Origin of the sequence: Aquimarina rhabdastrellae, assembly GCA_947387485.1 — a bacterium.
GTDB lineage: Bacteria > Bacteroidota > Bacteroidia > Flavobacteriales > Flavobacteriaceae > Aquimarina.
In genome coordinates, this window is record CANDNT010000001.1 from 749,730 (window position 1) to 865,072 (window position 115,343).

Sequence of the window (115,343 nt, forward strand, 5' to 3'; positions counted from 1 at the left end):
GACTTTTCGGCTAATTGATGGTGTAGTACTTGATTTTCTATTGTATTTAAATCCTCAAATAGCTTTTCTTCTACTACAGGTTTATAATCATGTAATCCAACCTTGTATTTTGCTTTTAAAATTTTCTTTACTGATAATGCTAATCGTTCTTCGGTTATGTCTCCTGCATAGTAGGCAGCTACTATTTTTTGTGAAGCTTTTGCCACATCTTCAGATATCAATAAAATATCATTTCCTGCCTTAAATGCTTCTAGATCTATATCTCCTGGTTCACTAAAATCTGATGCTCCTTTCATATTTAGAGCATCTGTAAAAATCAATCCTTTATAGGCTAATTTTTCTTTAAGAATATCATTTACAATTCTTTGCGAAATAGAGGATGGTCGACCGTTTTTGGGTTCTAGACTTGGTATGTTAAGATGCGCTACCATAATACTAGATACTCCGTGCTGTATTAATTTTTTATATGGGTATAGTTCAATACTATCAATACGTTTTGCATCAAACGCTATTGTAGGTAAAGTTTTATGTGAATCGCTTTGGGTATCTCCATGTCCTGGAAAATGTTTGGCACTTGATAATACGCCTACACTATGCATTCCTTTCATAAAGGCTAATGCTTTTTGTGTTACATTTTCTTTGTCTTCGCCAAAGGATCTATTTCCAATAATAGGATTAGATGGATTTGTATTGATGTCTACTACAGGTCCAAAATTGATATGTACTCCTAATCGTTTACAGTGTTCTGCAATTTTCTTTCCTGTTTGTTCTATTAAAGCATTGTCTTGTATAGCGCCAAGTGTCATATTCCACGGAAAAGCATGAGTTGAATCTAAACGCATTGCTAAGCCCCATTCTGCATCCATACCCACGAGCAACGGAATTTTTGAAAGCTCTTGATATTCATTATTTAATCGTGCTTGTCGTCTAGGTCCACCTTTAGAAAAAATGACTCCTCCTATATGATACTCTTTGATTAACTTCTTTATTTTATCTGTTTCTTTCTTAGGTTTTGAAGAAAAGATATCTACCATAAAAAGTTGCCCTACACGTTCTTGTAGGCTCATCTTTTTATATGTTTTCTCTACCCATTTTTGTTGAGCAACACTATCTATAGCTAATAAAGGGTCATTTTGACTCCATAGCGAAAAAGTGCTAATCAAAAAAAATAGCAATATATATGAATGCTTTATGTACTTCACAGGATCTTAATCTTAGTTTAAAAAACGGTTATGCCAACTCTCTTTTGCAGGTACTTCCCATTGTGTTTTATACTCTGCTATATTGGTTACCAGATTATTAAAAACTATTGTATTAGGCGAGACAGATCTATCTTTTGCCATTTTCTTAAAATCCTTTAATGCTTTGTATGCTACGTATTCTCCTTGTTTAAAGGAAACGTTCATTTTATCCATTAAATCAACCCCATATTCTTGTTCTAATTGCTGAATAAAATGTACTGATGCGTCTATGGAACATCCAGTAGCTGCTTGTACATCTTGATCCAATGCCATAACAATAAATCGTTTGTATTTGATTTCGTATCCTGCTTTAAGATCTGCTCCGTGTGCAGTCCATTGATTGATAAACGTATCTAACTTTTCTTTTATACTATTTAATTCTTCCTCATTAAATGATCTATTTGCTTGATAGATCCATATTCTTGATGTTTCTGGTAGTGTGTTAAAATCTACTAACATATATCTTACTTTTTCTTTGTCTTCTTTATACTTGTTAACAGCAACAATAATGCCTTGATTTATGGTTGCTGATTATCCTTTATTAAAAGTACTAAAAACTATTACTTTTTTTATGCTAAAAAAGAGTTAATATGATTTCTCATACTAACTCTTTTATATTTCTATTAATTGTAATTCTTTCTCTTATAAATCTTGCGCTGTAGCAATCATTTCTGCTATATCAAGTACTTCTACAGCATCTTCTTTCTCTTTGCTTTTTATACCGTCTGTCATCATGGTATTACAGAATGGACATCCTGCTGCAATAACTTCTGGTTTAGTTTCTAAAGCATCTTCTGTTCGTTCTACATTAATGTCTTTATTTCCTGGTTCTGGCTCTTTAAACATCTGTGCTCCACCAGCTCCACAACACAATCCATTAATTTTACAACGTTTCATTTCAACCAACTCAACCTCAAGCTTTCTAAGTAGATCTCTTGGAGCTTCATACACATTATTAGCTCTTCCTAAATAGCATGGGTCGTGAAATGTAATTCGTTTTCCTTTAAACTTTCCTCCTTCTACTGTTAATCTACCTTCTTCTAGTAATGATTTTAAGAAACTTGTATGATGCATTACTTCATAGTTTCCTCCTAATGCAGGGTATTCATTTTTAATGGTATTAAAACAATGCGGACAAGCAGTTACTACTTTCTTGATTTCGTATGCATTCATTACTTCTATATTCGTAACAGCTTGCATTTGAAATAAAAATTCATTTCCAGAACGTTTTGCTGGATCTCCTGTACAACTTTCTTCTGTACCTAATACTGCGAAATCAACATTAGCACTATGTAAGAGTTTTACAAAAGCTTTGGTTATTTTTTTGGCTCTATCATCAAAACTACCAGCACATCCTACCCAAAATAAAACTTCTGGCTTTTTTCCTTCTGCCATATACTCTGCCATTGTTGGCACCTTTAATGTTTCGCTCATATAGTTAACTTTATAATCTTCTTTTATTATTAATTAATCGTGTTTACCATCATCAAACACTTCAATATTTACTAATCGTTCTACAAGATTTGTAAACTTTCCTGTATAACGTGTAGCTTTTACAAGGTGGTTATCTATCCAGTGATAGTTTCCTCCTCTTGGTTTTCCCATCAACATACTGTGGTATTTGAATCCATGCTCTTTTAACCATGCTTCTGTTACTTCTCTATGATCTTCTGTTCTCGAAGTAAAGAAACATATCACATGTCCTTCATCATACCATTTATTGACAGTTTCTAGCGCATCAGGAAATGGCTTACACGTGGCCATTCTTTCTGGTTCTTCATTTGGGACATCCTCGGTAATTGTACCGTCGATATCTATAAGATAATTCTTGACACCTTCTGGTAAAACTGGACTGATCTTTTCTCCTGCTTCAACCTTATCGTGTAAGAGTTTTTCAACTTCTTTTTTATCCATAATTTTAAGTTCCTTGGTTAGAGGGTTTTTAGTGGTTGTGGTTAACTTATATATTACAATAATGTTTGGTAGACATTATTTGTATTTTACTCGTTACTCCAGTTCATACGATCCATCTGGTTAAATGGCCATGGAGCTCCGTTGTTTTCAATATTGGTCATCATCACGTTTAATTCTGATGGTGCAGCACTTTCTTCCATTACTAAATAACGACGCATATCAAGAATAATGGATAATGGACTGATGTTTACTGGACATGTTTCTACACAAGCGTTACAACTTGTACAAGCCCATAGTTCTTCTGGTGTAATGTAATCGTTTAATAGCTGTTTACCATCATCAACAAAACTTCCGTTTTTATCAATGTTATCTCCCACTTCTTGTAGACGATCTCTGGTATCCATCATGATCTTTCTAGGAGAAAGTTTTTTCCCTGTTTGGTTCGCAGGACATTCGCTTGTACAACGTCCACACTCTGTACAGGTATATGAATTCATTAATTGAACCCAGTTTAAATCTGTTACATCAGATGCTCCAAACTTTTCTGGTTCTCCCTCTTCTTCTCCTGCTTCTGGAGCTGCAAATGGATCTGCATTAGGATCCATCATTAACATCACCTCTTTAGTCACTGCTTCAAGGTTATTGAATTCACCTTGTGGCTTTAAGTTGGCAAAATACGTATTTGGGAATGCTAATAGAATGTGTAAATGTTTAGAGAAATATAAATAATTTAAGAATACTAAAATCCCTAAAATGTGTAACCACCAAGCTCCTCTTTCGATAAGAATCAAGGTTCCTTCACTCATTCCGTCAAACAACGGACTGATAAACTGACTTATAGGATATGCTCCTGCTTTAATATAATGATCTGCTCCTAACTCTTGTAATTGTAAATCTGTAGCATTCATGACAAGGAATAATGTCATTAAAACCATTTCGAAATACAAAATCAAGTTACCATCATTCTTAGGCCATCCTTTCATTTCTGGATTCCAGAAACGTTTGATCTTAACAATGTTTCTACGTATCCAAAAAATGATAACTCCAACTAATACTAGAAATGCTAAAACCTCAAAAGATCCTATTAAGAAATCATATAATCCTCCTAAAAATGAAAAGATTCTATGTGTTCCAAATATACCATCAATGATGATTTCTAATACTTCTATATTAATGATGATAAACCCAACATACACTATAATATGTAAAAATCCTGATACTGGTCTACGTGTCATTTTACCTTGACCTAAAGCTATTTTAGCCATGTTTTTAAAACGTGCTGACTTATTATCACTTCGATCAATGTCTTTTCCTAATCGGATATTACGTATAAGTTTACGGACATTCATCGTAAAATATCCAATTCCTGCAGCTAATGCCAGTATAAAAATAATATTAGGTATATATTGCATCATGTATTAAAGAGAGTATGTTAGTTCAGTTAGTTTGTTTATTGTATTGAATCTGCTGGTTTTTGATAAGGTTTATTGTTTTTACCAAAAACAGAGATGTGTACATATCTTTTAGGATTTAATCTTAAATCTTGTAATAATAGTTCTAATTGTTTACTTGTACGTTCAAGGTTGTCATATAACTTTTCGTCTTTAAGCAATTTCCCCATAGTTCCTTTTCCTCCTTGAATATCATTAGCGATTTTATCAAAATTAGCAACAATACCTTTTAAGTCTTTTCCTAATTTCTCTATCTCCACTTTTGATAATCCTTCTGTAAACGTATTCAAGTTTGTTGACATCGCATCAAGATTAGTAAATGTATTGTTTAACTTTTCTTGATTTTGCTCTAATAAAGTATTCAATTTACCTGAAGCTCCTTTAAAAGACTGCATTGTATGATTCAAATTCTTTAATGCAGATTGTATATCCTCTTGTGTGTCTTTGGACAACGTTTTGTTTAAAGAAGTTAACAATGTATTTGCATTAATAATCGCTACTTCAAGTTTTTCTTGTAATGGTGTAAAACGATCATTAACAATGTCTAATATTCCTTCTTCTACTTTACCAGGTAAAGTATCTCCATTTTTTGCTGCTTGAGCTTTATCATGAACTGGTGTTACCGAAAGTGACTTCCCTCCTATCAATCCTGTTCCGTGAATTTGTGCAAAACTATTCTTTGAAAATTCAAAGTCACTATTCACATTAAAAGTTACAATTAGATTTCCTTGATTATTTAAGAAATCAATGCTCTTTACTTTTCCTACTATCAATCCATTGATAGTTACTGGTGAGGATGGTATCAATCCTTCTACATCTTTATAAACCACATAGAATGTTCTATCTGATTCTAAAAGGTTTTTTCCTTTTAAAAAGTTATATCCAAAAATAAATAAAGCAATAGCACTAATTGCTAAAATTCCTGTTTTAACTTCGCGAGTAATTTTCAAAATAGCTATATTTTTTGAGTAACAAATTTAGAAATAAAATTGTATTTTATTAATACGATAGTTATACAATATTATTGTATTTATTTAGATTAATTAGAAACAGTATTCGCTTCTAGTGCTTCACTTAAAGGAATCATTTGATTACCTTTGAAAGCTACTATGAAACTAGATTCAAAACCTTCTTTTTCTGCTTCTTTCTTTTGTCTTTTTATTCTTAAATAATCTGATGTACTTCCATAAAAGTATTTATATCGTTCTCCATACTTAATTCTACTAATCTCTTGTAGTCCATTAAAGTTATATGGTTTAGTTTCTATAGCTCTTGAGCTCGCCGAAATTTGTACTTTAAAGACTATTCCTTCATATATTTCCTGATGTGCTGTATGTTGTACATTATTAGTATACAACGCATCGACACTCTTCTTATAATCTAATATCGATTTAAATATGGATTTAGCCATATCACTTTGACCTCTCTTTGAATTAAGGTATCTCCCTTCTCTATTATTTGTTAAAAAACCTAATTCTATTAATACACTAGGCATAAATGTTTGATGTAAAACGACAAAACCAGCTTGTTTTACCCCTCTACTTTTTCGTTTTAATGATTTAGTAAAACTATCTTGTACTAAACTCGCCAATGCTACACTTTGCTCTAAATATTCTTCTTGTAAAAGTGTAAGTCCTATAACTGATTCTGGAGAATTAGGATCAAATCCATCATAATTTGCTTCATAATTATCCTCTAAGAGAATTACAGAGTTCTCATTTTTTGCGATATCAAAGTTTTCTTTGTTAGCATGTAAACCCAGAACAAATGTTTCTGTCCCCGAAGCTTGTGACCTATGAGCATTACAATGAATTGATACAAATAAATCTGCTTTGGCTTTATTTGCTATATTTCCTCTTTCGTATAACTCAATAAATTTATCCGATTTTCTAGTATATATTACTTCAAATCTTCCATCTTTTTCTAATCGTTTTCCTACATCAAGAACTACTTTTAAAGCAATATCTTTTTCTCTATATCCATTACCTACATTACCAGAATCTTTCCCCCCATGTCCAGCATCTAATACGACCACAAATTTATCAATATGCGGTATAGTATTTGATGACTTAAAACTCAACCCAATACAAATAAAAACAATTAAAATGATTTTAAAATGTGTGCTTTTTTTCATCATAAGTTATTTTTTATATAAAACGACATATCCTATTTATTCAGTATCGTCTTATACTATTTTAATGTTAAATCGGTTATTGATAACAAACATCAAAATCCCCTCTATATACTTAGAACAGTCAGCAGTATAATAATTTTATCTATTATCTAAAAATTTTTTTTATTATTACAACCTTTGCTACCAAAAAATATATGTAATTTTGGCACTTCAAAAACTAAGCCATAGTTGTACAAAAATAGGATTTAAAACATTGCAAAAAACAATACGAAACATACTTTATTCACTTAGTTTGATACTGTTTTGCAGTCAATCAATTACAGCACAAGAAGTGGGTAAAAATACGACTCTAAAAACCAAAGCTCAAGAGGAAGCTATCCCTGTTTTACGTGATTCTGTAAAAAAACCTAAGACAAAAACCCCTGAAGAAGCTTTAAGTGAACAAGCCGCAGATACTGTAAAAATAGACTCTGTAGCTCCAGAACCTCAATTTTTAACTGATAAAGTCACTTATAAAGCTACCGATTATATGCATTTAAGTCGAAAGCACAATAAAATGTATTTATATAATCAAGCAGAGATCATCTACGGTGAGATGCAAATTAATGCTGGGCTTATTATTTTGGACAACGATAAGAATGAAGTATATGCCTACGGAATTAAAGATTCTACAGGAACTTATACGCAAACTCCTATATTTAAACAAGCACAAAATATTGTAGAACCTGATTCTATTCGTTTTAATTTTGATACCGAAAAAGCTTTGATCTACAATTCTAGAACGGAGCAAAGCGGAATGAAAATTTATAATGAAGTATCAAAACGTGAAAATGATTCTGTAGTTTACATGAAAAATGTACGTTTTACAACTTCAGAAAACATTGAGGATCCCGAGTATTACTTCTATGCTAGACGTATCAAGTTTGTGCCTAAGAAAAAAATTGTCACTGGATTAGTTAACATGTATATCGCAGATGTTCCTACTCCATTAGGATTACCTTTTGGTTATTTTCCATTAACAGAAACTCGAACCTCTGGTTTTATTATACCTTCTTATGGACAAGAAAACAATAGAGGATATTTCTTACAAAATGGTGGATACTATTTTGCTATTAGTGACTATGTAGATCTTACTCTTTTAGGAGATTACTATACTAATGGTAGTTATGCTTTGCGGGCTGAGTCAAGTTATGCACTCCGATATCGTTTTAATGGTAATTTTAATGTTCGTTTTGAAAACTTTTTACAAAGTGAACGTGGTTTCCCTGATTTCTCGAGAACGTCTACCTATAATATACAATGGAGACATAGTCAAGATCCTAAAGCGAACCCTAATTCTAGATTTGCTGCTTCGGTTAACTTTGGTAGTAGTGATTATTTTAGACAATCTACCAATCAATTAAACACAGGTAACTTCTTAAATAACAACTTAAGTTCTTCTATTTCGTATTCGAAAACTTTTCAAGGTGATCCAGAAGTAAACATATCCTTGGCTGCAACGCACAATCAAAATACCAATACAGAAGAGGTTAACCTAACATTACCTACACTTAATGCTAGTGTATCAAGAATATTTCCTTTTGCACCTAAATCTGGCACTAAAAAAGGTATTTTTCAAAACATCAACTTTCAATACAATTTAAGAGGTGAAAACCGAATCAGTACAACAGATTCGTTACTTTTTACTTCTCGTATGTTTGATGATGCTCGTATGGGTATTCAACATTCCATTCCTATTAGTACTAACTTTAAGTTATTTAAATATATAAGTGCTAGTGCAAGTACTAATTATCAAGAAAGTTGGGTTTTTGAAACTATAGAACAAAGTTATGATCCTACCGCTAACAACGGTGCTGGTGAAGTAGTTCGAGATACTATAAAAGGTTTTGATACTTTTAGAACATATAACTTTAGTACAAGTTTAGGTACTACTATTTATGGTACTTTCAATTTTAAAGAAACCAGTAAGATTCAAGCTATTCGACATACGATACGTCCATCGATAAGTTACTCTATCAATCCAGCTTTTAATCAATTTTATGATAGTTACACCATACCTGGTAGTAACTCAAACAGTGGTGAAGATGAAGTTGTAGAATATACCAGATTCCAAGGAGGATTCTTTGGGGCACCAAGTAATACTTTTTCTAGTAGCATTGGTTTTTCATTAAGTAACACAGTAGAAGCTAAGGTAAGAAGTAAAGACTCTACTGCTACAGAGCCTAAAAAAGTAAGTTTATTAAATAACTTTAATATTTCAACTGCATATAATTTAGCTGGTGATTCTCTTAGATTAAGTCCGTTATCTATTACTGGTAATATTCCTATTATTACCAATAAATTAGATATTAATTTTAGTGGTGAATTAGATCCTTATGCCTTAGATAATAACAATCGTAAAATTGATGTTTGGAACATTGACAACGGCGGAAGTTTATTTAGACTAACTCGTGCTAGTGCCAATTTTGGTTATTCCTTCTCTAGTAAAGATTTTGAAAAAGGAAAAACAAACGAAAATCAAGCAACTAATGAAACCTTTAGAAATGGAGGTCGTCCCGATAATTTATTTGGTGGTGGAACTGATTTTAGAGATGGTATAGGTAATCAAACTACCGACGATGACAAATCATCTGATAAAGAGACCAAGCATTATCATTACAAAATCCCCTGGTCTTTACGACTTTCATACAATGTAAACTATAACAATAATGCTAGGCAAAATGAGATTTCCTCACATTCTCTTATGTTTTCTGGAGATGTAGAAATTGCTCCTAGATGGACTGTAGGTGTCTCTTCTGGTTATGATCTAAAAAACCCTGGATTCACGTTTACTAACTTAAGATTCCAACGAGACTTAGAAAGTTGGCGTATGAGTTTCAATTGGATTCCGTTTAGTAGTCGTACATCATGGAATTTCTTTATTGGTATCAAATCATCTGTACTTAGTGATATTAAATGGGAAAAACGTAGAGAGCCAGACCGCAGATTATAAACTATCAAATCACACATAAATACAACATTATAATTCTATGAAAAAGATTATCAATACCCCTCAAGCTCCAGCTCCTATAGGGCCTTATAGTCAAGCTGTTTTAACTGGAAATACTTTATATACTTCTGGTCAAATTGCTATTAATCCAGAAACTGGAGATTTAGTTTTGGATGATATTAAAACTGAAGCACAACAAGTAATGCAAAATTTAAAAGCTGTACTTACTGCTGCCGAAATGACTTTTGAAAATGTTATTAAAACAACTATATTCTTAAGTGATATGAATAATTTTGCCGCTGTAAATGACATATATGGTAGTTATTTTGATGAAGCAACAGCTCCTGCAAGAGAAACTGTTGCTGTAAAAACACTACCTAAATCAGTTAATGTAGAAATTTCTGTTATTGCTGTAAAGTAATATCCTTTTATAAAAAAGAAAAGCCTCTTTGATATTGACTCAAAGAGGCTTTTCTTTTGCTTTTATATTCAGTTATCTAATTACTATTTTTCTAGTAGCTTTTGTATTATCTGATGTCATTGTTATTATATATGTTCCTGGTTGTATACCGTCAACAGTAAATGATAAATTATAAATTCCTTTTTCTAATCTATCATTTTGCAATGTTTTAATTAATGTTCCGTTTATATCAAATAATGCTACAGTGATTTCACTATTCTTATTTACTAAATAGTGGACGTTTCCGTTAACCTCTAACGGGTTAGGATAAACTCCAATTACAGTAAAGTTATCATCTTTAATCTTCTCTTGATTTACAAATTCGTTATTGATTGATTTTTCATAAACTCCTTTTAATGCACTACTAGGATTTGAAGTTTTACGTACTCTACAATCATTATTGTTCACATACCAGCTTCTAGAATGCGTCTCACCATTTACAGGTCTTTTAATTTCATTAGTATCATACCAATCTCCCTGTACTCTATCTTCTCTAACATCTAATACATAATATCCATGATTATTTAGATCTACATCTTTAAAATGACTATTCAAAAGTTTTACATAAAACTCTCCTACTCCAGAAATTAATCCTCCTAAAAAGTCTAAATTAGTCGAAGTTACACTTGGTACTACAAATTCACACATCTCACATTTACCATCATATTTTACTTCTCCTATAAATGTACTATGTATATCTCCTGTAAGTACTATCAAGTTATTTATATCGTTATCTTTTATATAACGTAATAATCTATTTCTTTCTTCACTATATCCATCCCAAGCATCGTCTGAAGGAACTCCTTTCCATGGCATAACCATTACTTGATTTCCTATAACTTTCCATCTTGCTTGTGAAGTTCTTAATTCGTTAGTTAACCACTCAAATTGCTCTGCTCCTAAAATAGACTTATATGTTTGATTACTTTTTTCTGCATTTTTTTCATCTTCATATCTCGTCCCTTTTTCTAATAAAAGAGTTAATTCATCTGTTTGCTTTTTATTCGTCAATTCAAAGTTTTGATCTATTACACGTTCTGTAAAAATTGAAATCACACGATCTAATTCTTCTTGATTTAAAGCGTTATCAATCTCTTTATCTGTTACATTAACGTTTAAAATCATAGGCAATACCACTTCTAAAATCTCAGCAACATCTTCTTTTTGAGTTAGATCCTTAGTTGCGATTACTTCTTGAGTAAATTTCTTAAATTCTTTATTTGTCGCGGCTGCACTTATCAAATTTTTAGAACTACTTACTTGAGTCTCTCTACCTTCTATCCTTGTATCTAACATCATTAAGTCCATCAATTTCCCATAAGAGATTTTTCTATAGAGTCTGTATTCTTCAATTGAATTCGCTCTTATAGGCATCCATTCAAAATAAGCTTTATATGCATTAGCTTTTCTAGTAATCCAACTTCCTTCTGTATTAGGATCATGGTTTTCTGCTCCAAATTTATTTGCATCATTTGCAAACTCATGATCATCCCATATATTGATAAAAGGATGTTGTTGGTGTACATTACGTAACATAGGATCTAGTCTATAAAAAGAATATCGTACTCGATAATCATTTAACGTCACTATTTCGTTTGCTGGCAAGTGTATTCTTCCTAGATCATCACTATAACCATAACCACCAGATTCATATTCATAAATATAATCTCCTAGATGGATTACCGCGTCCAGATCATTACGCTTAGCTATTTGATTATACGCATTAAAATATCCTCCTTGATAATTTGAACAAGAAACCACCGCAAATCTTAAATTATCAACCATTTGCTGTTTTTTTGGTGTAGTTCTAGTTTTTCCTATTATTGATTTTATTCCCTCTGCTTCAAATTGATAATAATATGTTTGATAAGCACTGAGTCCTGTAGCATCAACTTTAACTGTATAATCTTTTGATTGATCTGTGATAACTTCTCCTTGGTTAACAATTTGACTCATTCCTTGATCTGTTGCTATTTTCCATTGTACAGTAACAGACGGAGCATTAGTTGTTACACGTGTCCAAATAATTACTGCATCTTCAAGAGGGTCACCAGATGCTACACCATGATAAAAAGGAGCTAATTCTTCATCAAAATACGATGTTATCTGTCCTTGATTTGTGTTACGTTCAATCTTTGTTAAAGTAGATATTACTTCTTGGGCAAATGTAATTTGGGTAATACTAAAAATTACAATTAAAAATTTAAAGTTTAGTTTCATTATGATAAGATTTATGTGTTTTGGCGCGAAAATATGAGATGCGACACAGATAAAATTCTGCTTATTTTCTATTTAATAAATTCATAAAACACATAACTATTTGGTATCAAAAACTTTTAAAATATATAATCTTTTGTTTATTCTTTTTCTTTTTGCTTATGCTATTTTTTAAATATTAAATGCGTTTTTACCGTAAAAAAATTATTTTTGCATCTTATTAATAATCATTCATCAATTCTTATTGACATGAAAAAAACAATGTTTTTCTTGTCCCTAATAGGGACATCTTTTGGTGTTTTTGCACAAAATAATTTTCCACCTTCGGGTAATGTAACTGTTTCCTCTGGAAATATCATTCAATCTGGTAATTACTCTATTGACACACAAGGTTCATTGAAAACTAAAAACTATTTACTATTTGATAGTGATGGTGATTTTACTGGTTCGAATTACTATACGATACAAGACGATCCGAGTGGAAACTATCTACGTATGGGATATAATTTCTCTAACGGTCTTGTATTAACATCTTCTGGTGATGTCGGTCTTGGTAATAGAACTGATCCTAAAGCTAAATTAGATATTTATCAAGGTTCAGAAAGCTGGGCAACAATAATTAAAAACGGTCATGGTTCTGGTAAAGGATTAAAAATTCAAAGTGCAGCTGCTAATAATACACCTGTTCTCTCTGTACAAGACAACTATGACAATACTCGTTTTCAAGTAAACTCTAATGGAAATATTGGTATAGGCACAGACAATCCCCAAAGGAAATTAGAAATTGTAGGTGGTGATAGTTGGCAAATTAAATTATCAAATGATAATGAGCAAAAAAGGCTATATATGGGATGGTATCAAAGTCGTAATGCTATGGAAATCTCTACATGGGATAATGGTACATGGGAAGGTGTTCCTTTGTCCATTAATCCTAAAAAAGTATTTTTTAATGGCAATATAGGTATTGGGACTCAAGCAACAGATTATTATGATTTAGCAACAAGCGGAAATATAAGTGTTGGCGCAGATGGAAATGCTTCTCTATATGCAAGACATATTAATGGAAAAAGCTCTGATAGTTTTGATGCAGAACGTTTATATTTAAACTATGGTACTGGTCATGATGTTTGGGTAGGTAACGAAACAGTAGAAGGATCCGATCTATTCGTTGCTAATGGAAAAATTGGTATTGGTACTACAACACCAAGTAGAAGTTTAACTATTTACTCTGAAGAAAGTAATACTGTTTTGGGAAATAATACCAAATCTGCTATACGAATCAATAATTCTTTTGCAACAAGTTTTGGTAGACGATCTGAATTACAATTTGGATTAAGTGATAATCCCAATGAAAATTTAGCCGTTATTGCTGCAGAATACAGTTCATGGGATGGTGCTACAGGAGGGGATTTGGTATTTGGTACATCTCCTAATAATTCAACTTCAATGGTAGAAAGAATGCGAATTAATCATCAGGGTAGAATTGAGGCTGGTCCTGATGCAACAAAAGGAGGATTGGTATTTGCTCAAAAATATCAAAATGGTAATCATTTAGGTACTTTAAGTTCTAATTTTTCTTCCGGAGCATTTATTATTGGTTATGGTGCTGCAGGTATGCCAAATGAAGGTACTAATGGTCAATTAATTTCAACATTTGATAATTTTAGTGGTTATAGAAGTGCTTTAAGAGTGGGTCCTGGTACTCTAGAATTTTTAAACACTCCTAAAGTACAAACTGCAAAAGGAAGTCAATTACAAGTAACCTCACGTTTTTTAATTAATAAAGAAGGAAATGTAGGTATAGGAACTACAACTACAGGATCTCATAAACTAGCTGTAGATGGATCAATTGGTGCTAGAGAAATCAAAGTAGAAGTAGGTACTTGGTCTGATTTTGTTTTTGAAAAAGATTATGTTCTTCCTACGCTTAAAGAAGTAGAAAATCATATTGCGACTAAAGGTCACCTTAAAGATATTCCTAGTGCTGTAGAAGTTGAAAAAAACGGAATTTTCTTAGGTGAAATGGATGCTAAATTACTTCAAAAAATAGAAGAATTAACATTATATACTATTCAGCAAGAAAAGAAAATTTCTGTACAAGAAGCTACAATTCTACAACAACAAAAAGAACTTGACGAATTAAAATCTCTAGCTAAACGCTTAGCAAAAATTGAAGCTTTACTAGAAAATAAAGAGTAAAGATTATTTTTAAACCGATCATAAATTCTTATAAATTTGAAGCGCGATATTTGATTAAATATCGCGCTTCAAATTTATAGTATGAATAACATAGAAAAAAAATTGCATACCCGTAGTAATTCATCTTGTGAATTATGTAAATCACCTGATGGATTAACAGCTTATATTGTTCCCCCTAAAACAGATTTTAATGAAGACTTTTCTATTTTGATTTGCGAAACTTGCAAAGATCAAATAGAAAACCCTGCTAATATTACTCCAAATCACTGGCGCTGTCTTAATGATAGTATGTGGAGCGAAATCTCGGCTGTTCAAGTTGTAGCTTGGCGTATGCTCACTCGTTTACGCAACGAAGGATGGCCTCAAGATTTATTAGATATGCTCTATCTTGATGAAGAAACTTTGACTTGGGCAAAAGCAACTGGCGAAGGTGATGATGATGAAAACAAAATCAAACATTTTGATAGTAATGGAGTTCAATTACAAGATGGAGATTCTGTAGTCCTTATCAAAGACTTAAATGTAAAGGGAGCTAATTTTACTGCAAAACGAGGAACTGCTGTCCGTAGAATCTCTTTGGTATGGGATAATCCTAATCAAATAGAAGGTCGTGTTGAGGGACAACATATCGTTATTCTTACACAATATGTAAAAAAAATATAATTTTCTTCCTCAGTAAAGTCCTTATAATCATTAATTATAAGGACTTTTATTTTATATTATTATAAATCATTAAGTTTTATTAAATTGATAGCTATAAGTTTTTTCTAAAAATCAACTCATGTCAGAACTTACTGCTACACTAGATAAAGATCGTATCAAATTACCTTTCTCTTTTGACGTCTCAAAAATGCTTTCCGAATTTGAAGCTTTAAAACTTAATCATTTTGAATATTACAATGTTATTCCATTAAGATCTCCCGCCCATCTTGTCGATCCTTCTTTACCATTTCCTCCTCCTGCTTCAAATTATGCCGATGGTTCTTGGACTGATTGGCTTGATACTCCTATTTTAAAACAATCTCCATATTTAACTGAGATTGTAGACTTTTTTCGTCAACATACTACTGTCACTTTAGTTCGTTTATTACGTTTAGCTCCTGGTGCGGTAGTAAAAGAACATACAGATCCTACCTTAGCTATTGATGTACCCGAATCTGTAATTCGATTGACTATTCCGATCTATATAAACGATCAAGTAACTTTCTTTCTAAATAACACTCCTGTAGCTATGTTACCAGGGGAATGCTGGTATTTAAAACTTTCTGATCCTCATAAAATCACAAATTTTGGTGCTACAGAACGTGTTAATTTAACACTTGATATGATACCTAACGATTGGGTAAGAAAAATTATCCATGACAGTCAATAAACTATTCTGTTTTATTATTTTTTATCGTTAAAATTCTCTTAATTATATCTCTGATATTGTTTTGAATTAAGGTAACTTTGCATCCTATTTAAACAATTAGAGTAAGTATATTAATGAGTCACGATATTAACCCCTTATTGACCTTATCCAAAGAGGATATGAAACAATATGGTTATAAAATAGTTGATCATATTGTAGCACATTTTGACACACAAAATGATAAAAAACCTGTAGCAACAGCTACACGAGAAGAAATGGATGCTTTACTAGTCGAAGATATTCCTATGATGCCTAGTGATCCTAATAGTGTATTAGATTTTGTATTAGAAAATGTGATTCCGCATAGTAATATAGTTTCACACCCTAAATCATTTTCTTTTGTTCCTGGACCAAGTAATTATATTAGTGCTATGGCAGATACTATTGCCACTGGATTTAATATTTTTTCTGGAGGATGGGCTGCCTCTCCTGCTGCTGCCGAGTTAGAGATCGTTACAATGAACTGGCTATTAGATATGTTTGGTTTTCCTGCTAAACAAGGAGGAGGAATTTTTACTAGTGGTGGTTCTATGGCAAATCTTACTGCTTTGGTTACAGCCAGAAGAATTAAATGTGGTAGTGATTTTTCAAAGGCAATTATCTATCTTTCTGATCAAGCCCATTCTTCAAATATAAAAGCCATTAAAGTTATTGGTTTTAAAAAAGAGCAAATACGCATTATTCCAACAGATTTAGAATTCAAAATTTCTCTTAATAAATTAAAAAATGCGATAGCCAAAGATCGTTTAGAAGGATTACAACCTTTCTGTATTATTGCTTCTGCTGGAACAACTAATACTGGAACTGTTGATCCTCTTGACGAAATTGCCAAAATATGTGCTCAAGAAGATTTATGGATGCATGTTGATGGAGCTTATGGTGGTGCAGCCATTTTGGGTGATGAAGGAAAATCTTTGTTAAAAGGAATCGAAAAAGCAGACTCACTTACTGTGGATCCCCATAAGTGGTTTTATCAACCTTATGAAATAGGTTGTTTACTTGTTAAAAATCATAATTGGTTAAGCGGAACTTTCAGTGAAAAACCTGAATATTTAAGAGATATTGAAGGTAACGAATCAGAAATTAACTTTTACGATCACGGAATTCAGCTTACTAGACGTTTTAGAGCTTTAAAATTCTATATGTCTATTAAGACTTTTGGATTAGCTTCATTTAAAAAAGCCGTACAATATAATCTTGATTTAGCTGAAACGCTCGAAGGTATTTTAAGACGTAGTAAACTATGGGAAATTATTTCTCCTGCTACTCTAGGAGTTATCAATTTTAGATATAATCCTATTGGAGAAAATCTTTCAGAAAAGCAACTTGATGCTATCAATCAATCTATATCACAACACATAGTTTCTTCTGGTGAAGCCTTATTGGTTACTACTGTATTACAAAACCAAGTGGTACTTCGTATGTGTTTAATCAATCCTAGAACTACTCTAGACCATATTTTAGATACTTTAGCCTTAGGTGAAAAGTTTGGTGAAACAGCATTGACAAAAATTGAATCGTAATCACATCATATTAGAGATAGATCAAAACCTGAAATACTTATATATTTCAGGTTTTGTTTTGTAAGTTTGCTTCGTATATCTCTTTCTAAATTTTTTTTCAATGCATACGTATTCTCATGAATATTTCATGGATCAAGCGCTACAACTTGCAAATGAAGCGGTAGATGATGGTAATCACCCTTTTGCTGCCTTATTGGTTCATAATCAAGAAATAATTCTTGAGGCAAAAAATAGTATTCATACGTCTAAAGATATTACGCGCCATGCCGAATTGAATTTGGTTTCTAAAGCTTCGCAATTATATACCTCAACACAGTTGGCCGAGATGATACTTTACACTACTACAGAGCCATGTGCTATGTGCTCTGGTGCAATTTACTGGTCTGGAATAAAAACTATTATATATGCAGCTTCTGCAACTCATTTAGACCAAATTGCAGGTAAATTCTTGGCTTGTCATAGTACCCAAGTTTTTAAAAATGCTTTAAATCCACCTATAGTTATTGGTGGCATTCTAGAACATAAAGCTATTCTCCAACATCAAAAATATTGGCTTAATTTATAATTTCTCTTTCTATGGATTCTTATGTATTTACTTCGGAACGTTTAGGGTTTCGTAATTGGTCTATTGACGATCTAGAGCAAATGGCAGCTATCAATGCTGATCCTGAGGTGATGGAGTTCTTCCCTTCTATTCCAACTCAAGAAGATACTAAAAACTTTATTCTACGTATGCAAAAACAATATGAGCAACGCAATCATTGTTATTTTGCTGTAGAAGTTTTGGAAACAAAAGAGTTTATTGGTTTTATTGGTTTATCATATCAAGATTATGATACAGATTTTACTCCTTGTGTAGATATAGGATGGCGATTAAAAAAATCATCATGGTTTAATGGCTATGCTACTGAAGGTGCTAAAAAATGTTTAACATATGCTTTTGATGTACTTCAATTAAACGAAGTACTCTCTACTGCTCCTACAATTAACGAAAAATCAATTGCTGTAATGCAAAAAATAGGTATGACCAAAGTAAAAAATTTTGATCACCCTCTATTATTAACAAACGAACGTTTAAAAAAATGTAGTTTATATACTACCTCTAAAGATTAAAAGTGACGAAGTAGAATAGTGTTCTCATTATTCTACTTTATTGTTTAAAACAATACAGGTATAACTTTACCGATTATCATCAAAATAGCGACATAAATAACAGGAAAAATACTTACACATAACCATATAAAATCCTTTTTCCAATCTGATTCTGATTTTATTACAAAAACCATAGATATAATCACAGATCCTAAAACTGATAATCCAAATAATAGTAATGCTAAATATGTTCCATACTCATAAATCCATCTATAATCATAGACATTTTTAAACTCTCCGGCTATTAGTCCTATAAGAATACCATAGATAAAAAGCTCAATCACTAATAAAATGATTCTTTTTAATCTACTCAATTCTTTATACCATAGCCTTATCGCTTTAATACGCTTTAGTAAATTCAAAGTATAATAATTATCCCTCTTTACAACATTAAATACGCTAGATAGACAATAAAAAAAATTATTACCTATCCTCTATTTTTTGTTATAAAATGTATTCCAATACAACAAAAGTATTATTTTTCTACTAATTCACTATACTTCTGTTTCTTTTTCTTAAAAGAATCTTAAATTAGTATCCCTAAGATTATGAAGTCACTAGCGATAAACAGTGAGATTATGCATATTTGTTTTTATGATATATTAAGCTGTAATTATCAACGTTTTCTTAGCTATAATTCCATTTATACACTATGTGTGTGGAGAAAATACTCAAGTATTTTTCAATCTCAACCTAATTCTGAAAACACTTCTATTTTTTTAAATTTTATTTTTTAATTTTATCTAATAATCACAATCGTCTATTCATGAACCCTTCTGCAAATGGTTGGATCACAAAGTTTTTAAAAGACATTGATCAAAACCCTTTATTTCAAACTACTCCTATAATTTCTTTATATGAGCATGTTAAGAATACTGGTTTTGTTTATGGTACTTCTATTTATTTGTTTTATGAACACGATTATGATTTGGATTTATCTGAAGAGGAAAAGACTAAAGTTAATTTACTAGCTTCTCTTATCATTGTATATCACAATATTGCTGATAATGAATCTCGAGAAGATTGCATTAATAAAATTATTGAATTTTATAATTTTATAGATAATTCAAAATCTTTATTTTCATTTTTTAATACTGCTAATGATACTTTAGAGCGTATCATTCATACAAGAATCCAAACCAACGAATCTATTTTCAGAAGAAACTTTAGTCATTTATTTACTAATGCGTTACTTTTTATAGATGTATTAGCTTTTAAACAATATTTATCTCAAAATAGTAATCCTTTGTCTTATGCTACGCAGTTAGAGCGTACCATTACTAATACCGTATTTTGTGCTCTTAATTCTAAAGATCAAAAGAATACTTATGATGAGCTTGTTTTAAAGTTACTTACTTCTTCTATACGTTATAATGAGATTACTGAAGAAGATGAGCACCTAGCTTTTGAACATTTATTTTTAGAACGTTATCAAGATCCTATAGAAAAACAATATATATTGGATTTAACAAGTCTTGCTTTATGGAATGATGGTCATATTGACCCTTATGAACGCCAATTTGTATATAAACTAGGTCATGCTATGCATTTGTCAAAAGAAGCTATTCAATATTCTTTTGATACGGTTCATGCTTTTATAGAAAAGCATAAAACCTCGATTTCATTTTACAATTATTCAAATCCTGCTCGCCATTTTTATAATCAATCTATTCGCTCTATCAACTTATTGATATTAAGAAATAAAAAACGATTAATCAAAGAAATATCACAGAGCAAGGAATTAATGATTTTATTACATCAATCTACACAACGTAATTTAAGCTCAAAAGAAAAGCAGTTAGTTAAAAACCAACTGCTTGATATTTGTAAAACGATTCCTTCATTAGCCATTTTCATTATTCCAGGTGGGAGTTTTATTTTACCAGTTTTGGTCAAGTTTATACCGCAACTTCTCCCCTCTGCCTTTAATGAGAATCACCTTCAAGAATATGATTAAAGATCCATCTTTTTAAGTTCTTTATAATTTTTCTTCAACTTACGTGTTAACAATCCATATAATAAGAAATATATTAATCCTGCAATAAATATTGTTATTATTATAAAGATAAAAAACACAGTCATTATAGCATATTTTGACATTTCGGTATCAGCCAATTCTTTAGTAACTTGAAGATCTCCTCCTCCAAAAAGTACATACCCAAAAGCTATTGTTAGAGCTATTGTTAATATGGACAGGTTAGTTATGACATAATACTTAACCGTTCTTCTAGTCTTAAGTATATTTTTCATTAATTCTTTAGCAGAATCTGTCGTTTGTATCGTTTTATAATTCATATAAAACTTTACCATAAAAAACAAGATTACCGAATAGGATATCACATTCGATACTATAGATATATTTTTATAAATTATATCTTCACCAAACATTTCATAAGCTCCATTTACTCTTCCTATAACTTCTAAAAGGAATAATATAAGAAACTCTCCTACACTTATCATAAAAATCCATTTGACAAGAGATGATGATTTTTTTAGCATCATTTTATAGATCTCGTCATAGGATAATTTGGGTAACTTATCGTCTTGTTTTTTCCAATCTTTTTTTAGCAATTCTAATTCATCCATAATCACGGATTTAATATTTTTTTCAACTTCGTTTTCACTCGATTCATTTTAACCCTTGCGTTCACCTCAGAAATCCCCATAGTTTCAGAGATTTCTCTATAAGATTTGTCTTCCAGATATAGAAATACCAAAGCTTTTTCGATATCATTTAGCTTTTTCACTGCTTCATACATTAATTTCAACCGTTGTTCAACTTCATAGTCGTATTCTTCTGCACTAATCTTAAAACTTAATGCATCATAATCTGAAGTTTTTATGTTCTTTTTTGATTTTCTGTATAAAGTGATAGCTGTGTTTAATGCAACTCTATACATCCATGTACTAAACTTAGCATCTCCTCTAAATTTGGGATATGCTTTCCAGAGTTGGATGGTTATCTCTTGAAACAAATCATTATGTGAATCAGAGTCGCTTGTATATATACGACATACCTTATGCACTATATTTTGATTCTTCTCAAGTAGCGTTACAAAACTATGTTCTAAATCTTTATTCACTTTGGTCAATTACACTGTATAAGTAGCTATTAAATATTATTTGTTACACCTTTTTTTTATTTTTTTTTGCTTCTCTATTTTCAGCCTGTTTTTTCCTCTATAAATTTATCATTTATACCATACTTTATTCCTTTTTTATACTATAATATTTTAGAGCCTCCGTATCTTTGTAATACAACTACAGCGTTATGAATATACCTAAAACTAATACCCCCAGATTAGTGATTATAGGGGGTGGTTTTGCAGGGGTTTCTCTTGCTAGAAATCTCTTAAAAGAAAAAGTTCAAATTGTACTTATTGACCGACAAAACTATCATACTTTTCAACCACTACTCTATCAAGTTTCTACAGCTTCTTTAGAACCTGATTCTATAGCTTATCCTCTTCGTAAAGTCGTTAAAAAGGGAACCAATACTTTTTTTAGAATGGCCGAAGTTTCTGCTATAAATGATACTACAAAAACCATTCACACTTCTATTGGTAATCTCACTTATGATTATCTGGTCATTGCTACTGGTGCTCGCACTAATTTTTTTGGAAATAAGAATGTGGAGCAGCATGCCATGCGAATGAAAAATTTACCTCAAGCATTGAATTTAAGGAGTTTTTTACTCGAAAATCTAGAGCAAGCCGTAATTACAAAAGATCCTAAACAACGAAAAGAATTACTGCGTTTTGTAATTGCTGGTGCTGGTCCTACAGGTGTTGAACTTGCAGGTGGAATTGCAGAACTTAAAATCAACGTACTTCCTCGTGATTATCCTGATATGGATTTTGACGAAATGGAAATTCATCTTATAGAAGGTGCCAATCGTGTATTACCTCCTATGAGTGCTAAAGCTTCAAAAAAAGCAGCTGATTTTTTAACCCAATTAGGGGTTCACATACACTTAAATACCTTAGTTAGTGATTACAGTAATAATATTGTTACTACAACTACTGGTAATATTTTTGAAACAGCTACATTTATATGGGCGGCAGGTGTAACTGGTGCTCCTGTTGACGGAATTCAAGCAGATTCACTAATCCCTAGAGCTAATCGATACGAGGTAAATCGTTTTAATCAAATAAAAGGTTATGAGCATATATTTGCATTAGGTGATATTGCATTAATGCAAACTCCTGCATTTCCTAAAGGACATCCTATGGTAGCACAACCTGCCATTCAACAAGGTAAACATTTAGCCAAAAACCTAAAACGTTTATTAAAAGGTAAAGAAATGCTTCCTTTTACTTATTTTGACAAAGGTTCTATGGCTACAATCGGAAGAAACAAAGCCGTAGTTGATCTAGGTAAGTTTAAATTTGCTGGATTCTTCGCTTGGTTTGTATGGATGTTTATTCATTTATGGTTTTTAGTAGGTTTTAGAAACCGCTTTGTGACATTCTTTAATTGGTCTTATAATTATATTAATTATGATAAAGCCGCAAGACTAATCGTTCGTCCCTTTAAAAATAAAATTGACGTAACAGAAAAAGTATAACACTGTTATCGTACAATTATAAAGTCTCATTGTTTAAGTATTCTTTAATCAATGAGACTCTTCTTTTAGAATCACAATTGAACCTTCTATTCTTACAGTTCGGTTATTTATAATTCCCTTTTTTTTATTCAAAATGGACTTTTGTTTCAGAAATCAAACAAAATCTATTTTAATGAAAACTTTATATCTCTTTCTTATCTTCATTTTAACTTCAATACTATCCATAGCACAAACCACAGTTAACGGTATAGTAACAGATACTAAAAATAATCCTATTGCAGGAGCTAATGTTTATATTGAAGGTACTTATGATGGAGGTTCAACAGATGACAAAGGCGCTTTTTCTTTTACTACTTCTAGCGAAAACGTTCAAAGCTTAGTCATTTCTTTCCTCTCTTTTGAAACCTATACACTTACTCTAGATGTTTCAAAAATGAAAGATTTAAACATTCGTTTAAAAGATGATGTTAATGCCTTAGATAGTGTTATTTTAACAGCAGGTTCTTTTGCTGCTGGAGATAATAGTAAAGCCTCTGTATTAAAACCTTTGGATATTGTTACTACTGCAGGAGCTGCTGGTGATTTTATCGCTGCTTTTCAAACATTGCCTGGAACTTCTACTGTAGGCGAAGATGGTCGTTTATTCGTGAGAGGTGGTGATGCTAATGAAACTAATATCTATATTGACAATCTACGTGTTTTTCAACCGTTTTCTCCTACTGCTAATAACTTACCTACTCGAGGTCGCTTTTCTTCTTTTTTATTTAGAGGAATGAATTTCTCTACAGGTGGTTATGCCGCTGAATATGGAAATGCATTGTCTAGTGTTTTATTATTGAATACGATACACGAGCCTGAAGAGAAAACTGATTTACAATTTATTAATGTAGGATTAGGTGCAGGTCATACCAAAAAATGGAATAAAAGTTCATTAAGTATTAATAGTTTTTATCTTAATTTAAAGCCATACCAAAATATTGTACATCAACGTGTAGATTGGATCAAGCCTTATGAATCTCTTTCTGGCGAAAGTGTTTATCGCTATCATTTTAATAAAGGTACGCTAAAAGTCTATGGAGGATTGAGTTATTCTAATTTTAAACTAAATCAAGAAGATATAAATGTACCTGAAGGCATTTATTTTGGCTTAAAAAACCGTAATCTTTATATCAATTCTTCTTATCAAGGTGATCTTTCTCATGATTGGCAAATTCATGCTGGAGCTAGTTATGCAAATGATGATTCTTCTATAGAAATCGTAGAGACTGATGTAAAAGATCAAGTACATGATGCTCATCTCAAAGTAAAACTAAAAAAGAGATTCAGTAATCGTTTTAAATTCTCTCTAGGAGCAGAACATTTTATTAATTCGTTTCATGAAATTGCTACAGATCCTTCTTTTGACGTTTTTAAAACCGATTATCAAAATAATAGTTCTGCAGCTTTCGCTGAAGCTAACATATTCTTCAGTAAAGATTTAGCCTTACAAACAGGTCTACGTGCAACACATAATTACTTATTAGAAGAAACACATCTTAGCCCTAGATTAGCATTAGCATATAAAATTGCTCCAAAATCTCAGCTATCCTTAGCTTACGGTGATTTTTATCAAACTCCTAACAGTCAAGTTTTAAAATATGACACTGCGCTTTCATCAGAAAAAGCAACGCATTATATTCTTAATTATTTATATCAAAAAGATCGCAGAACTTTTAGGGCAGAAATCTATTATAAAGATTATAATAATCTTATTAAATATAATACCGAACAACCTGAATTTAATAGTCTATACAATAATACTGGAGAAGGTTATGCTACAGGATTAGACTTATATTGGAGAGATAATAAAACTTTTAAAAACTTTGAATATTGGGCTAGTTACTCTTATCTAGATACACAACGTAATTATCGAAACTATCCTCAAAAAGCCACACCTAATTTTGCATCAAAACACAACGCTTCTTTTGTAGGAAAATATTTTGTCAGTGATTGGAAATCCTTATTAGGTTTTAGTTATAATATAGCTTCTGGTAGGCCTTATACAAATCCTAATACAACCGCTTTTCAAGGTGCAAAAACTAAGGCTTATCATTCTTTAAATTTAAATTGGGCATATTTAATAAGTCAACAAAAAATAGTATACGTTTCTGTTTCAAATGTCTTAGGTACAAAGAATATTTTCAACTATCAATATGCAAACTCTCCTAACACCCAAGGAGTATTTAATAGGCGTGCTATAGAGCCCGCTGCGGATCGCTTTTTTATCGTTGGATTCTTTTGGACAATTAGCGATAATAAAAAAGATAATCAGTTAGATAATCTATAATACCCTAGTCTAAATCAACCATTCTAAATCTGAATCTTTTTTTTGATGGAATTTGAGCAATCGTATTTATCGCCTCGTCAGTTAAAATTAATACTCTGGGATATCCCCCCGTAGTTTGACAATCTCTCATTAGTACAATTAATTTGCCTCCAGAAGTAAGCTGAATTGTACCAGGTAAAACTGGAGACGTAATCATTTCTGATAACGTATTTGGAAGTATTTCTTCTAGCTGAATACCCATTCGACTTCTCGTTATCGAGATCGTAAAATATTGTGTTAATAATTGTTCTTTTTCTGTTGTTGAAAGTCTCTTAAATTCGGGTCCAGCATGACAATCTAAAAGGGGTTCATTTGTTATTTCTGGAACTCGGATTGATGTGAAATTTGGTTCTTGACAACCTATTTCCTTATAAGGTAGCCTATCATTTTTTCCTACAAAAAAATCTGTAGTAATTCCTTTATAAAAACTTCTACTACCAAGTACAATTGGTGTCAAAAAACCTCCTTTAATAGCGATATAACTATAGACATTTTTTGTAGTAAAATTTAGTTTCAGTTTGCTTTGTTCTGGAACAAAAATCTTCTTATTAAATGAGATCTCATTTCCATTCAAAAAAGCTTTTGTTTTTGCTCCAGTAAGTGCAATAAACGTTGCTTTTTTAAATAATAAAGCTGGCCCTTTTATACTCCATTCTATAACAGCAGCATTAGCGTTATTACCCAATAAAGCATTACCTAAATCAAACGATTTTTGGTCCATCACACCACTCACAGGAACTCCTAAATGTCTAAAACCATCTCTTCCTTTATCCTGTATTGTAGCCAATTTTACATCATTTAGAACCTCAACTTCTCCCATCAATTATTTTGTATTCAGGTTTATATTTTCTTAATTCTACATCAGCACTTATGGCGTTATATTCTTTTTCATCTACACTATAAAATTGAATTTGATCTCCAGCTTCGATAAATGTTGGTTTTTCTAATTGTACATCAAAAAAACGTAATGGTGTTCGTCCTATTCCATACCAACCACCTGGACTTTCTATTGGATATATACCTGTTTGTTTTCCTCCTATAGCAACTGTTCCTGGTTTTATTTTTAAAGACGGAATTTCTTTTCTATCAATAAAAAGTTTTTCGTCTAATCCTCCTAAATATAAAAACCCTGGTAAAAAACCAGTGAAGTACATCGTATATTTTGAAGCGGTGTGGAGCGCTATAATTTCAGTAATGTCTAACTTTTTTTGTTTAGCATAAGTCGATAAATCTTCGACTACTTTTTCTGAATAGCAAACTGGAATTTGCCAAACTTTTCGATTATATTTGATGTCATCAGTTAATGTATAGTATATATTTTTCAAGAGATCAACCTTATCATAGAAATTCTCTATATCTAAATCATAAAAAATTAATAATGAGTTATATCCATTAATTACCTGAAGTTTTTCTTTAAGGCTTTCTTGTTTTATTCTTTTTTTGAATCTTATGATATCATAAAGAATATTTTCGTTAATTTCTTGAGGCCATTCTATCAGAATACTATACGCTCCATATCTCGAATAATTTAAGTCAAACATAATTTAATTTTTATTCGATAATGATATTTTCAGATTCTAATTTGGTAGTGACATATTTTAAAATAGCCACAGCTTCGGGATTATCTCCATGTACACATATCGTATCAATAGGTACTTTCAACAATGTTCCTTTATTCGTTTTTATTTTATTTTCGGTAATCATTCTATGTACATGTGTATATACATCTTCAGGATTTTTTAATACTGCATTATATAGTTTTCGCGAGACTAATGTCAAATCATTATTATAATTTCTATCTGCAAAAGTCTCATATTTCACTTCTACTCTATCTATAGCCAAATCTGCTATTATTGATTTTGGAGGTACTATCAAAATTGAACTTTTATCGACATTTTCTACAACGCTCAAAATCACTTCTGCTATTTCATGATTATTAACCGCATCATTGTATAATGCTCCATGAGGTTTAATATGATGCATTTTCACACCAAACTCTTTTGCTATTTTTTGAAAATTTTGGATTTGCATAGTCAACGTATCAACTAATTGTTCTTTTAAAATATTCATAGATATCCTACCAAAATTTTCTCGATCAGGATACGAAGGGTGTGCTCCTATTTTTACACCATGTTGGTGAGCTAACGCTATCGTTTTTTTTATTTCGTCATCATTTCCAGCATGCATACCACAAGCTATATTGCACCACGAAATACACGGCATAATTTCTTTATCAAAACCTGCTTCTTCTCCTACATCTGCATTAAGTACTATAGCATATTTTTTTACCATGTTTCTATCACCTTCCATATACTTCTACAACCCAAAAATATTGCAATAATCACAATACAAATTCCTACAAAATTTTGTTTCCAAGAATTTGTGTATTCACCCAAAATATTCTTCTTATTCATAACCCATAATAGGAAGCCTGCTATAATAGGTAATAACAATCCATTGGCTATTTGAGCAAACCTAATAATCTCTATAGATTTTATCCCTAAAGAAGAAAACACAACTCCTAAAACTAGTATAAAAATCCATACCGATCTAAACCGAAAAGTCTTTAATCCTCCCTCCCAATTTAAACATCCTTTTACTACATATGCTGCTGCTAATGGTGCTGTAATAGCCGATGTAATTCCTGCTGCAAATAATCCTAAAGAGAGTACATATTTTGCTCCTTTTCCAAAAACAGGTGCTAAACTTTTTGCTAAATCTGCAGCATTATTCACTTCTACATTTTGAATTGCTGCCCCTGCTATGATAATAGCCATAGATACTAATCCTCCTAAAATAATAGCTATTTGAGTATCTTTTCTAGCTACGGGTAAATCTTCTGGTTTCTTCCATTTTTCGCTAACAACAGATGCATGTAAAAACAAATTATATGGCACTACAGTTGTACCTATCAATCCGATAATCATCAATAATTTCTCTGAAGAAAAATCAGGTACAAATCCTTTAAATAAAGCTCCTAAATCTGGCTTTGTTACAATTGCGGTAACGATAAAGGATATGCTCATAAATAGTACTAACACGATCAAACTACGTTCTAATATCTTATAGTTTCCTATATATAATACGATAAAAGCAATACTACCAATAAGGATACTCATATAATTAATCTTAATGGCTCCCAGATATATTACAGGATCTCCAAAAACTGTTGCCAACCCTAATACACCTCCACTTATATTACCTGCTTCATAAGCTGCATTTCCAATAAAAATTGCAGAGAGTATAACCACTATTAAAAACCCTTTTATTATAGGATTTTTAAATTGTGTTTTTAGCACTTCACTAAGTCCTTGTTGTGTTACTATACCTAAGCGTGCAGACATTTCTTGTAATACAATACATGCTATAATAGATAAGCCCAGTGCCCATAATAATTCATATCCAAATTGCACTCCTGCCAAAGTACATACTGTTACTGTTCCTGGACCAATAAAAGCTGCTGTAACCAAGGTTCCTGGACCAATATTTTTTAACCAATTTTTCATAGGTTATTCTTTTGATCCTTGATCTAAAGCATAGATAGCAAAACTTCCTAACCAGTGTCCTCCTTCATAACTATCTCCTACCAAGTTTGGTAATGAATATACTATGTGTTTATTTGCTATAGCCATTAAATGTTGATATTCTGGATATTGATTTGCTAGTCCGTATAATACCCATGCTCTACTAAAGTTTAGCCCATCTAGATGCACTAATTTTCCATCGGTACGATCAGAAACTTTTCCTACTTCTATATCAAAATCTGCATTTTCTAGCTGCGGCATAAATTGTGTTATCCAAACTTTAAAGGCATCTTTATTTAATACTCTTCTCATTAAATCAATTTCTTCTAAACACGGTGATAAAAAGTCATATCCACTAGGTTCCCAACCTATAGGACAATTGGCATCACTATTATAAAATGCCAAAGCTTTTTTTGTTATAGCTTCTTTTAATGCTTCATTTTTTATCGTTATAGCATAATCCCAAGCAAAAGAAAGTCCAAAAGCAGTATTGGTATGTTCTCCTACTCGTATTGGGTAATTTAACTTAGGTAAAAACTCTAAATATCTAGTTACAATTAGATCTGTAAGTGGTTGTAGATTAGTTTCTAATTCTTTGGCCAAAGGATCATTCCAAGTATGTAATTCTTCTGCTAATTTGAGTAACCATGCCCATCCATAAGTACGCTCATAAGAAGTGTTATGTTTTCCTTTAAAATAAGTTACTTCTGCTAGTATGTTTTCTTTGGTTATATTTTCTTGAAGTTTTTTTCTAATTTCTTCTTCTTTTGCTAAACCTTTGAACTCTTTTAATAGCTTTACTAATGACCAATGTCCATGTACTGCAGAATGCCAGTCAAAACAGCCATAAAAAGCAGGATGCAATTGACTAGGTTCTCCTAAATCTTCTTTCTCTCCTATTACTTGATTTAATTTATTAGGATATTCAGTTTGCATACAAGCCAAAGGTAGCTCTGCTAGTTTATTTGCTTCTGCCAAAGTCAATTTTTTAGCAGCTTTTTCTACGTTTTTTAGAGGCATTGCTTTAGGCGTTGAACTGGATATTGAAGTTTCAGGGGTTTCTTTAGTTTGTGTACAGGCTATAGAAACACAGAATAGCATGAGTAATACAATTCGGTTCATGTAGTTTGCATTTAAATTTATGCATTAAATGTATTCTTTTTATATAGTTTTTATAGTATTCTCTCCTTATTATTTTACAATACGTTATTAAAACATCTATTTTTTAACAATTCTTTAAACTAAAAAAGGGATACTAAATAGCATCCCTTTCCTCACTTACAAAAACTATATCAGGTTATTTCACAATAACTCTTTTAGTTATTTTTTCTCCATTTGACAATTGAATCTGAATAAAATTCACCCCCTTTTGTTTTACTCCATCTAATTGTACTTCTATTCCATTTTTATTTTCTATAGCTTTCATTTCTTTTCTCTCTCCAGATAAACTCACTAATTCAACTTTTGCAACAGTCTTTACATCAATAGTTGTTACTATTACTCTTGACTGAGCTTGAACAGGATTAGGAAGAACACTTACTTTTGTTTCATCTATAGTTTTTGGACTAAAAATAGTTTCTTCACCTATAGGAGATTCTTCTAAAACGGCTCCTATTTCTGCTATTTCTCCAGTCGCTATTCTTCTGTTCATTTCTTCTAAATATGCTCTAGTAGGTCTAAATGGGATTTCTTTAGTTTCTACATAGTATTCTCCTCTAGATCTTCCTTGTAGTTGTATTCTAAATGCAATACGCTTTTCTCCCCATCCAGTACACTCATTCCAGATTCCATGCTTGATATAGTACCATGTATTAATTTGAAGGTTATTATTAAAAGTAGCTGTATCTGAAGTACAACATTGAATTCCATTTCCTGCTACTTGAGTATTAGTTCCATCATAGAATACTCCCCACCAATGATTCACAAATACTGGATTATTAGCTGCTTGAACATTTACTGTTACATTACCGCTAAAGTCATTACTTGCTGCTATAGCAAAATTCGTAGTATAATTATTCCATCCTATCGTATTAGGCAGTGCTTTACGTGTTTCTTTCCATGAAGTACAATTGTTCCATACTCCGTGTTTCACATAATAGTTTTTTGATCTACTTAATCCTGTATAGGTTACAGTTGTTCCTCCTTGTATAGGTGATACTCCTCCTATTGTATTAGCATCTGAAGTTGTTCCTGCTGTATTAGTTTCAAATAGTCTCCACCATTGTGCAGGATTAGGATCTGTTGCAGTTACAACTACTGTAATAGTACCATCTTCTGCACAATAACGTTGGATAGAAAAATCTGAAGAGATTTCACTTTCTTCCATAATAAAACGTCTTGTTGTTGGAACCCATCCATTACATTCATTACCCACAGCTAATTTCACTTCATATTCATATCCACCTGCTATAGTGTAATTTTGACCATTAAATAAACTCGTTAAATTAACAAGTCCTGCTTGTCCACTAGTCCATCCTAATGTAGATTGCCATTGAAAAGATCCAGTACTTCCTATTGGTCTTCTCCATATATCAATAAAGTGATTCGCTTCATTTTGAGATGCAGTTCCATTTAAAAATACAGTATCATTACAATCAAACGTATTTTTTACTGTACCATTTTGATCTTGAAAATGAAATGCTGCTACTGGCGTATCTGCCGTATTTGTAACACAAAAATTATCAAAACCTATTCTCTCTGTTTGAGAAGGCTGACCTGCCACATCTGTTCCAAATGCTATCCCATCAAAATTGTTTAATAGGTTATTCCAATCTGCAGCTGTTCCTCCTCCACTTATCACCCAGTATCCCTGATTATTACTTGGTAACGTACTTCCATTTGCAGGTTCTAATGGTACACAAATATTAACCCATTCACTGTTTTCTGTAATTTGAGCATTGTTTGCTACAAAAACAGCTGCTGCTGTTTGGCTTGTTACAGTTCCTCTATAAATCCTCAATGTAGGAGTCATAGTATGTGATCCACTTGAATCTCCATCATTAAATACTTTATAATCGTAACAAATTTTTGCTTTGCATCCCGATATACTTGAACTATTATAAGATGTATTATAAATCCACGATCCAGAACTACTTGCTCCATCAGCACCTCTAAGATATCTTGATCCATCTGCTCTAGGAGCCGTCAAACTTACACTAATCGATGCTGCAGAAGTTTGCCAATTCCCTACATTATTGTTATTAAAATTTTCGCAAGTTGTATTGCCTTGAGCTATTATACTTTGTATACATAGTAAACATACTATCATTAAAAAGTTGGTTAGTTTTGTTTTAAAAGTTTTCATGATTTTTATTGATTATTAGCACTTACTCATACGCTTTTCGGTAACCGCGGTCTATTATTTTTAGTGATTGATAGACATTTCACTGTAATACATAGGATGATCAGCCCTATATTTGGGTTAACAATTGTTATCTTTTCTTCAATTTTAAAAATGGGGATTGTTATCACTATTCCTTAAATCAAATAGCGAAAAGCATTACTGCTTATTTGTAATTATGTCTAGCGTTTACACAGACAAATATAGTTTTGATCTCCTGCTATTTTTATGTGCTAATTGCTGAATCTCCTTTTCTGATTTCTAAATGGATTATCTTAATTGCTATGTTTCTTTCTGACCTATATTTTTACGTCCGCACACAGTCACCCATGTACAACAATACATTTACAAACTGAATTACAACAGGTTACATTTTTAATTCTTGTTATTTTTTAATATATTGATATAGAATTGTTGGGAAACATTTTAAGGGATATAGTATTAAGATAAGGGATTATATTAAGGGAAAACTTCTTCGTTTTTATACTATTTGTACACTAAATTATTTGATACCCCCCAGTTTGCAGGGTATTGCATTTCACGTAATCTGGTCTACTTTTCTGACGCTATGTTATAGACATTTGTATTGTTGTTTTCTAACACTTTGGTCTACTAACTAACACTGTCATTATGAAAAAAATAACTACACTATTACTTTCATTCCTTATTGGGTTTTATTCTTTTGCTCAACACCTTCCTTTGGTTATTAATACATCAACTCCATTAATGGAAAAGGAATTAAAAGTTTATTATACTAATGGTACTCTCAAAGAAGAAGGAACCTTAATTGATGGTAAATTACATGGTGCTTGGACTCTATTTTATAACAATGGTGAAATACGTAAAAAAGGGTTCTTTAAAAACGGTAAACCTCATGGGGTATGTACTTCTTATTCAAAAGATGGTCGTGTAGTGTTAATTGAACGTTATAGTGAAGGAAAAGAGCACGGTATCTGGAAATCTTATTATACCAACGGGCAACTTAATGTAGTAGGAGAATTTGTCAAGGGGAAAAGACAAGGAGAATGGAATATCTATGATCGTACTGGTATCAAAGCTCAAACTGTTGAATTTAATAATGATGTGGAACAAAAAATCACTTCACATTATACTGTAGTCAATACAAATACAATTCAAAATTACATTAGCAGCATAGATTAATTATACTGCTAATGTTCATATTCTATTATTTCTTGGTCAAGGCTACTTTTATTCCCATAAGGATATATACAGCTCCTGATATTTTATTTAACCAATTATTAAATTTCTCGTTGGTTTTCATTTTACTTGAAAAAGCCTGAGAAACATATGTTAATACAACAAACCATATGATACCTATCAAAGTATATGTCATTCCTAAAATGATAAATGGTGTAGCTTCTTGCATTGCTTCTGGTTTGATAAATTGAGGAAAAAATGACAAAAAGAACAGTGCTACTTTAGGGTTTAACACATTTGTAATTAAACCTGAAAAGAAATGTTTTGTATTGCTTTTTTCTTCTTCTATTGTAGTGGTTAAGTCTAATTTTTCTTTACTAATTAACTTCATCACTCCTAAATATACAAGATAGGCGGCTCCTATATATTTAATAATCATAAACGCAGTAGCTGATTTTGCCACTAACATCGAAAATCCCATAGCGGCTAGTATGGTATGCACCATGATTCCACCATTAATTCCTAATGTTGCAAAAATCCCTGCTTTTTTACCTTGACTTATAGATTTATTTAATACAAAAACTGTGTCTATTCCTGGAGTCATAATAAATAATACAGCTGTTGCTGCAAAAAGTCCTATGCTAGTGATTGCTTCCATATCATTTTTTTTGCAAATATAGATTTTTTGCTTGCATTTGATCTATTTAAAATCACCTTTGTATATTATTTAAATCATTTTAAAAATACGATTGTAATACTCCTAAATTATCCAATATTATTGTAGGATTCGCCTGAGATAAAGTTTCTTTAGTTTGCGCTCCAGAAGTTACAGCTACAGTTACTCCACAATTTGCATTTTGTCCTTCTTTTATATCAATGATAGAATCTCCTGCTTTAAGTACTACTTGCGGATCTGTTATTTCAAACAATTGCATTGCCTTATGTATCATTTCTGGTTCGGGTCTACCTTTAATCACGTCATCTGCTGTTATTAAGGCATCAATCGTCTCCCCTATCTTCCAATTTAATTTTTCTAATAAGTTTAATGCTGTTTTTCTATCATATCCTGTATTTAAGACTACTTTGACACTCTTTTCTTTTAATTGCTTAAATAAATCTTCTACTCCTTGATGTGGTGTAACATTCAATTTTTTATAAGCTTCGGATAATAATTCTTGAAAGGTCTCAAATATATCTTCTGCTGTTTTTTCATGCAATAAAAGATCTTCTTGCTTATCCAAAATAGACCGAATCGCCGCTAATTTTTCTTTACCAGCTCCGTGAATTAGTACGGTTTCTAATGAAACTTCTATACCGTGTATTGCTAAAGCTTTACGTACAGTTTTATAAACTACATTATTTTCGTTTACGGTAGTTCCTGCCATATCAAAAACTACTAATGCTATATGATTTAATTTCATTTGTTTATTATTTTTTGAATATGTTCTTTTGCAAAACCTGCACTGCCTGTCATCCCTTTTCCTCCTATACCAGTAACAATGTGTACATGATCGTCTATTGTTTTAAGATATACATCTTGTTTTTTACATTGAGCATAATACCCTATCCATTTATGTTGAAGTTCGTAGGTAGGTAATGCTATAATTTTTTTACATTCCTCTATCATAAATTCGTCTATCGCTATATCATGATCAAAGCTCAGATCGTCTGCATCTTTTGCTGCTGCATATTCATGTGAATCTCCCAAAATAACTGATCCATCTACTGCTTGCTTAAATAATATATGTACGCCCCATTCTTTTTGTAATGTATTTTGATCTTCGTTAGCTTTTATTTCTTTAAAAGAAGGACATTCTGTAAAAGCTTCATATCTGCGTATTGACCATCCAGTTAATATAGATCCTTTAAGAGTATATGTTTTAGGTTGTGGTTTGGTTTGCATCATTTGTAATTTAACAACTTCTAAATCACTTTGTTCAAAATGCTCTGGATAAAGTGTTTTAAAATCTTTTCCATTACAAATAATCACTTTAGTAGCTTCTATTTGTACTCCTTTTGTTGCAGAAACACGAACTCCTTCAGCAATACGTTTACATTCTAAAGCTGTTACTCCTGTATAAAGTTTTAATCCTTTTTGATTCACTAAATACTCTTGTAAACGATGAATCATTTGTCGAGGTTCTACCGTTACTTCTTCTGGGAAATATAATCCTGCTCGGGCATACTTTGGATTTAATCCACTATACTGTGCTACACATTCTTCTTTTGTTAACAATCTAGATGAGTAAGAATTTTCTTGATTAAGTTTATGCAATTCTTCTATCAATTGTACTTCTTCTTGATTTGAAGCTATATATATTGTTCCGTTTTGTCTAACAGATATATCAAAATCGGATTGAATTGTTTTATAAATTTCTAATGAAGTTCTTCCGTATTTTTGCCATTTACTATTCATTCCAGACGGCACTACTTGTCCGAAATTTTGCGTAGTAGCACTTCTAGGCGCTTTATCTTTTTCGATTATAGCTACACTTAATCCTAATTGCAATGCATGATAGACATGAAAGGTTCCTAATACCCCTCCGCCTATTATGATAAGGTCATATTTTGTTCTCATCAGATATGAAGTTCTTGTGTAGAAAGCTCTCGTTGTTCTTTCTTTTGTTTAAAATAAATTAGTGAAGTATATATTGTTATCACCCCTATTACTATAAGTGTATAAGTACCATAAACAAAGAATTTTACCCAGGAAAGTTGAGCCGAAGCAAAATTCTTATAAAACAATACAAGAATACTCCCTAAGTAGCCATAGGCATCTGCCATATAAATAAAATATCCCGCATTTGCTTTGAATTTGAATGCAGCGATCATACGATCAAAAAACAAACTATTAAATGGTACATAGCACATATATAGTCCAAAACCGCTCGCTATCATCCACAGATATGGGTTGACTATTCCTTTTTGAAAACCCAACGTACTTATCCCCATCAGGATTAATGCTAATATGATGATATTGTGATACCATGTAAAAGCTTTGAAGTTATCTTTGATTAGAAATTGCAGTCCTAAAATTATTAATACAACAAAGGCTATAATCAATTCTGCCGTAGTATAAACACTTATGTCTCCTCCATATCCCAATCCATCCCATAATTCTCTAGTAAAATTGTCTCTAAAATCTCTAAATGCGGTCAATATTGTATAGAATATGATAAGGGCAATCATAGGTAATCGATGTTGTTTAAAAAAACGTTTACGATCTATATAAGTCATAGGATTTCTTTTACTACGTAGCCTAATATCTTCTACTGTAGGTTTCGGTATTAATTCTAATCCTATAGTGCATAATATTAAAGGGATTATAAATATTGCGCCAGTAATAACAGGCATCCAGAACTCAGTTACCTCAACATACTCCATAACATATATTCCCACCGATTTTACCATTCCTGAAGAGACAATAAAACTCGTACATAAAATCACTCCCATTATCTCTGTAAATCGCCTTCCTTCTAGGTATGAAAAGACGATTCCCCAAACCATTCCTAATGGTAATCCATTAAAAAACATACAGATGATGTTGTATGGTCTTGGTATCAAGGCAAAGCAGAGTAACGACAATTCTGCTACAAAAATAAAACTCAGTAAATACCAAGCTCTACGTTGTTGTGGCAAAGTTGCAATTACTCTTATGCCTATGAATTTAGAGAGCGTATATCCTATAATCTGGGCTATGATTAATAATATTTTATAATCAATACCCCAATATATAATGTCTTGAAATGTAGCTACGCTAAATGGTTTTCTAAAAGCGTACATACAAAAATAAGTTCCAAAAGCTGCTAATGATGCTTGTATTATCCATCTCATCTCGTTGAGATTAAATCTCATTTTAGATTTCATTAAGCTTGAGCTCATTTTTATTTATTGTTCTAATTGCAGTTTTATTGATTTTCCTGCTCTAGGCTCATTATAATCTTCGCCTAACAACTCCATTATTGTTGCTGCTATTTGATTACTATAGAGTTGCTCAACTCCTTTTTGTTCACCCTTAGCTTTTACGCCTCTACCTATTGCTGCTAACCATACTTGATCTGCTCCTTTAATCACAAATGTTTTTCCGTGATATTTTAAATTATTACCATGATGTTGCCAATCCTCAATAGGATTTGTTCCACGACCATGATCTGTAGTAATGATCAGTGTCGTATTATCTTTATAAAAAGTGTCTTGCTGTATATATTGCCATAGATCACTAATAAACTGATCTGTTCTTCTGGCTGCATATAAATATTGATCGTATTTACCATCGTGTGCAAAGTCATCTGTTTCTCCATAAGAGATAAATACCATTTTAGGGTGTTTTTTTTGAATATATTCTAAAGCATAATTATGTGTAAAAACATCTAGACGCACACTAGACCAAGGGCTTGGTGTTTCTTTTTGTAACTTATTTAAATACGCTTCTCTTGCGGTAAGTTCTCCTTTGGCAAGACCAAAACCTGCATTAATAGGAAGTTTACTTCTATTTTCATTAATTATAAACGGAAATACATCCCAGCTCCCAAAAGCAGCCACTTTTTCTTTAAAATGTTCTTTGGTATTTAAATGCTCTAAGATTGTTATGTTAGGATTATCAATCTTATCATTACTGGAAATGCGTTTATCATCTGCAAAACCGCAAAGAATTTCGCTATATCCAGGATATGAAAACCAATGATTATTTGTAAGGTTTACTTTATTATCATAGGATCGATTACCATAAATCACACCTTGTTTTGCTATAGTCATCCAGAAAAAAGGCATCATTGTCTTTCTACGTTCTTCTGGAGTTACTCGCCAAAAATCTTTTTTTAATATTGTGGTATCACTTACAAACTCTGTATGATTTATCAATTGAGCATCTGCTCCTGTAAATAACTCTTGCCATCTTAATCCATCCATAGTTATTAGAAATACTTTGGATGTGGTATCTTTCTTTTTATGATTTTTTGTAGCTACTGGAGTCTTTTCTTTTTTACTTTTCGCTTCAGCTTGTTTTGTATCTGCGCAACTATAAATACTTATTAGTATTCCTATAAAGATGCATAGTTGTTGTATATTATTTTTCATTTGTATAAACTGTATCTTACCTATTCTAATAACCACATTCTTGTATTTATACTATCATCTCCTTGATTTAGAATAGTTTCTTCATAATGTTGTCCATTAAGAACTTGCTCTGTTTCTGGATAGATAAATCGTACTGGAAAAAGATCGTTATTAATATTACCTACCGATGGTGATAAATTAGGATATCCTGTTCTTCTATGATTAAAATACCCCTCATAACCTATACCAAAGTTTGCAATCCATTTTTGTGTAACTATGGCTTCGATTGGATCATTAACTTGATTTAAATCAACCGTATTTTGTGTAAGATATGTTGCTGGTAAGTTTATGTCTAAATATTCAAAATTAGCTTGAATTCCTCTATTGTAGTATGTATTTGCATCGCCAGAAAGTAATCCTCTAGTAATTGCTTCGGCTATGATAAAATTGACTTCTGCATAATTTATGATTGTTGCATCAACTGTATCTGGTGCCAAAAAACGAGTAGCATTAGGGTTTGAAAAATCCGATACATTAAACCCATTGATTTCTTTCCAAGCTTCGTTTACTCCGCTTTCTAGTCCGTTGAAGTTTCCTAAGCTATTAGGCTGAAATAATGTTGCTATTCTAGGATCATTTCTATCTGTTAACATTTGTGCTACTGCTGTTGTCATGAGTGTTAATCCTATATCTCCACTACGTGCATCGGCTAGATACCATCTGTTAGGATCTATAGTAAGGTAATCTACTTTAGCATTTTCACTATTGTCATTAAAAACACCATTATCTATAGTAGTTTGCATTTGTGTTCCCACATTACTTATCTTAGTTGATGCTCTTAACAAATAACGTAACTTAAGTGAGTTTCCTAAACGTTTCCACAGCCCTAAATCTCCATCATAAATAATATCTCCATTAATAGTAAAATTACCATTGTAATTTGCTGCTGCATCAGCTCCATTAGTTAATAAAGCTATAATACCCATATCTGCTGTATAGATATCTTCTTGACGATCATATCGTGGTGTAAGAATACCTTCTCCTCCTCTACCAGCTTCGGTAAATGGTACATCTCCCCATAAATCTGTTAGCATTCCTGCCGTATATGCCTTTATAATTAAAAGAGGCCCTTCATACACGGCATACGCTTCTTCTTGAGTTCCTTTTTGCAACATTAAATTAATATCTCTAAGTACAATATTGAGCTTATCCCATAATTCTGAATTGACCAATTCGTCATAGCGATCATATCCATTAAAATCATGATTGGTTGTTAACTGAGCTAATTTGTTTCCTATCTCCCATCCATCTACAGTAATTGCATTTGTTAACCTCCAAAGAATTCCTCTAAATTCTAATGCTGGTGTAGCTGTTTCTGGAAAAGTTGTATCTGTATTAATCTCTTCAAAATTTGATGTACAAGCTGTGCTAATTCCTATAATAAATACTAGGATGATTTTTATATTTTTAACTGTTTTCATGTGACTCTCTTTGATTAAATTAGAATTTAGCATTAACGTTTATTCCAAATGATCTAGCAGATGGTAATGCCATATCTTCTACTCCCGGTACAAAATTCTGCCCTTGAACTGCTAATACTTCTGGATCAAAATGTGGATTCTCTGTAAAGAGCAAAAGATTTCTTCCTATAAGGGAAACTCTAAATTCGTCAAACCAACTATTGAATACTGTTTTTGGGAACGTATATCCTATAGACACTTGTCTTAACTTTAAGAATGTAGCGTCATACTTTGCATTATCTTCATTATCTCTATCATAGAATGATTTGTAATAACGTACTGCATTCATTGTTTCACCAGTTTCAAATGGTCTTGTTTGAGGTTCTCCATTATTATCAAACCCTGTTAATACAACACCATTAGGTCGAATTCCTTCTTCTGGTCTATATGCAGTAGTTTCTAAGTTTCCAGAAGTAGAAGCTATTGACAATTGTCTAGATATAATTGTTCCTCCTTGTCTCCAATCCCATAAAAAGCTTAAATCAAAATTTTTGTACTTAAAATGGTTATTCCATCCAAGAGTAAAATCTGGATTATAATTGCCTAAAAGTCTAAGATTAGGATCTTTGATAGGTTCTACATTGCCATTGTTATCTACATTATAAATATCATTACCATCATTATCTTTTAAAAACCCTGTTCCGTACATATTTCCTACTCGTTCTCCTTCTCTAGCAAATACCCAAACGGTACGAGAAGCTGTATTGTAGATACGAGAATAGGCCATCGTATAAGAATCAAATCCTGTTGGTAATGATGCGACTATAGCTCTATTTCTTGAAAAGTTAAAACTAGATAACCATTCAAACTTATCATTTTGTATTGGTCTTAGATTTAAAATTGCTTCGATACCTTGACTACGTATCGACCCTCCATTTTCTATTTTTGATGTAAATCCACTAGAACTAGCTACTGGTAATGCAATAATTTGATCTTCGGCTAGGGTATTATAATAAGCAAAATCCAATCCTATACGACTATTAAACAATCTTATATCTGTACCTATCTCAAACGAAGTGGATCGTTCTGGTTTTATATTAGGATTACCTGCATTAGTCGTTAAATACGAATACGGTTGTGAATTATAGGTTCCTGTATTTGTAAATAAATTCTTGGTTTGATTGGGTTGTGTATCATTTCCTATTTGTGCCAAACTTGCTCTTAGTTTTAAAAACGAAATTGTTTCTGGTAATTCAAATTGTTCTGATAGAATCCAACTTGAAGAGATTGCTGGATAGAAAAATGATACATCTTTTCCTGATTGTTGTGTTGCTGAAGCTAATGTACTTGACCAATCATTTCGTCCAGAAATATCTAGGTATAAATAGTTTTTGTATGCTAGTTGAAATAATCCATATATCGAATTCTGTCTTTCTCTTTGATTTAATTCAAAATTCTCTATAGGTGATGCTGCGTTACTAAAACTATAAATTCCTGGAACTGATAAATTAGCTGTAGATAAGGTTCTTGCTCTAACTTTTTGATAAAAGGAATTTACTCCTACGGTTGCTGTAAATACTAAATTATCGGTAAAGTTTTTGTTGTATTTGGCTAAAATATCTAGATTACTCAACCATCCTGTCGCATTTGTCTCTACATAACCTCCATTTGCAAAACGTTGTGTTGAAAAAGCTCTAAATTGCGGTCTAAATTCGTTATAATAATCCAACCCTCCTCTGACTGTTAAACTCCAATTTTTATGTAATTTATAATCTAAAGTTATATTACCTATCAATCGATGTTTATCTAGTTCATTTCGGTTTTCATGTACTGTAAAATAAGGATTATCATGCCAAGCATAATTGTAATTAAATTGTTGTGTTCCTTCAAATCCTCTTTGCCAATACTCTTTTAAGTTGTTACTGTTAACCGATCTTCCAAACCAGGTAAAAACATACATTAAGTTTTCTGATCCATATCCACTAGCAGGTCTGTTATCACTTCTTGAATTGATATAGTTAAAAGAGCTTTTTACAGCCATCTTATCATTGACCTGATATCTAGATTTAAGAAAAACGCTATTTCGTTTTAAATCACTGTTGGGTATAATGCTTTCGCTAGTAAGGTTTGTATATGATAATCGATAGTCTCCTTTATCAAAACTCCCTCCTATAGCTATATTATTTATGCTTGTAAACCCTGTTCTAAAAAAATCTTTTACGTTATCTGGATGTGCTCGCCACGGTGTTGCTGTTATTCCTGGTAAGTTTGCCGATGGATTATTAGGGTTGTATCCTCTTATGTAAATATCACCTCCTCTTACTATAGTACCATCTGCTAATTGAGAAGGACTATCAAACTGTGGTACTACTATATTTGCCGAGAAAGGTGCTCCCCAACTTTGATCTTCATCATCATTGATTCCTATTCCTCCGGATAAACCATCTCCAAATTCAAACTCCCCATTGACACCTTGTCCATAACTATTTTGATATTGAGGTGTTGTTAGTATTGTTTCTATAAAAAAGTTAGAATTGTATGCTACATTAAATTGATCTCTACCCGATTTAGTTTCGATCACTACAACTCCATTGGCTCCTCGGGCACCATATAATGCTGTAGCTCCTGCCCCTTTAAGAACTGTAATTGATCCGATATCATCAGCGCTAATTTCTGCTGCTGCATTTCCATAATCTATAGCTTGTACTCCAGAAGATGCTTCGGTAGTAGGGTTAATAATTGCATTATTAAAAATTGGATTTCCATCAACTACAAATAAAGGATCATTTGAATTAAAAGAAGTTTCTCCTCGTATTACAATTTTTGATGTTGATCCTGCTCCTGTACCACCTTGTACAATTTGTACTCCTGATATTTTTCCTGATAAATTATTTAATAAATTAACATCCTTAGCTTCAGTAATGTCTTCACTTTTTAATGTTTGTGCAGCATATCCTAATGCTTTGGCTTCTCTTTTTATTCCGATTGCAGTTACTAATACTTCTTCTAGATTTTCTGCAGAAGCTTTCAAAGTAATCTGACCAAGATCCTTTAATTCTCCTTTTAGTATTGTAACAGTAAGCTCTTTGGTATCAAAACCTATATAAGACACAACTAATGTATATTGTCCTGCTGATAGTTCTAAGATTTCAAAGTTTCCATCAAAATCTGTTACTATTCCTTTATTGAGTTCTTTTATTGTAACATTGGCGCCTAATAATGGCATTTTTCCGTCAATGACTTTTCCTTTGATTCCTGTTTGACTAGACATGGATGTGCTTATCATTAGAAAAAGTATTGAAAAGAATAGGTATACACTTTTCATACGTGAAGTTTAGATTAATTGTACTGATTTTTACAGGTCAAAAATCCATATTAATCTATTCAAGTACACTACCTTATGTTTATCTATTCTTTATCCTTAAGTACCTATATGTTTATGCTAACATTAACTACTTTAAATCTTGCTTAAATGTACGTTATATTATAATGATATTAATATGTTTTAAATTTTGTAATCAATTTTTACTCCAAATTTTTATGGTTATTTTTTACTATTAAGGTTACGCAGTAACGCTTTTCTCAACATACCATAATTCATCCAAAAACACACCAAAACTACTAAAAATCAACGTTTTAAACACACTTAAATTTGTAAAAAACAGAGTACTTTAGTTTAAAGTTCAAACATCATTAACAATTATTCAAAACTTAATATTATGTCTACAAAAACTGAAGTATTAGAAGACACTTTAGATTATGCTGCACTAAGTGGAATTACTAACCTACAAACAGTGATCGATACCAGTAAAGTTATAAGAGATTTTAAAAATCCTAGTAAGGATAAAAACAGACCTACAGCTATAAATCCATCTGGGTATATGTATATGGTTGTTTCAGATAATCAAGCTATATCTGGACAAGGTACTATAAATATTAACTTTAACGCATCTGTAGGTGACGTAGTTCGCATGAGTGCTGTATCTGAGTTTAATAATTTCGAAAATCCAGTAGTACTTTATAATGTTGCCAAATTAAGTGGTGATGATGTATTTAGTTCTTTTATATCTAGGTCGTTTGAAACCAAAACACCTATTCCAAATAAACCGAATCCTTTACCGCCCTTGTTTGAAAATAGAACATTCTCTTTTTATCAAGCTGATGTAGAAAAAGTTGGCTCTCAAAATTTCACAATCTGGTTTGCTCTATATGAACGTCGTAGAGGAGGTAATCCTGAGTTATATGGTTATTTTAAATGGGATCCAAAAATTACAGTTAGCTAAGATTAACTCTATGATATATCAAAGCCCTAGATGATCTAGGGCTTTTTATTTTTTAAAAACTCAACCAATCTTTAAATGTAGAGGATTGTCTACGAGATACCTCAACTTCTTTTCCATTTTTAAGTTTAATCTTTAATTTACCATTAAACCATGGTATTACTTCTATTACCTCGTTAATATTGATCAGTTGTTGTCTGTTAATTCTAAAAAAGTATTTCTCTGGTAATTTTTCTTCTATTTGATTTAAGGATTTATAGATTAACGGTTTTTGATCTCTAAAATAAATACGTGTATAATTTCCGTCAACCTCAAATAAACTAATCTCTCCTATTTTTACTAACCAGCAATGTTCACCTTCTTTTATAAAAATTTGACTATTCAAGTTCTTTTTATCACTCTCCAGTACTATTTGTTCTTGCTCTTTTTCTAAAACTTTTTGAATAGTTGCTCCAAATCGTTTTGCACTAATGGGTTTCATTAAATAGTCGAATGCATTATACTCAAATGATTTAATAGCATACTCATCATATGCTGTTGTAAAAATCACTAAGGGTACTTCATCAAGCATTTCTAATAATTCAAAACCATTTTTGCCTGGCATATTGATATCTAAAAAGAGAATTTCTGGTCTTGTTGTTATAATTAAATCATAACCTTCGTCCACATTTTCTGCTTCGCCTATAATTTCTATCTCATTATGATTCTTGATTAGTTCTTTAAGTTCGTTTCTTGCCAATCTAGAATCCTCTACTATTACTGCTGTTCTTTTAGTTTCTTTCATCTGTATTTATTGGCAATTTGATACTAGCAATTACTTCTTTGTTTTCTTGTTTTAATTTAAAATTAGCGGTTTCTCCAAATAGTAATTGCAATCGTTTCTTAATATTTTCTACACCTATCTGGGTTGTATTGTTTTCGTTAGCAAGTGTTCCTGTATTTATAACTTCGATATTAATTTCGTTTTCTCGCTCTTGAATAGTTAATGCAACTAGTCCGCCTTCTTTCTCCTTTGCTACACCATGCTTGATTGCATTTTCGATAAGCATTTGTATCAACATAGGAGGTATTTTTGCTTTGAGTGTTTCTGGTGCTACTTCTTCTTTATATTGAAGTCGATCTTCTAATTGTATCTTTGATAATGCTATATAATTCTCAACGATATCTAATTCTTCTTCTATTGTAATGGTATCTATTTTATTACTATTCAAGGAATATCTTAACATCTCTGATAATCGCGTGATCATTTCTCTAGACTTATTTACGTCCTCTAACATTAATCCTCTAATATTATTTAAACTATTAAACATAAAATGAGGATTTATTTGTCCTTTAAGTATATTAAGTTGAGAAGCTTTTAATTCTGCTTCTAATCGTGCTTGTGTAACTTTACCTTTTTGTAGCTTAATTATTGATTTTACAACAACATAAATAATTGTCCAAAAGAATTGATATAAGGTTAAATTAATTGTACTTATTACGATCTTTAACAAAACAAAATCTTCATCAGAAACATTTAAACTCTTTATTCCAATATAACTGATTGTATAGATAGCTATAGCTGATGAAATTCCCGCTAAAATTACTACACCTAATAGTTTTACATATTTTCTTGGATGACTCTGTTCAAAAAACTGTACTTTTTTTATATAGTGTCGTATTCTATGGCTACATAAAATCCCAAATGCAACTATGGCTAAACTTTCTATTAAAAAATAAAGTTGTTCGTTTATAGTAGGAGAGCTTATAATTATTTTTGTAATAGTATTTATACTACAAAGTATTCCCCACCCAAATATTTGTAATCCCCAATATGTCTTGTTTTGTATCTTGATCATCTATATATTAGAATCTTTCTTTTATCCAATTTGAAACTAAAAGTAATGCTTTTGGTGCAAATGTTTCTTCTATTGCTTGGTATTCACTAAATGCTCCTGTCGTTGATGTTTGAAATAAGTGATTTAAATCTTTTAATTCTTTTGTAGTAAAATCTTTATGGTTAGCTTGTTTTAAAATAGTTTCAATCCCATTTAAATTTGCTTTTGCATCTACTTGTACATCTTTTTCACCATTAATAGCTAAAATAGGACATGTAACTTTGGATAAGTATTTTTGTGGATTATAATTTAATAGTCCTAGCATCCAATCACTTGAAAATAGTTCTATTCTACGTTTGATTCCAGCTTCACTTAATTCTGATTTAAACATTTCTGGTGCATTTTCTCCCATTTCTTTAAAGATCTTTGCCAATTCTTTTTTTAACGACTCTCCTTTAAAATTTCGTGTTACTTTATATATTTTATTTGTATAGCTGGTATTAAAATCAATTACATCTTGAGATGCTCCAAGCATTTCTATATTCTTATTAGCTTGTGTTAACAATACTTCTTCTCCAGTGGCTCCCAATCCTGCTAACATTACTACAAAAGCCACGTTTTTATTTGTTGATGCTACAATAGGAGCTATCATTCCACCTTCACTATGTCCTATCAATCCTATCTTATTAGCATCAATATCTGTTCGTGTTTTTAAATACTCCATAGCAGCTTCTACATCTGTTGCAAAATCATAACTAGTTGCAGTAGCAAAATCTCCTTTTGATTCACTGGTTCCTCTATCATCATATCGCAATACCGCGATTCCGTTTCTTGTTAAATGATCTGCCAATACTAAAAAAGGTTTATGACCTAATAATTCTTCATTTCTATTTTGAGGTCCAGATCCAGATATTAAAATAGCTACTGCTGGTTTTTTAACATTTTTAGGCAACGTCAATGTTCCTGCCAACGTAATGTTATCTGCGTTTTTATTGATAAAAGTTACTTCTTCTTCTATATATGGATATGGTTTCTTAGGTTCTTGAGGTCTTACCGGTTTGTTTATTTCATCTTTGGATGGTGTTAATGTTAACGGTAATTCCATTCCATTTTGTTTGAAGGTTCCTTTTATGCTTTTTCCTTCTATGTTTCCATCAAAAATTATCCCCAATCCAGAAGCATCAATATGGATTGTTTTTCCATCTATTTTTGTACTCGAAGTGGCTAATCCCATCGCTCCTTGTGATGGACTATCTAATGTTGTTATATAGGTTTGGTCTTCTTGAGTTATATTAAATGTTAATGGAATTTTTGTTCCTTGTACATCTAAGTTTCCTGACCAACTTCCTGTCACCATTTGAGCAGAGATAACAGTAGTTAATAAATACAATGCAGCTTTTACGATTATTTTGGCTATAGAAATCATAATGTTTTGATTTTTAATTACAAGATAAATCTACTGCTATTCTCTAGTTCGTTTTTTGAAATTATGATAAGTGGTTTTTAATTCTTTATGAACGGCATGATCTTTTTCTATTAAAGAAAATCACATAAATAAAAAACGGAGCTGAAATCAGCTCCGTTTTTTTCTAACATAGAATTTTATAAAGTAATCATTAATTTTCAATACTAGTGATTTCTTTTTTAATAGTTTTATTAGTAGCACCTATAATACCAGCTATCATATCATTAAAGTTAAGCCATACATCTGTTAAACCAAATCTAACTATTACTAAGTCTTCTGAAGGTATTATAAATATATTTTGTTGCTGAAACCCGTTGGCGTAAAACATATCTCCTGGAACATCTCTCATCGATCTACCAGCATTTAACCAAAAATGTCCCCCGTAAATACCTTTTGAATCGGGAACTGGTTTAACTGTAAAATCTATCCAAGATGGATCCAATATTTGCTCACCGTTCCAATTTCCGTTATGTAGATACAATAATCCGAATTTTGCCCAATCACGAGGTGTTGCCCATGCGTAGGATGAATTCACATAATTTCCATTAAGATCTGCTTCTAATAACATAGAATTCATTCCTATTTTATCAATTAAGTTTTTATATGGAAAATCTAAATATTCTTGGTGAGTCTTAAATTGCTTTTTAATCAATCCAGATAATAAGTTGGTAGTTCCAGAAGAATATAACCACTTTTCTCCTGGTTCATATAACAATTCTTTTTTTATTTGTGATTTAGACATATCCGTTTCTAAAAACAACATACTTGTTACATCTGATATAGTACTATAATCTTCTTTCCATTCTAATCCACTACTCATTTGTAACAAATTACGATATGTAATATTTTTCCGTTTATCATTTTGCCACTCTTTTATTGGAGCTGGATCATCTAACGCTATTTTACCTTCTTTATGTAATACACCGTACATTCCATTTAAAATACTTTTGGCCATAGACCAGCCTAATATTTTTGAATCTTGAGTTATATCATCTCCATATTTTTCAGCAATAATTTGATCTTTATACAGTACTAAAACAGCTCTTGTTTTTTTAACATCTTCTCCTTCTTTGTCAAAAGCATCTTCTACTACTTTTTCTAATGCTTTGTAATCAACTTCAGGAAAAATTGTATCTTTTTGAGGCAATACTCCATAAGGATAAGGTAACTGTCTGTTCTCACGAAATCTATTTGGTTTTAAATAAGATTTTTCAGGATCATAGTCATCATTGATTAACACACTTCCAAGACCTTCTCTATAAACGGCCTTTCGTTTCATAACACCAAAAACTGTAGCTGTTGCCCAAGAATTACCTTTATCTATTTCATCATCAGCTAAGTTCACTAATTGTAAACCATTATCTCTTGTATTAGTATATTCTAAACTTCGATTGGCTACAAACACCGAAGAACTCATATTTTTGGCAGAATATCCAGTGATTAGATTTAATATTGGTGAATGATACCAAATAAAAGCAATTAAGGATACAAAGAGTAAGGCAAAACCTAATTTAATAATTCTCATTTATTTTATTTTTTTAATGATTTGTATATTTTTTTGATAGTATTTTTTTTTATGTATATGTCATTGAGAATCTAAAATCAGAAGCATATATTATCATTTTAAAAGTGTGAAATTTTTGTCATCTCATTCTCATTTTTAGTGAATGTTTCAAGTTTATATTCAAAAATCTGAATTTCAGAATATGGTATTATTTTATTATTTATGATGCAATCACAGTACGCTTTCCGATGGATATTAGAAGATAACTTAACAAGAAGCTTATAATAAGTTTGAGTAATCTAAATAAAATGTATGGCCATTTATATTTTAAAAATTAAAATTAAAATCGATTGAGTTAACCTTTTCTTCTTTGAGTGATACATCTATATCTTTAATAACCATATCGAATTCTTTAATTGCACTTTCCAATACTTTATCAAACTTGGAAGATATAAGTATGATCGTTTCCTTTGTATACATTTCTGAATTATACGTTATTTCTGCTTTTAATTGATTCTGATATTCCGAAAAATCAAACAACAAAGGAATTCTGCTATATTTTATATCAGTATGGTTATATATTAATGAACTATCACCTAATTCTATCGAATCCTGGAGTGAAAAATCTGGATTTTGATAAGTCAATAGTATATCAAAATAATTATATTTCAGTGTATTCAAAGGTACATCTTGATACTTATCCAACTTCGTCAATTCCTTATGAAGTATTTTTGTAAAACTCGCAAAAGACACATCTGGATCAATTATAGTTCTCAATGGTACTGTTTTGACAAACATTCCAATTTGATGGGCTGTTGTTATATTATTTCTTCCTGAATTGAGTGTTCCCAAACATATATCTTCATGATCAGACATTTTATGTATCAATAATTTTAAAGAAGCAACCAAAAAAGTATGCAATGTAAATTCTCTGTCAATACAAATTGTTTTTAGTTTTTTGGTTATCTCACGAGACCATTTATAGGAATACATTGCACCATCATGCTTTCTTACATTCTCAATAGTATAATCCAGCATAAAGGAAGGCTTAAATTGATACCCTTCCAAGTATTCCTTCCAAAAAGATTGTAACTTTTCCTTATTGCCTTCTATGCCTGAAATAAGGTACTCTGAATAATCTTTAAATTGAATAGGTAATGAGTTTGTACTCAAATCATCTTCAATTAATGTTAACTCTTTATAATTTTGTATTAATTCTCGAACAAAAATTTGCAAGGACCATCCATCCATAATAATATGATGAGTACAAAACACGATGCTTGTTTTTCCTTGTGTTGTTTGAAAAATGAATACCTTAAAAAGAAGATCTTTTTTCAAGTCAAACTCCTTGTGAATGGCTTTGTTAATTTTATCTTTAACTTGAGTTGTACTTTGTATGTTTTTGTTTATCGAGAGTTTAAATTTTTTATCATTATCAATTTTTTGATAAGGAACTCCCCGAATTTCTACAAAATTGGTTCTTAAAACTTCATACTTTTCTACGATATTGTCAATTGCTTTTTCCAGTTTTTCTTCATCCAATGTACCTCTTCCTTCGTATACAGAAGGCATATTATATGCAATAGACATTCCTGTATGGTGTTGAGATGCCAGCCAAATGTTGTACTGCGAAGGAGTCAAAGGATAGTATTCCTTTGATGTAGCTTTGGAGATAGTTTGTAATGATGCCTCTGTCTCTCCTAAGGATATATACCTTGCTTGTGATTGTATTGTTGGATTATCAAAAATAGTTTTTAAGCTAAAATTAAAATGATATTTCTCATTTATAACCCCAGACAATCGTACTGCATTAAGTGAATGTCCTCCCAAAGAAAAGAAATTATCATGAACACTAATAGGAGTATCGATATTCAAAATATGCTTCCAATAGGCTTCTAATTCATTTTCTATCATTGAAGATGGAGCAACAAATCCTACTTTTTTATAATGTTGGTTTGCAATCTTATTCAGTAATGCTTTACGATCCACTTTCTGATTTGGTGTCATCGGAAAACTCTCTACTGAAAGTATAGTATAAGGAATCATATACTCAGGGAGTTGATTTCTTATTTTTTGAATAATGTGATCTGGTGATAACTGTTTATCAACTGAAACAAACTGTATGAAAGCTACCAAAAAAGACTCTTGCTGTTCTCCTTTTTTAACCAAAACAACCGATTCCTTAATTTCTTGAAAATTATTAAGTTTTGTTTCTATATCACCCAACTCTACTCTGTATCCGCGAATTTTCACTTGATGATCTTCACGTCCTAAAAATTCTATTTCTCCTTTATAATTCCACCTCCCAATATCTCCTGTATTATACAATATTGAGTTGTTATCATACGGGTTTTTTACAAATTTTTGTTGTGTTAATTCTTGTTTATTATGATATCCTATAGCAACTCCTTCTCCTCCTATAAAAATAGTCCCAGGGATTCCCATAGGTACTGGGTACATATATGCATCCAAAATATAAAAACAAGTCTCTAGTATTGGTTCCCCTATGATTACAGCATCTTTGGGTTTTTCAAGTTTTTTAATTCCAGACCAAATAGTTGTCTCTGTTGGACCATACATATTCCAAACCTCTTTATTATGTTTGATCAATTCATTGGCCAAAGATTCACTCAGCAAATCTCCTCCACATAATACTTTTAATTGCTTACTACCTTTCCACCCTACATGTGATATCATTTGGTAAAACCCAGGTGTTGCTTGAATTATTGTGGGTTCAATATCTACTAATTCTTTGTATATTATTTCTGGATTGGATAGTGTATTCTTGTTTGCTATATATATAGTTGCGCCAGCGACTAAAGGTGCAAAAAACTCCAAAATTGAAATATCAAATGACATAGTCGTCACTGAATAAAGAATATCTTTTTCTGAGATACCTGGTTTTTCCACGATACTATTCAAAAAATTAGAAAGTGACTTGTGTCGCACTCCAACGCCTTTTGGGTTTCCTGTAGACCCCGAAGTATATATAATATAAGCAGTACTTTCTGGTGAAACAGATGCTGAAAACGATCTAGTACTTAATATTGCCTTATTTTCCAAATCATCTACATCAAAAAATGTAATTTCAGATGATATATTCCCATAATATTCTGAATCCCCGATAATTACCATTGTTCGACTATCTTCAAGAATATATTTTAATCTTTCATTGGGAAAATTAGGATCTAAAGGAATATATGGTCTCCCTAACTTTAAAACCCCAAGTAAAATTGGAATTAGTACTGCTGATCGATCCATCATTATCGCCACTGGAGCATCATTATGATTGCCTATCTCTTTCTCTAAGCAACTTGCTATTTTACTAGAAACTTCATTAAGTTCTAGATATGAATATGATTTTTCTAAATCTCGAACGGCTACTTTATTAGGATTTTCCTTGACTTGCTCTACAAATAAATCTAAAATTGTATTGCTTTCATTTTCATGATAATTCCATGATCTACTATCGAACCAAGTCAAGAACTTTTGTTTTTCCTCTTTTAATACGTATTCAAAATCCTTTAACTTAGTAGAAGGCTTGGAAATGACATTATGGATCAACATCTCGAAATGATTTACTAAAGTTTCAGCTTCTTGGTCATCAAAATAATTTAGATTATAGTCAAAATCTATTTTAACATCTTCTTTTTCGTCAAATTCTCTAATGTATATTGCCATTGCTACTCTTTCTGTCCCATGAGTCATCGGTAGTACTCGAGTTTTTGTACCCATGAAATTAGTCGAGTAATCTTGTTTTTCGTAAGAAAGCGTAATATTAAATAGTCGATCTTTTTCTTGAAACAATTGCAATTCTTTAACCAACTTTCCCAAGGGAAATCGTTGGTGACGATAATCTTTTCTCAATTGTTCTTTAATCGTTAACACTAATTCTTGAAAAGACGCATTGAAATCCAATCGTATTCGTAAAGGACTAACCCCCATAAAAAGCCCCACTGTATTTTTATAACTACGTTTACTTCGATTCAATACAGGTAGGCCAATAGCGAAATCATCAATTTGATGTTTTCTACCAAAGTATAGATACAATACTCCTAATATAATGTGAAAAGTGGAAGAATTTTGTTTCTTACCCAATCCGTTTAGTTGATTATAAACACTTCTTTCTATCCATAGTTCTTTTCGTTTGTTTTTGATAACAGTTTGATTCTCTTCTTTTTTTGTAAATACATTAGCGGGAAGGGATTCAAATCGCTGTAGCCAATATTTTTTGTCACTCTCAAAAACCTCTGATCGTTCATATATTCCATCCTCTTGTACAAAATCTGTATAACTATAGGGATAGGTAGAGCATACTTTTCCAAATTCTCGGATTTCATTATAATTGTGTACCAATCTTTGGAACATTAAAGATGTTCCCCATCCATCAGTTATAATATGATGATAAACCGAAAAAAGATAGTGTAGATCATCGGCTACCTTTAACAATGTAAATCTATGTAACAACTTTTGGTCATGGAAATCAAAAGGTGTTACAAACTCCTGCCGCATATAAGTATCTACTTCTTTTTCTGGATTTTCTTTGATTGAGAAATCAACAAAACCTAATTCAGCATTATGCTTATTTAAAATTCTACTCTCAACTTTATCATCGTTCTCTACCAAAATCATACGATAGGCATCATGTTGATCAATCAAAGTTATATAGGCTTCTTTGAACGCTTGTATATCGATATCTCCTTTAATTTCAATTTTTGCTCCGATGTTATATATAGGAGTTTCTGGATATATAAGTTGTTCAAAATATACATCCTGCTGTGGCAATGTAAGTTTCATATAGGTAAAAATATTTTGTAGGAATGACTTTGAATATTACCAAATGTCAAAACTTGTGAAGTAAGTTGTTTCTGAGAACGAGAAAGTGATAAAAGAAAAATTAGTTGCTGAAAAACTTATTATTTATACCAAAGATTTTCAGTAGTCAGCATTTCTTTTTCAGTTTTAACATCTTTCACAATTTTACCGCTATCAAACTTCACAATTCGATCTGCATGGTGAAAATAGGCATCATCATGAGTGACTGCGATAATTGTTTTTCCTTCTTTCTTTAAACTTGGTATTAATTCTTCGTAAAAATACTTTCTGAAATGAGGATCTTGATCAGCTGCCCATTCATCCAAAATAAGAATGGGCTTTTTTTCAAGAAGTGCAAAAATCATGGACATTCGTTTACTTTGACCTTTAGAAAAATTTCTTCTTGCAGATTCTTCTTTATCATCTGTTACCACATTGTCCAATTTCATTATTTTTAACAAACTTTCGTACTCAGTGTTTCCTTCTAATTTATAATTTTCATAGTTATTAGAAAATAAGTGATTATTTGTAAAAACAGTTGTCATCGAATCCTGTAATTCGCTGTTGATATTTATATTTTTAGTATCATTAAGAATAACATTCCCTCCTGTTGGTTCATATAGTCCAGTAAGAATATTTATAAATGTACTTTTCCCTGAACCATTTCCGCCAACTATGAAAACAACCTCTCCCTTAGTAATTTCAAGATTAATTGGCCCTAAAGAAAAAGCCTTTTCGTTATTACTATCTTGATAATTAAAATAGATACCTTTAAACTTTAAAGAATTCATTGGTTGGTTTATCACTTGAAGTTTTTCTTCTTTATCATTCGCTTGAAAATCCTTGGCAAAATTTTTAATTCTTTTATTAGCAACTATAATACTTGTATAAGTTTGTTGGAGATTAATCAAATTATTTATTGGACCGGAAAGAAACAAGATCACCACAACATAGGCTATCACATCTTCACGTTCTAGAAATCCAAGAGCTGGGAGTCCAAACAAAATTGCAGCAATTACCAAATATAGCCCATATTGACTTATCAAGTTAATAGACAAAAAAACATAATTGACCTGAAAATCCAATTCTTCTGATTTATCTCTATTAGGAACTAGGTATTTCCCCATTATATTCTCTCTTCTGGACAAACTTAATTTCAGTTCTTTAAAACCTGCTATCAAATCTCTCACAAAACCATAATATTGATCATTATTACCTCGTAATATTTCAACCTTTTTAGACATAGTATTCATTATCATAAAATAACATCCTGCAACCAAAATAATGATTCCAATAACAATTGTTGCCGATATTGCAGATAGAGTATACATATATCCTATACCCAACACCAGCATTAATATCGATGTAATAGTATGAGTAACTGCAAAAGGTAATGTAGAAAAGGTTCTAAGATCATTCATAGCTGTATAAAAACGTTGACTTCCATGTTTTTCTAAGCTAGATAAAGGTGATCTTAATATTTTTTCAAATAGTTTTTTTTCATTTGCATATAACATGCTGAATACATGTTTGTTCAGCCACCTTTGAAAGGTTATGTTTATAAGATATGTAAATGCAACAGTCCAAACAAAAAGAAAAGGGATAAACTCGTTATCAAAACTTCTATTTCCTGCAAGGACGTTATTAATCACATATATAATCCCAAAACTTAAGATCGTATTAGGAATAGCATATAGTAATAAATATAATATACTTTTTAGGTTTAGTTTTAGCATAATACGTACTTTATAATAAATTTGAACTTGTTAGAAAATATCAGCCCCATACTATCTCTATAAATAATATAATGTCCTTTCTTATTTATTTTAAAAGTCATAATTTCATAAACTAAGCAAGCATTGATACCAATATCCTTCTATCTCCTACAAATGGAGTTCTACCATGAGCTGCAAGAATATTATCTACAAGCATTAAGTCTCCTTTTTCCCATTTGAAAGTAACCATGTTTTTTTTAGCAACCTCTCTTACTTCATCAAAACATTCTATTGGAATTTCGTCTCCATTCCCAAAAGTGGCATATTGAGGCATTTTCATATAATCTCCTTCATACAAATCTAACATAGCCTCATAAACCTCTTTCGGATGCTGGCTGGGGTGAAATTGATCTGCCTGATTAAACCAAACTTCATCTCCAGAAATAGGATGAGTTATTATAGCTTCCCTCTTTTGTAATAATCTTAATCCTCCTTCATCATTCCACACATAATCTATTTCGTTATTCTCACAATACTTCTCAACATCTAACTTATCTTCTGTTTCAAAGGCATTTTGCCAAGAAGTTCCAAAACCAAAACCACCATGTAAATTTCTAATGTACATTACTCCATTTTTCTTAAATAGTTTTCTAGTACTTTCTGAAAGATCTGACAAAAGTAATCGACTATCTGCTATTGCTGTACTCCCTCCTGTTTCAGCAGGAATTTCACAACAAAAAAACAGAAAACTTGGCCAAGAATTGCTGTAAGAAAGTTCATTATGTAAGGAGATAAATTCTTCTGGAGGGTATTCTGTTGAGGTATATACTTTATTCTGCAATTTAGTTCTTGGTGAAGTTCCATCTAAATAATTTAAGGAACTACCCGGAAATGCATTCACACATTCTTCTAACTTTTCTGGGGTATTTATTTCGAATGATTTAAACAGGATTACACCATTTTTAGATAATAATATTTTTAGTTCATTTGATTTCTTATTTAACAATTCTGGTAAACTTTTAATTTCACTAGTTTCTTTCTCCCATATAAATGGGAAAGGCGATTTAGATTTCATTTCGTATTTGATTTTTATAGAATTAAGTATAGAATAATTCCTTTATTTTGAATATTGATAAAAGGAATGAATTTATAAACAAACTTAGTTATTGAGAAATATTGTAAGCTAGTCATGGGAATAATTCATCTTTTATATCTGGATTAAATATCTCTTTAATTTCCTGATCGTTTAAGCTCCTCTTTATTTCCTGATCGTTGACTACCACCTCTTATTTTATTATTCCCAAAACTATACGATACATTAAATCTAACCGATCTCCTACTATAATCTGCATTTATAACACTCTTAACTCCATTAACTACTGAAACTAAGTTTTGTGCTCTTGAATCATTAAAAATATCATTAAATACAACTCCGAATTTTAGTTTATTTTTAAAAAATGACTGATTCATTCCTATATCTAATCTAGATGTTGCCCCTCTATCTATCAGTAAGCTCTTATACCTTGAATTATAATAATAATTTAATTGTAATTTCGTATTTTTTCCAATTGAAAAGCTATTATTTGAAGAAAAGTAAAATTGGAAACCACTTAAAATTTCTGTATCAATATCTACAAGAGTTTTTCCACTAGCTCTAATTAAATAAACAGAGCTATTTGTTTTCCACCAAGAATTAATCGTTGAATTGAATATTTCTCCAATACCATAATTATAGAATCTAAAGAAGTTTAATGGTTCTCTTAAAACTGTATTATCTGAAGTGTCTGGAATATTAACATAATTATACCCATTATCAGTTACAATTAGATAAACATTTGTACTAAACTTATTTTTGTAAGAATATGTCAAATCATATGCATCTGTAAAAGAAGGATTTAAAAAAGGGTTTCCTTGAATTATTAAATTACTATTCTGGTATCTATATGGATTAAGTTCGTTAAACTGGGGTCTATCTATTCTTTTTCCATAATAAAAATTAATAGAGTTAATCTCATTAAATTGGTAATCTGCATATAATGATGGAAATAATTTTAAGTAATCAAATTTATTCATTTGTCCATTTATCGATATACCTTCGTTATAGGTGTTTTCTAGCCTCAAACCTAGTTGTAAACTTAATTTTTCCCCCACATCTTTATTTCCATTTAAATAGGCTGCAAAAGTTTTTTCTTCAAATGTAAATTGATCTTTTAAATTATCATTTTCAATCTCATTTTCTGCTGTCCCTCCAAAAGAAGTATTATTTGATTTAGAATCTATAAGACTATATTTTCCTCCATAAGATAGATTTATAAATGAAGTAGGATGTTCTACATCTATATTAATACTTCTATTCTCTATACCTAACAAGGAAAAATCTCTTCTATAAATATCTTGATCACCAATTAAATTCATATTAGAATCAAATTCATTACTGACTGTTTCGTAATTCTTTTTTGATTCAAAATCAAAATAATCTAAGTCTAAAGAAACTCTTCTTCCTAAAGTATCTAGCTTATAAATTACATGTGTATTGAATGAATGATTTTTATTATCATTATCAAAATACTGATTACCAACAACTATAGTATTAATTGAGCTGGTATTATCAAAGTCTGTTGTTCTAACTTCTGAATCTATGAGATCTGGATCATTATATCTTCCTGAATACTGTACTCCTACAGATAAATTATTAGTAAAGTCATAATCTAAGGTAAATCGTCCTGTAATATCATCATTTGTTTTTCTGCTCACCGACCTCAATTCCGTTCTAGAGTTTTGATAAATAAAATCGATATTTTCAAAGGCCTTAACAGCTCCTTTTCTTCCATTTAAATTAATTGTAAAACTTAATTTTTCTTTGTTATATACGAAATTATTCGACAAGTTTCCAAAACTATATCTATTCTGATCAAAGATCAAAGATGTTGAATTATTCCAAGAATTGCTTTTTGCTTTTTTTAAAATTATATTGATTAGCCCTCCATTTCCTTGAGCTTCATATTTTGCTGGAGGATTTTTTATAACTTCAATACTTTTAATTGAAGATCCTGGTATCGAATTAAGATAAGTTATTAAATCTTCTCCACTTAAATTGATAATTCTATCATTTATCATTATCCTTGAAGCTCCTCGACCTAATATATTGATAACATTATCTTGAATTAAAATACCAGGGGCTGTATTAATAGCATTAATTGCATCTCCACTACTTGCTATTATATTATTTTCTATATTTAGAACAATCCTATCTGTTTTATATTCTATCACTTTCTTTTCTGCATTAATAACTACCTCATCAAGATATTGAGCATCTTCTTTTAATATAATTGTTCCCAAATCAATATCTTTTTCGAACTGTTTTGTAGTTAAATCAATAACTTTTTTTTCAAACCCTATAAAACTAATAACAACTGTTTTTACATCTATTATATCAGAAATTATAAATTTTCCTTGTTCATCTGTTATAGTTCCATTTATAGTTTTGTTCTTAATATCTTTTAACTCCACACTAGCAAATACTACAGGAGAATCACCGTCTATTACAGTACCTTTTATTTTAATTTGTGTTATCCCAATAATTGGTAATAATAGTAAGACTATTAAAATTTTCAGTTTTATCATTTAATTTGATTATTTATGTTTAATTATGTTGATTTATTTTAATGAATATAAAAGTTTTAGGATGTTACACTTTCTCCTTTTAATTTTATTATATTCAAAGAATTTCGCAGGTCAATTTTATCATTAAACATTTCTTTATTTGTTCGTATATCAATCAATATTTCATCTTTATATACTATACACTTCATGTGAAGATTAGCTTTACTATCTGACTTTTCGTAAGAAATTTTATGATAATTAGAACTTTTTAATATTTCATCCTCTCTCAATTGAAAATTAATTACAGAGGCATCATATTCATCTATTTTAATTCCAGATTCAATAAAGAAATCTTCAACTATCATTTCATAAGGAATTATCTGATGTGGATAAAGTTCTATATAATTTTGATATAACTTATTAAGAAATAAATCAAAGTCTTCGTCATTATGAGATCTAAATGACATAGGAATAAGACTATTCATTACTCCAATAAATTTATCCCCTTCAAAATATTCTAAATAGGCATCTCTAGAAGTAGTTAAAATATTTTGGAATTTAAGTGAATTACTTGGTAAAAGACTTAGTAAATAATGATGAAAACCTATAAATAATGTAAATATGGAATGATTACTATCCGCAGCATATTTTTTAAGATCTTCAACTTCTTCTTTCTTTAACACAACTTGCTGATAAACGACATCATAACTATTTTTTTCTATATTATTCGACTTGAATTTTTCTTCATGTGAAGAAAACTCTTCTTTTAGTTTATTTTTCCAAAATTCTCTACTTAAATTTCCTTTTGGTGAATTCAGAAAATCAGCTTGCCATCTTGAATAATTAAAATTATGAATATGGTTTATTTTTGGTTTTCTATTGTGTAAGAAAAAATCTTCTATATCTTTTCTTAAAATTTGATTAGAATACATATCAGTTATAGCATGACTTACATCTATTACAACACCGATGTTTTCCTTTTGATTATCTAAATCAACAATAAATACTCTTATCAACTCTCCAGAAAAAAAATCAAATGGATACAAAAATAATGAAGTGTTCTGCAATTGATCTTCTTCTATTTGCTTAAACAATATTTTTACATCATCTCTATCTACTAACTCCTGATATATTTGATTATTAGATTTATAAAATCTAGTACAAAGTGATGGATAGTTAGAGATGAATGATCTAAATCTATTCTCTAATATTTCTCCATTCTGTTTAGGAATACTATAAGGTCCAAAAACACCATGAGCGTTATGATTCTTTAACGCAAGCTTTTGGTTTTCTGAAATCAAAACTTTATGCTCTGTATCTATCTTTTTAAAGTCCTCTACACTAGTAAACTTTTTGTCCAAAATAGTTATTTTTGAGTTATTTTTAATGTAAGTACTTATATCCCTTATAGTACGATATTTAAATATATCTTTTACTTTATATTCTAAGCCTTCTTTTTTACTATTTATTATGATTTTCATTGCTTTTAAGGAATTCCCTCCTAGACTAAAAAAATCATCTATAATACCTATTTCATCTATTTGTAAAATTTCTTTCCATATTTTTACCAATTTATACTCTTCTTCAGTTTGTGGCTCAACAAACATATTTTCATCAACAATCTGGTCATAATCAAAATTCAATAATTTACTTTTATCTACTTTACCATTTAATGTTAACGGAAGTCTTTCTAAATCAAAGAATTTATTAGGAATCATATAATTAGGTAAAAACTCTTCTAAATAAGACCTTAACTTTGATGTGCTTATAGCTTTATTCGTTACTAGATATGCTTCTAAATTTTTTTCATTAGATCTTATATCATTAATAACAACAGCTGCAGAATTAATACCTAAATATTGATTAATAATACTTTCTATCTCTCCTAATTCAATTCTATAACCGTTTAATTTTTGTTGATTATCTTTTCTGCCTATAAATTGTATATTATCATCTTCTAGAAAATATCCAAGATCTCCTGTTCTATATAATTTACTATTATTACTAAAAGGATTATCTATAAATTTTTGAGATGTGAGCTCTTCTCTGTTTAAATATCCACGAGCAATGCCACTACCTCCTACACAAATCTCACCAATTGCTCCTTTTATTTGTTGCTGTAAATTTTCAGATAAAATAAATATGTCGGTATTACGTATAGGTTTACCTATATTAATTTTCTCTTTAGAAATTACCTCAAATACAGTACAACCTACAGTTGATTCTGTTGGTCCATATTCATTAAATATTTTAATTTTCGGTTTTTTTTCTTGTAATGTTGTTACATGCACAGGTAATAATTCTTCCCCTCCAACAATTACAAGCTCAAGTGCAGAAAAATCTATTTCTAATTCATTCAATACTATAATGTGAGCTGGTGTTAACTTTATACAAGAAATAGGTTTTTCAAAATACCATTTTAAGTTTTCGCTAACATCTTTAAAGCTGGATATATATAGTGTACCTCCAGAGATAATAGGTAAGAACAAACTTGTAATGGTTAAATCAAAGGATAAGGATGTAAATAAACCAAAATTATAATTCTTCAGTTCGCTATTTAATAAATAATAATCTCTAGCCCAAATAAGGTAGTTTGATAATGAATTATGTTCAATCATGACTCCCTTTGGTTTTCCTGTACTTCCAGATGTATATATTACATAAGCTAATTCTTTATACAAATCTTCATTCTCTAACTGTATTTCTTTAGTAATATCATAATCAAACTCTATATCAATAGCCATGATAGCTCCATCATAAAAGTCTATATCAAACATATATTCTGATACTGTAATCATTAGATCTAGATTAGCATCTTCGACCATATATTCTTTTCGTTCTAATGGATAGTTAATATCAATAGGTACATATATTCCTCCTGCTTTTAATATTCCTAAAATTGATAAAACAGACCAAATACTATTATCTATTAAAACTCCAACTAGAGCACCTCTTTCAATATTATAACTGTCTTTTAAAAAAACTGCTAATTGATCAACAATATTTTTGAGTTCTTGATAATTAATATCTTGTTGCCTACTACTTAAAGCAACTTTTTCTGGATTCCTCAACACTTGTTCCTCAAGTAACTGAATTACAGTTAGATTCTCAGAACAAGAAGGTATTACAACCTTATCTTTTATAGTATTAGCCTGATGAGAATTGTAAGTAGAAAAATCTATTTCTTCTATTTTTCTTTCAGGCGTATTCAATAAATTATTTAATAAAACTTTATAATTGGCAATCAAATCTATCATTGCCTCTTTTTCATAAATGTCTGAATTAAATTTTAGATTCAAAGAAAGGTAATCTCCCTTTTCTTCAAAATGAAACTCAAGATCATACTTTACTGTTTGTTCTCCACTACCTCTAATATTAGATACTTCTTTTTCATTAAACTGGAAAGTTTCAATTTCTTTATTGGTGTTATGAAAATCTAATAAAACGTTAAATAGTGGATTTCCACTGAGGTCATAATTTAATTCTAAATCCTCCAATATCGCATCAAAAGGATAAGATTGATATTCATAAGCTTCTAAAACATTATCTCTTACCTTTTCAAGAAAAACACGAAAAGATTCCTTTTCATCTATAATATTTCTATTAACCAAGGTATTTAAATAAAAGCCTATTTGATCTATTAATTCATGATTATCTCTTTCTGCTATTGGAGTTCCAATTATAATATCCTTTTCAAGTGTATACTTATAGAACAGGATATTTAAACTAGTCAAAACTCCTATAAAAATACTACACCTTTCTTCTTTTGTAACCTCTTTTAAAAGAGATGTTACTTTGGCTGGAATTAGAGTTTGTAAACTATATCCATTATATGTTTTTGTTCTAGGTCGTATTTTTTTATTTGGTAATTGTAAATAAGGTATATCATTAGATAATTTATCAATCCAATACTTCCTTTCTTTTTCAAACTTATTTAAACTCAAATTCTCAAATTCCCAACAAGCATAATCCTTGTATTGAATTTTAAGTTCAGTTAAACTTGGTTTAATATTATTTATAAACGATTGATAATATTCTAAAACATCTCGAACTAATATATTTTGTGACCATCCATCACTAATTATATGATGAATATTAGCGTATAAGACATATTTATTTTCTACCAAATGAAATAAACACACTCTTAATAAAGGTCCTTTTTCTAAATCAAAAGGGGTAATCCTATCCTTCTTTACATATTCTTCAAACATCGATTGGCCTTGCTCCATATTTCTATAGTCAAAATAATCAATATTAAAATTCAATTCATCTTTCTCTAATATCCATTGTCTTACCTCTCCTTTTGAGTCTTCTCTAAATACTGTTCTAAGTATTTCATGCCTTTCTATAGTACTTTCAATCGATTCAAACAAATAATCTAAATCATATTCTCCTTCTAACACATTAGTTGATGGCATATTATAAACTTGTGATACCCCTTCTACTTGACAGGTTAACCACAACCTTTTTTGAGCAGATGAAAGAGGGTAATTTTCTAATTTTTCTGAAGGAGATATTAGTTGTTTTTTGGTATTTTCTAATGATTTTAAATACACAATTATATCCTCTTTGTTAGATTTTAATTTTACCAATAAATCTTGCGGTATTTTTTTTTGAAAGGAAATAATTTCAATATTTTCATCTTTATTCAATACTAATTCAATTTCTTCTTCTTTTAAACTAGCTATTAGATTCTTAACCTCAGTATACATAATTCAATCACTTTATTTTTAAAACACTAATATTCAATTGTTTTCTCCCCAAACAGTCGTTCTGCTTCAATATTATTTTTATTACATTTATCTACCAATCTATTTGACTCTACAATTGGCCTTGACTCATCTGTATACTTAATTGAACTTATAAATTCTAACCAAGGTTCTAATCCCATTGCATAAACAAATACATTTTTAGGATTAAAAACATCAATTAGAGCATTTCCTTGATCATAATTACATCCTGCTAACCTTCTAGATTGATCCATATCTCTATCCATTTTTTCGGTTAGCAATGGACCATAAAGCCAAGTTAAAGGAGCTCCATCACACTCCATTCCAAGAAAAACCACATCTACATCTCCCATTATATCATGAACTTTGGTATAAATTTCAGGTTGTATATTGCAGGAATCTGCTGCAAATAAAATTTTCAATTTATTATGAAGTTCTACATGAAAACAAAGTTTACTTCTAACATCCAGATCAGAATGTTCTCCCAAAAATGGTAAGCCAGTAATCATACATCTATCCATATTAATGGATTCCATATCATCTAATTCTATCACATTGTTAAAACCAATATTATTTAACATTAATTTTAAATTTGGATCTTGAAGATTACCTTTACCACTACTTGGAACTACAATATTTTTAATGATATGTCTCAATTGTAAAAGAGTTTCTAACAAGACATGATCTTGATGATTATGAGTAATAAGAACGTAATCTATCTGCTCGGGTAAATCATTAACAGTATATCTATTAACTTCTGTTTCATATCCATCATAGCTAATAACTGGATCTACTAAAATTGATATTTCACTTGTTTCTACTAATACACATGCATGACCAAAATATCTAGTTCTTATACCGTTACCATTATATTTTAAATAATTAGGAGGAGGTTCATTTGTAAAAAAGCTTTCAAATAACTCTCTTTGATTTGAACTTATATCTAATTTAGATGCAATTTCTTCTAAATCTCCAGGTTCTCTCTTCATTTTAAATAATTCATCTATAACATCCTCTTTAAATGGAATATCAATATGAATTAAATCTGGTTCGTTTAATCTAGGTGTACTTAAAACAAAAGATCTATCATTGTCTGCATTTATTAACTGTAAAGAAATAGACTGTGATGACTCATCATAATATTCACTTTTATATAGTAATGCTTCAAAAAATCTATAATTAGGTTGGTTATTAAGATCATAATATAGTTCAACAAAGCCTTTAAGTTTCTCTGGAATTTTATTATATAAAGACTCCATAGAGTAGCCTTTTGCCTCATCTTGTAATAAATTATTCAATTCATGAATATCATTATTAAACTCGAGCATATTTGCTCTTTTTTCAACCGTTTCATTATACAATTCCTTTATTTCTGGCACTCTATCACTTCCATAGTTGATAAAAGGTCCTCCTAACATTTCTGGTTTTTTTACTGCAGCAATATGAATTTTAGAATTTTTAACAAATGATTCCATAATCTTCAAATGTCTATTCTTTATATTCATTGCACTCGTTGCTGGAGATACCAAATGGGGCCATGCATACCATCTATCAATTAAAGCCTCTAAAGCTACATTCAGTTTTAAGTAATGTTCCTTTTTAGTACATTTCATTTTTTTAATATTAATTTGGATTGTATAATTTCTTTAATTCTTAATTGAGTAACAGAGTTATTCAATAGTCCTATTAATTTGATTTATTTATTATCACAGGTTAATTCATTTCACAACATTTCAATACTTTGTCTAATATTGATTCCCTGTTGTTCCTATGATTAAATCTAAAGAGGTCTTTATTTATATATTTTTAGTAGTATTCTTTATAGCTATAGAATGTGGATACTTTACATCCAATTCATGAAGTTCATAATCTATAGCATCTTTTTATAAGAGATTTGTTGAAAATAAGAATCCCATTTTAAGAGGACTTTCTATTAATAAGATAATATTACTGCATCATTTTTGATACCGATATATTGATTAGATAATTGTCGAATCTACAATTTCTCTAGAATCACTCTTTTCTCTTAAAGATATAACCTTTGAAATTTCAAAGGACAGATTTTTAATTGTAGGGGTTTTAAATAAAACTCCAAAATTGATTTTCACATCAAACTCCTTTTGAAGTTTTGACATAATTTTGATTCCTTTTATACTATTGCCTCCTAATTCAAAAAAGTTATCATCAATTCCTATCTTATCTCTTTTTAACACTTCTTCCCAAATAGCCACTAATTCCTGTTCTATCATATTTCCAGGCGCTACATATTCTACCGTTGAAGATATTCCATATTCCTCAGGACTTGGTAAATTCTTTTTATCTATTTTTCCATTTGAAGTAACTGGAAACGCGTCTATTTGAACAAAGTAAGAAGGAGACATATAATCTGGTAAAATTTCTTTTAGTTCATTTCGTAAATATTCAGAACTTAATTTATCATTCCCTATAAAATATGCTATTAATTCTCTTTCACCTTCTTCTTTTTCTCTTACAATAACTACATTAGATTCAATTCCTTTAATTTTAGATAATACATTTTCTATCTCGCCTAATTCTATTCTATGCCCTCGTATCTTTACTTGATTATCTGATCTACCTATAAACTCTATAAAACCTCCTGGTAGCCACTTTCCTATATCTCCAGTTCTATATAAACGTTCTGCTTCTTTAAATGGGTGTTTTATAAATTTTTCTATGGTAAGATCTGATCGCTTAAAATATCCTCTAGCCAATCCATCTCCTCCTACTAAAATTTCTCCTGCAACCCCAACCGGAACTTCTTTTAAATTTTCATCTAAAATATAACAGGTACTATTACCAATTGGACTACCAATTGGAATAGTAGATTCTGAATCTCGTACATTTTTTATATGATAAAATGTTGAGAAAGTTGTGTTTTCAGTAGGACCATAAACGTGGTGAAGATTAACCTCTGGAAAGTACTTTTTAAACTCTTTAACATGACTTACAGAAACCAATTCTCCCCCAAACAGTAAATATCTTAGATATTTTAATCCCTCAAGTTTTGCTTCAACCATATTGTTAAATAAAACTGTCGTAACAAAAAAAGCTGTTATTTCATATGTATGTAAGAGTTTATTTAACTCTTCTAAATCTAAAAATATATTTTTTGGAGCTATAACTATACTACCACCATTTAAGAGAGGCATGTATATATCAAAAGTTGATCCGTCGAATGCAAAATTTGAAAGACCTAAAAACTTATCATTTTTATTAACTTCTATATAATTTGTGTTTTTGACTAATCGAACAATCGATTTTTGTTCTATCTCGACTCCCTTTGGTCTTCCAGTAGAACCCGAGGTATACATTACATAAGCTAAATTATCTGAACTTAATGATAATTCTGGTGGCTGTGAAGGGTATTGAAAATATTTAAACTTTTCTAATTCTGCTTTATCAACACGTACCTTACAACTCGTTTCACTCTCTATAAAAGCAATTCGATCTTCAGGATAGTTAGGGTCTATTGGAACATATGCTCCTCCTGATTTCAGAATTCCTAATATTGATATGATCATCCACTCACTTCGATCTAACGTTATACTAACTAAATCCTCTTTTTCAACGCTATAGATATCTATTAAATAATGTGCTAACTGATTAGATTTCCTATCCAACTCCCTATATGTAAGCTTTATACCTTCACAAATAACAGCTATTGCTTCTGGATTTTTATCAACCTGTTCTGAAAATAAATCCAATACTGTTTTATCTTTTGGATAAACTACCTCAGCTACACTAAACACTTCTGATAACTCGTGTTTTTCCTCTAAAGACAAATAACCTATTTCACCTATTGGAACATCACAGTTATTTTGTAATGAACTCATTAGTTGTTTAAAATGTTGAATAAACTGACTTATGATATCCTTATCATAAATGTCGGAATTATATACTACATTAAACGACAAATAATCTCCTAACTCTCTAAAAACAAATTCTACATCAAACTTTGCTACAACTTTTTCTGTATATTTCAAGGAGTTTAATTCTTCTTTATTTAAAGTAACATCAATAACACTTTCCCCATTATTCTGCAAAACCAACAGGATATCAAAAAGAGCACTCCTACTTGTATCTCTATCTAAGTTTAGATCTTCTACCAATCTATCAAAAGGATACATTTGATGGTTGAATGTAGTTAATGTAGCTTCCTTTAACCTGGAATAAAAAGAAGTAAATGTCTCTTCTGGATTTATCTCATTTCGTAACGGTAAAGTATTCACATAAAACCCTATTTGATCCTTTAAATCCAAATGATCTCTTGCTGCTACTGGAGTCCCTATAATGATATCTCGTTCTGAAGTATATCTATATAACAAAACATTTAAAACAGTTAATAAACCTGTAAAAAGACTTCCTCCATTAGACTTTGAATATTCTTTAATAAAAGATGTAGCCTCCTTGTCTAAATAAGTACTTAGTAAACTACCTTTATATGTCTTTTTTACAGGTCGCTTTTTATGGATCGGTAAATCTAAAACTGGAAGCTCTCCTGATAAATTATCTATCCAAAATTCTCTAGACTTTTTGATTGAATCAGTCTCTAATTGTGATAATTGCCAAGATGCATAATCCTTATATTGTATCGATAACTCGCTTAGTCCAGGTTCTTTATTGTTTTTAAAAGCATCATAAAAAGCTAAAACATCTTTTGATAATACTTCCATAGACCATCCATCACTAATGATATGATGCATATTATAGTAAAAAACAAACTTATCTTCTGATACTTGAAGCATTGCTGCTCTTAACAATGGTCCCTTTTCTAAATCAAAAGGTTTGTACGAATCTTGCTTTATAAATAATTCTGCTTGATTAGGATCATCTTTGAAATCTTTATAAACTACTTCTAAATTAAAATCTCCTGTATTCTTAACTATCTGGCGAATTTCTCCTTCTTCATCTTGTTTAAAAATTGTTCGTAAAATCTCATGTCTATTGATAACTGAATAAATCGCTTTCTCAAAACTCTTAATATCAACATCTTCATTTAAAACAATACTTGAAGGCATATTATATGCAACCGAACCTCCTTCAAACTGGCTTAAAACCCATAATCTCCTTTGAGCATCAGACACTATATAACTAGTAGATTCTTCAACTTTTGGAATTTCAATATAATCTTCTTTTTCACTTTGACTTATTAATAAACCTAACTCTCGTATTGTAGTACTCGAAAATATATCTTCTAAGGCTATGCTTTTCTCAAAACTCTTTCTTATCGTATTTAATAACTTTATTGACTTTATACTATGTCCTCCCAATTCAAAAAAGTTATCATCAATTCCTATCTTTTCTCTTTTCAACACTTCTTCCCAGATAGATACTAATTCATGTTCTATTTTATTTCTTGGAGCTACGTATTCTATGTTTGAAGATATACCTTGTTGTTCTGGGCTTGGTAAATTTCTCTTATCTATTTTCCCATTTGAGGTAACTGGAAATTCGTCTATTTGAACAAAATAAGAAGGAATCATATAATTAGGTAAAATTTCCTTTAATTCACTTTGCAGATATTCAAAACTTAGTTTATCACTTCCTGTAAAATATGCTATTAACTCTTTATTACCTTGATCTTTCTCTCGGACTACAACTATATTAGATTCTACCTCCCTGATTTTAGAAAATGCATTTTCTATTTCTCCTAATTCTATTCTATGTCCTCTTATCTTTATCTGATCATCTTTTCTACCTATAAATTCTATGTTCCCGTCTGGAAGCCATCTCCCCAGGTCTCCTGTTTTATATAATCGTTTACCTTTACTAAACGGATTTGCTATAAATTTATCTTTTGTAAGCTCAGATCTATTTAAATATCCTCTTGCTAATCCTATTCCAGAAATACAAATTTCTCCAATAACTCCATTAGGTTGAAGATTACCTTTATCATCTAAAATATAAATATTAATATTTGATATAGGTTTACCTATGGGTACTTTATCATCTATATTACCATTAAAAATAGTTGCAATAATACTAGACTCTGTAGGCCCGTATGCATTAAAGTAATTAATCTCTTTAGAAAAGTGTTTAGCCATATCTAATGCTATTGCCTCACCTCCTGTAATCAAAGCTTTAAGACATTTTAAGTCCTCAATTAAAAATGATGGAAGTATCACAGGTGGAAGAAACGCTATAGAAATAGAGTTACTATTTATATACTTTGCTAATAAATTAGCATCTCTCTTCATTTTTTCTTCAATAATATAAACACTTGCTCCACTAGATAGAGTTATAAAAATCTCCAGAAAAGAAGGATCAAAAGACATATTTGTAAATTGCAAACATTTATCTTTTTCTGTAAAACCAATGATATCTTTATGAAAAGCTATAGTATTATATAACCCTTCATGCTCTATCATTACTCCCTTAGGTTTTCCTGTAGATCCGGAAGTATATATTACATAAGCCAAGTCACCTAAATCTATAGTAATATCAGTAGCAGTAATTGAGCCTTCTATTTTACTAAACTTTTCTAATTCTTCCTCATCAATACATACCTTACAATTGGTATCCCTTTCTATATAAGCTATTCTATCTTTGGGGTAATTAGGGTCAATAGGTACATAGGTTCCTCCTGATTTCAGAATTCCTAATATACTAATTATCAACTTCTCATTTCGAATTAATTTCACACCTAATAAGTCTTCTTTCTCTACACTGTATTTGTCTATCAAATAATTTGCTAACTGATTTGATCTTTCATCCAATTCTTTATATGTAAGCTCTACATCTCCATAAACAACAGCGACAGCTTCTGGGTTTTTATTAACCTGTTCTGTAAATAAATCCAGTACCGTTTTATCCTTTGGATAAACTACATTGGTTGTATTAAACTCTTCTATCAATTCATACTTATCTTCCTTTGACAAATACTCCAGTTCATTAATTGCAACATTATGATTTCTTTTTAGTGATACTATTAATTGCTTGAAATGTGAAATAAACTGACTAACCATTCCTTTCTCATAAACATCAGAATTATAGATAACATTAAATGACAAATAATCTCCTAATTCTTTAAAATTAAAAGCCAAGTCAAATTTTGACACTACTTTTTCTGTATATTTCAAGGAGTTTAATTCTTCTTTATTTAAAGTAACATCAATAACACTTTCCCCATTATTCTGCAAAACCAACAGGATATCAAAAAGAGCACTCCTACTTGTATCTCTATCTAAGTTTAGATCTTCTACCAATCTATCAAAAGGATACATTTGATGGTTGAATGTAGTTAATGTAGCTTCCTTTAACCTGGAATAAAAAGAAGTAAATGTCTCTTCTGGATTTATCTCATTTCGTAACGGTAAAGTATTCACATAAAACCCTATTTGATCCTTTAAATCCAAATGATCTCTTGCTGCTACTGGAGTCCCTATAATGATATCTCGTTCTGAAGTATATCTATATAACAAAACATTTAAAACAGTTAATAAACCTGTAAAAAGACTTCCTCCATTAGACTTTGAATATTCTTTAATAAAAGATGTAGCCTCCTTATCTAAATAAGTACTTAGTAAACTACCTTTATATGTCTTTTTTACAGGTCGCTTTTTATGAGTCGGTAAATCTAAAACTGGAAGCTCTCCTGATAAATTATCTATCCAAAATTCTCTAGACTTTTTGATTGAATCAGTCTCTAATTGTGATAATTGCCAAGATGCATAATCCTTATATTGTATCGATAACTCGCTTAGTCCAGGTTCTTTATTGTTTTTAAAAGCATCATAAAAAGCTAAAACATCTTTTGATAATACTTCCATAGACCATCCATCACTAATGATATGATGCATATTATAGTAAAAAACAAACTTATCTTCTGATACTTGAAGCATTGCTGCTCTTAACAATGGTCCCTTTTCTAAATCAAAAGGTTTGTACGAATCTTGCTTTATAAATAATTCTGCTTGATTAGGATCATCTTTGAAATCTTTATAAACTACTTCTAAATTAAAATCTCCTGTATTCTTAACTATCTGGCGAATTTCTCCTTCTTCATCTTGTTTAAAAATTGTTCGTAAAATCTCATGTCTATTGATAACTGAATAAATCGCTTTCTCAAAACTCTTAATATCAACATCTTCATTTAAAACAATACTTGAAGGCATATTATATGCAACCGAACCTCCTTCAAACTGGCTTAAAACCCATAATCTCCTTTGAGCATCGGATACTATATAACTAGTAGATTCCTCAACTTTTGGAATTTCAATATAATCTTCTTTTTCACTTTGATTTATTAACAAACTTAATTGCTCTATCAATCTACTTTTTTCAAAAACATCTGCTATGGATAGCTTTACTTTAAAAGTTTTTTGATATTCATTAAGTAATTTTAAAGCTTTTAGGCTATGTCCCCCTAATTCAAAGAAATCATCTGCTAATCCAATAGTATCTCTCTGTAAAATTTCTTCCCAAATATTTACTATTTGTATTTCATTTTCTGTTTTAGGAGCAATATAATTTTGGCTTGTTGCTAATTCGACCCCTCCATTATTTAACAATGCTTTCCTATCTATCTTACCGCTTAAGGTTAATGGTATTTCTTCTACTTGAATAAAATGAGAAGGAATCATGTAATGTGGCATTTTAGCACTTAAATACGCTCTTACATCATTAATGTTTTGATTGGATTCACAAACCAAATATGCTGTTAAATTTGTTTCTCCTCTATTATCATCAACAGGTAGAACAACTGCTTGAGTAACCTCTTGTTTTTGTAGTAAAACATATTCTATTTCTCCTAGTTCAATTCTATGTCCCCTTATTTTTACTTGATTATCCTTTCTCCCTATAAATTCAATGTTACCATCCGGAAGCCATCTTCCCAGGTCTCCTGTTCGGTACAACCTTTCTCCCTGGCTATATGGGTTATCTATAAATTTCTCTCTGGTTAATTCTGATCTGTTTAAATATCCTTTTGCTACTCCAGCACCTCCAATACAAATCTCTCCAACGACTCCTATTGGTACTAATTGTAAATCTTCATTTAAAATACAAATAGATTCATTTTTTAATGGTTTCCCTATAGTTAACTCTGAATCTTCATCTATCAAGGAAGAAGTACTCCATATCGTTGTTTCTGTTGGCCCGTACACTTGTATTACAGTTCCTGGTGCTTCTTTCAGAGTAGTAAACAGCTCTTGATTTAAAGCTTCTCCTCCAACTAAAGCAACTTGAATGTTATCAAGAAAACCTTTTGAAACAGAAACAAGTTGAGAAAACCTTGAAGGAGTAAATTGAATACCATCAACATTTTCGGAAACAATACGATCTATAACCTTTTCCGGATCTATTAAAAGTGAACTCGAAAACAAATCGATAGTAATACCCTGACTAAGAACACCTAATAATTCAATTACTGATATATCAAATGTAAAATTTGTAGTGGCTCCAAATTTTGTAACATTGGAAAAATTAAAGTCAATTGAGAAATTTTGAATAAAAGACAACAAATTATAATGCGTAACCATAACGCCTTTAGGAGTTCCGGTAGACCCCGAAGTATAAATTACATATGCTAAATCATCTCCTTTTATTTCTCGATTTAGGTTCTCAATAGAATAATCAGATATGTTATTTTTAAAGTCCTCCAGTAAACCATCTTCTATAATAACTTCCAGTTGCGTATCCTGAACAATAAAATTCTCTCTTTCCTTTGGATATCGTAAATCTAATGGAACGTATGTACTCCCTAACTTTAAAACTGCTAACATAGAAACAATTAACCATTCATTTCTATCTATTTTCAACCCTATTATATCATTTGAATTAATTGAATGATTATCCTTAAGGTAATGTGCCAGTTGATTTGATTTTATATCAAGTTCTTTAAAGCTTAACGACGTTTCTTCGAAAACTACTGCTAATGAGTCTGGGGATTTTTTTACCTGATCTTGAAATAAATCCAAATATAATTTATCACTGGAAAATTCATATTTAGTATTATTAAAATCCTTTAGTAATTGAGCCTTTTTTTCTTCCTTTAGCAAATCAATTTTAGATATTTCTTGGTTTGAGTTATGTATCAACTCTGTTGTTAAATATTTAAAATCAATCATTAAGTTTTCAATCATTTCTTGTTCATAAACATCTGAATTAAAAACTGTTTCAAAAGAAATATATTCACCTACTTTTTTAAAATTAAGCTGCATGTCAAATTTTGAAGATTTGTTTCCATAATCTATAATTTGATCTGCTATTTCAATAGTATCAGAATTTCTTATGTTCGAATCATCTTGATAAGCAAAAAAGATATCAAAAATAGGATTTCTACTCTTACTTCTTTTTACGTTTAAATCTTCAATCAGGCGATCAAATGGATAGTTTTGATGTTCTAAACAATTTAGAATATTAGTTTTTACACTATTGTAAAATGAGGTAAAATTTTCCTCTGTGTTAATCTTATTTCTTATTACAACGGTATTAACATAAAAACCTATTTGATTTTTTAATTCTAAGTGATCCCGACCGGCTACAGGAGTTCCTGTTATTATGTCTTTGCTTGAAGTATTAAAATATGCCAAAACGTTAAAGACTGAAAGCAAAAACATGAATGTACTACCTCCATTCTTTTCAACATAAGCATCTATTAACTTAGAAGTATCTGCATCTAAAAAGGTTCCCAGAGATCTTCCATTATAGGTTTTAATATTGGGTCTGTTTTTATACCTGGGAAAATCTATCAAAGGTAAATTTCCATTTAAATAATCTAACCAATATTGCTTGTCTTCATCAAATGTAGACTTACTCATTTCTTTCAATTGCCAGCTTACATAATCTTTAAATTGAAATGATAAATCTTTAATTTCGGGAAGCGTATTGGATCTATACGCTTTGTAATAATTCATTACATCATTACCTAGGACATCAGCAGACCAGCCATCACTAATGATATGATGCATGTTATAGTAAAAAACATATTCATTTTCGTCAAGCTGAAATAACAATGTTCTAAATAAAGGCCCTTTTTCTAAATCAAAAGTCTTTACAGAATCCTCCTTTACATACTCATCAAGTAATTCCATTTTATTGTGTTCATTACTTAAATCATTACATTTTAGCTTAAAATTTAAGTCTTCAACATCTAGAATTTTCTGCCGGATTTCTCCTCTCTCATTTTGAATAAATACAGTTCTTAAAATCTCATGTCTTTCAAGAACTGATAAAATAGCTTTTTCAAAACTAATAACGTCATGTTCCCCCAGGAGAGAAACTTTTGTAGGAATGTTATATGCTGACGAACCATCTTTAAATTGACTTGTAATCCACAGTCTACGCTGTGCATCAGAAATAGGATAATCTGCCTGAAAACCAACTTTTTCCACCTTGTTTTCAGCAGATTGCAAAGATTTATCGCTTACTTTAAGAGTACTTATCAGTTCTTGTTTATATAACTTTAATTCTTTTTTATCGTCTACTGATAGGTTATTTATATTTCCTCTTAGTTTTAGTTGAGCCTGGTCTTCACTTAATGCAATCTTTACCCCCTTATCTAACAAGTTATTTATTATATTTTTAATATGTTTCACACGTTTAAATTTTAGTAATTATGTAATAATCGATCAATTATAAAATTGAGAACGTGTACTACCACTTCGTTCTCTCATTAAGAATTTTAAATCCTGTGCACTACCTTTCGAAGTAATTTTTAAATTTCTTAATGTTCGTTTCATTGCGTCAACATATTTTTTATCATTACTCAAAATGATTTTAGTGTAATCGCAAACGCAATAAAGACCTAATGTAATGTGAGTATTTGGAAAAGTCTATTGAGCTAAAAATTATATAAGCAACTCATCACCAGAATCATAAACCTCTTCTGAAACATTCTGGATAAGTAAAACGGAATCAATTAAGGAAGCTAATTTCGATATTGTTGGATTTTCAAATAACTGAGTGATATTCATTTGAATAGAAAATTCGTTTTCAATTTTGATCAAAACCTTCATTCCTCTCAAGCTATTTCCTCCGATAGCAAAAAAGTTATCCTCAATACCGATCTTTTCTCTTTCAAGAACAGTTTCCCAGATATCTACTAATACTTTTTCTACTTCATTACCAGGAGCTACATAAGAATGAGCAGAATGTATATCATTAAGTATTCCGGAGGTAAGAATTTTCTTTTTATCAATTTTACCATTAACAGTCAATGGCATAGCATCTAATTGAAAGAAATTAGAAGGAATCATATAATCCGGCAAATACTTTTTTAATTTATCTTTTATACCTTCTGTATTTAATTCTAAAGCGGAGTTAAAAAAAGCAACTAATTCTTTATTACCAAACTCATCATTCACAATAACTACGGCATTTGATTTTATATCTGATATATTTCCAATGGCCAATTCTATTTCTTCTAATTCTATTCTATATCCTCTAATCTTGACCTGATTATCTTTTCTTCCTATATATTCAAATTCCCCATTTGGTAAACGAATTCCTAAATCACCTGTTTTATATACATACTCTCCTTTGTAATATGGATCTCTAACAAATTTTTGATTAGTCAACTCATTCTTATTCAAATATCCCTTTGCTAAACCATACCCTGCTATACATATTTCACCTATAATCCCAACAGGCAAAATATTCATCATATCATTCATTATATAAACTCGAGTATTGGATATGGGAACACCTATATTTATTTGATTTTCTGAATTGACTTCTTTCACTGTACATCCTACGGTAGTTTCAGTAGGGCCGTATTCATTGAAAATATAAATCGCATCTTTTATATTCCTTAGACATTTAACGTGTTTAGGTAATAATTTATCTCCTCCGACAATAGCTAGCTCTAAACCAGATTCGTTTATATCTAATTCCTCAAATAACGATACATGCGCGGGAGTTAATTTTATACAAGAGATATCCCGTTTTAAATACCACTTTAAATTCTTTAAAAGATCATTCCCTTTTGAAATGAATAGGGTACCTCCATTAATAATTGGTAAAAACAAACTTGTGATAGTAAGATCAAAAGAAAGAGGAGTAAACCAGCCAAAGTTATAATTTCTTAATGGTCTTGACTTTAAGTAATAATCTTGTGCCCAATTCAAGTAGTTAAATAATGAATGATGTTTTACCTTAACACCTTTTGGATATCCTGTACTTCCTGAAGTGTATAAAACATATGCTAAACTATCTTTTGTTATATTATGATTGTTTGATTGCGGAATTATCTCTTGACTTTCATTTAATTCGACATCTATTGCAAAAATATCACCTTCATAAAAATCTATATCAAATAGATAATTAGTCGAAGTAATTAATAGCGCTACATTTGCATCATTCGCAATATAACGCTGTCTTTCTCTCGGATAATTAACATCTATGGGTATATATGAATATCCTGCCTTCAAAACACCTAGAATTGATATAATGGCTAAGTCACTGTTTTCAATTAACAAACCAATATGTTCATTATTCCGTATGTCATATTTACCTCTTAATATACTTGCTAACTTATTTGACTCAAAGTTTAACTCTTCATAAGTATATTTTTTATCATCATAGTCTATGGCAATTTTATTTGGTGTTTGAGAAACCTGTTTTTCAAAAAGATGTATGATAGTATCATTCTCAGAAATTATAGTTTTCTTGTTTAGATTAAACAATACATCATCTTTTTCAGGTTTTGATAAAAATTCACATTTCTTCAATTCTTCATTTTCATTCTTAATAAACTCTTTGGTTAAATTATAAAAATGTACTCCTATTTTCTTGATTGAAGATATTTCAAATGAGTTTTCATCATATAGAAATTGAATTTTTAAGTCATTTTCCTGAGGTACTATTCTTAGTCCAAAGTCATAAGTCGATTGTTCGTCTGAATCAGTTCCATTAAGCTCCAAATTTTTAGAATTTTCGCGTTCTAAATCTTGACCAGCCATATTTTGAAAAGAAATTACATGATTTACAAACTCATTCCCTAAATCATTAAAATCCTGTATATTAGACAAACTTTCATAATGATAAGGGGTTGAAGTAATAGAGTACTCATGAATTTTTTGTAACAAATCATTTACTTTAGTTTTTTCATCAAATAATACTCTAACAGGAATTGTATTAATAAATAAACCGACAATTCCTTCTACTCCTTCAAGTTCTGGTGGTCTACCAGATACTATTTGACCAAATACAACATCATTAGTATTATTATATTGAGCAAGTAAATACCCCCATACTCCTAAAATAAAAGTATTTTTGGTGATATCTAATTTTTCACATAAATCGGTTATACTATTAAACAAGTCAACTTCTAATGTTATCTCCTCAACAACTGTATTTTGACTACTTTGGTTTTTGAGTTTACTTTTAAACGGAATTTTTACATTGTTAGAGTAATTATCTAAATAATTACTCCAGAAAGACTCTGTAGATTTTTTGTCCAAATTGTCTAACCACTGAATATAGTTTGAATACTTTATGGGTTTAGGCAAAATTTGATCAGATAAATCATTCACTCCAATTAAATTTACAAAATCTTTAACCAAAACACCAACAGACCAGGCATCCATTATGATATGGTGGTATGTCCATATAAATTCATACTGATCCTTAGACAGTTGTACTACAGTTAATCTCATTTGCGAAGGGTTTGACAAATCAAAACCTTTATCAAAATCAATACTTTTTATTTTATGTATCTCTTTTCTCTTTTCTTCTTCTGAATGCGTATTCTCTATTTTTTTGTATGTAAAATCTATCTTTACCGATTTCCATACGATTTGTAGAATTTCTTCCTGATATTTTCTTGTAAAACTAGTTCGTAAAATAGAATACCTATCTACTATTTGCTTATATCCATTTTCTATTTCATCTTCAGTTATATTTTCAATTTTGATTGTAAATGATCTTTGTCCCAAATAATTTGTTAAACTACCTTCTGTCAAAGAATGATAGTAAAACCCTTCTTGCAAAGGAGATAACTTATAAATATCTTCTACTTCTCCTTTGGATTTTATTAAATCAAGTTCTTCTATCTCTAATTTTTTGTAGGTAAGATCAGATGGGGTAAGAATTCTGGTATTTTGACCAGATAGTTCTTTTATCAATAATTTTAACTCATCTTCATAGGATTTGTTTAGCTTACTGATCACATTTTCGCTAAAAACATCGGATGAATACTCAATTTTCAAAAACAATTCTTCATTTACTATCATTCCACTGATACTTAAGGGCTCAGAACTCAATTTATCCTTATAGCTCTCCCCTTTATATTCAGAAGTGTATTCATATAAAATTTCTCCTTCATTATTTGAAACATTAGACCCAAAATCTCCTAAATAGTTAAATACAATTGTTGGTTCTAGTTTATCGTCAAATTCATCCGTTAAATATTTTAATATTCCATGATCAATACCTTTGTTTGGAATTCGTCTAAAAGATTCTTTAACACCAACCAAAGATTTAATTCTGGAAGATGGCTCTACTTTCAAAACAAAAGGAAAAATACTTGTAAACCAACCGACAGTTCTACTAATATCAACATTATTTATTATTTCTTCTCTACCATGGCCTTCCATCTTAATAACACTATTTGAAACTTTGAATGTATTATACAAAGCCATACCAAGAGCGGTTATTAAAACATCATTTATATCTGTACTGTATACACTATGAACATTTTCCTGAAGGGTTTCTGTTATGTTTTTATCTAAACCAAAAGATACCACAGAATCCAATTTCCCATCTTTTTTATGGCTTAAACCGTTTAATTGATGATCGCTTTTTTGACTACAAACTGTTTTCCAATACTTGTGAATTTCAGAATTTATCAAATTAGACGAATACTCTTTTAGTAATCCGGACCATCTTTGGAAAGAATCTGTTTTTAATGGAAGTTTAACTTTTTCTTTGTTTTCTAAAGCCTTATAAATTGATGAAAAATCCTCTAGTATTATTCGCCAGGAAACACCGTCTACTACAAGGTGATGACAAAATAGCCCTATTCTGTCTCCATCCGACAAACTACAATGTACTACTGAAAATAACGGTCCTTCTTCTAATTCAAAACCAACCTGTACATTCTGACAAATTTCTCCTAACTCATTTAGCTCGTCCTTTTTTCCTTTAAGATTAAAATAATTAAAGTTACAATATGGCTCTTTTACATCCCTATTATATTGAATTATTTGATCAGATTCCTTTCGATACACCATTCGAAGCGAATCATGATGTTTTACCAATATCTTGACACTTTTCTGTACCAAATCTGAATCTAATCGATTTAATGATTTTAATAATACAGATTGATTATAATGCGAATGATCAACTATATTGCTATCGAAAAAAAACATCTTTTGAATTGGAGTTAAAGGAACTTCACCCATTACAGGGGATTGATCTATATCTCTATGTTTCTTACCTATTTTTTTTGCTAAATCAGCAAATATTGGAGTTCGTAAAATATCTTCTAATTTCAACTCATATCCCCTTTCCCTCAAACGTGATACTATTTGAATAGATTTTATGGAATCTCCTCCCAGATTATAAAAATTATCATTTAGACTGATTACTTCCCGATTTAAAACTTGTTTACAGATGTTAATCAATAATTTTTCATTTGATGTCTTAGCTTCTACAAATAATTCTCCACTTGATATACTGTTATTCAAAATTGCGGGAAGCTTTTTATAATCTATTTTACCATTTAATGTTAGCGGAAACTCTTCCAGTTGAACAAAATGGCTAGGCAACATATAATTTGGTAAAAACTCACCTAAATCCAATCTCAAATCCTTAACCACCAAATCTCTTTCACTTATCAGGTAAGCAACTATTTCTTGATTGGAATCTTCACCTTTGTTTACTGTTACAACATTAGATTTAATATATGGTAAGTTAGACAACGCATTTTCAATCTCTCCCAACTCGATTCTATATCCCCGAATTTTTATCTGATTATCTTTTCTCCCTATAAACTCATGGTTTCCGTCTTCTAGTCTTCTAACTAAATCACCTGTTTTATAGATCCTACCTGCATTTATATCGTTTTTAACAATAAACTTTTCATCTGTTAATTCTGGTAAGTTCAGGTATTCCCTGGCTATTCCTTTACCTCCAATATGCAGTTCTCCTATGACACCAATAGGTGATAATTGTTCATTTTCATCCAAAACATAAACCTTTGATTTTGAAAAAGGTTTACCTATTGGTATACTATTATATTCATTATTTAAGTCTACTTTATAAATCAACTTACCTATTGTGGTTTCGGTAGGTCCATAATGATTGAAAACTTCAATATTCGAAGATTTCTTTTTTATTTTAGAAATGATCGAAGGTTCTAATACACTACCTCCAAAAATAATTCCTCTATTAGGTAATAATAAACTACCTGATTCCTCTATTGACAACCAATAGAAAGGCACAATCTTTATATAGTCTATGTCATTATTATTGAAATAATCAATCAGCAATAAAGGATTTTTCAACCTATTTAAACTAAATGTATGTAAAGTCCCTCCTGTTAATAAAGCTGAATATAAAACGGTATTCCCCAAATCAGCAGACATGGTTGACATCAATCCGTACTGATAAGGTTCATCAAGCTTAATCGCGTCTTTTATTCCGTAGAAATAATCTAATATACTCTCATGCTGAATAACAACTCCTTTAGGTTTCCCTGTAGATCCCGATGTATAAATCACATAACACACATCATCCAAATCTACTTTATATTCAAAAGGTAAAGCCGATTGATAATTCACTACATCTTCAAAAGCTTTTAATGTAACTTTCTTTTCGTTAATTATTTTATTTAAGGAAGTAACCGTATTGTAATCTCCTAATATGGTCTCTATCCCTGAATCTTCTACAATATAATGTATCCTGTTCTCTGGTAATTCAAAATCAATAGGTACATAAGCTCCACCTGATTTAATAATCGCCAGGATACCGGTTATCATATCTAAGGGATTTTCAATACAAACCCCTACTAAAACATTTTTACCTACTCCTTTATTTCTTAAATAAGATGCTACACAATCCACACGCTTACCTAAATCCTTATAAGTAATCGAAAGATCCTCATAAACAATAGCTATATTATTTGGTTTCGATTTTACCTGATCTTCAAATAAATCTATAATTGATTTATCTTTTGAATATGACGGTAACTTTTGATTAGTATCTTTCAGAATACTATCTTTTTCATACTGTAAAAGAAAATCTACTTTACCTATTTCATATTTTGGGCGCGTTAACAAAGCCTGTGTAATTGATTTATAATGAAGCATTAGTTTTCTAACCATATCTTCTTCATAAACATCTGTATTATAAATAATGCTGAAGGCTATATTATCTCCTATTTCTTCAAAGGAAATGTTTAAATCAAATTTTGACATTCGATTTCCCAAATCCTCAACTGATTGTATTAATTTTTCATCAATTACTACTTCTTTCTTGTTTTGAGATAAATTTTGCTGAGAAATCATTATATCAAAGACCGGATTTCGACTCACATCTCTTTTTAAATTTAAATCTTCAACCAAACGATCAAATGGATAATCTTGAAATTCATAACTTTTTACTACCTCTTTCTTTGTTCTATGATAAAAATCCAAAAAAGTCTCTTTAGGGTCTATTTGATTTCTCAATACAACGGTATTGGTATAAAACCCAATCTGATTTTCTAACTCTTTCTGTGATCTTTCAGCCACAGGAACACCGAAAATAACCTCTCTATTTCCTGCATAGCGATAGATCAAAACATTCCAAACTGAAATTATAGTTATGAAAAGACTTCCATTTTCTTTTTTTGAAAAAGATTTAATTTTATCCGTACTGTCTTTATCAAAAAATGTTCTTAGAACCTTTCCGTTATTAGTTTTAATACCGGGTCTCTTTTTGTTACCAGGTAAATCAATTGAAGAAAGATCTCCTTTTAATTTATCTAACCAGTACTCTTTTCCTTTATTATATCGTTCTGTTTCTATTTGATTTAATTGCCAAACCGCATAGTCTTTATAATGAATTTCAAGTTTACCAATTGTTGGTTTTCTTTTGGTCTCAAAAGCATTATAAAAACTTAAAACATCGTTTGCCAAAACCTCCTTTGACCAGCCATCACTAATGATGTGGTGCATGTTATAATAAAATACGTATTCTTCATCTTTTAATTGAAAGAGTGCTACTCTTAAAAGCGGTCCATTTTCTAAATCAAAAGCTACAAATGAATCTTTCTCAATATAGTTTTCTACCAGTTTTAAAGAATTACTTTCTAATCTAAAATCATGATAATTGATGTCTAAACCTATATCATCCGTATCCAGAATCCACTGATTTATTTCTCCTTCTGAATTCTTTCTGAAAACCGTTCTCAAGATTTCATGACGATCTATAACAGCTATAATCGATTTTTTTAAATTCTCGATATCATACTTACCTTCAAGAGTTATGCTTGTAGGCATATTGTACGTTATTGCTTCCGTTTCATATTGACTCAAAATCCATAACCTCTTCTGTGAAAAAGAAAGTGGATAGCTATCCAGGACTTCAGCTTTTTCTATTTTAAATTCTTGTTCATTGATATTTTGTAAAGACTGTAAATACTCAAGTAATTCTTTTTTGTTTTCTTTTATAGTTTGTAATAATTCTTTATTAACACTATTAACATTTTTATCTAAAAACAAAACATTTAGGTTTCCTTCTGTAATATTTATTTTTACATTATTTTTCCTAATTTCAGATAATAGCTTTTGTAAATTCATTCTATTTTTTTATTAATAAGAAATCATCACTTTCTCTATTTTTCTCCAATAGAAAAACTAACAATACCTTCTTTTAAATTAAGTGTTGTGTGTAACATTGGCGTTTTAACGCCTTATAAACAAATAGTTTAGAAATTTTGGAATACTAAGAGATTTGTCTAATAAATTAAAATGTGATTTAGATTTAGGTAATTGTGTCTATTGTAAAGTTTTTATCACATTATTACCTGATATAGATATTCTTAAATTGTAAAACTAACCCCCTCTACATCTTCTTTTTCTTGCTCTGCAATATTCCATTGTAAATTCAGGATATAGTCAGCAACCTCTCTAACATTTTTTAAAGTAAATAAATCTTCAATTCCTATTTTTAGTTCAAATGAACTAAGTATCTCATTACGTAATCTAATAAGTTTTATACTATCGCCCCCTAAAAGGAAAAAATCATCTTCAATACCAATACCTTTATGCCCTAAGATATTTTCTACAATGACAACCAATTTTTCTTCTACTTCATTTGTAGGTTCCAAATAACTAATGGTTTCGTCTTTATAATTATCTGATAATTTCAACAACTGCTTATTATCTACTTTTCCATTTAAGTTTAGGGGAATTTCATCCACTTGAATCAAATATGAAGGTACCATATAGTAGGGAAGCAAGGTTTTTAGATAATTTATTAACTCTCTGGTATCTAATTTCTCTTTTGAGATAAAAAAGGCTACCAATTCTTTATTTTCATTCTGTTTCTCCTTAACCGTAACTACAACCTGATCGATTAAATCGAAATCATAAATAGCATTTTCTATTTCTCCTAATTCTACCCTGTTACCTCTAATCTTTATTTGGTTATCCTTTCTACCTATGTACTGAATACTCCCATCTGAAAGGAACCTTCCTATATCTCCTGATTTATATAATCGTTTATTTTTATCAAATGGACTAACTATAAATTTTCGACTGGTTAATTCTTCTTTGTTTAAATATTCTCTTGCTAACTGAACTCCCCCTATAAGTATCTCTCCCGGAACCCCTATTGGCTGTAAAGCAAGCTGTTCATTTACAATAAATATTTCTGTATTGTCTACAGGTTTACCAATTGATACCAATGTTTCTTTAGAAGGGTTTTGTGTCAGATTAACTTTTGTAACATCTATAGATGCTTCTGTAGGTCCATAATAATTATGTAAATCCGCTTTTTGATAGACTTCTTTAAATTCGTTCTCTAATTGAACTGACAAAGCTTCTCCACTACATACAACATGACGTAATTTACTTACCTCTTTCCATTTAATCATTTCAACAGCTATTTTAAGCATCGACGGAACAAAATGAATTATTGTAATTTCTTTATTTATTATAATTGATTCTAAATAATCTGGAGATTTATGTCCTTCTGGTTTGGCTATAACTAACTTACCACCACACATAAAAGGTATTAATAGTTCCCATACCGAAACATCAAAAGTGTAGGGGGTTTTCTGAAGAAATACATCGTCTGAATTAATATCTAAATCTTTCATCATCCATAAAAACCTATTCATCATTCCCTGATGCTCTATAAGCACTCCTTTGGGAGTACCAGTACTTCCCGATGTATAAATTACATAAGCTAAATCATTATTATTAATTTCTATTTCAGGTCTTGTTTTTGGGTAAATTTCTTTATTCAATTTATTCAATTCATCCAAATCAATACAAACCTTACAATTAGCATCTTCTATGATATAAGAAACTCTATTTCGAGGGTAATCCGGAGCTATTGGAACATAAGCCGCTCCTGATTTTAATATTCCCAAAATAGACAACACCATCCATTCATTTCTTTCAAGTTTAACCGCAATCATATCCTCTTTAACAACACTATATTCATTTATTAAATAGTGTGCTATTTGATTTGACATTTCATCTACCTGATTATAAGTAAACTCCTTACCCTCAAAATCAATTGCAATTTCATTTGGTCTTAACTGAACCTGATCTTCAAAATAACTTAGAATTGCTCTATTTTCAGGATAATCTATTACGGTATCATTAAAATCTTTTAATAACAAATGTTCTTCTTTTTCTGATAAAAAGTTAACACTTCCAATAGTACTTTCAGGATTCTCAAATAACAATCTAATTAATGTCTTAAAGTGAAATACTATTTCTCGTATTGATTCGGAAGTATATATATCTTCGTTATAATTAACAGAAAAAGAAAGATAGTCGGCTACTTCTTCGAAAACAAATTCTAAATCAAATTTTGATGACACATTTGAATATTCTTTAACCAGGTCAATATCTTCCTGGTTTAAAGAATCCATTGTATAATTATTATCTCGATTATTCTGAAGAATCAACATGATATCGAAAATAGGATTTCGACTAGTATCCTTTACCAAATTCATCTCTTCAACTAATTTATCAAAAGGGTACATTTGATGATTATAATCTTCTAATGTACTTTTTCTTATCTGATCATAAAATTGACCAAAGGCTACATCTGAATCTATACTATTCCTAAATGCAATTGTATTTACATAAAAACCTATTTGATCTTTTAAATCAAAATGGTCTCTTGCTGCTATAGGACTTCCAATTATAATATCTTTATCCGAAGTATATCGATTCAATAGAACTAATAACGTTGATAATAAACTTATATAAACACTCCCATCATTATTTAAGGCATATTTCTTTACCAAAGATGTTGTATTCTTGTCTATATATGTAGACAAACCTTTTCCTTTATATGTTCGTACACCAGGTCTTAATTTAGAATTTGGCAAGCTAATTTTTGGTAATTCTCCAGATAATTTTTCCAACCAGTATTGTTTAGATTTCCTGTATTCGTCAGATTCTACTTGAGATAACTGCCATGAAGCATAATCTTTATACTGAATACTTAAATTATCAAGTGAAGGTTTTTGTTTCGATGTGTAAGAGTTATAAAAATGTAATATGTCTTTAGATAAAACTTTCATAGACCACCCATCACTAATAATATGATGCATATTGAAATAAAAATAATACTCTTTTTCAGCTATTTGCAATAAAGAAGCTCTTAAAAGCATTCCGTTTTCCAGGTCAAATGCTTTGAATACATCGTTTGTTATATATGAAAGCGCTTGTTCAGTATTGTTTGTAAAATCTTTATAAGTCAACTCAAAATCTACATCCTCAATCTCCCTGATATACTGTCTTACTTCCCCTTCCTCATTAATTTTAAATTGAGTTCTTAATACCTCATGGCGTTCTATTGTTTTCAAAATAGCTTTTTCTAATGCTTTTATATCATACTCTTCTTTTAATTTAAACCAATAAGGAATATTATAAGCTGCAGAACCATTGTTAAATTGGCTCAATATCCATAATCTTCTCTGGCCATAAGAGATAGGATAACTATCACTTTTTTCTACTTTTTTAATTTTAACAAATTTATCTTTCTTAAGGCTCTTTATTAGTGCTAATTGACTTGCTATTGTAGCATTTGCAAATAAATTAGATATAGATATTTTTACATCAAATAGCTTTTGATATTTATTTAACAATAAAATAGCTTTTATGCTATGTCCTCCTATTTCAAAAAAACTGTCTTCAACGCCAATGTTCTTTCGTTTCAAAATGTCTTCCCAAATTTCAACTATTTTTTCTTCATCTTCATTCCTGGGAGCAACGTAATCTTTTTCTGCTTTTAACTCTTCATTTTCAATATTCAAAAGTTTTTTTCTATCTATTTTACCATTTGGAGTTAGAGGAAATTCATTCATTTTAACAAATGAAGACGGAATCATATGTTCTGGTAACTTGAGCTTTAAGTAATTTATCAATTCTTTAGCAGGTACTTCTTCCAAAGAGGTAAAATAGGTTACCATCTCCATTAAGCCTTCTGTATTTTCTTTTGCTAAAACAATTACTTCACGAAGTTTTTTATTTTCGACAAGAGCACTTTCTACCTCTCCTAGTTCAATTCTATGTCCATTTATCTTAACTTGATGATCTTTTCTGCCTATAAATTCGATATTACCATTAGGCAACATTCTTACCAAATCACCTGTCTTATAAACCTTTTCATCCGTATCTACAAATGGGTTTTCAATAAAAACTTCTTGAGTGAGATTTGGGTTATTAAGATATCCCTTACCAACTCCCTTACCTCCAATTAATAACTCTCCAGGTATACCAACTGGGCAGAGATTAAGATAATCATCAACAACGTAAACCGAAGTCTGTGAAAATGGAGTGCCAATAGGAATACAGGGATAGGTAACATCGCTATCAATGGTGAGTAATAACTTACCAATAGTAGTCTCTGTAGGTCCGTAGTGGTTAACAATTTCTAAATCAGGAGCCTGTAATTGGATCTCATCAACATAAGGAACTTGTAAAACATCTCCTCCAAAAATGATCAAACGATTGGGTAAAAGTAAAACATCATCTGCTGATAAAGCTTGCCAATGAGTAGGAACAATCTTAATACAATCAATTGAATGTTTAGTAAAATATTCATGAATTGCATCAACATTGCGAAGAGTATCCTTCTTTGGTAAATAGAGCGTACCCCCTGAAAGCAACGAACCGTATAACACAGTATTACCAAGATCCGTAGCAATATTAGACATCAATGCAAAACTATTACACGATTTAATACCTGTGTGCTCAAAAAGACCGTGTATATAGTCTATCAAATTAGCATGGGTGATCATAACTCCTTTAGGATTGCCCGTAGAACCAGAAGTATAAATCACATAAGCCAAATCTTCAGAAATAGGATTATGCAATAATGAAGGAACCTCTCCTTCAAAAAAGTTACAAACACTATCAACAGCTAAAGCATCCACACTGTACTGCTGAACATTTGATGTATCTTCCGAAACAATAAGCAATGCCTTAACATTAGTATCATCGATAAGATATTGAACCCTATTACCTGGAGTCTCCGGATCAATAGGAACATAAGCTGCTCCAGATTTAAGAATCCCTAGAATAGAAATCATAGACCAACTAGAAACTGGTAACATAGTCCCTATCAAATCTCCTGGAACTATATCATAATTATCCTGTAGATAATAGGCCAAATGACCAGAATATTCATCTAATTCTTTATATGTTAATCTTATATCTTCAAAAACTACTGCTATAGCATCCGGGGTATTTGTTACCTGATTAGAAAATAAATCCAAAATTGTTTTATCTTCTGGATAACAAATAGACGTAGTATTGAAATCATATAATACTTCTGACCGCTCTGAGGATTCTATATACTGTAATTTCCCGACTCCAAGACTATTTTCTTTTACTATCTTCCTAACAAGATTTTGATAATGAATCATCAACCCGGCAATCATATCATAGTCATATACATCTGTATTATATGTTACTCTCATTGAGACATTATCCCCTACTTCTGTAAAGGCAAATAAAACATCAAACTTAGACATTGTTTTACCATGATCCTTAATACCCCCAATATCTTCAGTAGCTGCAACAGAGGTTTCCTGAGTATCAACTGTATTTTGTAAAATCACTCTTACATCCGCAAAGGATCTTCGGCTGACATCTATATTTAAATCTAATTCTTCTATCAATCGATCAAAAGGATATTTTTGATGAGCTTGAGCGTCAAACAAATCTTGTTTTAATTGTTCATAAAATTCATCAAATGTCATATTACCATTTATAGTACTCCTTAAAACCAAGGTATTTATATAAAATCCTATTTGATCTTCTAAATCCGGATGTTCTCTTGCCGCACTTGAGCTTCCGACTACTATATCTTCTTGACTTGTATAACGATAAAACAACACTTTCAGAGATGCTAATAAAAACATAAATAATGTTCCTCCTCTCTTTTTTACATAAGCTCGCATAGCTTTTGTATCTTCTGCACTCATATAAGTACTTAAATCTCTACCGTTATGAGTTTTCAACAAAGGACGATTTTTAAAAGCAGGTAAATCTAATACTGGTAAGTCCCCCGAGAGTTTGTTCAACCAATATCGCCTATGAATTTGATAGGTTTCAGTTTCTAACTGTGTTAATTGCCACGCAGCATAATCTTTATATTGTATTCGTAATTCAGGAAGTATTAATTCTTCACCTTTTGTATAATGATTGTAATAAGAAAATACATCTCGTGTCAATATATTCATCGACCAACCATCACTTATTATATGATGCATATTATAGTAAAAAATATATGCTGTGTCAGTTAGTTGCAACAAGCAAACACGTAGCAAGGGTCCCTTTTCTAAATCGAAAGGCACATACCAATCTTTTTGCATATACTTTTGGGCACATTGCTCCGCATTTTCTTCTTCTCTGAAATCTTTATATCCTATATTAAATCCTAACCCAGATAGTTGTAAGACTATTTGATGTATTACCCCTTCTGAATTTTCTCGAAAAACGGTACGTAATATCTCATGACGCTCTAAAACACTCCATATCGAGCGTTTAAAACTATCAATATCATAATTACCTTCTAACTTAATAGAATTAAACATGTTATATGCTTCAGAACCATTCTCAAATTGACTTAAAACCCATAATCTATGTTGAGCGTTAGAGATTAAATAATATTCACTTTTTGGTACGTTATCAATATAATCAGAAATACTATTCTCATTCTTTTTGAGATTACTTAGGTACGTAATTAAATCTTGTTTCCTGGATTTAATTTCTTCTATGATAGAAGGATCTACCCCTTCTTTTGGAGCTTTCACTGATAACTCACCCTCAACGAGACTTATATGAATATTTTCTTGAATAAGCTTTGATAGAAATGTTTTCATTTTGAGATTAAATGTTTAAGATATTATGATATTTCAAGCAAGGGGGAATACTCCTACTTAGGATATACTGCTAGAAATCCAATATTTAATATTGTCTTAAAAAGTTATTAATGGTTATTTTTGAAAATGGTATTGATTAAACAAGCTAATACAGAACTTGATTATAATTCTTCTTTAGTTGAGAACAACTTTATAGGTCTAAAAACCATAAGACAAGACAAGGCTAGGTTATATATGAAACCTATGTTGACAAAGAGTAAAGAAAATGATATATTCTAAATTATTTATTATAATAAAATAAAATCACACTCTGTTTCATACTCAATGGTAAATTTATTGCATCTATTCCAGGCAAAGAAAACAACTATATTTGTTCTGGTGTTAAGATATTTATACTTGGTAAGCTATTAATAGGCTTCATATAGTCATCTAACATTTGCTCTAGTAAGTTCTTATAAGAAATCATGAGATTTACTATAGTATCTTTTTCATAAAGATCTGTATTATAGTTAATATTAAACCAAAGACATCCTCCTAGCTCTCGAAAGTCAATTTCCATATCATATTTTGCTACAACTGTACTTACATATTTTTTTCCAATCCCTCCTTCAATAATTGTTCCCGATTCATTTCCTGTAAGAGGAAAGTCTCCCAGCATTTGTTCTTCTCTTTGAAGTAGTAATACGATATCAAAAATAGGATTCCTACTTTTATCTCTATTTAATTTTAGATCTTCAACAATTTTTTCATAAGGATACATTTGAAAGGCATAAGATTTTGAAACCGTATCTTTGACTTTATTGTAAAAACTTAAAAAATTCTCATTTGGATCTAACTGATTACGAACGGCAATCGTATTAATATAAGGCCCTACTTGATTTTCGAGATCGGGATGATCTCGTCCCAAAGCTGGAGTACCTAGTATTAAATCTTCCTCAGATGTGCATTTATAAATAAAAACCTTCCAAGAAGCCATAATCCCCATAAATAGGTTTCCTCCTTTTTCATTTACAAACCTTTTTAATTTTTCGGAAGTCTCTACAGTAATGTTTGTTCCCAGTAATCGTCCAGAAAATGTTTTTATCTTAGGTCTCTCTTTTTGATTTGGCATATCAAGCAATGCTAGATTTCCTGATAAATGATTTAACCAATAATCTTGATATTCTTTTAATTCATTTTTTTCTATTCTATTTATTTGCCAGTCTGCAAACTCTTTGTATTGAATTTTCAACTCCTGATGATCTGGTGTTTTATTAGCTTTTAAGGCTTCTGAAAAAGCCATTGTATCACGAGTAAATATTTCTATTGATTCTCCATCAAAAGCGATACTATGCATATTATAATAAAGAAGGTGCTGATCTCCTTTTGTTCGAAATAAAAAAGCTCTGAACAAAGGACCATTTTCTAAATCAAAAGGTATAAAAGCGTCTGTATCGATTATGGTTTTTAATCGTTGTTCTTGATGCTCTTCTTCTCGAAAGTCATAATAATTAATTTTAAATTGTATGTCTTCTCTATTTAGAATATATTGTCTTACTTCTCCCGACTCATTTATTTTAAAAACCGTTCTTAATACTTCATGTCTATCTATAACCAAATCTAGTGCTCGTAAAAATCTATCTTTGTCAGTAATTTCTAAAATAACCGAGCCTGGGATGTTATAAGCAATAGAGCCTTTTTCTAATTGACACAAGTTCCAAATACGCTTTTGATTAAATGATAACGGATAGTTTTCTTGTTTTTTTAAAACCGGTATTTCCGAGTTATTTGGATCTGTTAAATTGGACAAATATTCAATTAAATCTAATTTTTTTGTTTTTATTTCATTAATGATGGCTGGATCTACTCCTGTTTTGGGAATTTTCACAGATAATTCTCCCTCATTAAGGCTCAAATGAATATTTTCTCTAACCAGTTTTTGCAAAAGTGTTTTCATAAAAAAAATAGATTTTTTGGTAGATTTTCTATAAAATCTCAGTATAATTTGATATTCATTAATAAGGCTTTTCCAAAACTTCGAAAAGTTCAGATTTCAAATAAATGCTTTCTCCTTTTTTGACATAGATTTTTCCTTCACTCCAAATAGCATTTACTTTACCCCAATCCATAACACTCTTTACATCGGGAAAAAAACCTTTTCCGTTGTGATTTGCGCTAGTGTTACATAGTAAAGGAACACCACTTAACTTTTTATATTCCTGCAATAGTAAATATACTTCTGGATTGCTTTCTTCACTAACTGTTTGAAGGCGGGCTGTTCCATCTAAATGGGTTATTGCTGGAATTTTATCTACCCAATCTTCTTTTACTCGATGATCATATAACATATAAGGGTCAGGCGTACCAGGACTAAAAACATCTGGCGCATCTTCAACAATACATATTGGAGCTACAGGTCTATAATCTTCTCTTCCTTTAACCTTATTCAATATACTTTTCATAGTTGGAGATACAGGTGCTGATAGAATGCTTCTATTCCCTAATGCTCTCGGTCCTAATTCTGCTTGACCATTAAGAAAAATAACTGGTTCGTCAAACTTATGTATTATAAAGGCTAATTCTTTAATTGAACAATCTATGCTAATCCAAGATTCTATAGTGTCATTAAACTTCTTTAAATTTGGTCCTTTATATACATCCCATTTTAAAGCCAATGTATTTGTGTTTTTCACCATTTCGCAGCATGCTGTACCAATTGCGCTACCTGAATCATTGGGAAATGGAGGAACCCAAATTTCTTCAAATACTCCTGAGTTTCTAATATGACTATTCCATTTGATATTCAATGCACACCCACCCACCAGGCATATATTTCTTTTATTATCAGGGTATTTACTTACCAAATCTGTTAATTTCTCTAATAAAATATCTCGTAAAAAAATATGGTATGTTGCCATTAAATCTACCGCTTCAATACCATTAATTTCGCCATATATTACAAATTCTTTTAATAGTCCTATTGATTTTCCTAGTAACCCACTTAAATCGGTAATTTTATCATTGCTAATCTCTTCTTCATTTTTATTAAAAGAGGTCTTAAAAAACTCTAGCACTTCTGGTATACATTTTCCTAATGCTATATAAGCCATAACTTTTCCTGCAATAGAAAGCCCTCCTTTTTCAAAGTTTATAAACGGTTTATAATTTGACGCAAATGATGCATAACTATCCCCTTTTATATGAAATATAGAGCCCAGATTATCAATAGTTTTTGTAGCTGCATTAAAGAAAAAACATTGAGGAAACATTCCTCCATCCCAAACAAGAATATATGAGTCTTCATTCCTTTGAGCAAACGGACTTGTGCAATACCCCCCCATGATATGTCCTGACACATGTAAATAACTATTATACGAAAAGTTGTTCTTTTCATAAGAAAATGATTGTACGTCTAGAACATTTTCGTCTCTCACATACATTCCATATCTCCCAAATTCAATTTCAAAATCTTTATTAGTAAAATCTTTGATTTTTGTAAAAAACACTGGAGCATCGTTCTCTAATTCCATTTCTTCCGAAATATCTTCTCCCCAACCATCGATAACGATTTTATCAATATCTTCAATTTTATAATCATTATCTGCTAATACAGAAGCTAGAAACTGAAGATTAAGATCTAATAAATCTGAAAATCTTGTATTATTGTTGAGTTTTTCCATCTCATAGCTAAAAATTAACTTTCCATTATCAATTAATGCTATAGCACCATCATGAGTAAGCTTTAAACCACATATGATCATATCCTATATTTTTTATTTATTATGTTTATTTTTCAAATCAGTATAATTATATTTTGATCTCACTAAACTCATTTTCGTCTAATACTTTATCTTCCTTAAAAGTTAAATCCACTTCTATTCTTTCTCCTATTAATTCAATTGTATTTTCTGCGTATATTCCTCTTAAATCATACTTTAGTCCAAATTCTTTATTAATAGCATTTAACATTCTAATTCCTCGTAGACTGTTACCTCCTACTTGAAAAAAATCATCTCTAATACCTACTTTTTCAATTTGTAAAATATCTTCCCATATTTTGGTTAATTTTCTTTGAACCTCATTATATGGCTCAACATATTCCTCCTTAATCACAGGAAGAGGAAGAACTTTTCTGTTTATTTTTCCATTGTGTGTCAATGGTATCTCTTCCAGTTGCACATAAATCCTAGGAACCATATATTCTGGAAGTTTATTTAATAAATCATCTTGTATTTTCTTTTGATTTATCTCTTTAGTACTTATAATATATCCTACTAATTGTACAATACCATTATCATCTTTTATAGCAGTTACTACCGATTGCTCTATATCTTCTATCTGAGCTAAGGCATGTTCTATCTCTCCTACTTCGATTCGATAACCATTAATCTTTATTTGATGATCATTTCTTCCTAAAAATTCTATCGTTCCATCTGGTAACCAACGTGCCAAATCCCCTGTTAAATATAATCGTTCTCCATCTTCAAAAGGGTTATTTACAAATTTTTCATTTGTTAATTCAGAATGGTTTAAGTACCCTCTTGCCAACCCTGTTCCTCCAATACAAAGTTGTCCTACCATTCCTTGAGGTATTAAGGATAAATGTTCACCTAGTATATATATTTGCGTATTGGCAATAGGTTTACCTATTGTTATTTTTCTTTCTTTTAGTAATCTAGAAGCACATGACCATATAGTAGTTTCGGTTGGTCCATAAAGATTCCATACATTATTACTTAACTTTGTCAACTTCTCTTTAAGCTCATAATCAATCGATTCACCACCAGATAATAAGGTAAGATTTTCTAAGACTTCTCCTTCATTTGATAATAACATTTTCCATCTTGATGGGGTTCCCTGAATACAATTAGGTTTAGTTTTATGGATAACAGAAGTTATGTATTCTGGATCTTTAGCTTCTTCATCTTTTACTAAAATCAATTGTCCTCCTAATAATAAGGGAGATAAGATTTCTAATATTGAAATATCAAATGTAAATGTAGTAAGGCTTAAAAATTTAATATTTTGATCAAATGTAAGATGATCACACATGCTAAGTAAAAAATTAACCAAAGCCTTATGTTCAATTTTTACTCCCTTAGGTTTTCCTGTGCTTCCAGAAGTATAAATTAAATATGCTAAATTATCTGGAGATAATTGGTTGTTTGGAGTACATAGATTATCCTCTTGTCCAATATCGTATTCTTGATCTAAGTAAATTATTTCTTTAGAGATATACCCTTCCAAAACATTCTCAAATTCTAAAGCACTTAAAATAACATTGGATTTTGTATCTTCTAATATATAATCAATACGTTCTTTTGGATAATTAGGATCAATAGGAACATATGCACCTCCACTTTTTAATACGGCCAATATTCCTATAACCATTTCAATACTTTTATCCATACAGATAGGGACAAAATCTTCTTTTGATACTCCCTTTTTTATAAGGTGATGAGCTAAATAATTTGATTTCTTATCTAATTCTTTATAAGTAATTGTTTGATCTTTAAATAGGACAGAAACAGCATCCGGAGTAATGTTTACTTGCTCTGTAAACAAATCTACTACTGTTTTATCTTTTGGATAAAGTACTTTAGTATCATTAAATTCATTTAGCAAAACTTCTCTTTCCTCTTCTAGTAAGTATTTTGCTTTACCAATACTCTTATCTGAGTACTTTAAAAGCTCATTTAATAGTATTTTATAATGTAATATGAAGTTTTGGATTGTTTCATTTTCATAAACATCATCATTGTATCTAACAATAAAATCTATTCCGCTTGCAACCTCTGTAAAATCAATCTCAATATCAAACAAGATCATTTTCTCTCCTAAATCACATACTTTATGATTACTTAGTTCATACATTGATGACTCTGCTACTCCTAGATAATTAATCAAAATATCGAATAAAGGGCTTCTGTTAACTGCTCTTCTAATATTTAAATCCTCCAAAAGCCTATCAAATGGATACATCTGATGCTCTAATGATTTTAAAGTAGTTTCTTTAATTTTTTCAAACAACTCGATAAAACTATTGTTAGGATCGATATCACTCCTTAGAGCTAACGTATTTATATAAACACCTATTTGATTTTCTAAGTCTGAGTGATCTCTTCCTGCAATTGGGTTTCCTATTACGATATCAGTTTCTCCGGTATATTTATATAATAAAATTTTAGAAACTGTCAATAGCCCCATAAATAAACTTCCACCGTTTCCTTTTACAAAATGTTGTAAGTTTTCTATTATTTCTGATGAAATATGCATTCCCAGACTCTTACCTGAAAATGTCTTGTCTATTGGTCTTCTTTTCTTGGAAGGTAAATCTAATACAGGTATTGTTCCATCTAACAAAGAAGTCCAATATTCTTTATGTTTTTGATTATTAGTATCATTAACTTGGGCTAATTGCCACGCTGAATAATCTTTATATTGTATTCTTAATGGAGAAATTTTTGGGTTTTCTCCGCTTACATATGCATTATAATATTTCATAACATCACCAATCAATACTTCCATAGACCATCCATCACTTATAATGTGATGCATATTATAATAGAAAATAAACTTATCATCGCTTACTTGCAATAAGCTAGCTCTTAACAAAGGCCCTTTAGCTAAATCAAATGGCTTAAATGAATCTGATAAAACATATGTTTTTGAAGCAGCTTGAGGATCCTTTTCTCCTCTAAAGTCGAAAAACTCCATATTAAATTTTACCTCATTATAATCCAAAACGATTTGGTAAGGTTCTCCATTCTCATCTTCATTGAATAGCGTACGTAAAATCTCATGTCGTTCTATAACAGACAGTATTGCACGCTCTAAACAATCTCGATCATGTTTACCATTTAATTCGATTTCTGTAGGTAGATTATATGCTGTAGACCCTTCACTAGTTTGACTTAATATCCAAACTCTTTGTTGAGCGTTAGACATAGGGTATTTAGATTTCGATTCAATGACAGGTATTGGTTCTACAGAGTTATTCTCGTTTAAACTCTTTAAATATTTAACAATTTCATCTTTGTTAGATTTAATTTTCAGAATCTGTTCTGGCGAAATCTTATCTTTATAAGATGAAATTTTAATATCATCTCCCTTTAAAAATAGTTTTATTTGCTGTTCTCTTAACTCAACAAAAAGTTCTTTTATTTTTTTCATAGGTTTCCTATTTTTTAAAAAAAATGTTTTATTTCATGAAGATTCACGATATTTCTTTTTATATAAAAAAGTAACACCTGATCTTTTAGGATAAAGCTATTATATGGATTATCTGAATTGAAACTTAAATGAAAAGTGGACACCTAGCCGTTTCAAACTAGGTACATTTTTTATAACGTAGTCAAAAAATTATCAAATACTATTTTAGATTACAATGGAGTCTACTTCTTCTATTTCATTATCCTCCTCTTGCATCCATTTTATTTGATCTATTACTATCGAAATATCTTCAATTGTTTTATTTGAAAAAATATCAGACATTTTAATCACAACCCCTATATCTTTTCTCAATTTATTAATCAGCAATACGGCTTTTAATGAATCTCCTCCTAATTCAAAAAAATCATCTTTTATTCCCAAACCCGTGACTCCAAATAAATTTTCAAATAAATTGATCACCAAAGACTCTGTATCAGTTTTAGGAGCTGTATATGTAGTCTTAATTATTTTTCTATTTATTTGAACCCCTACTTTAGATTTCTTTTTATCAGATATATCTGGAAGGTTATTCAAGTTCCTTTTAGAAACTAATACTTGTTTTATATCACTATGCAAAAATGAGTAATGAAAAACATTGATCAATTCATTTTGTTTTATCCATGGATCTTCATCATCAACTTTATCCAAGTTTAAAATCGACCAATTTTCCTTATTATTTCTTAAGACAATATTATCCATTTGTGCAGAAGCAGAGGCATAAGCTCCATATGTAATCCCTCCTAGAAAAGAAGATAAACTTGATATAATTTTCACAAAATCTATAGCTTTTTCTTTAACTATTCTATCGATATTAATAAGTCCATTAACCCTAGGTAAAAAGTGTTTCTTTATGGTATCTTCCATAATATCTTCTACTAACATGGCTTGGGTTACATCAACATTTCTAGCCATATGAATAATACCATCAATAGAAACAAATCGATTTTCTATATTTTCTATTTCTGACGAAAGACTTTCATAATCTGATATATCCACATATGAAATCGTTATAGTACCTTGCTGTTTTTTTAATTTCTCATACAACCCTTTTGATTCATCATTCCACTCATCAAAATTCTTATCTGTTAAAGTTATTATATTCGTCTGGTACTCTTTTAATAAATGATTTGTCAATATATATTGGATATTATCCAACGTTCCTGTAATTATATAATTACCATTTTTCTTAATAACAGGTGTTCTATAATTCTCTTTTTCTTCTGTTTGCAATGGCTGATAGTACGGAATCCACCTTCGATCATTCCTGAAAGCAACAATACAGAATTTGGTAGAAATCTCTAATTCATTTGATATTGCTACTATATCTTGTAAAGTATAGCTATCTAGATCAATATCTATACATGAAGCGTAAACATTTTTAGACTCCTGAGTAAGAACTTTTAATAAAGTATGTGTATGTTGATTTATTTGTTTTAAATCCTCAGAACCAGTAACCCTATAATTTTTATTAGAAATAATAACTACTTTCTTTGGATCTGTTGTTTCTTCAAGTTTAAAAGCCTTAATCATTTTTAGGATATTATTAAACTTCATATTATATCCTAAATAACTATTTTGTGTTGTTATAGAAGAATTTTCATTTAATTCCCATGCATAAACTATAAAATCATGCTCAAAATTTATCGTTTCAAGATGTAACAATAAATCATTATAATCTGATAAACTGTCAGGATTTATAGTAATTTTATTAGGTAAATCTATATTGAATTGATTTCCTTTAACCACCTCAATAACTTCCTTATTATCTTGTTTTAGTTGCGCTATTAACTTTTTTCCAAATGGAGAATCGTTATTAAATACAAGACTTCTTTTTTCTTTTGAAAATACCGTTTCTACTTTTTTACTCCGTGGAACATATTTCCATGAAGGAATAAATAATGCTTTTGAAATCTCTTTTTTAGTTTGTAAAAGATTTTCTTTTTTAACTATGCTATCATCTAAAGTCACTTTTGAAGGAATATCATACTCATCAAAAGCATATGTAGGAATAGATATTTTATTAGGTTTATCTTCCTTATAATATTCCTCCCAATCAATGTCTAAACCATTACTCCATAATTCCCCCAGAAACTTTGTAAAAAATTCATTGTCATCAATATTTTCTTTAGGATGTCTAACTGTAGTCAAAACATCATTTGACAAGCTCTGATTTTGTGATTTTTTAAAGAAACTAGTTAATGTTCTCCCTGGACCAATTTCTATGAATAAACTATAATCAATTGCAAGAAGCTTTTTTATTCCTTTTTCAAATTCTACAGCTGCGGTAATATGATTTGACCAATATTTTACGGAAGTAGCTTCTTCCTCTGTAATAAAATCTCCTGTAATATTAGAAATAAATGGAATTTGTGGTTTTTGTAATTTGATATTTTTTAATGCTTCTTCAAAATCTTCAAGTATAACATCCATCATTGAGGAATGGAAAGCGTGAGAAGTTTTTAAAACAGTAAATAAAATTTCTTCTTTTTCTAATTCTTTTTTTACTAAATCAATATCATTTTTTGCCCCCGAAACTACAAATGAATCATGTGCATTTATCGCAGCTATTGATACATTTCTAAGTACTTCTTTTCTCACTCTTTGCAAAGATGCAGCTATGCTTAGCATGTCTCCTTCAGGAACCTTTGCCATTAATTCTGCTCTTCTGCTTATAATTTTTAATGCTTCTTCAAAAGAAAAAACACCACTAATAGTAGCCGCAATATACTCTCCCAAACTATGACCAATCATATAAGTTGGTCTAACTCCTAGAGTAATAAGTAATTGTGCAAGTGCATATTCAAACACAAATAACAAAGGTTGTGTATAAATCGTTTGGTTGATTTTTTTAACAGCTTCATCAGTATTATTAAACAGAATTCCCCTATAATTAATACCACTTAAATCTTCCAAATAATTAAACCCATTATCCAAAAACTGTTTAAAAACAGGATATATATCATATAAGTTTTTACCCATATTTATATACTGACTCCCTTGCCCCGAAAACATAAATACAATGTTACTTTTAGGCTTAACTATGGTTGTTTTAGTATTTTTCTCTTTTAGAGATGTAATGAGCTCTTTGTTATCCTTTACAGCCAAGTACTTTACAAAATCAAATCTTTTTCTACCTAGTTGCATTGTATAGGATAGGTCAAAAATATCGATATCATTATTTTCTACAAATTTTAGCAGTTTATCTTCATACTGTTCTAATGCTGTTTCTGTTTTTGCAGAATATCTAATTAATTTATATGTTTTATTTGTTTTTCTTTTTTCAACTACGGGAGCTTCTTGGAGTACTACATGTACGTTTGTTCCTCCAATTCCAAGTGAACTAACACCAGCTGTAAGTGGTTTTTGATTTTCAGATTCCCATTTTTGAGAAGCGTGATTAACATAAAATGGACCTTCATTAAAATTGATTGTCTTGTTTGGTTTCTTGTAATGTAAACTTGCGGGAATTATTTTATTATTTATTGCTAGTGCTGTTTTTATCAATCCTGTAATTCCTGCAGCCTCATCGGCATGTCCCATATTTGACTTTATAGTACCAATAGCGCATTTATGATTAGTATCATTATTAAAGACCTTATTAAGAGCTTCTATTTCGATAGGGTCTCCTATTTTTGTAGCAGTACCATGAGTTTCGATATAAGTTACATCTGTTGGTGCAACTCCAGCTATTTTTTGTGCTAATTTTATACATTCAAACTGTCCTTCAACACTAGGCATTGTATACCCTGCTTTAGCCTTTCCATCATTATTCATTGCAGACCCTTTTATAACTGCATAAATGTTATCATTATCCTTTAGAGCATCTTCCAATCTTTTTAAAACTACTACACCTGCCCCATCAGATCCTATTGTTCCTGAGGATTCACTATCAAAACTACGGTTATGTCCATCTTTAGACATTATAGTTCCTTCTACATATTTATATCCATTATCCTCTCTAGAAAGTAATCTTACACCTCCAACCACTGCTGTCCCACATTCATTTAAAAGTAGACTTCTACAAGCAAGATGTGTGGTACTTAACGATGTTGAACATGCTGTATCAATAAAATAACACGGCCCTTTAAAGTTCAATTTATATGCTATTAGAGAAGCCATAAAATTAGGGTTTGATAACTTTTCTTTGGTTAAATGATCTACATTTAAATCATTTGTTAACGAAGCATGTAAACTCCAATTTAAGTCTTTGTTGGCTCCAAAAAATATTCCAATTTTTTTGGTATATTCTTCTATATTACACCCTGCATCTTCTAATGCTTCCCAAACCAAATGATGCATCAATCTTGTTTGAGGATTCATAATTCGTGCTTCGTCCAAAGTATATTTAAAAAAGGGATAATCAAAAACATTTGTATTTTCTACATAAGCAGATGCTTTTACGTAATGTTCTTGATTAAGTTCTTTCTTTTCTACTCCTTTCTCCTCTAGCTCTTGATCTGAAAAAAAATGTATTAATTCTTTTTCTTCGACCAAGTTTTCCCAAAACTCTTCTATACTATTCGATTTTGGAAATCTTCCAGACATTCCAATAATAGCTATATCTCTTTTCATTTAGTATTTCGTTAGGTTTATGAAAATGTGTATACTTTATACTTCTTAATCTTACATTTCATTCATAAAATCAATAAGTTCGTCTACATCTTCCATTTCATTTTCTTCAATTTGAACCTTTGGAGTTGATTTAACATCATCTAAGTTTTCTGCTAAAGTTCTGATAGTAGGATATTGAAAAAATGATATAATCTTTAGATCTGTATTTAACGTAGTATTAATAATTGTCAATAATTGAAATACTTTCATTGAATTACCTCCAATTTCAAAAAAATTATCATCGATACTTATCTTATCCATATCTAAGAAATCACTCCAAATAGATAGCAACTTCTTTTCTATCTCATTTCTTGGAGCCACATACTTTTTGTTTTCTGCTTTCTTTCCATTTGGAAAAGGCAATTCCTTATAGTTTATTTTTCCATTGGCTGTTTGGGGAAATTCATTAAGTGTAATTATATGCTGAGGTATCATATAGTGTGGTAATCGCAATCTTAAAAAACCTTTGACAGACTCTTCTTCAACGTTCTCAGTATTTTTTATATAAGCAGCTATGACTGTTTCTTCTTTATTTTGAAAAGTTGAGACTGCACATTGATTTATACCTGTATACTCAAGAATAACATTTTCTATTTCTTCTAATTCAATTCGATACCCTTTTATTTTTACCTGACTATCCAATCTACCTTGATATTGGATATCACCACTAGGAAGCCAACACGCTAAATCACCTGTTTTATAAATTATTTGATCAGCTTTAAAGGGATTTTTTATAAATTTTGACCTTGTCGATACGTTATTATTCATATATCCCAAAGACACTCCATCTCCTCCAATACACAATTCTCCTGAGACACCTATAGGACAAAGCTGATTATTATTATCCAAAATATAGATTTCTGTATTTACTATAGGTTTTCCTATAGTAACCTCTTCATTCCTATTCAAAGGTTTTACTGAAGACCAAATTGTTGTTTCTGTAGGGCCATACATATTGTAGACCTCACTCTTTGTTTCTTTAAGTAGTTTTTCAGCTAATGACTTTTTTAACACTTCACCTCCAATCAAAAGTGTGTTTAATTGCTTTAAGGCTTCTTCTCCATTATGATTTGATAAAAACTCTTCATAAAAAGATGGTGTAGACTGTAGATGTGTAACCTTATATTTTTCAATAAGTGCTGCAGTATCTTCTTTGCTAGTTAACCTTTTAATCTTATCAATAATAAAATCGTACTGAATCTTTGATCTTCTTATTAACTCTTTAAGTCTATATAAATGACTTAGGTTATCTATTACCATTTGCTCTTCAATTCCAAAATCTATCAAGCATGCTATCTCATCTACATCTGCTTTATAAACCTTATCAATTATTTCTAAACATGATTCCGGAGTTCCAAACAAACTATTTGTCTTATAATATCTTAAAAAACCTATATTCAATAATACGTCTTGATCATTATCTATATCTAAACCTTGTTCTTCTGCTATTGGTTTTAATAAGTTTAGTGAATTTTTAAGGTAATTTTTAAACGGAGTTTCTACCACTTCTTTAACCATTGATTCATCATCACTTACAAAGGTGTGCAACATTAAAGCTACTTTTCTTGTTTTAGGGTCAAACCCATTTTCTCTTAACGTTTCTCTATATATTTCTATTTTCCCTGACAAATCTTCAATACTTTGCCCTAATAAATGTGTTAACAAATTTGCTCCAATCGCACCCGCATATTTAAAAGTTTCTATACTTCCTGCTGCAGTTATCCATATAGGCAATTCATTTTGAACAGGGATTGGGTGAATAGTGAACTCAAAGTTTTTTCCTATTCCATTTTTTCGTCCTAAAGAGTTTCCTCCCCATAATTTCTTTAGTTCGTCAATTTTTTCACGCATTATTTGATGACGATTTTCATAGCTATCAGGAGCTAAAACAAAATCATTAGGGTGCCACCCTGAAGCAATTGACAACTCAACTCTACCGTTAGATAAGTTATCAACCATTGACCATTCTTCTGCCACTCTTACCGTATCATGGAGTGGCAAAACTACACTTCCTGATCTAAGTTTTATATTTTGAGTTATGGTAGAAACAGCTGCTGCTGCTACAGATGGGTTAGGAAATTGATCTCCAAAGTCATGGAAATGTCTTTCTGGAACCCAGATTGCACTAAAACCATTTTTATCTGCAAATGAAGCTCCCTCAATAAGTAATTTATATTTATTTACTTCTGATTTAGTACCCGTTGGAAAATAAAACAAGCTAAAATCCATTATAGGCTTAGGTGAAACAGAAACAGGTCTTTCTAAATGAATTATTACTTTATTCCTTCTCGTTAAAGTCCATAACAATTCTAATATTGAAATATCAAAACTTATACTGGTTGTTGCCAACCAGACGTTGGTATGACTAGAATTAGTAAAGATTCTAGTCATACCATTTATAAAATTTGTTAAATTTCTATGTGATACTTTTACTCCTTTTGGTTTTCCAGTAGAACCAGAAGTATAAATTACATATGCTAATGATGAACTTTTTATCTCTGGTAATTGAGTTTCTAAAAACAATCTGGTTTCTAATGTTTCAACAACAACCGTATTTATTGTTTTTGGTATAATTTCTTTAGTACCTTTATCTACTAGAACAATTTTTGTATTACTATGCTTTAAAATGTAATCAAGTCGATCTAATGGGTAAAAAGGATCTAACGGTAAATAAGAAGCTCCTGACTTCAAAATTCCAAGAATTGCTATTACCATTTCTATCGATCGTCCTAAGCAAACTCCTATTGTTGTGTTTGGAAGTACTCCCTGTTTTTGTAAATGTAATGCCAGATTAGTAGATCTTTGATCAAGTTCCTTATAAGATATTTCCTTTTCTTCACAAACTAAAGCTATATCTTCTGGAGATTCTTCAACTTGTTTCTGAATTAAAGAAATAACAGTTTCTTCAATATTATATTTATATTCGGTATCATTGAATTTGTTTAAGACCCTATATATCTGATTTCTATTCAGGTATTGAACCTTATTAATTTCTAACTCTGGATTTTCTATACATTGTTCAATAAAATTCTCATAATTTACAACCAAACTTTCTATAAACTCTGCTTGATATAAATTGGTATTATATTGTATCCCTAAATTAAGTCCTCCTCTAGTTTCTACAAACGAAAATGTAATATCAAATTTACTAACTTGATTTTCTGTTTTTTGATATATACTACAATCAAGATTTTCAAAAGAATCATTCAAACTCAAAACTTGACTTGTCTGTTTATCAAAAATCACTAAAGCGTCAAATACTGGTGAACGGCTCATATCTCTCACTAAATTCAACTCATTTACAAGATCACCAAAAGGATAATTTGTATTAGCATAAGCTTTAAGTAATATTCTTTTTTGAACATCTAATAGTTCTAAAAAACTATTATCCAGATCAAATCTTGTTCTTATCGGTAAAGTATTAATAAACACTCCTACTTGATTTTCTAAATCTGGATGATCTCTTCCTAATACTGGAGTCCCAAGAATAATATCTGTCTGGTGGGTATATCTACTTAATAAACCATTAAGACCTGCCATTAAGTTCATAAATAAAGTAGTCTTATGTCTTTTTGAAAACTGAACTAGTTTTTTATAAACTTTATCTTTAAACTTAAAATGAACACTATCACCATCAAATGTCTGGATCACTGGTCTTTGTTTATACGTAGGCAAATTTAATACTGGTAATTCACCTGAAAATTCTTTTAACCAATGTTCTTTCTCTTTATTTAGATGCTTTTTTGCTTGTTCATTAAGTGACCAAGCAACATAATCTTTAAATTGAATATTTAATTCTGGTAAACTAATATTATTCTTATTAATTAATCCATTATAGCTCGTAACTATCTCCTTTAATAGAATTTCAATAGATTTACCATCTCCTATAATATGGTGTAAAACTAAATTTAAATAGAAGCTCTGTTCATTTTCAATAATTAAATCAACTTTTAACAACGGTGCCTTTGTTAGGTCAAATAGTATATTATTTACCTCACAAATTAAATCTTCAGTTTTGTTATTTTCTGAAACTATATGTGATATAACATCAAAATTCACATCTTCAATACCCTGTATATATTGCTTTATTTCTCCTGAATCACTTTTTATAAACGAAGTCCTTAGAGAATCATGTCGTTTAATAACTTCTTTTAATGACTTTTTTAGGACTTGTATATTAAGTTTACCTTCAATTTTTATTGTTAATGGAATATTATAAGCTTTATTTGCTTTTTCATTTTGGCTAAGTATCCAAAATCTAAATTGAGTTGAAGACAATGGATATAAATCAGAGATTGGTGCCTGTGGTATATGATCAAAAGTATTCTGCTTAAGGTAAGGTATTATTTCTTTTATAGTAGGATTTTCAAATATTTCTGCCACGGTAATTACATACCCCAACTGTTGTTTTATTTGATTAACGATTCTTGCAACTGTTAGACTATTACCTCCTAACTCAAAAATCACATCATTTACTCCCACTTTATCAATTTCTAAAATACCTTTCCATATTTCCACTAAATCTTCTTCTATCTTACAAGACGGAGCTACATATGATGTTTTATTCAAATCTTGCTTAGTCAATGGATCAGGCAATGCTTTTTTATCAATTTTTCCGTTGGAAGTGAGCGGTATTTTGTTTAACTCAACAAAATAGGATGGGATCATATATTGAGGCAAATGTTTGAGTAAATACCTTCTCAAATCAGAAGTAGTATTCTGATTGTCTTTATATTTTACATAAGCGCAAAGTCTTTTTTCATTCTCTACTGTATATACCCCCACTATAGCTTCAGAAATATATTGATGTTTTATCAATAGTCTTTCTATCTCTTTTAATTCAACCCTGTATCCATTAACCTTTACCTGATCATCTTTTCTTCTTGCAAAAAGAATGTCTCCATTATCTCTCCAGTAAGCATAATCTCCTGTTTTATATAACTTTTGTCCTATTTTGAATGGATTATTTATAAATCTATTTTTAGTTTCTTTGGACATATTAAGATATCCTATAGCTAAATTATCTCCCCCTATATAAATCTCTCCTTGAACTCCAATAGTAACAGGATTTAAATTGGAATCTAGTATATATATGTTTGTATTTGAAATAGGTTTACCAATTGGTGCATAAGCTTCTAAGTTATTCATAGAAGCTGACATCGAATGACTCGTAACTACATGTGTTTCGGCTGGTCCATAGTGATTATGTAACTTAATTTCCGGGTTAGCCTCTAAAAATTTATGCAATGATTCATTTATAATCAATTGCTCACCAGAAGATGAAATATGTTTTATAGAGTGACCTTTAAACTGCTCTGGTGTACAAATTATATATAAACTATTTAATGCTGCATAAGGCATTGATATAGTTTCTATTTTATTATCCAAAATATATTTTGATAACTCAAGAAAATCAAGACGAATTTCTTCATTAACAATATATAATGTTCCTCCGCTATTTAAAACAAACCAACAATCTTGAATCGAAACATCAAAACTAAAAGACGCATATTGTAAATGATTTAATCCTTTATCTATTCCCGAATAATTGATGTGCCACTGAATTAAATTACTCAACATTCTATGAGTTTGAACTACTCCTTTTGGCTTCCCTGTAGATCCAGAGGTATAGACAACAAATGACGGAGAAGATATATCTATTTTAAGATCGAGATCTTTGATATCATATGCTGACATATCTTCATAACTTAAGTCAAATATGCTTCTTCCTTCCAATAGATCAGCTTCCAACAAATTATTATTAGCAATAATTAATTTTATAGATGCATCATTCAAAATATGCGTAATGCGCTTTTTGGGGTACTTATGATCAATAGGCACATAACAAGCTCCGGATTTCAGTATTCCAATCATAGTGATAATACTGTTTAAAGATCTTTCCAGCATTACCGCTACTTTCTCATTGGATTCAACTTTATATTTCTCTTTTAAACAATGTGCTAATTGATTACTATATGCATCTAACTGACTGTAGGTCAAATACTCACCATCGAACACAACTGCTTTATCATCAGGTGTTTCAATCACCTGTTTCTTAAACATTTCAATTACCGTTACCTCATTATAGTCTTTTTCATTTAAGTTAAAATGCTCTAGTATATTATTCTTTTCTACACTTGATAAGTAATCAATTTCGGAAATAGGTTTTTCTGGAGTTTCCAACATCTTGTCAAGAATACTTTTGTAATGCTGGATAAATTGTTTTATTCGTTTTTCTTCATAGACATCTGTATTAAATTCAAGATTTAACAACAAATAATCTCCCATTTCTTCAAACCTAAATAATAAATCAAATTTACTGTACGTATTATCACTTTGCTTTATTTCATGTAACTCATCTTCGTTAGGAATATTGGTGTATTTCGTCTGATTCTGCAATACAACCATTACATCAAATACAGGGTTTCTTGATAAATCTTTACTAGTATTAAGGTCATCTACTAATTCATCAAAAGGATACTGTTGGTTATTGTATGCCTTTATAGTAGTTTCTTTAATTTTTGAATACAGTTCGACAAAAGTATCTGAGTCTGAAATTTTGTTTCTTATGGCTAGCGTATTAACATAAAAACCTATTTGATCTGTTAAATCAGGATGTTCTCTTGCTGCGATTGGAGTCCCTATAACAATTTCTTTTTGACCAGTATATATATACAAAAGTGCTCTAATAGTACTTAAAGCCCCCATGTACAAAGATCCTCCAGTTTTATTAGAGAATTCTTTTAACAAATATGTCTGTTTCTTAGTAAGATACGTATAATACGTTTTCCCATTATATGTTTTTATGGAAGGTCTTTTCTTTTCTGTTGGAAATTCGAACTTAGGAAGATTACCCTTTAATTCTTCTAACCAATATTTTTTTTGCTCTTCAAGTTTTGATTTGTTAATCTGATCTGTGTACCATACTGCATAATCTTTATACTGAATTCTTAAGTTTGGTAGTGAAGGCTCATTATCTTTTTCATAAGCGTTATAACACTCAAACACATCTCTTGCCAATATTTCAAGAGACCATCCATCACTGATTATGTGATGCATATTATAATAAAAGATATATTTATTTTCTTCTAACTTTAATAAGGTAGCTCTTATTAAAGGGCCTTTTTCTAAATCAAATGGTTTTACCGCATCTTCATTTATATACTGCCTGGATTTTAATATTTTATCTTTTTCCTGGCTAAAATCAACATAATCAATTTTAAACCCTAACTCCTCTTGTTTTAATACAAATTGATGTACTTCATCATTTTGCTCTTGCTTAAAAACGGTACGTAAAATTTCATGTCTTTGGATAACGAAATTGACAGATTTCTTAAAAAGATGTATGTTACATTCTTTATTCAGTTCAATTTCGAATGGCATATTATAAGCTATCGAAGCTTCGTCTACCTGAGAAGCAATCCACAACCTTTTTTGTGCATTTGATATGGGGTATGAGTTTGAAGGAAAAGCTTTAGGTATCTTTTCGAAATTTTTGTTCTTTGATATCTTTACTAAATAATCTTTAATACGCTCCTTGTTCTGTTTAACCAGTTCTATCGTATTTTCATCAATATCATCTTTCAAAAAAAGTAATTCGATTTCATCTCCTAAAAGGTTCAGACCAATCCCTTTTTCTTTCAGTTCTTTTACTAAAAAAGCTATTTCCATATTTTATATAGTAATTTTTTTGATTGATTCATTCGTTTTCACTGTGTCTAACCATTGTGTATTCTCTATATTCACCGCCAAATACTCTATTGTTGGATTGACAAAGACCTGTTCTATTTCAATTTTGACATCAAATTTTTTATAAATGACAGATAGTAGCTTAGTAGCGTTAATACTGTTTCCTCCTAATTCAAAAAAGTTATCCGTCACTCCTATTTTTTCTATTCCTAAAATTCCCTCCCAAATACGCACCAAATCTGTCTCCAATTCATTTCTTGGAGCTATATATTCTCTTTTTAGTATATCGCTTTCTGAAACTTCAGGGAGATTATCCTTATCTACCTTACCATTAGGAGTTAAAGGTATTTGATCAAGGATTACATAATAATTTGGAAGCATATAATCAGGTAAGATATTACTTAACTTAAATCTTAATTTTTGCTTATCGATAGGTTCTGACGCAACTATATACGAAATTATATAAGCACTTTCATTATTGCGTTTTATGGTAACGACTGCTTGTTCTATTTCGTTTTGATTAACTAGTACATTTTCTATTTCTCCAAGTTCAATTCGATACCCTCTTACCTTAACCTGGCCATCTTTTCTTCCAATAAACTCAATATTTCCATCGGGTAACCATCTCGCCAAATCTCCTGTTTTATATACTAATTTATCTTCTATAAATGGATGTGAGATAAATTTCTTTTTTGTCAGATCCGGATTGTTTAAGTACCCTCTGGATACTCCTAAACCTGATATATAAATTTCTCCTATAACTCCATAAGGTTGTAATTGCATCCCATCAGAAAGTATATAGAATTGTGTATTATCTATTGGTTTTCCTATCGGAATTGACTTATCATAGCTATTCTTGATTCTAAAACAACTACTATAAGTGGTATCTTCTGAGGGTCCGTACAAATTTCTCGCCTCTATATTAAGCTTGTTTACATCATTACTTAATTCGATCGGAATTGGCTCTCCTGCCATATTTATGGCCACAATATTGTCCAGATTGACTGTTTTTTTAAGTAAGGAGTGTATTACTGAAGGTACTGTATTTATGAATACATTCTTATCAATGGTAATATAATCCTGTATGAATAAACCATTTTCTAGAATGCGTATTTTTTTTCCAATAATCAAAGGATAAAACATCTCAAACACCGATAAATCAAAACAATGAGATGTAACAGCATATAAAACATCAAATGGTGTTTGAATAAATTCTTTGATGGACCATTCTAACATAGCTACCGCATTTCTATGCTCTATCATTACCCCTTTAGGTTTCCCTGTGGATCCGGAAGTGTAAATAATGTAAGCCAAATCAGCTACAGCATTGAGTTTTTCTACATTCTTTTTTGAATAGCCCTCTGCAACTTTTATAAAGGCTTCAAATTTATCAGCATCTATTATGATTTTACATCCACTATCTTTTTCAATATAGGAGATTCTTTCTTCAGGATAATTAATATCAATAGGGATGTACGCTGCACCGGATTTTAATACCCCCAGAATAGTAACAAATAGATTCTCACTTCTTTCCAATTTGACACCTATTAGATCTTCTGGTTGTACTTTGTACACCTCTCTGAGAAATGATGCCAATTGATTTGAACGTTCATTGATCTGGTTATAGGTAAACTCTTTTTCTCCAAATACAACTGCAATACCATCAGGAGTTTTTTCCACTTGTTCCTCAAACAAGTCTATCAGTGTTTTGTCTGATAGGTTGTTGTCATACTCCGTATTACCTCCTTCCATCAATTGACTGGATTCTTGTGGGGTTAAATAATCTATTGATTGTATTTTTTTATCAATACCCGAAATTGCCTTTCTTAACAAATTTTCAAAATGCTCAAAAAAGCGGATAATCAACAACTGATCATAAATATCCGTATTGTACTCTATAGAAAGTGATAAACATTCTTCCAGCTCAATAAAAGTAAAACTAACATCAAATTGTGAAGTATCTTGATGTAATTGATACGGTTCTGTAAAGATATCTTCTAATTGATCATTCTGCTGACTTATACTAGTGAGCTGAGATTGATTTTGTAAAACTACCAAAACATCAAATAGTGCAGATCGTGATGTATCTCGTTTTAAATCTAATTTACTTATCAAATCATCAAATGGATACAATTGATGCTCATAGGCTTCCAAAAGTGTCTGTTTTTGCTGCTGTAAAAGCTCAAAAAAACTATACTCTTCTGCTATTTTTGTACGAATTGCTAAAGTATTTAAATACAATCCTATTTGATTCTCCAAATCGGGGTGTTCTCTTCCTGCTACCGGAGTACCTATTATAATATCATTTTGGTTAGTATACCTATATAACAATGCGTTAATTCCCGACAGTAAAGTCATAAATAAAGTGACTCCTTCTTCCTTTGAAAATGTCTTTATCCTTTGGGTAAAATCTTTAGAAAATCGATACGTCTCTCTATTTCCTTTATAGGTCTGTATTAAAGGGCGTTTTTTAAAACTAGGGAGTTCCAAAACCGGTAAATCACCCGAAAACTTTTGTAACCAATACGCTTCAGACGTTTTATATTTTTTTTCTTTTAACTGTGATTGCAGCCATACTGCATAATCCTTGTATTGTATTGACAATGGCTGAAGCTTTACCGAATCATTGATTCGTAATGTATTATACAAGCTAATAACCTCAGATGCTATCAACTCCATCGACCATCCATCTCCTATAATATGATGTAATACGAATGAAAATAAATATTCTTCTTCTTTTAGTTTTAATAAACAAGCTCTGAATAATGGAGCTATACTCAAATCAAAAACTTTGGAATGTTCTTCTTTCAGGAAAGCATCTGTTTCTTCCTTTCCCTGATCTGTAAAATCATGAACATTAATATCTGAAATTACCTCTCCAAAATCCTTTATGAATTGTTCTATCGCACCTTCTTCATTGGTTTTAAAACAGGTTCTTAAAATTTCATGTCGTTTTATTACATGCCCTATTGCCTTTTTAAACTTGTCAATATTTAGTACTCCCTGAAATTTTATTACACCTGGTATATTATATGCAGAACTTCCACCTTCAAGCTGACTCAATACCCATAATCTATGTTGCGAAGGTGTTAATGGGTAAGATATAGCCTTGGGCGCTACAGAAATAGCTTTATACATACTACTCTTAAGCGTATTGCTTATTTGTGAAATCGTTGGGTTTTGGAAAAAATCCCTGTAACTAACCCTTCTATTAAGAGCCTTATAAATATGATTTATGATTTGACCAATCATCAAACTATTACCCCCCAGATCAAAGAAACTATCTTCTATACCTACTCTCTCAACTCCTAAAACTTCTTGCCATATCGATACTAATTGTTCTTCCGTCTGATTTCGAGGTGCTATATAATCGGAAGTGCTATCATAGTCTATGAGTATATTTCCAAGTGATTTTCGATCTATTTTCCTATTTGGAGTTAAAGGCATACTTTCAATAGCTTTAAAATTAACCGGGATCATGTAACTAGGTAATTTTGTTTTCAAGAAAGCTTTTAATTCATCTATGCAAATAGTTGACTTTTCAATATAAAATGATACCAGAACTTCGCTTTCTCCTGCTTTATTTACTATAGTAATTGCCTGTGTAATTTCATCTGAAAAGGATAGTATTGTATGATCTATCTCTCCCAACTCAATACGATAACCTCTTAGTTTTACCTGGTGGTCATTTCTTCCTAAAAATTCAATATTCCCATCCAGGTGCCATTTTGCCAGATCCCCTGTGTCATACATTACCTTTCCCTTTTCAAAGGGGCTTGGAATAAACTTTTGCGCTGTTAATTCCATGCGGTTTAAGTATCCTTTAGCTAGCCCCTCTCCGGAGATATATAATTTTCCCGAAACTCCGGTAGGCAGTAATTCTAATTTATCCCCTAATATATAGACTTGGGTATTTGCTATAGGACTACCTATACTTAATGCTTCCTCTTTTTTCTTAATTGGTTTAACACTTGACCAAATGGTGGTTTCCGTAGGTCCATACATATTCCACAATCCTCCAGATACATCCAGTAGTTGTGATGCTAAGGATGTTTTTAATGAGTCTCCTCCACATAGAACCTTTAAGTTCTTATCACCTTTCCATCCACCGTCACATAACAATTGATAAAATCCTGGAGTTCCTTGAATAATTGTTGGTTTAACTTCTTCAATATTCAATATTAATTTTCCTATATCTGATAAAGTATCATGATCAGCTATAAAGACTTTTCCACCTGAAATTAGCGGTACAAAAAATTCTAATATGGAAATGTCAAACGAATATGTTGTTATGGCATACAAAATATCATTATTGCCAATTTCAAACTGATCCCTAATACTTAATAAAAAATTGATTAGAGAGGCATGCCCAACCTCTACTCCTTTTGGGTTTCCTGTTGAGCCCGAGGTATAAATAATGTATGCCGTATCTTCAGGGCAGGATAAATTGCTGAAAATAGGACTTTTAATCGATTGATGTAGAATATCTTCTACTTTTATTAATGAATAATCACTTTTATTGACAAATGAATACTCGTGATCGCAAATTAATGTCTTAGCTCCGCTGTCTGCTATAATATATCGTAATCTATCTTCGGGAAAAGTAGGATCAATAGGAATATAGCTTCTTCCCGATTTCAAAATTCCTAATAGAACCACTAAGGTATTGATTGTTCTATCCAGGATCACTCCAATGACTCTTTCTTCTTTGGAAATATTAGTTTCTATATAGGCAGTTACTTTATTCGAATAGGTGTTAAGTTCTTCGTACGTAAGTTTCCGAAAGTTATCTTGTACTGCAATAGATTCTGCACTCTTATTTACCTGCTGTTCAAAAAGGCCTATCAAGGTTTTATCTTTCGGGTAATCTACCTTGGTATCATTAAAATCATATAAAATAGTATTTGCCTCCTCAGATGTTAAATAATCAACTGATTCTAGTTGTACATTACTATTGGATATCGCAATACTCAACAAATTTTCAAAATGACTGAAAATTCGGACAATCAAGAATTGATCATAAATATCTGTGTTATATTGAATATTAAGGGATAATGTGTCTTCTTCAATAAACGTAAAGCTCAAGTCAAATTGGGAAGTATTTTGCTCCAGATCATAAGGAGCGGTTTTTATATCTTCCAATCCATTACCGTGAGAGGATATGCTCTGAAGTTGGGATTGATTTTGCAAAATTACCAGCACATCAAATAATGCTGAACGTGAGGTGTCCCGCTTTAAA

At 30.6% G+C, this 115,343-nt stretch carries 56 protein-coding genes (2 of these 56 cut by a window edge); 13 read left to right on the plus strand and 43 right to left on the minus strand.

The features are described 5' to 3' along the window. The 7 genes from ACYEKI_RS03230 to ACYEKI_RS03260 form a co-directional block, all read right to left on the minus strand. Window positions 1–1,163, minus strand: the start of a protein-coding gene (locus tag ACYEKI_RS03230; RefSeq protein ID WP_459209721.1) for a glycoside hydrolase family 3 N-terminal domain-containing protein. It extends 1,720 nt beyond the left edge of the window; the window shows 1,163 of its 2,883 coding nt (coding positions 1–1,163); it begins with the start codon at window positions 1,161–1,163; its stop codon lies beyond the left edge, outside the window. Window positions 1,164–1,214: 51 nt separating this feature from the next. Next, window positions 1,215–1,700, minus strand: a complete 486-nt coding sequence (locus ACYEKI_RS03235; RefSeq protein WP_459209722.1) for an ABC transporter ATPase — start codon at window positions 1,698–1,700, stop codon at window positions 1,215–1,217. A 183-nt stretch (window positions 1,701–1,883) separates the two neighbouring features. Further along, on the minus strand, window positions 1,884–2,675 hold the full coding sequence (locus tag ACYEKI_RS03240; protein WP_459209723.1) for a (Fe-S)-binding protein: 792 nt from the start codon (window positions 2,673–2,675) through the stop codon (window positions 1,884–1,886). A 33-nt stretch (window positions 2,676–2,708) separates the two neighbouring features. Beyond that, complete coding sequence (locus ACYEKI_RS03245; RefSeq protein WP_459209724.1) at window positions 2,709–3,155, minus strand: LNS2 domain-containing protein; 447 nt, start codon at window positions 3,153–3,155, stop codon at window positions 2,709–2,711. Between the two features lie 86 nt (window positions 3,156–3,241). Beyond that, window positions 3,242–4,567, minus strand: coding sequence for a 4Fe-4S dicluster domain-containing protein (locus ACYEKI_RS03250; protein WP_459209985.1), 1,326 nt, complete (start codon window positions 4,565–4,567; stop codon window positions 3,242–3,244). A gap of 38 nt (window positions 4,568–4,605) precedes the next feature. Then, the gene (locus tag ACYEKI_RS03255; protein ID WP_459209725.1) at window positions 4,606–5,556 is read right to left on the minus strand and encodes an MlaD family protein; all 951 of its coding nucleotides are present in this window, start codon (window positions 5,554–5,556) and stop codon (window positions 4,606–4,608) included. 89 nt (window positions 5,557–5,645) lie between these two features. After that, window positions 5,646–6,743, minus strand: coding sequence for an N-acetylmuramoyl-L-alanine amidase family protein (locus tag ACYEKI_RS03260; protein ID WP_459209726.1), 1,098 nt, complete (start codon window positions 6,741–6,743; stop codon window positions 5,646–5,648). 199 nt (window positions 6,744–6,942) lie between these two features. Here ACYEKI_RS03260 and ACYEKI_RS03265 point away from each other — a divergent pair, with 199 nt between their 5' ends. Beyond that, entirely contained in the window at window positions 6,943–9,732 is a 2,790-nt protein-coding gene (locus tag ACYEKI_RS03265) for a putative LPS assembly protein LptD (RefSeq protein ID WP_459209727.1), read from the plus strand. Window positions 9,733–9,769: 37 nt separating this feature from the next. After that, entirely contained in the window at window positions 9,770–10,150 is a 381-nt protein-coding gene (locus tag ACYEKI_RS03270; protein WP_459209728.1) for a RidA family protein, read from the plus strand. 72 nt (window positions 10,151–10,222) lie between these two features. On the opposite strand, the gene ACYEKI_RS03275 is transcribed toward ACYEKI_RS03270, so the two are convergent. Beyond that, window positions 10,223–12,409 (minus strand): alkaline phosphatase D family protein, encoded by a 2,187-nt coding sequence (locus ACYEKI_RS03275; protein ID WP_459209729.1) that lies wholly within the window; start codon window positions 12,407–12,409, stop codon window positions 10,223–10,225. A gap of 246 nt (window positions 12,410–12,655) precedes the next feature. Between ACYEKI_RS03275 and ACYEKI_RS03280 the strand changes: the two genes are divergently transcribed. The 6 genes from ACYEKI_RS03280 (at window position 12,656) to ACYEKI_RS03305 (ending at window position 18,652) form a co-directional block, all read left to right on the plus strand. Beyond that, window positions 12,656–14,605 (plus strand): hypothetical protein, encoded by a 1,950-nt coding sequence (locus ACYEKI_RS03280; RefSeq protein WP_459209730.1) that lies wholly within the window; start codon window positions 12,656–12,658, stop codon window positions 14,603–14,605. 81 nt (window positions 14,606–14,686) lie between these two features. After that, window positions 14,687–15,268, plus strand: a complete 582-nt coding sequence (locus ACYEKI_RS03285; RefSeq protein ID WP_459209731.1) for a PhnA domain-containing protein — start codon at window positions 14,687–14,689, stop codon at window positions 15,266–15,268. Between the two features lie 118 nt (window positions 15,269–15,386). Further along, window positions 15,387–15,977, plus strand: coding sequence for an aspartyl/asparaginyl beta-hydroxylase domain-containing protein (locus ACYEKI_RS03290; RefSeq protein ID WP_459209732.1), 591 nt, complete (start codon window positions 15,387–15,389; stop codon window positions 15,975–15,977). Window positions 15,978–16,090: 113 nt separating this feature from the next. Further along, window positions 16,091–17,539 carry a pyridoxal phosphate-dependent decarboxylase family protein gene (locus ACYEKI_RS03295; protein WP_459209733.1) on the plus strand — a complete coding sequence of 483 codons (1,449 nt, stop codon included), beginning with the start codon at window positions 16,091–16,093 and terminating at the stop codon, window positions 17,537–17,539. A gap of 100 nt (window positions 17,540–17,639) precedes the next feature. Next, entirely contained in the window at window positions 17,640–18,104 is a 465-nt protein-coding gene (locus tag ACYEKI_RS03300) for a nucleoside deaminase (RefSeq protein WP_459209734.1), read from the plus strand. 11 nt (window positions 18,105–18,115) lie between these two features. Further along, a complete protein-coding gene (locus ACYEKI_RS03305; protein ID WP_459209735.1) occupies window positions 18,116–18,652 on the plus strand; it encodes a GNAT family N-acetyltransferase in 537 nt (178 codons plus the stop codon). Between the two features lie 44 nt (window positions 18,653–18,696). Here ACYEKI_RS03305 and ACYEKI_RS03310 read toward each other — a convergent pair whose 3' ends face one another. Further along, on the minus strand, window positions 18,697–19,053 hold the full coding sequence (locus tag ACYEKI_RS03310; RefSeq protein ID WP_459209736.1) for a hypothetical protein: 357 nt from the start codon (window positions 19,051–19,053) through the stop codon (window positions 18,697–18,699). Between the two features lie 404 nt (window positions 19,054–19,457). Between ACYEKI_RS03310 and ACYEKI_RS03315 the strand changes: the two genes are divergently transcribed. Next, complete coding sequence (locus tag ACYEKI_RS03315) at window positions 19,458–20,648, plus strand: LETM1-related biofilm-associated protein (RefSeq protein ID WP_459209737.1); 1,191 nt, start codon at window positions 19,458–19,460, stop codon at window positions 20,646–20,648. On the opposite strand, the gene ACYEKI_RS03320 is transcribed toward ACYEKI_RS03315, so the two are convergent. Both ACYEKI_RS03320 and ACYEKI_RS03325 read right to left on the minus strand, forming a co-directional pair. Next, window positions 20,645–21,277, minus strand: coding sequence for a hypothetical protein (locus tag ACYEKI_RS03320; protein WP_459209738.1), 633 nt, complete (start codon window positions 21,275–21,277; stop codon window positions 20,645–20,647). The genes ACYEKI_RS03315 and ACYEKI_RS03320 overlap by 4 nt on opposite strands. A gap of 2 nt (window positions 21,278–21,279) precedes the next feature. Continuing rightward, window positions 21,280–21,774 (minus strand): RNA polymerase sigma factor, encoded by a 495-nt coding sequence (locus ACYEKI_RS03325; RefSeq protein ID WP_459209739.1) that lies wholly within the window; start codon window positions 21,772–21,774, stop codon window positions 21,280–21,282. 188 nt (window positions 21,775–21,962) lie between these two features. Here ACYEKI_RS03325 and ACYEKI_RS03330 point away from each other — a divergent pair, with 188 nt between their 5' ends. Continuing rightward, window positions 21,963–23,258 carry an NAD(P)/FAD-dependent oxidoreductase gene (locus tag ACYEKI_RS03330; protein ID WP_459209740.1) on the plus strand — a complete coding sequence of 432 codons (1,296 nt, stop codon included), beginning with the start codon at window positions 21,963–21,965 and terminating at the stop codon, window positions 23,256–23,258. Window positions 23,259–23,430: 172 nt separating this feature from the next. Further along, window positions 23,431–25,584: a TonB-dependent receptor gene (locus ACYEKI_RS03335; protein ID WP_459209741.1), complete on the plus strand. Its 2,154-nt coding sequence runs from the start codon at window positions 23,431–23,433 to the stop codon at window positions 25,582–25,584. A gap of 4 nt (window positions 25,585–25,588) precedes the next feature. Here the strand turns inward: ACYEKI_RS03335 and ACYEKI_RS03340 are convergent, their stop codons facing one another. The 6 genes from ACYEKI_RS03340 to ACYEKI_RS03365 all read right to left on the minus strand — a co-directional run bounded on the left by ACYEKI_RS03340 (window position 25,589) and on the right by ACYEKI_RS03365 (window position 32,451). Continuing rightward, complete coding sequence (locus ACYEKI_RS03340; protein WP_459209742.1) at window positions 25,589–26,443, minus strand: 5-oxoprolinase subunit C family protein; 855 nt, start codon at window positions 26,441–26,443, stop codon at window positions 25,589–25,591. Next, entirely contained in the window at window positions 26,430–27,164 is a 735-nt protein-coding gene (gene pxpB, locus ACYEKI_RS03345) for a 5-oxoprolinase subunit PxpB (RefSeq protein WP_459209743.1), read from the minus strand. The genes ACYEKI_RS03340 and pxpB overlap by 14 nt, the downstream gene beginning before the upstream one ends. A gap of 10 nt (window positions 27,165–27,174) precedes the next feature. Next, complete coding sequence (pxpA, locus tag ACYEKI_RS03350) at window positions 27,175–27,915, minus strand: 5-oxoprolinase subunit PxpA (RefSeq protein WP_459209744.1); 741 nt, start codon at window positions 27,913–27,915, stop codon at window positions 27,175–27,177. Further along, a complete protein-coding gene (locus tag ACYEKI_RS03355; protein ID WP_459209745.1) occupies window positions 27,909–29,129 on the minus strand; it encodes an Nramp family divalent metal transporter in 1,221 nt (406 codons plus the stop codon). The genes pxpA and ACYEKI_RS03355 overlap by 7 nt, the downstream gene beginning before the upstream one ends. Window positions 29,130–29,132: 3 nt before the next feature. Beyond that, on the minus strand, window positions 29,133–30,269 hold the full coding sequence (locus ACYEKI_RS03360) for a DUF2891 domain-containing protein (RefSeq protein ID WP_459209746.1): 1,137 nt from the start codon (window positions 30,267–30,269) through the stop codon (window positions 29,133–29,135). A gap of 175 nt (window positions 30,270–30,444) precedes the next feature. Beyond that, on the minus strand, window positions 30,445–32,451 hold the full coding sequence (locus tag ACYEKI_RS03365) for a T9SS type A sorting domain-containing protein (protein WP_459209747.1): 2,007 nt from the start codon (window positions 32,449–32,451) through the stop codon (window positions 30,445–30,447). Between the two features lie 666 nt (window positions 32,452–33,117). Between ACYEKI_RS03365 and ACYEKI_RS03370 the strand changes: the two genes are divergently transcribed. Continuing rightward, window positions 33,118–33,648: a toxin-antitoxin system YwqK family antitoxin gene (locus ACYEKI_RS03370; protein WP_459209748.1), complete on the plus strand. Its 531-nt coding sequence runs from the start codon at window positions 33,118–33,120 to the stop codon at window positions 33,646–33,648. 25 nt (window positions 33,649–33,673) lie between these two features. Here the strand turns inward: ACYEKI_RS03370 and ACYEKI_RS03375 are convergent, their stop codons facing one another. The 7 genes from ACYEKI_RS03375 to ACYEKI_RS03405 form a co-directional block, all read right to left on the minus strand. Next, complete coding sequence (locus tag ACYEKI_RS03375; RefSeq protein WP_459209749.1) at window positions 33,674–34,303, minus strand: LysE family translocator; 630 nt, start codon at window positions 34,301–34,303, stop codon at window positions 33,674–33,676. Window positions 34,304–34,382: 79 nt separating this feature from the next. Further along, a complete protein-coding gene (locus ACYEKI_RS03380; protein ID WP_459209750.1) occupies window positions 34,383–35,066 on the minus strand; it encodes a phosphonatase-like hydrolase in 684 nt (227 codons plus the stop codon). Then, complete coding sequence (locus ACYEKI_RS03385; RefSeq protein ID WP_459209751.1) at window positions 35,063–36,223, minus strand: TIGR03364 family FAD-dependent oxidoreductase; 1,161 nt, start codon at window positions 36,221–36,223, stop codon at window positions 35,063–35,065. The genes ACYEKI_RS03380 and ACYEKI_RS03385 overlap by 4 nt, the downstream gene beginning before the upstream one ends. Beyond that, a complete protein-coding gene (locus ACYEKI_RS03390; protein ID WP_459209752.1) occupies window positions 36,223–37,479 on the minus strand; it encodes a DUF5690 family protein in 1,257 nt (418 codons plus the stop codon). Before ACYEKI_RS03390 ends, ACYEKI_RS03385 begins: the two co-directional genes overlap by 1 nt. Window positions 37,480–37,533: 54 nt before the next feature. Beyond that, window positions 37,534–38,721: an alkaline phosphatase family protein gene (locus tag ACYEKI_RS03395; protein WP_459209753.1), complete on the minus strand. Its 1,188-nt coding sequence runs from the start codon at window positions 38,719–38,721 to the stop codon at window positions 37,534–37,536. Between the two features lie 20 nt (window positions 38,722–38,741). Next, window positions 38,742–40,181, minus strand: coding sequence for a SusD/RagB family nutrient-binding outer membrane lipoprotein (locus ACYEKI_RS03400; protein ID WP_459209754.1), 1,440 nt, complete (start codon window positions 40,179–40,181; stop codon window positions 38,742–38,744). Between the two features lie 19 nt (window positions 40,182–40,200). Further along, complete coding sequence (locus ACYEKI_RS03405; RefSeq protein ID WP_459209755.1) at window positions 40,201–43,446, minus strand: SusC/RagA family TonB-linked outer membrane protein; 3,246 nt, start codon at window positions 43,444–43,446, stop codon at window positions 40,201–40,203. Between the two features lie 433 nt (window positions 43,447–43,879). On the opposite strand from ACYEKI_RS03405, the gene ACYEKI_RS03410 reads away from it, so the two are divergent. Next, window positions 43,880–44,443: an inclusion body family protein gene (locus ACYEKI_RS03410; protein WP_459209756.1), complete on the plus strand. Its 564-nt coding sequence runs from the start codon at window positions 43,880–43,882 to the stop codon at window positions 44,441–44,443. 52 nt (window positions 44,444–44,495) lie between these two features. On the opposite strand, the gene ACYEKI_RS03415 is transcribed toward ACYEKI_RS03410, so the two are convergent. From ACYEKI_RS03415 to ACYEKI_RS03505, 19 genes are all read right to left on the minus strand, one after another. Further along, the gene (locus ACYEKI_RS03415; protein WP_459209757.1) at window positions 44,496–45,224 is read right to left on the minus strand and encodes a LytR/AlgR family response regulator transcription factor; all 729 of its coding nucleotides are present in this window, start codon (window positions 45,222–45,224) and stop codon (window positions 44,496–44,498) included. Then, complete coding sequence (locus ACYEKI_RS03420) at window positions 45,211–46,278, minus strand: sensor histidine kinase (RefSeq protein WP_459209758.1); 1,068 nt, start codon at window positions 46,276–46,278, stop codon at window positions 45,211–45,213. Before ACYEKI_RS03420 ends, ACYEKI_RS03415 begins: the two co-directional genes overlap by 14 nt. Before the next feature lie 7 nt (window positions 46,279–46,285). After that, window positions 46,286–47,683, minus strand: a complete 1,398-nt coding sequence (locus tag ACYEKI_RS03425) for an alpha/beta hydrolase family protein (protein ID WP_459209759.1) — start codon at window positions 47,681–47,683, stop codon at window positions 46,286–46,288. A gap of 190 nt (window positions 47,684–47,873) precedes the next feature. Continuing rightward, on the minus strand, window positions 47,874–49,247 hold the full coding sequence (locus ACYEKI_RS03430; RefSeq protein WP_459209760.1) for a serine hydrolase domain-containing protein: 1,374 nt from the start codon (window positions 49,245–49,247) through the stop codon (window positions 47,874–47,876). 306 nt (window positions 49,248–49,553) lie between these two features. Further along, the gene (locus ACYEKI_RS03435; RefSeq protein ID WP_459209761.1) at window positions 49,554–54,023 is read right to left on the minus strand and encodes an amino acid adenylation domain-containing protein; all 4,470 of its coding nucleotides are present in this window, start codon (window positions 54,021–54,023) and stop codon (window positions 49,554–49,556) included. A gap of 119 nt (window positions 54,024–54,142) precedes the next feature. Next, entirely contained in the window at window positions 54,143–55,777 is a 1,635-nt protein-coding gene (locus tag ACYEKI_RS03440) for a cyclic peptide export ABC transporter (RefSeq protein ID WP_459209762.1), read from the minus strand. Window positions 55,778–55,889: 112 nt separating this feature from the next. Further along, window positions 55,890–56,831 carry a TauD/TfdA family dioxygenase gene (locus tag ACYEKI_RS03445; protein ID WP_459209763.1) on the minus strand — a complete coding sequence of 314 codons (942 nt, stop codon included), beginning with the start codon at window positions 56,829–56,831 and terminating at the stop codon, window positions 55,890–55,892. Between the two features lie 155 nt (window positions 56,832–56,986). Beyond that, window positions 56,987–59,380, minus strand: coding sequence for a TonB-dependent receptor domain-containing protein (locus tag ACYEKI_RS03450; protein ID WP_459209764.1), 2,394 nt, complete (start codon window positions 59,378–59,380; stop codon window positions 56,987–56,989). Window positions 59,381–59,436: 56 nt separating this feature from the next. Then, window positions 59,437–64,071 carry an amino acid adenylation domain-containing protein gene (locus ACYEKI_RS03455; protein ID WP_459209765.1) on the minus strand — a complete coding sequence of 1,545 codons (4,635 nt, stop codon included), beginning with the start codon at window positions 64,069–64,071 and terminating at the stop codon, window positions 59,437–59,439. A gap of 26 nt (window positions 64,072–64,097) precedes the next feature. Continuing rightward, window positions 64,098–65,702, minus strand: coding sequence for an MBL fold metallo-hydrolase (locus ACYEKI_RS03460; protein WP_459209766.1), 1,605 nt, complete (start codon window positions 65,700–65,702; stop codon window positions 64,098–64,100). Between the two features lie 366 nt (window positions 65,703–66,068). After that, on the minus strand, window positions 66,069–75,647 hold the full coding sequence (locus tag ACYEKI_RS03465; protein WP_459209767.1) for an amino acid adenylation domain-containing protein: 9,579 nt from the start codon (window positions 75,645–75,647) through the stop codon (window positions 66,069–66,071). Window positions 75,648–75,899: 252 nt separating this feature from the next. After that, entirely contained in the window at window positions 75,900–83,834 is a 7,935-nt protein-coding gene (locus ACYEKI_RS03470; RefSeq protein WP_459209768.1) for an amino acid adenylation domain-containing protein, read from the minus strand. A 242-nt stretch (window positions 83,835–84,076) separates the two neighbouring features. Next, entirely contained in the window at window positions 84,077–90,613 is a 6,537-nt protein-coding gene (locus tag ACYEKI_RS03475) for an amino acid adenylation domain-containing protein (protein ID WP_459209769.1), read from the minus strand. A 364-nt stretch (window positions 90,614–90,977) separates the two neighbouring features. Then, complete coding sequence (locus tag ACYEKI_RS03480; protein ID WP_459209770.1) at window positions 90,978–92,549, minus strand: condensation domain-containing protein; 1,572 nt, start codon at window positions 92,547–92,549, stop codon at window positions 90,978–90,980. 58 nt (window positions 92,550–92,607) lie between these two features. Further along, window positions 92,608–94,353: a carbamoyltransferase N-terminal domain-containing protein gene (locus tag ACYEKI_RS03485; RefSeq protein ID WP_459209771.1), complete on the minus strand. Its 1,746-nt coding sequence runs from the start codon at window positions 94,351–94,353 to the stop codon at window positions 92,608–92,610. Between the two features lie 46 nt (window positions 94,354–94,399). After that, complete coding sequence (locus tag ACYEKI_RS03490) at window positions 94,400–97,765, minus strand: non-ribosomal peptide synthetase (protein ID WP_459209772.1); 3,366 nt, start codon at window positions 97,763–97,765, stop codon at window positions 94,400–94,402. A 204-nt stretch (window positions 97,766–97,969) separates the two neighbouring features. Further along, a complete protein-coding gene (locus ACYEKI_RS03495) occupies window positions 97,970–102,376 on the minus strand; it encodes a type I polyketide synthase (protein ID WP_459209773.1) in 4,407 nt (1,468 codons plus the stop codon). Window positions 102,377–102,427: 51 nt separating this feature from the next. After that, a complete protein-coding gene (locus ACYEKI_RS03500; protein WP_459209774.1) occupies window positions 102,428–110,086 on the minus strand; it encodes an amino acid adenylation domain-containing protein in 7,659 nt (2,552 codons plus the stop codon). A gap of 3 nt (window positions 110,087–110,089) precedes the next feature. Beyond that, window positions 110,090–115,343, minus strand: partial view of an amino acid adenylation domain-containing protein gene (locus ACYEKI_RS03505; RefSeq protein WP_459209775.1) — the end only. The gene runs 7,445 nt beyond the window's last position; 5,254 of the gene's 12,699 nt are visible here — the last part of the coding sequence; its start codon lies off the right edge, out of view — the gene reads right to left on this strand; it ends in the stop codon at window positions 110,090–110,092.

Bases quoted from the DNA above. Each gene is read 5' to 3' on its own strand.
- ACYEKI_RS03335 (WP_459209741.1), top strand. From the start codon at position 23,431: ATGAAAACTTTATATCTCTTTCTTATCTTCATTTTAACTTCAATACTA.
- ACYEKI_RS03235 (WP_459209722.1), bottom strand. From the start codon at position 1,700: ATGTTAGTAGATTTTAACACACTACCAGAAACATCAAGAATATGGATC.
- ACYEKI_RS03355 (WP_459209745.1), bottom strand. From the start codon at position 29,129: ATGAAAAATTGGTTAAAAAATATTGGTCCAGGAACCTTGGTTACAGCA.
- ACYEKI_RS03250 (WP_459209985.1), bottom strand. From the start codon at position 4,567: ATGCAATATATACCTAATATTATTTTTATACTGGCATTAGCTGCAGGA.
- ACYEKI_RS03395 (WP_459209753.1), bottom strand. From the start codon at position 38,721: ATGAAAAATAATATACAACAACTATGCATCTTTATAGGAATACTAATA.
- ACYEKI_RS03470 (WP_459209768.1), bottom strand. From the start codon at position 83,834: ATGAATTTACAAAAGCTATTATCTGAAATTAGGAAAAATAATGTAAAA.
- ACYEKI_RS03425 (WP_459209759.1), bottom strand. From the start codon at position 47,683: ATGATTTCTATAGCCAAAATAATCGTAAAAGCTGCATTGTATTTATTA.
- ACYEKI_RS03240 (WP_459209723.1), bottom strand. From the start codon at position 2,675: ATGAGCGAAACATTAAAGGTGCCAACAATGGCAGAGTATATGGCAGAA.
- ACYEKI_RS03260 (WP_459209726.1), bottom strand. From the start codon at position 6,743: ATGATGAAAAAAAGCACACATTTTAAAATCATTTTAATTGTTTTTATT.
- ACYEKI_RS03450 (WP_459209764.1), bottom strand. From the start codon at position 59,380: ATGATAAAACTGAAAATTTTAATAGTCTTACTATTATTACCAATTATT.
- ACYEKI_RS03460 (WP_459209766.1), bottom strand. From the start codon at position 65,702: ATGAAATGTACTAAAAAGGAACATTACTTAAAACTGAATGTAGCTTTA.
- ACYEKI_RS03495 (WP_459209773.1), bottom strand. From the start codon at position 102,376: ATGAAAAGAGATATAGCTATTATTGGAATGTCTGGAAGATTTCCAAAA.
- ACYEKI_RS03340 (WP_459209742.1), bottom strand. From the start codon at position 26,443: ATGGGAGAAGTTGAGGTTCTAAATGATGTAAAATTGGCTACAATACAG.
- ACYEKI_RS03435 (WP_459209761.1), bottom strand. From the start codon at position 54,023: ATGAAACTTACATTGCCACAGCAGGATGTATATTTTGAACAACTTATA.
- ACYEKI_RS03315 (WP_459209737.1), top strand. From the start codon at position 19,458: ATGAACCCTTCTGCAAATGGTTGGATCACAAAGTTTTTAAAAGACATT.
- ACYEKI_RS03480 (WP_459209770.1), bottom strand. From the start codon at position 92,549: ATGAAAACACTTTTGCAAAAACTGGTTAGAGAAAATATTCATTTGAGC.
- ACYEKI_RS03455 (WP_459209765.1), bottom strand. From the start codon at position 64,071: ATGTATACTGAGGTTAAGAATCTAATAGCTAGTTTAAAAGAAGAAGAA.
- pxpA (WP_459209744.1), bottom strand. From the start codon at position 27,915: ATGGTAAAAAAATATGCTATAGTACTTAATGCAGATGTAGGAGAAGAA.
- ACYEKI_RS03380 (WP_459209750.1), bottom strand. From the start codon at position 35,066: ATGAAATTAAATCATATAGCATTAGTAGTTTTTGATATGGCAGGAACT.
- ACYEKI_RS03330 (WP_459209740.1), top strand. From the start codon at position 21,963: ATGAATATACCTAAAACTAATACCCCCAGATTAGTGATTATAGGGGGT.
- ACYEKI_RS03415 (WP_459209757.1), bottom strand. From the start codon at position 45,224: ATGAAAGAAACTAAAAGAACAGCAGTAATAGTAGAGGATTCTAGATTG.
- ACYEKI_RS03385 (WP_459209751.1), bottom strand. From the start codon at position 36,223: ATGAGAACAAAATATGACCTTATCATAATAGGCGGAGGGGTATTAGGA.
- ACYEKI_RS03320 (WP_459209738.1), bottom strand. From the start codon at position 21,277: ATGGATGAATTAGAATTGCTAAAAAAAGATTGGAAAAAACAAGACGAT.
- ACYEKI_RS03365 (WP_459209747.1), bottom strand. From the start codon at position 32,451: ATGAAAACTTTTAAAACAAAACTAACCAACTTTTTAATGATAGTATGT.
- ACYEKI_RS03390 (WP_459209752.1), bottom strand. From the start codon at position 37,479: ATGAGATGGATAATACAAGCATCATTAGCAGCTTTTGGAACTTATTTT.
- ACYEKI_RS03420 (WP_459209758.1), bottom strand. From the start codon at position 46,278: ATGATCAAGATACAAAACAAGACATATTGGGGATTACAAATATTTGGG.
- ACYEKI_RS03405 (WP_459209755.1), bottom strand. From the start codon at position 43,446: ATGATAAGCACATCCATGTCTAGTCAAACAGGAATCAAAGGAAAAGTC.
- ACYEKI_RS03445 (WP_459209763.1), bottom strand. From the start codon at position 56,831: ATGAAATCTAAATCGCCTTTCCCATTTATATGGGAGAAAGAAACTAGT.
- ACYEKI_RS03485 (WP_459209771.1), bottom strand. From the start codon at position 94,353: ATGATCATATGTGGTTTAAAGCTTACTCATGATGGTGCTATAGCATTA.
- ACYEKI_RS03275 (WP_459209729.1), bottom strand. From the start codon at position 12,409: ATGAAACTAAACTTTAAATTTTTAATTGTAATTTTTAGTATTACCCAA.
- ACYEKI_RS03280 (WP_459209730.1), top strand. From the start codon at position 12,656: ATGAAAAAAACAATGTTTTTCTTGTCCCTAATAGGGACATCTTTTGGT.
- ACYEKI_RS03370 (WP_459209748.1), top strand. From the start codon at position 33,118: ATGAAAAAAATAACTACACTATTACTTTCATTCCTTATTGGGTTTTAT.
- ACYEKI_RS03375 (WP_459209749.1), bottom strand. From the start codon at position 34,303: ATGGAAGCAATCACTAGCATAGGACTTTTTGCAGCAACAGCTGTATTA.
- ACYEKI_RS03285 (WP_459209731.1), top strand. From the start codon at position 14,687: ATGAATAACATAGAAAAAAAATTGCATACCCGTAGTAATTCATCTTGT.
- ACYEKI_RS03430 (WP_459209760.1), bottom strand. From the start codon at position 49,247: ATGAGAATTATTAAATTAGGTTTTGCCTTACTCTTTGTATCCTTAATT.
- ACYEKI_RS03245 (WP_459209724.1), bottom strand. From the start codon at position 3,155: ATGGATAAAAAAGAAGTTGAAAAACTCTTACACGATAAGGTTGAAGCA.
- ACYEKI_RS03270 (WP_459209728.1), top strand. From the start codon at position 9,770: ATGAAAAAGATTATCAATACCCCTCAAGCTCCAGCTCCTATAGGGCCT.
- ACYEKI_RS03305 (WP_459209735.1), top strand. From the start codon at position 18,116: ATGGATTCTTATGTATTTACTTCGGAACGTTTAGGGTTTCGTAATTGG.
- ACYEKI_RS03490 (WP_459209772.1), bottom strand. From the start codon at position 97,765: ATGAAAAAAATAAAAGAACTTTTTGTTGAGTTAAGAGAACAGCAAATA.
- ACYEKI_RS03440 (WP_459209762.1), bottom strand. From the start codon at position 55,777: ATGCTAAAACTAAACCTAAAAAGTATATTATATTTATTACTATATGCT.
- pxpB (WP_459209743.1), bottom strand. From the start codon at position 27,164: ATGTTTGACTTAAATTATTCGAGATATGGAGCGTATAGTATTCTGATA.
- ACYEKI_RS03300 (WP_459209734.1), top strand. From the start codon at position 17,640: ATGCATACGTATTCTCATGAATATTTCATGGATCAAGCGCTACAACTT.
- ACYEKI_RS03500 (WP_459209774.1), bottom strand. From the start codon at position 110,086: ATGGAAATAGCTTTTTTAGTAAAAGAACTGAAAGAAAAAGGGATTGGT.
- ACYEKI_RS03295 (WP_459209733.1), top strand. From the start codon at position 16,091: ATGAGTCACGATATTAACCCCTTATTGACCTTATCCAAAGAGGATATG.
- ACYEKI_RS03410 (WP_459209756.1), top strand. From the start codon at position 43,880: ATGTCTACAAAAACTGAAGTATTAGAAGACACTTTAGATTATGCTGCA.
- ACYEKI_RS03290 (WP_459209732.1), top strand. From the start codon at position 15,387: ATGTCAGAACTTACTGCTACACTAGATAAAGATCGTATCAAATTACCT.
- ACYEKI_RS03360 (WP_459209746.1), bottom strand. From the start codon at position 30,269: ATGAACCGAATTGTATTACTCATGCTATTCTGTGTTTCTATAGCCTGT.
- ACYEKI_RS03400 (WP_459209754.1), bottom strand. From the start codon at position 40,181: ATGAAAACAGTTAAAAATATAAAAATCATCCTAGTATTTATTATAGGA.
- ACYEKI_RS03475 (WP_459209769.1), bottom strand. From the start codon at position 90,613: ATGAAAACATTTCTATCAAAGCTTATTCAAGAAAATATTCATATAAGT.